Below are 111,063 nucleotides of genomic sequence, written 5' to 3'. Positions count from 1 at the left end.
GTAACTTGACGTCCGGAACCACGCGTGAAGGGCAGGCCCCCACATGACCACGGCGACCCGCAGCGAGTTCGACCAGGGCATCGCCCTGACCCGGCACCCCGAGGAGGCCGGCCGCTACGAGGCCGAACTCGGCGCCGGCTGGCAGATCGGCGGCGGGGTGAACGGAGGCCTGCTGCTCGCCGTCGCCGGACACGCGCTGTCGCTGGAGCACGGCACCCACCCGGACCCGGTGTCGATCAGCGGTTACTACCTGTCCGCCTCCCGGCCCGGCCCGGCCACCGTCCGCACCGAGGTGCTGCGCACCGGCCGCGGGCTGTCCACCGGAACCGCCTCGCTCAGCCAGGACGGCGTCGAGCGGCTGCGCGTGGTGGCCAGCCACGGCGACCTCTCGGCCGCCGAGGGCGAGGTGCGCACCACGGCGCGGCCCCCGCAGCTGCCGCCGCCGAACGAGTGCATCGGCGTCGAACTCGCGCCCAGGGAACTGATCGCCCAGGCCGCCCTGCTGGAGCGGTTCGACCTGCGGCTGGACCCGGCCACCGTCGGCTGGGCGCTCGGGCAGCCCTCCGGCAACGGGCGGATCCAGGGCTGGTTCCGGCTCGCCGACGGCCGGGAGCCCGACCCGCTGCTGCTCCTGCTGGTCGCCGACGCGCTGCCGCCGGTCACCTTCGACCTCGGCATGCCGGGCTGGGCCCCGACCGTCGAGCTGACCGTTCACCTGCGGGCCAAGCCGGCCCCGGGCTGGCTGAGGGTCACCCACGCGACCCGCAACCTGGCCGGCGGCTACTTCGAGGAGGACGCCGAGGTCTGGGACGAGTCCGGGCGCCTGGTCGCCCAGTCCCGCCAGCTGGCCCGGGCGCCCCGGCCGGCCTGAACCGCGGCCCGCGGGCGGCCCGGACGGTTGGCCGGAAAGGACCCCGCATCACCTGTGGTTACATTCCTGTGACACGCCGTACGTGTGCGACGCGCGCGGATGGGGAGGAAGACGGTCAGCGGCACGCCAGCCGCCGACCGTCCCCTGAAGCCAGGAGCCACTCGTGAGCGAGCGCAGCGAGCGAACAGTCGATAGGTGCGTATGGGCGAATGCAGCCTCTGCCGAGTGCGGCGAGGTGGGCGCGTGAGCGAGCGGAGCGAGCGAACCATCAAGAGGTGCGCGTGGGCGAATGCCCCTGCCGAGCGCAGCGAGGTGGGCGCATGAGCGAGCGGAGCGAGCGAACAGTCGATAGGTGCGCGTGGGCGAATGCCCCTGCCGAGCGCAGCGAGGTGGGCGCATGAGTCAAAAAGGTCGAGCCCGCCGTAACTCCGACTGCACCGCCGGCGGCTCCCGGCCCGCGGTACGGGCGCCGCACCAGCCGCAGCGGGCCGAGGGTGCCGAGCAGGCCTTCGTCATCGGGGTGCTGACCAGCGCCGCGGACTTCGCGCGGGCCCGGGCCTGGGGGGTCACCGACGCCCCCGACCACGAGCGCTACCTGGCCGACACCGCCGACCTGCTGGCCGAGGCGCTGGAGCGGTTCGAGACCGTCCGGGCCCGGATGTTCCATCCGCAGGACTTCGAGGAGTTCTGCGTGCTGCACGGCCTGGACCCGGCCGAGCCCGCCGCCCGTGACCGCTACCTGGTCAACCCGGCCCTGCGGACCCAGCTGCTCGCCTATCAGGGCGAGGAACTGGCCGGGGACTTCGTGCCGCGCCTGGTGCGCGCCCGGGAGAACGGCCTGACGCTCTGCCACGCCGACCTGCTGCTCGACGGGGGCCTGTACGGGGGCGCCGGCGCGCCGGACGAGGAGCACATCGCCTGGGTGCGCGCCGCCTACCAGCGCGGCGGCGAGGTGTTCCGGCGGATGCTGCTCGGCGCGGGCGCCGGCGTCTACGAGCTGCGGGTGCGGGTGGACGCGCCCGGCGGGCGGCTGAGCGCCGCGGCGCGGGTGCTCCAGTGGGAGGACGGCGTGGTCCGGATCAACGACGAGGACCTGGAGCTGGTCTGCGCGGTGCTCTGCGCCGGGCTGGCCCTGGAGCTGCCGGGCGTCGCGGTGCTGCACGGCTCCCAGGGCTCGGCCGCCACCTGCGGGGAGTACCTGCCGGCCTCCTGGGCCTGGTCGAGCGGCGGGCAGGAGTGGGCGCCGGCCGACCGGCCGGTGCGACTGGACGGCGTGGCGGCGCAGCCCGGCTACGGCCTGGGCACGGTCTGCTGAGACCGCCGCCGCGGTGAGGCGGTGCCCGGACACCGCGGCGCGGCCCCCCGAACCGGGGAGCCGCGCCGTGACGTTTCTGCTTGTCGGCACGCGGAAAACGCGTGCTGGGTCATGCCTAGGTCCGCTGCCGGACCCGGGTGGCGGGCCTCAGCTCGCGTCCTCCTCGCGCACCGCGCGGCGGGCGTCGGGGTTGAGCACGCCCCAGGAGATCAGCTGCTCGGTGAGGATCGACGGCGACTGGTCGTAGATGACGGCCAGGGTGCGCAGGTCGTCCTGGCGGATCGACAGCACCTTGCCGTTGTAGTCGCCGCGCTGGCTCTGGATGGTCGCGGCGTAGCGCTGGAGCGGGCCGGCCTTCTCGGAGGGGACCTGGGTCAGTCTCTCCAGGTCGAGCACCAGGCGCGGCGGCGGCTCGGCCGCTCCGCCGGGAGTTCCGCCGGGCAGCAGCTCCTGCACCGGGACGCCGTAGAACTCCGCCAGCTCGGCCAGCCGCTGCACGGTGACCGCACGGTCGCCGCGCTCGTACGAGCCGACGACGACTGCCTTCCAGCGCCCCTGGGACTTCTCCTCGACACCGTGCAGGGAGAGACCCTGCTGAGTGCGGATCGCTCGGAGCTTGCCTCCGAGTTGCTTCGCGTAGTCGCTGGACATTGATCTCCCCGGACGAGATTGCTTCGCGTTCAGTGGTGGGTCACGGGCGATTGGCCGACGCCGTTACCGGTGGGTCCGACGTCCGTCTCGTAACTCACTGTGAGGTTACGTAGAGTAAGGTAGATGCGTCAAGCCGAATGGGGCAGTCGTGCGAATGGCCCGCATCGTCGGCGCGTCCGGGGCGTTAACCGCGGGAAGCGGAATGATGGCCGTCTGTTTGCGATCCGGTGCGCTGGTAGGATGACCACAGCCCGCGCCCGGTCGGCGGGGGCGTTCCCGACATCCTTTAAGGCCCGTCCAGTGAGGCGGGGAAGGAGGTCCGCTTCGGCATGACCACACAGCATGAATCGACGCCGCGACCGCCGCACCAGGTGCTGGACGGCACGGACATCGCCCGGGTCGTCACCCGGATAGCGCACGAGATCGTCGAGCGCGCCAAGGGCGCGGAGGACGTCGTGCTGCTTGGCATCCACACCAGGGGCGTCCACCTCGCCCGCCGCCTGCACGGCCGGCTGGCCCAGATCACCGGGCGCGAGATCCCGCTGGGCACCCTGGACATCACCATGTACCGGGACGACCTGCGGCTGAAGCCCGCCCGCGCCCTGGAGCACACCGAGATCCCGCCCGGCGGCATCGACGGCAAGCTCGTCATCCTGGTCGACGACGTGCTCTTCTCCGGACGCACCATCCGCGCCGCGCTCGACGCGCTGAGCGACATCGGCCGCCCGCGCGCCGTCCAGCTCGCCGTCCTGGTCGACCGGGGCCACCGCGAGCTGCCGATCCGGGCCGACTACGTGGGCAAGAACCTCCCCACCTCGCTGCGCGAGGCCGTGCAGGTGCGCCTGTCCGACAGCGACGGCGTGGACGCCGTGCTGGTCGGCGACCGCGACTTCGCCGCCCGCAGCTCGCAGGCCCTGGCCCCCCAGCCTTCCGAACACCTCCCGGAGTAAAACCGCGTGAAGCGCCACCTCGTCTCCGCCGCCGATCTCAGCCGCGACGACGCGCTGCTGATCCTGGACACCGCCGAGGAGCTGGCCCAGCTCTCCGGCCGGGCCGTCAAGAAGCTGCCCACGCTGCGCGGCCGCACCGTCGTCAACCTCTTCTTCGAGGACTCCACCCGGACGAAGACCTCCTTCGAGGTCGCCGAGAAGCGCCTCTCGGCCGACGTCATCAACTTCTCCGCCAAGGGCTCCTCGGTCTCCAAGGGCGAGAGCCTCAAGGACACCGCGCTGACCCTCCAGGCGATGGGCGCCGACGCGGTGGTCATCCGCCACCACGCCTCCGGCGCCCCGGCCCGCCTCGCCCAGTCGGACTGGCTGCACGGCAGTGTGATCAACGCCGGTGACGGCACCCACGAGCACCCCACCCAGGCGCTGCTCGACGCCTTCACCATGCGCCGCCACCTCAACCCGGGGAACGGCAACGACCTGGCCGGGCGCCGGGTGACGATCGTCGGCGACGTCCTGCACAGCCGGGTCGCCCGCTCCAACGTCCACCTGCTGAACACCCTCGGCGCGCAGGTCACCTTCGTCGCCCCGCCGACGCTGCTGCCGATCGGGGCCGAGAACTGGCCCTGCGAGATCAGCTACGACCTCGACAGCGTGCTCCCCAAGACGGACGCGCTGATGATGCTGCGGGTGCAGCGCGAGCGGATGAACGCCGCGTTCTTCCCGACCGAGCGCGAGTACAGTCGCCGGTACGGCATGAACGGCCGGCGGATGGCCCAGCTGCCCGGGCACGCGATCGTGATGCACCCCGGCCCGATGGTCCGCGGCATGGAGATCACCGCCGAGGTCGCCGACTCGCCGCGCTGCACCGCGATCGAGCAGGTCGCCAACGGCGTCTCGATCCGGATGGCCGTGCTCTACCTGCTCCTCGGCGGAGCCACGCTCACCGACGCCCCCCGTACCGACTCCGTGGAGACCGCCCAGTGAACGAGCGCAGCGAGCGAACCGGCGACATGGTCAGCTACCTGATCCGCAACGCCAGCATCCTGGGCGGTGCCCCGCAGGACCTCCTCCTCGCCGACGGCGTGATCAAGGAGATCGGCACCGGCCTGACGGCCTCGGCGGACATCGAGATCGACGCCACCGGGATGGTCGTCCTGCCCGGCCTGGTCGACCTCCACACCCACCTGCGCGAGCCCGGCCGCGAGGACGCCGAGACCGTGCTCACCGGCACCCGGGCCGCCGCGATGGGCGGCTTCACCGCCGTGCACGCGATGGCCAACACCACCCCGGTGGCCGACACCGCCGGCGTGGTCGAGCAGGTCTGGCGGCTCGGCCAGGAGGCCGGCTACTGCGACGTGCAGCCGGTCGGCGCCGTCACCGTCGGCCTGGAGGGCAAGAAGCTCGCCGAACTCGGCGCGATGCACGAGTCCGCCGCCGGCGTCCGGGTCTTCTCCGACGACGGCAAGTGCGTGGACGACGCGGTGCTGATGCGCCGGGCCCTGGAGTACGTCAAGGCCTTCGACGGCGTCGTCGCCCAGCACGCCCAGGAGCCGCGGCTGACCGAGGGCGCCCAGATGAACGAGGGCCAGGTCTCCGGCGAGCTCGGGCTCGGCGGCTGGCCGGCCGTCGCCGAGGAGTCGATCATCGCCCGCGACGTGCTGCTCGCCGCGCACGTCGGCTCCCGGCTGCACGTCTGCCACCTCTCCACGGCCGGCTCGGTCGAGATCGTCCGCTGGGCCAAGTCCAAGGGCTGGGACGTCACCGCCGAGGTGACCCCGCACCACCTGCTGCTCACCGACGAGATGGTCCGCAGCTACGACCCGGTGTACAAGGTCAACCCGCCGCTGCGCACCGCCGCGGACGTCCAGGCGCTGCGCGAGGCGCTGGCCGACGGCACCATCGACGCCGTCGCCACCGACCACGCGCCGCACCCGGCCGAGGACAAGGACTGCGAGTGGGCCGTCGCCGCGATGGGCATGGTCGGGCTGGAGACCGCGCTGTCGGTCGTGCAGCAGACCATGGTGGACACCGGCCTGCTGAACTGGGAGGGCGTCGCGGACCGGATGTCGCACCGCCCGGCCCGGATCGGCCGCCTCACCGGCCACGGCCGTCCGGTCTCGGCAGGTGAGCCCGCCAACCTGGTGCTCTTCGACCCCGCGTACCGTGGGGTCGTGAACCCGGACAGCTTCGCCACCCGCAGCCGCAACACCCCGTACAAGGGCCTGGACCTGCCCGGACGGGTGCACGCCACCTTCCTGCGCGGCCGCGCCACCGTCCTGGCCGGCGACCTGGTCGAGCAGGACGGCACGCGGTGATGGACCACGCCACGCTCGCCCAGGAGCAGGCGAAGGTCACCGACTGGCCCGGCTACATCGGCTGGTCGATCGGGCTGCTGATCGTGATCGGCCTCGTCTACTGGCTGATGCGCCAGGGCTGGAACTGGCGCCGGACCCTCCAGTCCGGCATCCCGCCGCTGCCGGCGGTGCCGGCCCGCGCCGGACGCACCATCCTGGAGACCAGCGGCCGGTACCACGGCACGACCACCGCCGGGAACTGGCTCGACCGGGTCGTCGCGCACGGCCTGGGCACCCGCAGCCGCGCCGACCTCACCCTCGGCGAGGACGGCCTGCTGGTGCAGCGCCCCGGGGACGTCGACTTCTGGATCCCGGCCGCGCACCTGACCGGGGCCCGCACCGACTCCGGGATCGCCGGCAAGGTCGTCCCCTCCGGGCTGCTCGTCGTCAGCTGGACCCTCCCCCAGCCTTCGGCCGGGGGGACCCCCACGGGCACGATCGAACTGGACTCCGGCTTCCGGGCCGACCACCCCGATGAGCACGCCGCCTGGGTCGAGGCGGTCACTCAGCTCGCAACACGTACGAAGACGAAGACGGAAGAGGCCGCGCAATGACCGCACCTGCCCCCACCACGCAGCGCCGACGGCGGGAACGAGTGCCTGCCGTGCTCGTCCTGGAGGACGGCCGGACGTTCCGCGGCCAGGCCTACGGCGCGATCGGCGAGACCTTCGGCGAGGCGGTCTTCAACACCGGCATGTCCGGCTACCAGGAGACCCTCACCGACCCGTCGTACCACCGCCAGGTGGTCGCGATGACCGCCCCGCAGATCGGCAACACCGGCTGGAACGACGAGGACGACGAGTCCCAGCGGATCTGGGTCGCCGGCTACGTGGTGCGCGACCCCGCCCGGGTCGCCTCCAACTGGCGCTCCCGCCGCTCGCTCGACGAGGAGCTGGTCAGGCAGGGCGTCGTCGGCATCAGCGGCATCGACACCCGCGCGCTGACCCGCCACCTGCGCGAGCGCGGCGCGATGCGCTGCGGCATCTTCTCCGGCGAGGCGCTGGCCGACCAGGCCGCCCTGCTGGCCCGCGTCCGGCAGGCGCCCGAGATGAAGGGCGCCGACCTGGCCACCGAGGTCGCCACCACCGAGGCGTACGTGGTGCCCGCGATCGGCGAGAAGAAGTTCACCGTCGCGGCGCTGGACCTCGGCATCAAGGCGATGACCCCGCAGCGGATGGCCGAGCGCGGCATCGAGGTGCACGTGCTGCCGGCGAACGCCACCCTGGACGACATCTACGCGGTCCGGCCGGACGGCGTCTTCTTCTCCAACGGCCCGGGCGACCCGGCCACCGCGGACGACCAGGTCGCCGTGCTGAAGGGCGTGCTGGAGCGCCGGACCCCGTTCTTCGGGATCTGCTTCGGCAACCAGATCCTCGGCCGCGCGCTGGGCTTCGGCACCTACAAGCTCAAGTACGGCCACCGCGGCATCAACCAGCCGGTGCAGGACCGCACCACCGGCAAGGTCGAGGTGACCGCCCACAACCACGGCTTCGCCGTGGACGCCCCGCTGGACAAGGTGAGCGACACCCCCTTCGGGCGGGTCCAGGTGTCCCACGTCTGCCTCAACGACGACGTCGTCGAGGGCCTCCAGGCGCTCGACGTCCCCGCCTTCAGCGTGCAGTACCACCCCGAAGCGGCCGCCGGTCCCCACGACGCCGCGTACCTGTTCGACCGCTTCGTGAAGCTCATGGAGGCCCAGCGTGCCTAAGCGCACTGACATCAAGTCCGTCCTGGTGATCGGCTCCGGCCCGATCGTGATCGGCCAGGCCGCCGAGTTCGACTACTCGGGTACGCAGGCCTGCCGGGTCCTCAAGGCCGAGGGCCTGCGGGTCATCCTGGTGAACTCCAACCCGGCCACGATCATGACCGACCCGGAGATCGCCGACGCCACCTACGTCGAGCCGATCACCCCGGAGTTCGTCGAGAAGATCATCGCCAAGGAGCGCCCCGACGCGCTGCTGCCGACCCTGGGCGGCCAGACCGCGCTCAACACCGCGATCTCGCTGCACGCGGCGGGCACGCTGGAGAAGTACGGCGTCGAGCTGATCGGCGCCGACGTCGAGGCGATCAACAAGGGCGAGGACCGCGACCTCTTCAAGGGCGTCGTCGAGGCCGTCAACGCCAAGATCGGCCACGGCGAGTCCGCCCGCTCGGTCATCTGCCACACCATGGACGAGGTGCTGGCCGGCGTCGACACGCTCGGCGGCTACCCGGTCGTCGTCCGCCCGTCCTTCACCATGGGCGGCGCCGGCTCCGGCTTCGCCCACAACGAGGAGGACCTGCGCCGCATCGCCGGCCAGGGCCTGACCCTCTCGCCGACCACCGAGGTGCTCCTGGAGGAGTCCATCCTCGGCTGGAAGGAGTACGAGCTGGAGCTGATGCGCGACAAGAACGACAACGTCGTGGTCGTCTGCTCCATCGAGAACTTCGACCCGATGGGCGTGCACACCGGTGACTCGATCACCGTCGCCCCGGCGATGACCCTCACCGACCGCGAGTACCAGATCCTGCGCGACATCGGCATCGCCGTCATCCGCGAGGTCGGCGTCGACACCGGCGGCTGCAACATCCAGTTCGCCGTCAACCCCGAGGACGGCCGGGTCATCGTCATCGAGATGAACCCGCGCGTCTCCCGCTCCTCGGCGCTGGCCTCCAAGGCCACCGGCTTCCCGATCGCCAAGATCGCCGCCAAGCTGGCCGTCGGCTACACGCTGGACGAGATCCCCAACGACATCACCGAGGAGACCCCGGCCTCCTTCGAGCCGACCCTCGACTACGTCGTGGTCAAGGTGCCGCGGTTCGCGTTCGAGAAGTTCCCGAGCGCCGACGCGACGCTGACCACCACCATGAAGTCGGTCGGCGAGGCGATGGCCCTGGGCCGCAACTTCCCCGAGGCGCTCCAGAAGGCGCTGCGCTCGCTGGAGAAGAAGGGCTCCCAGTTCACCTGGGCCGGTGCGGTGGGCGACAAGGCGGCGCTGCTGGCCAAGGCGGCCGTGCCGACCGACGGCCGGATCAACACCGTGATGGAGGCCATCCGGGCCGGCGCCACCCCCGAGGAGGTGTTCGAGGCCACCAAGATCGACCCGTGGTTCGTCGACCAGCTCTTCCTCCTCGACGAGATCGCCGCCGAGCTGGCCGAGGCCGACGAGCTCACCCCCGAGCTGCTGCGCCACGCCAAGCGGCACGGCTTCTCCGACCAGCAGATCGGCGAGATCCGCGGCCTGAAGCCGGACGTCGTCCGCGAGGTGCGCCACGCGCTCGGCATCCGCCCGGTGTTCAAGACCGTCGACACCTGCGCCGCGGAGTTCGCCGCCAAGACCCCGTACTTCTACTCGTCCTACGACGAGGAGAGCGAGGTCGCCCCGCGCACCAAGCCCGCCGTGATCATCCTGGGCTCCGGCCCGAACCGCATCGGCCAGGGCATCGAGTTCGACTACTCCTGCGTGCACGCCTCCTTCGCGCTCGCCGACGCCGGGTACGAGACCGTCATGGTCAACTGCAACCCGGAGACCGTCTCCACCGACTACGACACCTCCGACCGGCTCTACTTCGAGCCGCTCACCCTGGAGGACGTGCTGGAGATCGTCCACGCCGAGCAGCAGGCCGGCCCGCTCGCCGGTGTGATCGTCCAGCTCGGCGGCCAGACCCCGCTGGGCCTGGCCCAGGGGCTCAAGGACAACGGCGTGCCGATCGTCGGCACCCAGCCCGAGGCGATCGACCTCGCCGAGGAGCGCGGCGCCTTCGGCCGCGTCCTGAGCGACGCCGGCCTGCCCGCGCCCAAGCACGGCACCGCCTTCTCCTTCGAGGAGGCCAAGGCGATCGCCGACGAGATCGGCTACCCGGTGCTCGCCCGCCCGTCCTACGTGCTCGGCGGCCGCGGCATGGAGATCGTCTACGACGAGGCCTCGCTCGCCTCCTACCTGGAGCGCCACGCCGGCCTGATCTCCGAGCACCCGGTGCTCATCGACCGCTTCCTGGACGACGCGGTGGAGATCGACGTCGACGCGCTCTACGACGGCACCGAGCTCTACCTCGGCGGCGTCATGGAGCACATCGAGGAGGCCGGCATCCACTCCGGCGACTCCGCCTGCGCGCTGCCCCCGATCACCCTCGGCGGCTACGACATCAAGCGCCTGCGCACCTCCACCGAGGCCATCGCGCGCGGTGTCGGCGTCCGCGGTCTGATCAACATCCAGTTCGCCATGGCCGGGGACATCCTGTACGTCCTGGAGGCCAACCCGCGCGCCTCCCGGACCGTCCCGTTCACCTCCAAGGCGACCGCGGTGCCGCTGGCCAAGGCCGCCGCCCGGATCTCGCTCGGCGCCACCATCGCCGAACTGCGCGCCGAGGGCCTGCTCCCGGCCGAGGGCGACGGCGGCACGCTGCCCGCCGACGCGCCGATCGCGGTCAAGGAGGCCGTGATGCCGTGGAGCCGCTTCCGCGACATCCACGGCCGCGGGGTGGACACCGTCCTCGGCCCGGAGATGCGCTCGACCGGCGAGGTCATGGGCATCGACAAGGTCTTCGGCACGGCCTACGCCAAGTCCCAGACCGGTGCCTACGGCGCGCTGCCGACCAAGGGCAAGGTCTTCATCTCGGTGGCCAACCGGGACAAGCGCAACCTGGTCTTCCCGGCCCGGGCGCTGGCCGGCCTCGGCTTCGAGCTGCTCGCCACCGCCGGCACCGCCGAGGTGCTCCAGCGCGGCGGCATCCCCGCCACCGTGGTGCGCAAGCACAGCGAGGGCGAGGGCCCGACCGGCGAGCGGACCATCGTCCAGCTGATCCACGACGGCGAGGTCGACCTCATCATCAACACGCCGTACGGCACCGGCGGGCGCCTCGACGGCTACGAGATCCGCACCGCGGCCGTGGCCCGTGCGGTGCCCTGCCTGACCACCGTCCAGGCGATGGGCGCGGCGGTGCAGGGCATCGACCGGCTGCTGCGCGACGAGGTTGGGGTGATGTCGCTCCAGGAGCACGCCGAGCTGATCAACGCCGGCCGCCGGTAGCACCACCGCAGTGGGGGGCACCGGAGCCTTCGGGTGCCCCCCACTTCCATGCCCAAGTCCGGTCCGCGATCCGGGAGTTGACCACCCTTGTACAAGCTTCTGTTCGACCTCGTGTTCAAGAGGATGGACCCGGAGAAGGCCCACCACCTCGCCTTCTTCTGGATCCGCCTCGCCTCCTCGGTGCCCGGGCTGCGCACGCTGGTGCGGCTGGTGCTCGCCCCGCGGGACCGGGCCCTGCGCACCAACGCGCTCGGCCTCGACCTGCCCGGACCGTTCGGCCTGGCGGCCGGCTTCGACAAGAACGGCGTCGGCATCGACGGCCTGGCCATGCTCGGCTTCGACTACGTCGAGATCGGCACCATCACCGGCGAGCCCCAGCCCGGCAACCCGGCGCCCCGGCTGTTCCGCCTGGTCGAGGACCGTGCGCTGATCAACCGGATGGGCTTCAACAACCAGGGCTCGGCCCGGGTCGCCGCCCGGCTGGCCGCCCGCCCGCACACCAGCTCCACCCCGGTGACCGGCGTCAACATCGGCAAGACCAAGGTGGTCGAGGAGGCCGACGCCGTCGCCGACTACGTCAAGTCCACCGAGCGGCTGGCCAAGTACGCGGACTACCTGGTGGTCAACGTCAGCTCGCCGAACACCCCCGGGCTGCGCAACCTCCAGGCCGTGGACCACCTGCGGCCGCTGCTCGCCGCCGTCCGCGAGGCGGCCGACCGCACCACCGCGCACCACGTGCCGCTGCTGGTCAAGATCGCCCCCGACCTGGCCGACGAGGACGTCGACGCCGTCGCCGACCTCGCCCTCGAACTGGGCCTGGACGGCATCATCGCCACCAACACCACGATCGGCCGCGAGGGCCTGCGCGCGGACGCCGCCCGGGTCGAGGAGATCGGCATGGGCGGCCTGTCCGGCGCCCCGCTCAAGGCCCGCGCCCTGGAGGTCCTCCAGCGGCTGCGCGCCCGCACCGGGGGCCGGCTCACCCTGGTCTCGGTCGGCGGCATCGAGACCGCCGAGGACGCCTGGCAGCGGATCGTCCACGGCGCCGACCTGGTCCAGGGCTACAGCGCCTTCATCTACGAGGGCCCGTTCTGGTGCCGCCGGATCCACAAGGGCCTGTCCGCCAAGGTCCGCGAGGGCGGCTTCCGCGACCTGGCCGCGGCCGTCGGCAGCGCCGTGCGCAGCTCGTGAACACCCCCATCGGTTCTGGAAAGGACGACATGACCCTCGCCCCGTTCGGCGCCCGGCTGCGCCAGGCCCTCGACACCCGCGGGCAGCTCTGCGTCGGCATCGACCCGCACGCCTCCCTGCTCGCCGCCTGGGGGCTCGGTGACGACCTCGCCGGGCTGGAGACCTTCAGCCGCACCGTGGTCGAGGCGCTGGCCGACCGGGTGGCCGTGCTCAAGCCGCAGGCCGCCTTCTTCGAGCGCTTCGGCAGCAAGGGCGTCGCGGTGCTGGAGAAGAGCGTCGAGGAGGCCAGGGCGGCCGGCGCGCTGGTCCTGATGGACGCCAAGCGCGGCGACATCGGCTCCACCATGGCCGCCTACGCCGAGGCCTTCCTGTCGCCCGGCAGCCCGCTGTTCTCGGACGCCGTGACGGTCAGCCCGTACCTGGGCTTCGGCTCGCTGCGCCCGGCCCTGGACCTGGCCCGCGAGCAGGGCTGCGGCGTCTTCGCGCTGGCGCTCACCTCCAACCCGGAGGGCGCCGAGGTGCAGCGCGCGGTGGGCGCGGACGGCGAGCCGGTCGCGGCCTCGGTGCTGCGGCAGCTGGCGGCCGAGAACGCGGACGCCGCGCCGCTCGGCTCCTTCGGCGCGGTGGTCGGCGCGACGCTGGCCGACGCGGGCGTGGACCTGGCCATCAACGGCCCGCTGCTGGCCCCCGGGATCGGCGCCCAGGGCGCGACCATGGCGGACCTGCCGCGGGTGTTCGGCGCCTCGGTGCGCAACGTGGTGCCGAGCGTCAGCCGGGACGTGCTCAGGCACGGACCTTCGGTGACGGCGCTGCGGGAGGCTGCGGACCGCTTCGTCGGGGAGTTCGCGGCGGCCGTGTAGGGCCCCGCCGCCGGTCGGCCCGGAGCGCGGAACGCCCGGCCCGGCGGGCCCTGGTAGCGGAACCCCTCCTTCAGGTAGCCGGGCGGTGACCCTGCGGAGTGTCCGCAGGACCGCGCGGTGGCCGGGGCGCTGACGTGAGCGCCGTCACATCGGCCCCGCCAAAGGCTCGCAATCGCGGTCATTTTGCCCTGGAAAGTCCTGGTCGGCCTTGGCTGACCAGGACTTTTCGTGTTCTTTTCCTGACGTGGCGCCGCAATCCGGGTAGTGTCCGGCGATAGGTCATCGGCGAGCCGCGATTTCCGTGGCTCCCGCAGGTCAAGGGCCTTGTGGTTCCTCCCTGCGGACGGTGTCCTCGGTACCGAACCAGTCCTAGCTCAATCCATCCATCCACACCCTGAGGTGAACGGCGTGGCTCTTCCGCCCCTTACCCCTGAACAGCGCACCGCCGCGCTCGCCAAGGCCGCCGAGGCTCGCCGGGAGCGCGCCGAGGTGAAGAACCGGCTCAAGCACTCCGGCGCCTCCCTGCACGAGGTGATCAAGGCCGGCAAGGCCGACAACGACGTCATCGGCAAGATGAAGGTCTCGGCACTGCTGGAGTCGCTTCCGGGCGTCGGCAAGGTCCGCGCCAAGCAGATCATGGAGCGCCTCGGCATCAGTGAGAGCCGCCGGGTCCGCGGCCTCGGTACGAACCAGATCGCTTCCCTGGAGCGGGAGTTCGGCGGTGGCGCCGCCTGACCGTGCCCCCGTGGTCCCAGGATCGTCCGCGATCCGGGATAATCGGTGCATGAGTGAGCGTCCGCGGCTGACCGTGCTCTCCGGCCCTTCGGGGGTCGGCAAGAGCACGGTCGTCGCTCATATGAGGAAGATGTACCCCGAGGTCTGGCTCTCGGTGTCGGCGACGACCCGCCACCCGAGGCCCGGCGAGAAGAACGGGGTCCAGTACCACTTCGTCGACAACGACGAGTTCGACAAGCTGGTCGCCAACGGCGAGCTGCTGGAGTGGGCCGAGTTCGCCGGGAACCGCTACGGGACCCCGCGCGCGGCCGTGCTGGAGAAGCTGGAGCGCGGCGAACCCGTGCTGCTGGAGATCGACCTCCAGGGCGCCCGGCAGGTGCGCGAGTCGATGCCCGAGGCGCAGCTGGTCTTCCTGGCCCCGCCGAGCTGGGACGAGCTGGTCCGCCGGCTGACCGGCCGGGGCACCGAGTCGCAGGATGTGATCGAGAGGCGACTGGAGGCGGCCAAGGTCGAGCTCGCGGCCGAGCCCGAGTTCGACACGACCCTTGTCAACACCTCCGTCGAGCAGGTAGCGGCCGAACTGCTAGCCTTGCTCGGTGTAGCCTGACCTGTCTGTCTTTTCCACCCTTTCGGAAGGTTTTAGCGTGTCCTCTTCCATGACCGCGCCCGAGGGCATCATCAACCCGCCGATCGACGAGCTGCTCGAGGCCACCGACTCCAAGTACAGCCTCGTGATCTACGCCGCCAAGCGCGCGCGCCAGATCAACGCGTACTACTCCCAGCTCGGCGAGGGCCTGCTGGAGTACGTCGGCCCGCTGGTCGACACCCACGTGCACGAGAAGCCGCTGTCGATCGCGCTGCGCGAGATCAACGCGGGCATGCTGACCGCCGAGGCGGTCGAGGCTGCCTGAGGCGGTCGCTGAATTTCCGGAAGGGCCCGGCGGAATCGTTTCCGCCGGGCCCTTCGGTGTTCCCGCCCACCGGTGGGGCTCCGGTGCGGGGGCGGTCGCGGGGGCCGTAGGGTGGGCGCGTTTCCAGATCGGGAGAAAGGTCGGTACGTGACTGTGGACGCCCCCCGCGTGGTCCTCGGCGTGAGCGGCGGGATCGCCGCGTACAAGGCGTGCGAGCTGCTGCGCCGCTTCACCGAGTCCGGCCACCAGGTCACCGTGGTGCCGACCGCCGCCGCGCTGCACTTCGTCGGCGAGGCGACCTGGGCCGCGCTGTCCGGGCGTCCGGCGGCCACCGAGACCTGGGAGCGCGTGCACGAGGTGCCGCACGTGCGGATCGGGCAGCAGGCCGACCTGGTGGTGGTCGCCCCGGCCACCGCGGACCTGATCGCCAGGGCCGCCCACGGCCTGGCCGACGACCTGCTGACCAACACCCTGCTCACCGCCCGCTGCCCGGTCGTCCTGGCGCCCGCCATGCACACCGAGATGTGGGAGCACCCGGCCACCCGGGACAACGTGGCCACGCTGCGCCGCCGGGGCGTGATCGTGCTGGAGCCGGCCGTCGGCCGGCTCACCGGCAAGGACACCGGCAAGGGCCGGCTGCCCGAGCCGTCCGCGATCTTCGAGGCCTGCCGGGCGGTGCTGCGCCGCGGCGGTCCGGCGCCCACCGACCTCGCGGGCCGGCACGTGGTGGTCTCGGCCGGCGGCACCCGGGAGCCGCTGGACCCGGTGCGCTACCTGGGCAACCGCTCCTCCGGGAAGCAGGGCTACGCGCTCGCCGTGACGGCCGCGGCGCGCGGGGCGAGGGTGACATTGCTCTCGGCCAACGCCGAGCTGCCGGACCCGGCCGGGGTGGACGTGGTGCACGTCTCGACCGCCCTGGAGCTGCGCGATGCGGCCCTGGAGGCCGTCCGGGACGCGGACGCCGTGGTGATGGCCGCGGCGGTGGCGGACTTCCGGCCCGCCGAGTACGCGACCGGCAAGATCAAGAAGGTCGAGGGCGTCGAGCAGCCCCCCGTGGCCCTGGTCCGCAATCCCGACATCCTGGCGGAGCTGTCGGCCCACCGGGCCCGTTCGGGTCAACTCGTGGTGGGTTTCGCGGCGGAGACCGACGACGTGCTCGCCAACGGCCGGGCCAAGCTCGCCCGCAAGGGCTGTGACCTGCTGGTCGTCAACGAGGTCGGCAACGGCAAGGCCTTCGGTACGGACGTCAACGAGGCCGTGGTGCTGGGCGCGGACGGCAGCGAGACGGCCGTGCCGGTGGGGCCGAAGGAGGCACTCGCCGACGTTGTCTGGGACCTGGTCGCGAAGCGGCTGGAAACAGGCGGCAACTGATCGAAATCGCTCGCGGAACGGTCGAGAATTCCGGAAGCGGGTGACGTTCGACGGAACCAGACCGTTACACTCCAGGAATCAAGTCTTTCCGGAGTGCCCGGGTTCCCCCGGGCAACTTCAGTCAGCAGCCGCTGCAACCCCAGGGAGCGCTGTGTCTCGCCGCCTGTTCACCTCGGAGTCCGTCACCGAGGGACACCCCGACAAGATCGCTGACCAGATCAGCGACACCATCCTTGACGCTCTCCTGAGGGAGGACCCGACGTCCCGGGTCGCCGTGGAGACGCTCATCACCACCGGCCAGGTGCACGTGGCCGGCGAGGTGACCACCAAGGCGTACGCGCCGATCGCCCAGCTCGTCCGGGACAAGATCCTGGAGATCGGCTACGACAGCTCCAAGAAGGGCTTCGACGGCGCCTCCTGCGGTGTCTCGGTGTCCATCGGTGCCCAGTCGCCCGACATCGCGCAGGGCGTCGACACCGCGTACGAGGCCCGCGTCGAGGGCGACGAGGACGACCTGGACAAGCAGGGCGCCGGTGACCAGGGCCTGATGTTCGGCTACGCGTCCGACGAGACGCCCGAGCTGATGCCGCTGCCGATCACCCTGGCGCACCGCCTCTCCCGCCGCCTCACCGAGGTGCGCAAGAACGGGACCATCCCCTACCTGCGCCCCGACGGCAAGACCCAGGTCACCATCGAGTACGACGGCGACAAGGCCGTCCGCCTCGACACCGTCGTCGTCTCCACCCAGCACGCCAGCGACATCGACCTGGAGTCGCTGCTCACCCCGGACATCCGCGAGTTCGTGGTCGAGCCGGAGCTGAAGGCGCTGGCCGAGCAGGGCATCAAGCTCACCACCGAGGGCTACCGCCTGCTGGTCAACCCGACCGGCCGCTTCGAGATCGGCGGCCCGATGGGCGACGCCGGCCTGACCGGCCGCAAGATCATCATCGACACCTACGGCGGCATGGCCCGCCACGGCGGCGGCGCCTTCTCCGGCAAGGACCCGTCCAAGGTGGACCGCTCGGCCGCGTACGCGATGCGCTGGGTGGCGAAGAACATCGTCGCCGCCGGCCTCGCCCGCCGCGCCGAGGTGCAGGTCGCGTACGCGATCGGCAAGGCCGAGCCGGTCGGCCTGTTCGTGGAGACCTTCGGTACCGAGACCGTCCCGGTCCTCGCCATCCAGAAGGCCGTCTCCGAGGTCTTCGACCTGCGCCCGGCCGCGATCATCCGCGACCTGGAGCTGCTGCGCCCGATCTACTCCCAGACCGCCGCGTACGGCCACTTCGGCCGTGAGCTGCCGGACTTCACCTGGGAGCGCACCGACCGGGTCGAGCAGCTGAAGGCCGCCGTCCAGGACTGACGTCCGTGGCGCACCCCGGTGCACGAGGTCCCTGTGGTGCCTGAGGTGCCCGGGGTGTGCTGAAGCGTCCGAGGTGCCGAGGCATCCGAAGCGTCCGAAGCGGCGCCCGCCCCCCGTTCGGGGGCGGGCGCCGCTTTCGTGCATTGTCGGTGTGACCTGGTAGTACTTGATGGCGATGAGCAGCACAGGGGAGAACGGGGCCGCCGAGCCGGAGCAACTGGCGTTCATCCGGGAGACGGTCAAACGGGCCAAGCCGCGCACCTGGCACGGGGCCAAGCGGGCCGAGCACCTGCCGGTGGCCCGGGTCGTGGTGGACAAGGGCGTGCTCACCATCGACAAGTTCTTCGACTACGAGGTGCCGGCCGCGATGGCCGAGGAGGCCCGGCCCGGTGTCCGGGTCCGGGTGCGGTTCGGGGCGCGGGTGGTGAAGGGCCAGCGCGAGGGGGGGGAACTGCACGACGGGTTCATCGTCGCCCGGCTGGAGAAGAGCGACTTCCCCGGCCCGCTCGCCCCGCTGGCCCAGGTGCTCTCGCCCGAGCCGGTGCTCACCCCCCAGCTGCTGCGGCTGTGCCGCACCGTCGCCGACCGGTACGCCGGGACGCTGGCCGACGTGCTCCAGCTGGCCGTCCCGCCCCGGCACGCCAAGGCCGAGGCCGAGCCCTCGCCGCCGCCGCTGGCGCGTCCGGCGGCTCCGGCCCCCGGCGGCTGGCAGCGCTACCCGGCCGGGCCCGACTTCCTCACCGCGCTGGCCTCGGGCGGCTCTCCGCGCGCCGTCTGGGCCGCGCTGCCCGGGCCCGGCTGGCCGTACGAGATCGCGCGGGCGGTGGCGGCCACGCTGGCGAGCGGGCGCGGGGCGCTGGTCGTCGTCCCTGAGGGGCGCTCGGTGGCCCGGGTGGACCAGGCGCTGACCGAACTGCTCGGCCCCGGGATGCACGTGGCGCTGGAGGCCGACCTCGGCCCGCGCGAGCGCTACCGGCGCTGGCTCGCGGTGAGCCGGGGCTCGGTGCACGCCGTGGTCGGGACCAGGGCCACCATGTTCGCGCCCGTACGGGACCTCGGCCTGGTCGTCGTCTGGTCGGACGGCGACGGCAGCCACAGCGACCCGCGCGCCCCCCACCCGCACGTGCGCGAGGTGGCGCTGCTGCGCGCCGCCGAGGAGGGCGCGGCGGTGCTGCTCGGGGGGCACGCGGTGACGGTGGAGGGAGCCCAGCTGGTCAGCACCGGCTGGGCGCGCCCGCTGGTCGCGGACCGGGAGACGGTGCGGCGGACGTCGCCCAGGGTGCGCACCGTCACCGACCAGGACCAGCACCGGGACGCCGCCGCCCAGGCCGCCCGGCTGCCCTCGGTGGCCTGGGAGGCGGCCCGGCAGGCGCTGGCGGCCGGGCACCCGGTGCTCATCCAGGTGCCCCGGCGCGGCTACGTGCCCCGGCTGGCCTGCGGGCGCTGCCGGACCCCGGCGCGCTGCCGGCGCTGCGAGGGGCCGCTGGAGGCGCCCTCGGCGGACGCCTCGCTGCGCTGCGGCTGGTGCGGGGAGGCGGAGAACGACTGGCACTGCCCCGAGTGCGGGTCCTTCCGGCTGCGGGCCCAGGTGGTCGGCGCCCGGCGGACGGCGGAGGAACTGGGCAAGGCGTTCCCGCGCCTCCCGGTGCGGACCTCGGGCCGGGACGCGGTGCTGACCACCGTGCCGGACGAGCCCTCGCTGGTGATCTCCACCCCCGGCGCGGAGCCGGTGGTCGAGGGAGGCGGCGGGTACGGGGCCGCCCTGCTGCTGGACGGCTGGGCGCTGCTGAGCCGGCCCGACCTGCGGGCGGGGGAGGAGGCGCTGCGGCTCTGGCTGGCGGCGGCGGCCCTGGTGCGGCCCTCGACGGAGGGCGGGACGGTGGTCGTGGTGGCCGAGCCCTCGGCCCGTCCGGTGCAGGCGCTGGTGCGGTGGGACCCGCTGGGGCACGCCGGGCTGGAGCGGGACGAACGGGCGCAGCTGCACTTCCCGCCGGTGTCCCGGATGGCCTCGGTGAGCGGGAGCCCGTCGGCGGTGGCGGACCTGCTCAACCTGATCCGGCTGCCGGAGGGGGCGGACGTGCTCGGGCCGGTGCCGGTGCCGGCGCTGCGGGGGGAGGAGCAGGAGCGCGCGCTGCTGCGGGTCGCCCCCGGGCAGGGGGCCGCGCTGGCGGCGGCGCTCAAGGCGGCGCAGATCGCGCGGATCGCGCTGCGGACGGCGGAGCCGGTGCGGGTGCGGGTGGATCCGACGGACATCGGCTGAGGGGCGCCGGCCCGGCCGGGCTCGGCGGGGGTGCGCTTCGGCGGTCAGGACGGCCCCTGCGGGGGTTCGGGGCGGTGCTCAGGCACGTTCCGGGGCCTCGCCCGGTGGTTCCGGGGCCTTGCCCGGTGGGGCGGGGTGAGTGGGCCACCCCGCCCCGGAGGGCCGGCCGCGGGCGGCTCGGTCAGCCGCGCAGCGGGATGCCGGGTCGGTCCGGCTGGGGGCGGTCGACGGGGGCGCCGCGGTCGGTCGGGGTGCGGTCGATCGCGGGGCGGTCCATCGGGCCGCGGTCGATCGGGGTGCGGTCGAGGCCGCCGCGGTCGATTCCGGGGCGGTCCATCGGGCCGCGGTCGAGGCTGCTGCGGTCCAGGCCGCCCTGGCGGGCCGCCGGGACGGTCGCGGCCAGGCCGGTCCGCTCGGCGCCGGTGGGCAGTTCCTCGGTGCGGTCCGGGCGGCTCTGGCTGGGGACGGCACCGCTCGCGGCGAGGAGCTCGCTGGTCGGGCGGCGCATGCCGTAGCGCCGGTGCACGGCCTGCTTGGTGACCCCGAGGGCGGAGCCCACCGAGTCCCAGGAGAAGCCCAGCGCCCGGTCGAACTCGACCGCCGCCGCCACCAGCGTCTCCACGCTCTCCCGCAGCTCCTGCGCGAGGCGCACGGTCGGCGCCGGCGCCCGCCCGTACACCACGAAGCCGGCCGAGGTGCTCGGTCGGCGCGGACGGTAGACGTTGCCCAGCTGGGCGGTGAGCGTCCGCAGCGCGTCGACCTGCCGCCTCACCCGCTCGATGTCCCGCACCAGCAGGTGCAGGCTCGCCCGCGCCCGGGCGTCGTGGTTGATCTGCTCGGCCATGGCCTACGTGCCACCTTCCGTACGGTTCAGCTCGGCCGGACGCGGTGTTCCGTGCGCCCGGCCCCGGTCAATCTCTCTTGACCAACGCCGAATCGGGCCCGGGGTAACGCGGCTCGGCACAGTCGGGATGCGCGGACCGCCGATCCGGGCCCCGCGCGGGCACCGGCGGGGGCGTGCGGGAGGTCTGCGGAGCCGGCCTCCGGGCGGGGTGGCGCGGGCGGCCGGGCGGGCCGTCCCGGACGGGTTGCATAGACTGGCCGGTGAACCAGCAGCCGACCGCAGCCCGCGCCCCTACGGACAGGAGTCCGCACCCCGTGGCGATCCAGCCGATCCGTCTCTTCGGAGACCCCGTCCTGCGGTCCACCGCCCAGCCGGTGACCGCCTTCGACAAGGAACTGCGCAAGCTGGTCGGGGACCTCACCGACACCATGCTGGACGCACCCGGCGCAGGTCTCGCCGCGCCCCAACTCGGCGTCTCCCTGCGGGTGTTCACGTACCACGTGGACGGGGTCACCGGGCACCTGATCAACCCGGACCTGTCGCTGAGCGAGGAGGAGCAGGAGGGCCCCGAGGGCTGCCTCTCGCTGCCCGGCCTGCGCTACGACACCAGGCGCGCGTACGGCGTGGTGGCCAGGGGCTTCAACATGTACGGCGACCCGGTGACCGTGGAGGGCACCCAGCTGCTCGCCCGGTGCATCCAGCACGAGACCGACCACCTGGACGGCATCATCTTCATCGACCGGCTCGACCGCGAGCAGCGCAAGGCCGCGCTGAAGGCGATCCGGGAGGCGGACTGGGGCGACGGGCCGGCGCCGGTGGTCAAGGTCTCGCCGCACAGCACCTTCGGCTCCGCCCGCTGAGCCCGTCGCAGCCGTCGCGGCCCCCTCCGAACTTCCTCTTGCAGAAAGGCACTTGATGCGTCTCGTCTTCGCCGGCACCCCCGAGGTCGCCGTTCCCGCCCTGGACGCCCTGCTCGCCTCCGACCGGCACGAGGTCGTCGCCGTGGTCACCCGCCCCGACGCTCCGGCCGGGCGCGGGCGCAAGCTGGTCGCCAGCCCCGTCGCCCAGCGCGCCGAGGAGGCCGGGATCGAGGTCCTCAAGCCGGCGAAGCCCAGCGACCCCGACTTCGTCGCCCGGCTCACCGAACTCGCCCCCGACTGCTGCCCGGTGGTCGCCTACGGCGCGCTGCTGCGCCCCGGCACCCTGGAGATCCCCAAGCACGGCTGGGTCAACCTGCACTTCTCGCTGCTGCCGGCCTGGCGCGGCGCGGCGCCGGTCCAGCACGCGGTGCTGGCCGGCGACGAGGTCACCGGCGCGTCCACCTTCCTGATCGAGCAGGGGCTGGACTCCGGCCCGGTGTTCGGCGTGGTCACCGAGGAGATCCGGCCGGGCGACACCAGCGGTGAGCTGCTCACCCGGCTGTCCGTCTCCGGCGCCCGGCTGCTGGCCGCCACCATGGACGGCATCGCGGACGGCTCCCTGCACGCCGTGCCGCAGCCGGCCGAGGGCATCACGCTCGCGCCGAAGATCACCGTCGAGGACGCGCGGATCGACTGGAACCACCCCGCGCTGCGGATCGACCGGGTGGTGCGCGGCTGCGCGCCGGCCCCCGGGGCCTGGACGGAGTTCCGGGGCGAGCGGCTGAAGGTCACCGGCCCGGTCACGCTGCTGCCGGGCTCCGCCGAGCTGGCGCCGGGCGAGGTCGCGATGGCCGGCAAGAACAGCGTCCGGGTCGGCACCGGCAGCCACGACATCGAGCTCGGGGAGGTGCGTCCGCAGGGGAAGAAGGAGATGCGGGCCGCCGACTGGGCCCGGGGCGCGCGGCTGGAGGCGGGGGAGCGCTTCGGGACCGGCGGCTGACACTCCGGTTCGGCGTTACTGTTCGATGGAGACCCATCGTTTCGAGGGAGATCGTTCGCCGCCGTATTCGTTTTCGCCGTATTCGCGTTCGCCGTATGTTGTTCGAGTTCATCGATAGCCACCGCAGCACCTTGAGGCACCTGTGACCACCCCCAGCGCCAAGCGCGCCCCCCGCCCGCACCGCCGCCCGAAGAAGGACCCGGCCCGGATCGTCGCCTTCCGCGCCCTGCGGGCCGTCGACGAGCGCGACGCCTACGCCAACCTGATCCTGCCCTCGCTGCTTCGGGAGGCCGAGCAGAAGGGCATGGACCGGCGCGACGCCGCCCTCGCCACCGAGCTGGTCTACGGCACCCTGCGCCTTCAGGGCACCTACGACGCGATCATCGCCGCCTGCATCGACCGGCCGCTCGGCAAGGTCGACCCGCCGGTGCTGGACGTGCTCTCGCTCGGCGCCCACCAGCTGCTCACCACCCGCATCCCCACCCACGCGGCCGTCTCGGCGACCGTCGAGCTGGCCCGGGCGGTGCTCGGCGACGGCAAGGCGAAGTTCGTCAACGCCGTGCTGCGCCGGATCAGCGCCCACGATCTGGACGCCTGGATCGAGCAGGTCGCCCCGCCGTACGACAAGGACGCCGAGGACCACCTGGCGGTCGTGCACTCCCACCCGCGCTGGGTGGTCTCCGCGCTCTGGGACTCGCTCGGCCGCTGGCAGCCGGACGCCTCCGGGCGCACCGCGATGGAGGAGCTGCTGCGGGCCGACAACGAGCGGCCGGAGGTCACCCTGGTCGCCCGCCCCGGCCGGGCCACCGTCGGCGAGCTGGCCGACGCGCTGCCCGAGGCCGAGCCGGGCCGATGGTCCCCGTTCGCGCTGCGGCTCGCCGAGGGCGGCGACCCGGGCTCGGTGGCCGCCGTGAGGGAGAACCGGGCGGGCGTGCAGGACGAGGGCAGCCAGCTGGTCGCCCTGGCGCTGGCCTCGGCGCCGCTGGACGGCCCCGACCGGCTCTGGCTGGACGGCTGCGCCGGCCCCGGCGGCAAGGCCGCGCTGCTCGGCGCGCTGGCCGCCGAGCGCGGCGCGGCCCTGGTCGCGAGCGAGAAGCAGCCGCACCGGGCCCGGCTGGTCGCCCGGGCGCTGGACGGCAACCCCGGCCCGTACACCGTGATCGCGGCCGACGGGACGCGCCCGGCCTGGCGGTCCGGCGGCTTCGACCGGGTGCTGGTCGACGTGCCGTGCTCCGGCCTCGGCGCGCTGCGCCGCCGCCCGGAGGCGCGCTGGCGGCGCCGGCCGGCCGACGTCGCGGCCTTCGGCCCGCTCCAGCGGGACCTGCTGCGCTCGGCGATCGAGGCCACCCGGGTCGGCGGCGTGGTCGGCTACGCGACCTGTTCCCCGCACCTCGCGGAGACCCGGGCCGTCGTGGACGACGTGCTGCGCGGCGAGGGCGGACGGGTCGAGTGGATCGACGCCCGCCCGCTGCTGCCCGGCGTCCCGGCGCTCGGCGACGGGCCGGACGTCCAGCTGTGGCCGCACCTGCACGGGACGGACGCGATGTACCTGGCGCTGCTGCGGCGGACCGCCTGAGGTCGTGGTGACGGCGCCTCCCCGGCCGGGTTCCGGCTCGGCCGGGGAGGCGAACGGTGGTGCCACCAGGCAGGATTGACAGTGCGTCAGGTACCGGCTTCCATGGTGGGTGTGTAGCCGCTCGGCTGCATGATCTTTGGGGGGCGGGCTTCGTCGCGTCGTGCGGCGGGCCGGGGAAGCAACCCCACGAGACATGCGGCGCGATGCGGCTGTTCCGTTGTGCGGGGCGTTTGCCCGGCGGCTGTGCACCGCTGCCCTGCCCCCTCCCGACCGTGGGAGGTACCAGGTGTCATCGGAGATTCGGCGACCGCGACCGCAGGACGACGGCCCCGGCTCGCCGGCTCGCCGGGCCGGTGCGGCGCTGCCGCGGGCGGGCCGCCGCCGGACCGTGGCGGACGGGCGCGGGCTCGACCTGGTCGCCCTGATGTCGATCCTGGCAGTGTGCACCCTGGTCTGCCTGACCGCCGGAGCGGGGGCGCTCCAGGCGGTGATCGGGGCGGCGGGCGTCCTGTTCGCCGCCTGGCGGACGCCGCGGCGCTCGGGTCACTCGGATCACTCGGATCACTCGGGCCGGGCGGGGTACTCGGGCCGCTCGGGCCGGGCGGAGGGGCGTCCGCGCGGGCCCCGCGGGTGATGCCCGTGGCGGTGGACGCTTGCGTCTCCCGTAGGGGGAGGTAGCAGGGTGGTGGCCATGAACGGCGACACGACATACGGCATCGGTGAGCTGGCCAGGCGGGTGGGGCTGACGGTCAAGACCGTCCGCTTCTACTCGGACCGGGGGATCGTGGCGCCTGCCGGCCGCACCCCGGCCGGCCACCGGCGGTACGGCGCCGACGCCGTCGCGCGCCTGGAACTGGTCCGCACCCTGCGGGAGCTCGGGCTCGGACTGCCCGCCATCCGGCGGGTGGTGGAGCGTGAGCTGTCGCCGGCCGAGGTCGCCGCCGCGCAGGCGGAGGCGGTCGACCTCCGGATCCGGGTGCTGCGGCTGCGGCGGGCGGTGCTGGGGGCGGTGGCCAGGCTCGGGTCGACACCTGAGGAGTTGATGATCGTGCACCGTTTGGCCCGGCTCTCGGAGGACGAACGGGGGCGCCTGATGGGGGAGTTCCTGGCGGCCGTGTTCGGTGGCCTCGGCTGTCCCGGTGACCTCGGCGGCCCCGGTGGCCTCGGCGGTTCGGCGGGCGGTTCGGAGGGTGGCGGGCGGTTCGCCGGTGTCGCCCGCTCGTTGACGCCGGAGCTGCCGGAGGACCCGTCGGTCGAACAGGTGGAGGCCTGGGTGGAGTTGGCGCGGCTGGCCGGGGACGACGGGTTCCGGGAGCTGTTGCGTGGACTCGTGGAGGGGGAGGCGGCCGAGGCGGATCGGGCCGGCGCGAGCGTGCCCCGGCCCGGACTCGCAGTGGCGGTACGGGAGTTGGCGGGCCCGGCGGTCGCGGCGGGGGTGGAGCCGGGATCGGCGGAGGCGGCCGTGGTCGTGGCGGCGCTGGTGGAGCGGTACGCGGGGGCGGGCGGGGCCGAGGCGGTCCGTGCCAGGCTGACGGCGATGGCCGATCCGCGTCGGGAGCGGTACCTGGAGCTGCTCGCGGTGGTCAACGGCTGGCCCGCGCCGGAGAGTTGGGCAGCGGAGGCGGAGTGGGCGGCGCGCGCCGTGGCGTGAGCCGGGTGTGGGGGCGCGGGGGCGCGCGGCCGGGGCTACTGGTGGTCGGGGGTCGGGAAGGTGGTGAGGAAGGCGTGGGCCTGGGCGCGGAGGTGGTCGACCGGCGGGTCCTCGCAGATCACCTCCAGGCCGCGTCCGGTCACCCGGCCCAGGTCGTAGTAGGACTGGTAGGCGAGGTACGGGCGGTGGCCGTCGGTGGGGTCGAGGCCGACGGCGAAGGTCGCGAAGTGGGTCAACTCGCCCTTGGCGGGGGCGGACTCGGTGCGGGAGAGCTGCCATTCGAACTCGTACGGTTCGGGCTCGGCGGGCAGGTCCAGCAGGGCCTGGGCGAGCCGGCGGACCTCGTCCGGGTTCGCGAAGGAGAACGACTCCGACCAGGCGGGCGCCGAGGCGAGCAGTTCCCAGCCGTCGCCGTTGTGGCCGACGGCCAGGGCCCACTCGCCGTTCCGGTCCTGCCAGCGGCAGCTGATGATCGGGTCCACGGTGGTCAACCTCCGTGTGGCGCTGGGACGTTCGTGCCTCATCATCGTGGCACACCGGACGGCCCCGGGGACTGGGCGCCGAGTCCTCCTCGGGCCCGTTGCCAGGCCTCCTGGAGCGTGCGGTAGCCGAGGACGGTGATGCCGTGCTCGGCGAGGAGCAGGGGGGCCTCGGGGGAGACGAGGAACGCGTGGTCGGTGCGCCGGACGCGCCGGCCGTCCTGCGGGTCACGGGGGTCGGGGCCGGCCAGGCTCGGGTGCAGGGCCCACTCGGTGAGGCCGGGCGGGAGGGCAGCGAGCAGCCGGGCGTACCGGGCGGGCTTGTCGTCCAGGGGGACGGTGAAGCTGTCGAGGAAGCCGTGGTCCACCACCGGCAGCCCGCGCTCGCGCATCCGCGCCAGGGCGGGCGGCAGCCAGACCCGGACCGCCAGGCCGTACTCGGCGCCGAGGGCGAGGGTGAGGTCGAGGATGTCCTCGCGGCCGCCGTCGGCCAGGCAGTGGAAGTCCAGGTGGGTCGGGGCGAGGCCGGCCGCCGCCACCGTGTCGATCTGGGCGCGGAACTCCCGTTCCACGTGGTCGAGTCGGGCCCGGGCGAGCAGTTGGGCGCGGCCGGAGGGGGTGGGGGCGAACAGCTCGCCGTCGGCGTCCAGGAGGGAGGGCACCCGGTCGCGGGCGGTGAGCGGGCCCCAGCGGCGGTCCGGGGACTCGCAGACCAGCGTGAGGTGGACGCCGAAGGGGACCTCCGGGTGCCGGCGCAGCAGCCGCAGCGCGTGCGGGGCGGCGGCGCACGGGGTCATCAGGCTGCAGGAGGCGGCGATGCCGTCGCGGACGGCGTCGATCACGGCGAGGTTGACGGACTCGTCCAGGCCGAGGTCGTCGCAGTTGAGCAGCAGGAGGCGGGCGTCGGGCGGGTGGCCGAGGAGGCGGTTGGCGGTGGGGGCGTCGCGGGTGGGGCCGGTATCGGGGGAGGTGGTGCCGGGCGGGGGTGTGGCGTCGGCTGCGGGCACGAGGGCAGTGTGCCCCGCGCGCCGGTCGGGTGCGCGGGGTTTTCCGGGGCGGCGGCCGGTCAGCCGACCTCGGGGGCCGGGTGCCAGGGGCGGTCGGGGCGGGTCGGGACCGGGGCGGAGGTGAGGCGCAGGGCGTACACCTCGCGGTCGGTGGCCTCGTACGGGACCGGGCCGAGGTACTCGTGGCCGGTCAGGTGGCACCAGGCGGGCAGGTCCAGCGGGGCGGCCGGATCGGTGGTGTGGATGTGGACCACCGCGCCGGCCGGAAGGTGCGCGATCCGGGCGCGCAGCCGGAGCAGGAGCTGGACGCAGAGCAGCCCGGTGCCGTCGATGGTGAGGTCGGGGGCGGCCGCGCCGGCCTCGGGGGCGGGGGCTCCGGGGGTGCCGGGGGCTTCTGGGGCTTCCCGGATTTCGGTCCGGGTGGCGGCGTCGGCCTTGGGCGTGGTGGCGTCGGGAGCGGTCATCGCGGGGTCTCCTGGGTGATGCGCCAGAGGCGGCGGGGCAGTTCGCCCTCCTCGAAGGGGTGGACCTCGGTCAGGCGCCAGCCTTCGGCGAGCGCGTCCACCAGCTCGCGGGGGAAGAAGTGGACGGCGAAGCCGCCGTGCTCCCAGATGTCGTCCCCGTGGCCGGTGCCGGCGCCGTAGTGGGCGTCTCCGGTGTGGCGGACGGTGTAGACGAAGGTGCCGCCCGGGCGCAGGACCCGGCGGACCTCGGCGACCAGCGCCCTGAGCTCCTCGGTGGAGAGCGCCATGCAGAGCAGCATGTGGGCGAACACCGCGTCGACGGAGGCGTCGGGGAGGGGCAGCGGGTCGCGGACGTCGTGGGTGAGGTCCGTGACCCGGTCGGCCAGCCCCTGCTCCGACGCCGCGGTGCGCAGCTGCCGGAGGGCGGTGGCGCTGAAGTCGGCGGCCCGCACCCGGAAGCCCGCGCGGGCGAAGTGCAGGGCGTCCCGGCCGTGCCCGGCGCCGAGTTCCAGCACGTCCCGGGCCCCGGCGGCGGCGAAGGCCTCGGCGGCGTACTCGGCGGGGGCGGACGGCCGCTCGCCGTACATCCCGGGGTGCGCGGTGTAGGTCTGCTGCCAGTGCGCGCGCTGGGCCTCGGCGAGGGTGGGTTCCCGGCCGGGCCCGGTGCCGGGGGTGTCGGTCATGGTGTCGCCCTTCGCGGGGTGGGTGGTGCGGGGGTGGTGCGTGCTGCGGATGGGGCGGGTTCAGCCTAGGCGGTGGGGGCGCGCGGCGGTTGCGGTGGGGTACGCGAGGGGCGCGGGCCGGGTGGTGGCTCCGGCGTGGACCCGGCGTGTGCGGGGGTCCACGCCGGATCGTGTGCCGTGTCGAGCGCCGCCTCGTGCGCCGGACGCGGGCGCGCGGAGAGGCCGGACGCCGGCAGGCCGGACGCGGGGAGGCCGGGCGCGTGGCTCAGCCCAGGTGCCGGCCGGGGGCGGTGCCGCCGAGGCGGGTGAGCAGCGCGGAGAGCCGGTCGAGGTCCTCGGCGCTCCACTGGTCGGCCGCGAAGTGCTCGGCGGCGACCTTGCGGGCGGTGTACAGCATCTCGGCGAGCCGTTCCCGGCCGGTCGGGGTCAGGGCGGCGTAGGTGACCCGGGCGTCGCGGGCGGCGGCCTCGCGGGAGACCAGGCCGATCCGCTCCAGGGGAGCGAGGCCGCGGGTCACGCCGGAGGCGGTGAGCCCGAGGGCCTCGGCGAGGTCGACCCGGCGCATCCGGCCGCCGGGGGCCCGGGAGAGGTGGAGCAGCATGGTGAAGTCGGCCAGGCTGACGCCGTGCAGGCCGCTGAGGCCCGCGTCGAAGCGCTTGACCAGGGCCGCCTGGGCGCGGACCAGCCGCAGGGCGGTGTCCAGTGGGTCGGGGCCCGTGCCCCTCGGGGGCTGAGCCGGCTCGGTCGGCTCCGGGTGCTGCGGCGGTTCCGAGTGGTTTGTCATTGCCACCTCCTTGACTGCTCAAGCATATCTCGACGAGGAGCCGTCAAGGAGGTGGTGGAGGGGGAGGGGGCCGGATCAGCGGGCGGTGTCGGCGGCGCGGCGCTGGCGCTGGCGCTTGCCGAGGGGCGCCTGGGAGAGGTCCTCGGCCTGGGATCGGAGGTTCTTGTGGCCGTAGCCGCGTTCGCTCAGCCAGTCCCGCGCCGCCTGCTCGGCCCGCTCGGTGGCCTCCAGGATGTCCTCCTCGGCCTCGCCCTCGTCGAGGAAACGGAAGGTGAAGGCGGCCCGCGCGGACAGGTCGTAGCTGAGGTGGCCCTCGCGGGTGAAGGCGGCGCGCAGCACGTCGTGCTCGGGGGCGGCGGCGAGCAGTTCGGCGCGCTGTTCGTCGGTGAGGCCGTCGAAGACGCCGCGCACCATGATGCGGAAGGTTCGAGTGGTCATCCCCCGACGATAGGCAGTGCGGACGGTCGGCCGCCAACCCGATTTCCGGCGCGGGGGGCGGCGGCCCGGCTCTGACGGCCGGAGCGGGTACCTCAGGGGGCGGGCGCCGGGGCGGTGGGGGTCTGTGGCCGTCCTCGGGGCGGGGCTGCTCGGAGGGCGTGGCGGCTTGGTCACAGGGTGGGGGTGAGCGCTTCGGCGAGCCGGTCGGCGCATGCGGTGAGCAGGTCGCGCCGGGGGCCGCTCCGGGCGCGCCGGAAGCCGTGCCGTCGGCCCCGGAACGCCGCCTGGACGGCCCGGAGTTGGGCCCAGCGGCGGACGCGTTCGCGGTCCAGCTCGGCGGCCTCGGCGAAGACGTCGATCGCACGGGGGACGGTGCGGCGCGGGTCCGCCCCGCCGAGCGTGGTCAGCGCGTGGACGTTGAGCAGGGTGCCGCCGTCGTAGGCGCGGTCCCCGACGTACCCCTTCGGGTCCACGGCCAGCCAGGGTTCGCGGTCCGCCCGCAGGATGTCGCGGGGGTGGAAGTCACCGTGGACGAGCACCTCCGGCTGGTCGCGGGCGAGTTCGCGGACGGTGGCCAGGGCCGCGGCCACGCTGCGGGCGGGCATCGTGTGGGCCAACGAGGTCGCGTCGCGGCGCAGTTGCTCCTCCCAGTCGGCGGCCCTGGCGCTGAGCCGGGGGAGTCCGGGCAGGTGCGGAAGGCCGGGCGGAGCCGGGACGGCGAGCCGAAGGCTGAGCCGCCCGGCGACCGTCAGGACCTCGTCGTCGTCGCGGACCTCCGCGAGCGTGACCGGGCTCGCCCGTTCGAGCAGCATCGCGAAGCGCCCGTCGTCCCGTTCGTGCAGTCGGACGGCTCCCCGGCCCGCCCACACCGCGAAGGCGTCCGGCTCGTGCACGTTGCCCGGGTGGGGGAACGAGACCTTCAGTACGGCCGCCCGCCCCTCCGCTCCCTGCCGGACGGGGAGGACCAGGGCGACGCCTCCGTGGGTGGCCTCGCCGTCCTGCACGCAGCCCCAGCGTTCCAGCAACCCGGCGGCGAGGCAGGGGAGTTCGGCGATCCAGGCCGCGCCGCGGGCACCCTCGCGCTCGGTGGCGGCCCGGGCGAGCCCGTCGGGGATCTCGACCATTCGGCCTCCTCTCGGTGGCGGGGTCCGGGGGCTACGGCAGGGGCGGGAGGCGGGTGCAGACCGCGCCCGCCGCCAGTGGGGCGGGTGCGGCGCCCAGGGCGGCGAGGGTGAAGGCGGTGGTCAGGGCGCTGATGGCGCGGGCCTCGCGGATCAGGTAGTGGTTGCCGCCGGGGGCCTCGTAGCGTGCCAGGTCCGGGACGACGCGCCGGGCGCGCAGCGCGTACTCCAGGGACTGGGTGGCGCCGGCCGAACTGTGGTCCGCGGTGCCGTGGACGATCAGCACCCGGCGCCCGGCCAGTTGCCCGACCGCGTCGCCGCTCGGCAGCCAGGGGGCGATCCCGGCCACGCCCACCACGGACGGGTGTCCGGCGCACCAGAACGCCGCCCGCCCGCCCAGGGAGTTGCCGATCAGCACCACGGGCGCGCCCGGGTACCGCCGGCCGAGTTCGTCGAGCGCCCAGCGGGTGTCGACGGCGGTGTCGGCGTCGGCGCCGTTCCAGCCGCCGTGGCGGTAGCGCAGCAGGTGCACCGCGAGGCCGTGCGGCCGGCCGCGTTCGGTGAGCTCGGTGGCCAGGTCCCGCAGTCCCAGCTCGGCGACCTTCACGGGGGCGCGCCGGCTGCGGATGAATCCGCCCGGCAGCAGCAGGGCGACGCCGGTGACCGGCCCCTCGCCCCGCCGCGGGGTCAGCTCTGCGGTGCGCGGACGCTGCGCTCGGAACACGCGAAATCCCTCCTGGTGCGTACCGGCGGATTCTACGGTTCCGGTGGGTTCCTGCGGCTCGGGCCGGGTCTCGCCGCTCCCGCACCGGGGCGTGGCGCTGGGTGCGGGGCGCACAGGGGCGACGGGACCGGGGAGGGGCGTGCTGCGGAAGGGTCCGGCCGGGGGTGCGTGTGCGAGGTGGGGTCCGGCGTGTCCGACGGCCCGAGGGCGTCGTGATGGGCGTCAACTGCGGTGGAGCGATGGGTGGTTGAGGCTAGGGGGCAGCCGGACCGGTCACCCGGCCTGCTTCGGCAGGAACTTCGCCCGCGTCTCCAGGACGAAGGCCGCGGCGACGTCCGCGTCGGGGATGAGGAAGCCGACCTGCCGTCCGCCCCGCTCCAGTTCGGTACGGGCCGTGATCCGCAGCTCGCGTTCGGCCTCGGCGGTGACGTCCTCCAGATCGCTCCACGGCACGGTCTCGCTGTGGTGGAGGTCGCCGGGGTTGAGGATGAGGCCCTGGGGCACCACGGCGAGCGCCCGCCCGAACACGACGTGCCCCTCCTCCTCGAACCGCTCGCGCAGCTGCCCGGTGTAGCGCGGCATCAGACCGGCCCGGATGGCCTCCGCCAGACCCGGCTCGTAGCGGCCGGCCAGTTTCATGACCACGTACGGGGTTTCGCGCCCGTACGGCAGGATGAGGACGCGGGCGAAGCGCTCGGTCATCAGGTTGCCCCGGAACTCCGTCTGGGAGCGGATGTACTCGTAGCTCTCGATGGCATCCCAGGGCAGGGCGGTGAAGTCGCCGCCGGCGTGGTGGAGCACGAGGCCGCCCTCGTAGCGGGCCACGGCGACCAGCCCGGAGCGCGGCGGCACCGTCTTGTAGGCCCAAATGCCCGCGGCCAGGACGGCGACCGCGATGACGGCGCCCCACCAAGTCCAGCCGGAGGCGGCGAAGACGAGCAGGGACGGCAGCCCCAGGCCCCACTTGGCCGTCCCCTCGCCGATCCGGCGGGTCGTCCGGTAGACCCGCCGCCGTTCACCCAGGCCCGCCTCGGCCGCGACCGCGTCGCAGCGGGTGAGACCACTCATCGCTGACCCCCTCGGCTGTGGAGCGCGCCATTCTAATCGGACGGGACGACGGTCGGGCCGGGCCGGGCCCCAACACGGTTGCGGGCAGAGGCGGCCGGGCGGGGACACCGCCTGGGACCGGGCGGGCGGTCCGGGAGCGGACGCCCGCCGGGGCCGAAGGGCCGGGGAGCAGGCCATGGCCCGGGTTTTCCCTGCTCTTTGTTCCGGATCATGGCGCGCTCTGCGACGATCCGATGATCGTCGCCCCGACGCGGTGGGCGGCGCGTCGCAGGGGAGAGACCGGCATGGCCGTGTGGCCCGAGGACAGTGTCGTCCGGGCGAGGTGGAGCACGAGGCTCGCCTGGGGCAAGGAGACCTGGATCGTGGTCTCCGGCGGAGTGCTGGGGGCCATGTTCGCGAGCATGGGGCTGGCGGTGCTGTTCGGCCCGGCGAACGGGTTCGGCGGCGACAGCCTCGCGTACATGGGGATCATCAGCATCCTCGGGCTGATGCCCTGCGGGGCGGGCTTCGTGTGGGCGCTGATCCACCCCAGGGCCGGTCTCCCCTCCGTCGCCGTCGGAGGGCTGCTGGGGCTCGCGGTCTTCCTCGCCTTCGCCGGGGACGGCCTCAACGACTCCTGGAAGGCGGCGCCGGACCGGCCGTCCACGGTCCGCGCCGTCGGCAGCTGGACCAGCGGGGACCTGGTGGTGCGGGTCCGGCCGGACCTGGTGGTGGCGTACCGCAGCTCCACCGGGGCCGTCCTCTGGCGCTGGACCCCGCCCGGGGAGGACTCCGTGTGCGCGATGAGCCGGGGCACCGGGCCCGGCGGTCCGGCCCGCGGCGGCGCCGTCGGACTGATCGGCCACTCGCCGCACGACAGGCCGTGCTCCGCCGTCACCGCGCTCGACCTCGCCGACGGCACCGAGAGCTGGACCGCCACGGTGGACGCGCCCGCCCGGGACGGGGACGACGCCACCCCGGACGTGGTCGCCGTGGCCGGACAGCAGGCCCTCCTCCAGGAGCGGACCGGCTGGCACGCGGTAGGGCTGGCGGACGGCCGGGACGCCTGGCGCAGCGCGGTCGACCCCGGGTGCGCGCCCTTGCAGGTCGCGGGCGGCCCCGGGGACGTCGTCACCGTCGCCCAGTGCGGCGACGCGTCGCCCGTGCTGCGCTCGCTGGCGCCCGCGGACGGGCGGGAGCGGCAGCGGATCGAGCTGCCCGCGGGCGGGCTGCGGAACCTCGCGGTGGTGTCGGTGGACCCGCTCGCGGTCTGGGTGGACGCCCAGGCCGAGCGCGGCACCCACGCGGTGCTCAGCTACGACCGGGCCGGCCGGCAGCGGGCGGCGATACCGGTCGCCGGGGACGAGTACGACCTGGACGTGATGCTCGGCGGGCTGCACGCCTTCGACGAGTTCAGCGCCCGGCCGCTGTTCGGCGGGGTGGTTGTGGGCGACCTGTTCATCGTGCCGGGCGAGAGGCCCGGCGACGTCGGCATCAGCGGCGGCAAGCATCCGAGCCGGACCGCCACCGGCCGGCTGCTCGCGTACTCGCTCGCGGACGGCGGCAAGCGGTGGACGGCCGGGCTGGACGACCAGGTGACCGGTCTGGTGGTGGACGGCGGCTCGGTGTGGGCGATGACCAGGGGCCGGGTGACCAGGGTGGAGGCGGCGACCGGACGGCAGAGCGCCGTGCTGGACGTCAACGACACCGCGTCGCTCTATCCGGTGGACCTGTCGCTGTCGGGCCCGGAGCGGTTCACGGTGGTCGCGGAGGACGGGACGCGGGACGAGCCGCCGGTGCGGGTGATGAGCTGAGCGGGCCCGTCCGGTCCTGGTCGGCCTCGGCGGTGCGCGGACGTGCGGTGCCCGGCCGTGCGCGGCCGTGTGGTGCCCCGATGCGCTGTGTCCCGGCTCGGCCGCGCCCCCGCTCTGCTGTGCCCGGCTCGGCTGCGCCCCCGCCGTGCCGCGACCGTCCCCGCTGCGCCCCCGCCCGGTGCCGACACCGGAGGATCTGAGCCTTCCGGGTGGTTGTGTCAGGCTGGTGGGGGAGCACCGCCGAGACCGGGAGACTCGTGATGGCCGAGATCAGGGTGAACGGGGTGGCGCTGCACTACGAGGCCCACGGCGAGGGCCCCGGCGCCGTCCTGGTGCACGGTTCCTGGAGCGACGCGGACTCCTGGGCGCGGGTGCTGCCGGGCCTGGCGGAGTCCACCACGGCCGTCGTCTACGACCGCCGGGGGCACAGTCGCAGCGAGGACTCGCTCACCCAGGGATCGGTGCACGAGGACGCGGCCGACCTGGCCGGGCTGATCCAGGGGCTGGGCCTCGCGCCCGCCTTCGTCTACGGCGACTCCTACGGCGCGCTGGTCACGCTCCGGCTCTCCGCCGCCCGGCCCGACCTGCTGCGCGGGATCGCCGTGCACGAGCCGCCGGGCACCGGTGTCCTGCTCGCCGACCCGGAACTCCGCCCGCTCGGCGCCGACTTCGCGGAGCGGATCGCCGCCGTCCGGGAGCTGCTGGAACAGGCCGAGTCCGCCGCGGCCGCCGAACTGTACGTGGACAGCCTCGCCTTCGGTCCGGGCGCCTGGGAGCAGCTGCCCGCGCCCGTCCGGCACACCTACATCCGCAACGCGCCCACCTTCCTGGACGAGCTGCGCGACCCGGACGCCCTCGACCTCGACCTCGCCGGGCTGTCCGGGTTCGGCGAACCGGCCCTGCTCACCCAGAGCGACGACAGCGCGCCCGTGTTCGGCGCGGTGCTGGACCTGATCGACCTCGCCCTGCCCGCGGCGGAACGCCATCTGTACGAGGGCGCCGGGCACGCGCCGCACCTGTCGCAGCCGGAGGAGTGGGTGCGGGTGGTGCTGCCGAGGGCGCTGGCGTGATCCCTCCGGCCGGGTCCGGTCCCGCTCGGATCCCCGCAGGGCCGCGTTCTTCCCAAGTCGCCCAGGGTGCGGGCTCTTTCCGCACCCGGGAGTGAACCGAACGGCCCGCCGCCGGTTCAGAGCCGGGCCGTGCCCCAGCCGTCGTCCGGAAGGGTGCCGTCCGGCTCGGGGCAGTCGACGTGCTCGAAGCCCCAGAGCACCGCCTTGTGCAGCATCCACTCCGGCAGCGGCGGCTGGTCGTAGCCGTCGCGATCGACGAGCACCAGCTCGACCCGGACCTCCCCGGCCGGTGAGAACACCAGGTTCCGCTGGTCGGGGAGGTTCTCGTACGTCACCGTCTCCCAGCTGTGGCCGGTGGCCGCCAGAGCCGCCATCAGGTCGGTCTCGGAGACGGAGGTGTCGAGCGTCACCGACGCGCCGCCCGGCTGCGGGAGGTCGAGCTCGCCGTGCCAGACCGGCAGGGACAGCGAATGGAGCCGTCGGCAGCGGCAGAACACCGTCTGCACGTCGCCCCAGCTGAAGGCGTGCGGCCAGCGGTCCTTCTTGTGGACGCGTCCGCCGTCCCAGGGGTCGCCGTAGTGGGCGGCGAGTTCGGGCAGCGAGGCGCCGTAGCGCAGCTCGCCGAGGCCGCCGGTGGTGGCCAGGGCGGTGACGAGGGGCAGGAAGCCCGTCAGTCCAGGCATGCCCGCACCGCCTCGATCAGCCGGTTCGCCCGGGCGTCGCCGTGGCCGATCATCCGGTTGGCGACGTAGGCGAAGCCGACGCCGAACTCGTCGTCCCCGAAGGCGAACTGGCCGCCGGCGCCGTCGTTGCCGAAGCTGCGCGCGCCGAGCAGCGGGCGGAAGGCGGGGGAGTCGAGCAGCAGGCCGGAGCCCCAGCGGGCGCCCATGTCGAAGCCCAGGAAGCCCGCGCCGGACGAGACTTCGCGCACCGCGTCGGTGACGGTGTCGTGGGAGAGCAGGCGGGGCGAGCCCTCCAGCCCGGTGGCCGCCGCCGCGTAGACGCCCGCCAGGCCGGTGGCCGAGGCGACGGCGCCCGCGCCGGGCAGCTCCACCGCGTGCAGGTCCGGGTCGTTCCAGCCGTGCGGCACGTCCAGGCCGGGGAAGGCCAGCGCGCCGTTCATGGTGACGATCCGGGTGAGCAGGTGCTCCGGGCCGGGCATCGGGCGACGCCCCTCGGCCTCCACCAGCCGGGCCAGGAGCGGGAGTTCACTCTCCGGCAGGCCGATCCAGAGCGGCAGGCCCAGCGGCTCGGCGATCTCCTCGCGCAGGAACGCGCCCGGGGTCAGACCGGTGATCCGGCGGATCACCTCGCCGACCGCGAAGCCGAGCACATGGCCGTGGTACTCGTACGCCGTGTCCGGCTCCCAGAGCGGTTGCTGCGCCTCGATCGCCCGGATCACCGGCTCCCAGGCGGCGACCTCCTCGAAGGAGAGCGCCGCGTCCAGCGCCGGGATGCCGGCGCGGTGACCGAGGATCATCCGGGTGGTGATCCCCTGCTTGCCGCTCGCGGCGAACTCCGGCCAGTACCGGGCGACCGGGGCGTCCAGGTCGAGCCGGCCCCGCTGGGCCAGCAGGTGCGCGGAGATGCTCACCGGGCCCTTGGCGCAGGAGAACACCGGCACCAGGGTGTCCTGCGTCCAGGCCCGTCCGGTGCGCTCGTCGGCCGTGCCGCCCCACAGCTCGACCACCTTCCGGCCGCCGGCGAACACCGTGACGGCGGCGCCGAGTTCGGGGAACTCGGCGAAGTTGGCGGCGAAGGCGTCCGCGACGGCGCCGAAGCGGTCGTCGGCCCAGCCCTGGTACTGCTGCATGGTGTGGTGCCCCGTTCTGCCCTGTTCCGCTGTCAAGATCGACCGAACCACGCTACGGGAGCCGGGCGGTTGTGACGAGGGGATTTACCCGGGTCGGGGCTGCTGGGGCGGGTGTGGCAGACTCGCCCGATGGCGAGGACGAAGGACAGGGCGGAGCGCGAGGCACTGACGGCGCTCTGGGAGCGGCGGTGGCCCGGCACGGTGCCCGTCGGGTACGAGCTCGGCCGCGGTGAGCGGGACGCCTGGGTGCGCTTCCACAGCCTGCCGGAGTCCAAGCGCTACCCCGACGACGAGCACGAGTACGCGATCGTGCTGGAGCGCCACAACACCGTGCTGGACGAGCTGTTCGCGGGCTCCGAGGTGTACGTCATGGTCCCGAGGTGGTCGGAGCGGACGAGCGCGCCCCGGATGCACCGGGACGCGAGGCACTGGCGGTCCTGGCCCTGTGACGATGATGATCTCGAATTCCCGTACTACTGCCATGTGTTCGTGGAGCGGCGGCGGTGGCGGCGGGGCGGCCTGGACCGGCTGCTGCGCAGGGTCGCCGACGACCGGGAGAGCGGGGTGATCATCGCCGGCGCCGGGCTGCGGCGGCTGTACCACCCGTACGACGGCGGTGCGGACGTCTACCTGAGCACGGCGGAGGAGCGCGACCGGCTGAAGGAACGGCACGCCGAGTGGCTGTCGCCGTACCCGGGCGGGATGTGAGGGACCGGCCTCCGCAAGGGCTTGCCGCCGTCCCGGTCCGCCGCGCACAGTGTCGGGAGCGCGTGGACGATCACGTGCGCGGTGAGTGAGGGAGTGGCCCGTGGCCGTCAGTCTGAGCAAGGTCGAGCAGAGCGCGCCCGCGCTGGTGAGCCTCTACAAGAAGGCCGGCGCGTCGGTGGAGCGGCGCGGGCTGAGCGGCCGGCGCCTGGCGGTGTACCTGGTGGTCGACTACTCCGGCTCGATGCGGGCCTACTACAAGGACGGCAGCGTCCAGGCGCTCGCCGACCGGGTCCTGGGCCTGTCCGCCCACCTGGACGACGACGGCACCGTGCCGGTCGTGTTCTTCTCCACCGGGGTCGACGCCGAGGAGGAGATCGAGCTGGAACACCACGAGGGCTGGATCGACCGGATCGTCGCGGGCCTCGGCCACATGGGCAAGACCAGCTACCACCTGGCGATGGACGCGGTGGTCCGGCACTACCTCGCGAGCGGCGCCACGGACCCGGCCTTCGTGGTGTTCCAGACGGACGGCGGGCCGATCAGCAAGGCGGCGGCGGAGGCCCGCCTGTGCGAGGCGGCGAAGCTGCCGATCTTCTGGCAGTTCATCGGCTTCGGCGACCCGGACAGCCGCCAGTTCGAGTTCCTGCGCAAGCTCACGGGCCTGGCCGTCCCGCAGAAGCGGCCGGTCGACAACGCGGGCTTCGTCCACCTGGGGCGCGACCCCCGGGCGGTCTCCGACGACGAGCTGTACGACCTGCTGCTCGCGGACCTTCCGGGGTGGCTGGACGCCATCCGGGCCCAGGGCATCACGCCTCCGGGCCCGGCGGGGCGGGTGCGGGCGGCCGCGGCGGCTCCGGTTGCTGCGGTTGCCCCGGCTGCCTCGCCTTCCCCGGCTGCCTCGCCTGTCCCGGCCGCTCCGGCCGCTCCGGCTGCGAAGGAGCCGCAGCGCCGGGGCCTCTGGGCCAGGCTGACCGCATCGCTGGGGCGGCGGGGGGCCTGAGTCCGGGGCGGAGGAGCGGGAAGTCGGCTCGGCCGGCTTCCCGCTCCGGAGGGCTGGGCTGGTCGGCGGGCTGGGCTGCTCGGCGGGCTGGTTCGCGCCGGCCTCGCCGCTCCCGTACGACGAATCCACGGAGGACGAGGAACTGCCGTCCGCCACGGCCCCCTGGCTCGGCCGCTGGGAGCGAGGCCGCTTCGGGCCGTTGATCCGACGATCGGCTACGCTCCGCGCACGGTCGGCCCGAGGGGCGGCCGTGCGCGGTCTGGAGTGCGGCGGAGCCGGAGGGCGTGAGGTCGAAGCCGCGCGCTCCTGTCCGCGCTCCCCCGGTGGAGGGGCGGGCCGGGTCCGGGCCCCGCTCGGACATTGTTTCGGCCGGATGAGGAACGGTGCCGCTGCCGTCTACCGAGCCCTTGACCTGGGCAGGCTCGGGCCGAGACAACGCTAGCGAAAGGGGCCGACGATGGCCGCAGCTCACGAATCCGTCCTCGACGCGATCGGCGGGACGCCGCTGATCCGCCTTGCCCGCCTCGGCGCCGGCCTGCCCGCGCCGATCTACGCCAAGGTCGAGTTCCTCAACATCGGCGGCAGCGTCAAGGACCGCGCCGCGCTCTCGATGGTCCTGGCCGCCGAGCGGGACGGGCTGCTGAAGCCGGGCGGGACGATCATCGAGGCGACCTCCGGGAACACCGGCATCGGCCTGGCGATCGTCGGGCGGCAGCGCGGCTACCGGGTGATCGCCGGGGTCGCCGACAAGTCGTCGGCCGAGAAGGCGGACATCCTGCGGGCGTACGGCGCCGAGGTCGTGCTCGCGCCGACGGCCGTGCCGGCCGAGGATCCGAGGCACCTGTTCAACGTCGTCCAGCGCCTCGCCGAGGAGATCCCCGGCGCTTGGCTCGCCAACCAGTACGACAACCTGGCCAACCCCGACGCCCACGTCCGGACCACCGGCCCCGAGATCTGGGAGCAGACCGGCGGCCGGGTGACCCACTTCGTCGCGGGCGTCGGCACCGGAGGCACCATCACCGGCACCGGCAGCCACCTCAAGGAGGTGTCCGGCGGCGCGGTGACCGTGGTCGGAGCCGATCCGGAGTCCTCCTCGTACGGGGGCGGCGACGGCAGCCCCTGGTACGTCGAGAGCATCGGGCACTTCCTCCACCCCGACACCGTCGAGGACCGCTGGCCGCAGGCGCTGCGCTCGGAGGTGATCGACTCCTACGAGCGCATCCCCGACCGCGAGTCGCTGCTGACCGCCCGTCGGCTCTCCCGGGAGGAGGGCCTGCTGGCCGGACCGTCCTCCGGCTCGGCCGTCGCCGCGGCGCTGCGGGTGGCGCGCACCCTCGGGCCGGAGGACCTGGTCGTGGTCGTGCTGCCGGACTCGGGGCGCTCCTACCTGTCCAAGGTGCACAGTGACGCCTGGATGCGGCAGTGGGGCTTCCTGGAGGAGGGCGCGGACGGCCTGCGTCCGTTGCTCGGCGCCGCCGGACCGTTGGTGACCGTCGACGCCGGGGCGACCGTCGGCGAGGCCCTGGAACTGCTGCGCGGCGTGCCGGGCGGCGTCGCCCCGGCCGTGCTGGCGCGGCCCGCGCGCCCGTACGGGGTGGCGGCGACCGAGGTGGTCGGCTCGGTGTCCCGGGAGGTGCTGGAGGCGGCGCTCGCGGAGGGTGCCGCCAAGCCGGACGACCGGCTGGACGGCCGGTCGGGCGGCCCGCTGGGCGATGGGCCCGGCGACCCGCTGGGCGGGCTGCTCGGCCCGGCGCTGCCGACGGTCGGCGTCGGGCAGTCGCCGGCCGAGGCGCGGGCGGCGCTGGGGGAGCGGCGTGCGGCCGTGCTGGTGCTGGTGGACGGGCGGGTGGCCGGGGTGCTGCCGAGGGAGGTGCTGGCCTAACTCCCTTCGGCACTCCCCTCGGCGCTCCCTCCGGCGCTCTCTTCGACGCCCTCTCCGAGGTCCTCTTCGGCGCGCTCTTCGGCGGGCGCCAGGATGGCGGAGATCACCCGCCCCAGGGAGCGGTCGAAGGCCCGGGTCGGATCGGCGGGCGGTCCGGCGGCGGCGAACGCCTGGGCCAGGTGCGGGAATTCGCCGCTCGCCGCGGCCTGGCCGAGGTAACCGACCAGCTCCGCCTGCCACTTGGCGCCCGCCGCGGCCGTCTGCTCGTACTGCGCGAACTGGCAGACGAAGCCGTTGAACAGGGCCATCGCCTCCATCCGGGCCCCGCCGCCGAGCCCGGTGGGGGCGGTGACGGCGAGGAAGTGGTCGGTGTAGCGCAGGGCGTTGGGGCCGATGCTCGGGCGGGCCAGCACCAGGGCGGGCAGCCAGGGGTGGCGGCGGAAGATGGCGAGCTGCTGGTGGGCGAGGGCGGTGAGGTCGGCCCGCACGTCGCCGCTCGGCTCGGGCGGCAGGTGGTACTCGCCGGTGGCCGCGTCGAGCATCAGGTCGAGCAGGTGCTCCTTCTTCGGCACGTAGTTGTAGAGCGACATGGTGCCCGCGCCCAGCGCCGCCGCGACCCGGCGCATGGAGACGGCGTCCAGCCCCTCGGCGTCGGCGATCGCGATGGCCGCCGCGGCGATCGAGTCGCGGCTGTGGGCCGGGCGCGGGCCGCGGCCGGTGCGTTCGGGGCGCAGCCAGATCAGCTCGGGGGCCTCGGGGGGAACCGGCTTGGCCGGCGGTTCCGGGTTGTCGGAGCCGGTGGGGGGCTTGCTGGACGGCACTGGAAGATCACCTCGCTCACCCATCTTAGATACGTACGCCGTACGTAGTAGCATGGCGCCCGAGCGCGCTTCTACGTACGATGTACCTAGAGAAGGGGCAGAGCCATGTCCGACACCGCCCGAACCGCCGCCGGCGCGGCGCCCGCCATCGAGATGGCGGGCGTGGAGAAACGCTTCGGCGCCACCGAGGCCCTGCGAGGCCTCGACCTCACCGTCCCGGCCGGCACCGTGTGCGGCCTGCTCGGCCCCAACGGCGCCGGCAAGACCACCGCCGTCCGGGTCCTCGCCACCCTGGTCGCGCCCGACCGCGGCACCGCCCGGGTCGCCGGGCACGACGTCGTCCGCGCCGCCGAGGACGTCCGGCGCGCCATCGGCCTCGCCGGGCAGCACGCCGCCGTCGACGAGGGCATCACCGGCCGGGACAACCTCCGCGTGCTCGGCCGGCTGCACCGCCTCGGCGATCGCCGGGCCCGCGAGCGCGCCGACGAACTGCTCACGCACTTCGACCTCGCGGGGGCCGCCGACCGGCTCGTCCGCACCTACTCCGGCGGCATGCGCCGGCGCCTCGACCTCGTCGCCAGCCTCGTCACCAGCCCGCCGGTGCTCTTCCTGGACGAGCCCACCACCGGACTCGACCCGCGAAGCCGGCAGGCGATCTGGGACGCCGTCAGGGAACTGGCGAGCGAGGGCACCACCGTGCTGCTCACCACCCAGTACCTGGAGGAGGCCGACCGGCTCGCCGACGACATCGTGGTGGTCGACCACGGCGCCGCCATCGCCACCGGACCGCCGGCCGGGCTCAAGGCGGCGATCGGCAGCCAGGTCTCCGTCACTCTCGCCGATCCCGGCCAACTCGCCGCCACCGCCGTGGTGCTGTCCTCGATGACCGGCGGCGACGCCCGGGTGGACGTCGCCGAGCGGTCCGTCACGGTGCTGACGGCGCCGGGTGCGCCTGTCCAGCTGCCCTCGCTGGTACGGGAGTTGGACGGCGCCGGGGTCGTCGCAGAGGACGTCGCGGTGCGGACGCCCTCGCTGGACGACGTGTTCCTCGCGCTCACCGAACGGAAGGCCTCCTGATGTCCGCCACCGCCTCGGCCGCTGCCCCGCGGCCCTTCGCCCCGCGGCCCTCCGCCGCCGCTCGCCTGGTCGCCGACACCGGGACGTCGATGCTCCGCGTCCTGCTCAACTACCGCCACTCGCCGGGCCTGCTGGCCGCCTCGCTGGGCGTGCCGGTGGTGATGGTGGTGGTCTTCGGGTACGTCTTCGGCAGCGCCATCCAGGTGCCGGGCGGCGGTGACTACCGGGAGTTCCTGATGCCCGGCATGTTCGCCATGGTCGCCACCAACGGCGTCATGCCGACCATGGTCGGCGCCGCCCGCGACGTCGGGCGCGGGGTCACCGACCGGCTGCGCTCGATGCCGGTCTCCCGCACCGGGCTGCTGCTCGGGCAGACCCTCGCCGACCTGCTGGTCAGCGTGGTCGTCCTGGCCCTGCTGGCCCTGGTCGGGCTCGGCGCCGGCTGGCGCGCCCGGCACGGACTCGCCGACGCCACCGGGGCGTTCGCCCTGCTGCTGCTCTTCCGCTTCGTGATGACCTGGGTCGGCACCCTGCTCGGCCTGGCCGTCGGCAAGGAGGAGGCGGCCGGTCAACTGTCCGTCGCCGTCTTCCCGTTGGCGATGGTCACCAACGCCTACGTGCCGACCGGCGGCATGCCCGGCTGGCTGCGCTTCCTCGCCGACTGGAACCCGATCAGCGCCGTCGTCCAGGCCTGCCGGGAGCTGTTCGGCAACCCCTCGGCGGCAGGCTCCGCCTGGCCGATGCAGCACGCCACCCTCGTCGCACTGCTCTGGAGCGCCGCCCTGCTCGCGGCCTGTGTGCCGCTCGCCGTACGGAAGTTCGCCGCCCACGGGCGGTGATCCGCCACCGGTGGGCGGTGATCGGACGCATCCGGCGGAATGCGCTGGACATCGGCGCCGATGCGGCCGAAGGTGGTTCGCCATGGAGTACACCCACCTCGGCCGCACCGGCCTGACCGTCTCCCGCCTCTGCCTCGGCACCATGAACTTCGGCCGCCACACCGAGGAAGCCGAGGCCCACCGCCTGATGGACACCGCCCACGAGCGCGGCATCAACTTCTTCGACACCGCCAACGCGTACGGCCGCGACAGCGAGGGCAACCTCAAGGGCCGTACCGAGGAGATCATCGGCCGCTGGTTCGCCCAGGGCGGCGGCCGCCGCGAGCGCACCGTCCTCGCCACCAAGGCCTACGCCGACATGGGCGACTGGCCCAACGAGGGCAAGCTCTCCGCGCTCGCCATCCGCAAGGCCGTCGAGGCCAGCCTGCGCCGGCTCCGGACCGACCACATCGACCTCTACCAGATGCACCACATCGACCGGGCCACGCCCTGGGAGGAGATCTGGCAGGCGATGGAGGTCCTGGTCGCCCAGGGCAAGATCGTCTACGTGGGCTCCAGCAACTTCGCCGGCTGGCACATCGCCCAGGCCCAGGAGGCCGCCCGCTCCCGCCACTTCCTCGGCCTGGTCAGCGAGCAGTCCCTGTACAACCTGCTCGACCGCGCCGTCGAACTGGAGGTCATCCCCGCCCTCCAGCACTACGGCCTCGGGCTGATCCCGTGGTCCCCGCTGCGCAGCGGCCTGCTCGGCGGCGTCCTGCGCAAGGAGCGCGAGGGCACCCGGGGCCGCAGTGCGCTCGGCTACGCGGACGAGCTCCTGACCAAGCACCGCGACCGCATCCAGGCCTACGAGGACTTCGCCGACGAACTCGGCACCGACCCGGCGGACCTCGCCCTCGCCTGGCTGCTCTCCCGCCCCGCCGTCACCGCGCCCATCGTCGGCCCCCGCACCCCGGCCCACCTCGACGCCGCCATCCGGGCGCTCGACCTCAAGCTCGACCAGAAGACCCTCGACCGCCTCGACGAACTCTTCCCGGGCCACCAGCCCGCCCCGGAGGACTACGCCTGGTAGGGCCTTCGGGTGCCCTGGCCGATGGTCCGGCCCCGGCTGCCCGACGGCGGCCGGGGCGGGGGTGTTCGGCCCGTGCGGTGCCGGAAAACGCGGTGCCGTCCGGACGCGGTGCCGTGCCAGAATCCGGGCATGTCGATCAGGTATCCGCGTCCTCTGCGCCCCGGCGACCGCATCGGGGTCACGTCCCCGTCCAGTGGGGTCGGGCCGGGCCACCACGAGCGCCTGCGGTTCGCCGTCCAGGACGTGGCGGAGCGCGGCTACGAGGTCGTCGTGGGGGCGTGCATGGACGGCTCCGGGCACGTCAGCGCCCCGGCGGCCGAGCGGGCGCGGGAGCTGATGGAGATGCTCACCGACCCCACCATCCGGGCCGTGGTGCCGCCGTGGGGCGGGGAGACCGCGATCGACCTGCTGCCGCTGCTCGACTGGGAGCGGTTGCGGGAGGCCGAGCCGACCTGGATGGTCGGGTACTCGGACGTCTCCACCCTGATCACCCCGCTGACCCTGCTCACCGGGATCGCGACCGTCCACGGCAACAACCTCATGGACACCCCGTACCGGGTGCCCGAGGGCCTGCTCTCCTGGCTCGACCTCGTCGCCGCGCCCACCGGAGCCTCGCTCGCCCAAGTGCCGCCCGGCCGCCACCGCTCGGGCGGCTACGACGACTTCACCGCCCACCCGGACGTGCGCGAGTTCACCCTCGACGCCCGGGGCGGCTGGCGCAGGCTCGACGGGGCGGGCGACGTGACGGCGGAGGGCCGGCTGATCGGCGGGTGCGTCGAGACGCTGTGCAACCTCGGGGGGACGCGCTACCTCGACGCCTCGGCCTTCGCCGACGCCGAGTCCCCGGACGGGCTGCTGGTGTACGTCGAGGCCGACTGCGACGAGGCCTTCGAGATCTGCCGCAATCTGCACGGCCTGCGCCTGGCCGGGTTCTTCGACCGGGCCAACGCCGTCCTGGTCGGCCGGACCAGCGCTCCGGACAGCGCCTCGCTCACCCAGGACGAGGCCGTCCTCGACGCGCTCGGCTCGCTGGGCGTGCCGATCATCGCCGACGTGGAGTGCGGCCACGTCCCGCCGTTCCTGCCGATCGTCAACGGCGCGCGGGGCCGGGTCGTGCACTCGGCGGCGCGCAGCGAGCTGACCCAGACCCTGGTCTGACACCCGTCTGCGTGCGTGCACCTCGCGCCCCGCGCCCGGCGCCCGGGCCGCGCGGCTATCGGGCGCCGGTGGCCGGCAGCGTCGGCGAGTCGGCCGGTGCCGGGCAGCGGGAGGGGGGCGTGGCCGTGGGCGACGGCGGGGCGGGCGCGTGGCCGGGGGGCGGTGGGCGAGGAAGGGGAGTCCGGGCCCAGGGCGAGCGCCAGGTAGGCCCACGGCCCGGTGAGGACCGGTCCGCCCATGGCCACCAGGGCCGGCACTCCCCGAACGGCTTTCCGCGCCGTCGCCCCCTCACCCGCTCGTCGTGTCCGGCGTGATCACGCTGCGGAGAGCCGCAGGTCGGCGCCTGAGCACGGCTGCTCAGCCGGTGTCGTGAGTTGTCCGGTCGGCGCCGCCGTGAGAGCTTCGGAGGATGGTGGATGAGGGTGGGGCGCGGCCGCAGGCGCCGGAACGGCCGCTGCGGGTGGTGCACGAGGTGCCGTACCGCGCGCAGTGGGAGTCGGCGGAGCTGGTGCGGGAGATCGTCGACGGCCGGCTGGACGCCGCCGCGGACCCGCGCTGGGGGCAGTCCGGCGCGGCCACCCCGGAGGACTACGCCTGGTGGTCCTGGCGGCTGTGCGGGGTGGCCTGCCTGCGGATGGCGCTGGAGCACTGGTGGGGAGTGAGCCCGGCGGCGATGGTGCTCGCGGCCGAGTGCGAGGCGGCCGGGGCGTACCGGCGGGACGGCGACGGCCTGCGCGGGCTGATCCACGCGCCGTTCGCCGAGTACGTCGAGCGGCGCTGGGGACTGGCCGCGCGGGCAGGGGAGTTGGCGCCCGAGGAGGTGTCGGCGGAGGTGGTCGGCGGGCGGCTGGTGATGGTGTCGGTGCACCCGTCGATCCGGGACCCGTACGGGCCGGAGCCGGCGCGGCGCGGCGGCCACCTGGTGCTGGCGGTCGGCGCCACGGACACGGCGCTGCTGATCCACAACCCCTCCGGGTTCCCGGGGGAGTCGCAGGCCTTCGCGCGCGTGCCGTGGCGGTCGTTCGGGCGGTTCTACGCCGGGCGGGGGATCGTGCTCGGCCCGCCGAGGGCCGCCTGACCTCGCCGACCGGTGACGGGCGGCCCGGGCGTCGCGCTGCCCGAGCCGCCGGTGAGAGGCCGCCGGTGCCGGTGATCGTCCGTCGGTGACCGGCCGCCGCTGCCGGGGACCGGTCGCCGGTCAGAGGCCGCCGGTCACTGGTTGTCCGGCAGCCCCATCGGGTTGATCGGCAGTTGGCCGCGACACAGCGCCGATATCGGCTTCAACGCCGCCGCCAGCCGGTCGAGTTCGGCCCGCGGGTAGTCCTCCCAGATCCGGGCGGCGGCCAGGTCGGTGGCGGCCTCCAGGGACTGGTGGCGGATCCGGCCGAGTTCGGTGACCGTCCCCTCGGCGGTGAGCCAGCCGCGCTCGACCAGGCGCTCGGCCGCCGCCTCCCACTCGGCGTCCGTCCACCCGCGCAGCGGCTGGAGGTCCTCGCGTCGCAGGTCCATCGCACAGCGGATCACCAGCGCCTCGCAGCCGTCCAGACCGGCCGTGACCAGGGCGGCCACGTGGCCGTCGCCGCGGTGCTCGCGCATCACGGTGGCGGCCTGCCAGAGCCGCTCGTACAGGCCGCTGGGGCGGGGGAGCGCGGCGTTGGCGGCGGCCAGCACCCGGCCGGCGCAGTCCAGCCGGGTGGCGGCGTGCTCCAGGGTCTCGGCGACCAGCTCGACCTGCGCCCGGTCCACGTGCTCCAGCAGCCGGCCCAGGACCGTCGCCGAGGCCTTCAGCCGGGCGGTCAGCGCCTCCTCCGGGCTCGCGTGGCTCCACACCTCCGGCAGGGCGCGCTCGACCATCGACGGGGCGAAGGTGAAGAACGCGGCCGTCACCGGCGGCGCGTCCACCGCGCCGAGCGGGGCCGCGCGGGTGCCGAAGTAGCCGTGCAGCCGACCGCGCAGACCGGCCTCCTCGAAGGCCGCGCCGGCCTCGGGCTGGAAGTAGGTGACGGCGTGCACCGGCTCGAAGAGCCACCACAGCGCGCGGGCGGGGTGGACGAGATCGGCCATCGGGAGACCTTCCTCGGACGGAGCTCCCGGCGGGGCGGGAACTCGGCTGGTCGGGACGGTCCGGCAGGCCCGGCGACGGCCGGTGGCCCTCCGGCGGGGGTGCACGGACCGCTCACCAGCTGATGACCACGGCGGCGGCTGCGCTAATCCCGGAAACGGTGTGATGACGGTCACGCGGGGGTCGTCGCGTGCGGTCGGCGGGGCGCGGCACGGGATGATGGGATGAGGTGCCCGCTCCGGGGGCGCCGCCCAGCCCCCACAAACCCTCGTACGAAGGTAGTCGGTCATGGCCCAGATCAACCCCAGCATCCTGTCCGCGGACTTCGCCCGGCTCGCCGACGAGGCCGAGGCCGTCCGGGGTTCCGACTGGCTGCACGTGGACGTCATGGACAACCACTTCGTGCCCAACCTGACCCTCGGCGTCCCGGTGGTCGAGTCGCTGGCCCGCGCCACCGACACCCCGCTCGACTGCCACCTGATGATCGAGGACCCGGACCGCTGGGCCCCGCAGTACGTCGAGGCCGGCGCCGGCTCGGTCACCTTCCACGTCGAGGCCGCCGCCGCGCCCGTCCGGCTCGCCCGCGAGATCCGGGCCAAGGGCGCCCGCGCCTCGATGGCGCTCAAGCCGGGCACCCCGATCGAGCCGTACGAGGACCTGCTGCCCGAGCTCGACATGGTGCTGATCATGACCGTGGAGCCCGGCTTCGGCGGCCAGGCGTTCCTGGACATCATGCTGCCGAAGATCCGCCGCACCCGGGAGCTGATCGCCAAGCACGACCTGGAGCTGTGGCTCCAGGTGGACGGCGGCGTCGCGGCGAGCACGATCGAGCGCTGCGCGGAGGCGGGCGCGGACGTGTTCGTGGCCGGTTCGGCGGTGTACGGGGCCGAGGACCCGGCGGAGGCGGTCCGCAACCTGCGCGGGCTGGCCGAGAAGGCGACGGCGGACGCCTGGTGGGCCTGCGGGCACTGAGGCCCCGGACCGCGGGACCGTGGGGCGGCCGGACCGCCGGACCGCCGGACCGCCAAGACCACCGGACCGCCGGACCGCCGGACGGCCGGGCACGGGTGGAGGAACGCCGCACCGTGCCGGATGATCGGGGTGACGGTGTCCTCGCCGGGGTCGGCTCACCGACGACGTGGTGGCCAGACGGCCTGGTGACGACCTCCTCCGAGGACCCCGCCCGGCCCCTCTCCGTACGGTGGTGGAACCGCGATGAGCAACCTCGACCTCAAACCGGCCCCGACCAGCTGCGGCCGCGAGGCCGGCGCCGGCCCGGTCCGAGACCTGCTGGCGGCACGTCAAGTGCCGCTCGGCGAAAGCACCCTGGTCCGCCGGCTGCTCCCCAACCTCGGGCGCCGGATGGTCGGCGCCTGGTGCTTCGTCGACCACTACGGCCCCGACGACATCGCCGACGAGCCCGGCATGCAGGTCCCGCCGCACCCGCACATGGGCCTCCAGACGGTCAGCTGGCTCCACCAGGGCGAGGTGCTGCACCGCGACAGCCTCGGCAGCCTCCAGACCGTCCGGCCGTACGAACTGGGCCTGATGACCTCCGGCCGGGCGATCTCGCACTCCGAGGAGTCCCCGCGCCCGCACGCCCGCTACCTGCACGGCGCCCAGCTCTGGGTCGCCCTCCCGGACGCCAGCCGGCACCTCGCCCCCGCCTTCGAGCACCACCCGGACCTGCCCGTGGTCACCGCGCCGGGCCTGCGCGCCACCGTCATCCTCGGCACCCTCGACACGGCCACCTCGCCCGGGACCACCCACACCCCGCTGGTCGGCGCCGACCTCTCCCTCACCGACGGCGCGGACCTGCGCCTGCCGCTCGTTCCCGACTTCGAGTACGCCGTCCTCGCCATGTCCGGCCGCGTCGACGTCGACGGCGTCCCGGTCGAGCCCGGCTCCCTGCTCTACCTCGGCTGCGGTCGCCCCGAACTCCCCCTCCACGCCCACGGCGACGCCGCCGTCCTCCTCCTCGGCGGCGAGCCCTTCGACGAGAAGATCGTCATGTGGTGGAACTTCATCGGGCGGTCAACGGCTGATATTACACAGGCCCGCGAGGATTGGATGGGTACTAACCGATTCGGCGAGGTTCATGGCTACGACGGCGACCGGCTCCCCGCCCCAGAACTCCCCGCATTGCCGCTGAAGCCGCGCGGACGTGTGCGCTGACCTGGACTTTCATGGTCTTGCGGGTGTGCCCTGTCTGCGCCTCTTGCCGCCTCTCACCCTCGCCCCGCAGGGGCGATTCAGGGCGTCTGTCGGAAGCGGTTCGGCCGATCGCCGATTCTCGGGTGTGACCTTCTGTGGGCAGCTCTGGTCGGACCTATGCTGACTCGATGCTGACTTTTGTGACTGATCGTCAGATGTATCCATGGGGATACTGCGCCGCCAGGCCGTGCATCCGAGGCCGGTATGCGACGAGTCACGGATGCTGTGGCTCGCTGCGGTCGGGGCCGGGCTGGCGCGGCGATGGACGAGGCTGTGACCGTAGCGGCCAAGGTGACGGGCGCGCCGTTGGGGGTAGCCGGAGCCGCGCGGGGCGGCGGGCAGCGCGGCGGCTCGGGCCGTGGTGGGCTACTGGCGAGGGGTGTTGTCGGCGGGCGTCGGGTGGCGTGCGAGCCAGAGCTCCGGGTTGACGAGCTCCGGGTCGAGCGGGAGGCGGGCCTCGTCGGTGAAGAGGGTGCGGACGAGTGGGTGGCCGCCGGCGTCCATGACGGCGCTGACGAATGCCTCGCCCCGGTCGTAGATGGCGGCGACCATGCTCAAGGGCGGCACATAGCCGAGCCAGGACGGGATTCGGTAGCGCAGCGAGGGTGTCGCCTCGCCGGGCAGGAGGCGCCGTGCCCGCACCCCGCACAGCTCGGCCGCCAGGTTGCGGTGGACGAGCTGTGCGTGCCCCTCGAACACCGGAGCGATCAGCGGCAGTGACTTCCTTGGGCGGCCGGCCAGCTTGGCCTCCAGCCGCATGCGCGGGCCGGCGATGAGCATGTCGGGCCACAACTCCAGCTGGGCGAGATGGGTCAGCTCGTGTCCCAGCACCACGGTCTGCTGGCGCGTCGAGGTCCTGGCAGCCCGGTGAGCAGCGGGCGTGATGATGAGCTCCGGTCCGGTCGGGCCATAGAGGATCTTGCCGAGTTGGAGCGGCCATGTGATCTTGTCGAAGATCCGCCAGCTGGAACTCGCGGCGGCGGCCATCTTCCTGGAGGTCTCGAACGCCGCCTCCGAGGAGAGGCATTCGGCGGCCACGCCATGGACGTGCCCCAGGTGGAGGACCGCGAGTGCCCGGCTGGACTCGACGGTGAGCAACCGTACGGTCACACGTGCGGGCAGGGAGAGGCCGGAGATCCGCTCGACCATCGGAGCCGCTGCGTGGAGGGCGTCGTTCAAGCTGTCGATGAGCTGGGCTCCGCCGGAGTCGGAGCCTACGCCGTCGAGAATGTCGAAGGTGGTCATGATCTTTGGTGGCTCGTGATCTTTCTGGTGCAAGAAAGGAAGCGGGGACTGGAAGGCCTCGGACGGGCACGGTGGGCCACGGGGCGGGCGGGCTTCGGTCATCGGTGCAGCAGGGCGAGGAGCCGGTGGTGCAGACGTTCCACGTCACGGCTGCTACCCAGATCCAGGTACTGGTCCTGGCTGGCGGAGTACCAGTCGGCTGCGAGGGCGGTCCGGCCGGCGCGTTCGGCGGCCTGACCGAGGAACTCGGCGGCGTGGGCTGCCCAGTGGCGGTGGCCGAGGAGTCTGAACTCCTCCATGGCGGTGACGATGGTTTCGGCCGCCGTGTCGTGCTGGCCGGCGATGGACTGCGCCTCTCCCAGGAAGACCTTCGCGCGCGCCACGTTCAGCGGGTCGGGCGGAGTGAGGGAGCCGAGGTCGGCGAGTGCCTGCCGCAGCAGCGGTATACCGAGGTTGGCTCCTCCCCGGCGGGCCGCGATGGAGCCGAGGAGGATCTCGGCGAGGCCGGTGCCACGCCGGTCGTCGAGACCGGTGTAGAGCTTGATCGCGCGGGTGAGCTCGGGCTCGGCGGCGGCGTACTGCCCGGTGTCGTACAGGGTGGCGCCGATGCCGGCGGTGCACTGGGCGACGCCACCGGGGTCCTGGTCCTCGGTGGCGAGGGCGCGGCCCTCCTGGTAGAGCCGGAGGGCGTCCTTGTGGTTGCCGATGCGCTTGTGCGAGATGGCCAGGGTGGTGGTCATCTCGCGGACGGCCATGCGGTGGCCCCAGCGACGGGCGGCCTCCAGGCCCAGCCCGTGGAAGGCGACGCCCAGGTCGGTGCGCCGCAGGCGGTGGAAGAGGGGCCACAGGTCATGGACGAGGACGGCCAGGGCCTGGTGTTCGCCGAGGTCGCGGGCGGCGGTGAGGGCCGGCAGGAAAGCGGGTGTGGTGCCCTCCAGCCAGTCCAGGGCGGTACGGTCGTCGCCGATGCCCGCCGCCTCGGCGGGGTGGTGACGGTGCTGGCGCGGCAGGACGCGGTGGTGCGGGGTGAGGATCCGGACGGTGGTCTGGGCGTTGTAGATCAGGTAGTCGAGGTGGCGCTGCACCACGGACCGGCGGGTGTCGGCCGGGCTGTGGAGCAGCTCCCGGACCTCGGGGCGGATGCGGTAGACGTCGCCGCGCACGCTCTGTCGGCCGGTGAACTCCACCAGGGTCCGGCCCGCGAGTTCGTGTAGCAGGCTCTGGGTCTGGGCGGCGGGAGTAGTGGTGGCGGCGGCCACGGTGAGGTGGTCGAGGTCGGGTGCGGGGATCAGCGCGGCGAGCCGCAGCAGGCGGGCTTCCGGTTCGGGGAGCGTCGTGAGGGCGAGGGCGGTGGTCATCGTGACGCTCTCTTGAGCCGGTGCGGCGAGGGCGGGGTGGCAGGTGAGTGGGCGGGCGGGCAGGAGGACGGCCTCGCCGGCGGCCAGGCCCAGGGCCAGCGGGTTGCCCTCGCATGCGCGGGCAAGGGCTGCGGCGGCGTCGGGTTCCGAGCGCACCCGGTCCTCGCCGAGGATGCGGCCGAGCAGTTGGAGAGCGTGGGTGGGCGTGAGCGGCCCCAAGGGGTGGTGGTGTGCGCCGTGAGCAGCGAGCGCGGCGATCGGTGATCGGCTGGTCACGACGACAAGGCAGTTGGCGGTGGCGGGGACCAAGGGCAGGACCTGCTCGGCGGTGGCGGCGTCCTCCAGCACCACGAGCAGCCGTCGGGCGGCGGCGAGGGACCGCCATAGTGCCTGCAAGTCCGCTGCCTGCCAGGGAAGTTGGCTGCCGTCTCCCTCGTCGAGACCTCGCAGCAGGGAGCGGGCGGTCTCGACCGCCGGGGCTGGGCCGTTGGCGGGGCCGGCGCGCAGCTGAATTCGGAGCTGTCCGTCCGGGAAGCGCTCGGCGTGCCGGTGGCCCCAGCGGGCGGCGAGGGCGCTCTTCCCGATTCCGCCCGGCCCGGTGATCACGACGACCGGGGCTGCGCCTTCCGGCAGGTCGGTGAGGTGCGCGTCCAGCGCGGCCACGTCGTGCTCGCGGTCGGTGAACACGGGTGGAACCGGCGCGAGTTGATGGGGGACCGGCCGGGCCGGGACGTCGGGGTGGAAGTGGACGTCACCGATTCGGCCGGCTTGTACGACGGAGCCGGTCCGGGCGTCGGTGATGTGGTTGGACACGGACGCCGTGGGCCAGTTGTCGGCGTCGGGCAAGGGTGGTGTCCTTGTCATAGGCGGTGCTCCGGGTTGGGCGTGCTACTGGGGGACGGGTCAGGACGAAGCTTCGTGGGCACGCACCCTTGCCGCTGCGACGGTTCCCCGCCGGAAGCGTTCGGCGGGGTCGAGGCAGACCTGGACGAGTGCGGCGGCCAGGGCGTCGGGGTTCGGGTCGGTGACCCATCCGTTGGCGTCGTAGCCGCCCTGGACGATCACCTGCTCCGTGTCGGCGTCGGTGAGGACGACCGGCGGCGTCGCGCACGCCATGGCCTGCCAGACGGTGGTCGTGGGGCGTCGGGCGGTGCTGAGGTAGGCGTCCGCGGCGGCGAGGAGCGAGGGCAGCTCGATGGTCGGGACTTCACCCAGGAGGAGGACGGAGTTGCCGATGCCGGACCTCGTCGCGAGCGAGCGGAGGCGGGCGCTGTCGGCGCTGCTGCCGGGGTGGTTGCAGATGACCACGACGGGCTGGGCGGCCGGCGCAACGGCGCGGTTTGCCGTGCTGACGGCATCGAATAGCAGACGCAGGCGTTCGTGCCGCCGGGGGCCGAGCACGGTGACGAGGATCGGTCTGAGGTAGAGGTTCTCCGTCCACAGGAAGGCGAGGCCTGGCTCTTCGACCGCGCCGGCGGTGTTGCCGGGTACGCGTTCGTGGGGGGCCGTGGCGAGAAGGCGCTGCAGGACGGCGGCCCGCTCGGTCGAGCGCATCGCGGAGGGTTTGAAGGGGGTGGTGTCCACGGCGGGCAGGGGTCCGGCTTGATCCACTGTCAGGTCCTTGTCTCGGTCATCGGGTACGGGCGTACGGCCTAGGCGGAGGTGAAGCTCCGGAAGCCGGCGCCGCGTTGACCGGGGAGGTGGAGCAGCGGGCTCGGGCCGAGATCGGTGGCCGCGTCGATCACCCCGATGTGGCTGAGGGCCTGCGGGAAGTTCCCCAGCTGCCGCTGGTCGGCGGGGTCGTATTCCTCGGCCAGCAGCCCGACGTCGTTGCGCAGCTTGAGGAGCCGGCCGAAGAGTGTGCGGGCCTCCGCGGTGCGGCCGAGGGCGTGAAGAGCGCGGACGAGCCAGAACGAGCAGAGGAGGAAGGCGCCTTCGTGGCCTTCGAGGCCGTCCACGTTGGCGTCGCGGGCGGCGTGGGTGGGATAGCGCTGGACCAGGCCGTCGACCGTGGAGAGTTCGCGCTGGACGGCTTCGACGGTGCCGATCACCCGCTTGTCGTCGGCGGGGAGGAAGCCGACCAGCGGGATGACCAGCAGGGCGGCGTCGAGGTCCTCGCCTCCGTAGGACTGGGTGAAGGTGTTGCGCTGCGGGTCGTAGCCGTTGGTGCAGACGTCGTCGTGGATCTCGGTGCGCGCGTTGCGCATCCGGGCGAGGACGTGTTCGTGTGCGCTGCCCCTCCGGGTGAGCAGGGTGATCGCGCGGTCCAGGAAGACCCAGGCCATGACCTTGGAGTGGACGAAGTGCCGTCGGGGGCCGCGGATCTCCCAGATGCCCTCGTCCGGCTGCCGCCAGAGCCGGATGACCTCGCCGGCCAGGGCGACCAGCAGGGCGTCCGCGTTGGCGTCGGGCTCCAGCCCGGCATCCTCGGCGACCAGGAAGGCCTCGGCGATGTGGCCGTAGACGTCGAGCTGAAGCTGGTCGGCGGCGCCGTTGCCGATCCGGACCGGGAGGGAGCGGGCGTAGCCCGGCAGGTGGCTCAGGACCCGCTCGGTGAGGTCGGTGTCGCCCCTGAGCTGGTAAATGGCGTGGATGCGGCCGGAGCGCTCGACGCTGCGCAGCAGCCAGTGGCGCCAGGCCCGCGCTTCGGCCCGGTGGCTGCCCGCGCGCAGGAGCGCGACCACGGTCATGGCGCTGTCGCGGGGCCAGGCGGCCCGGTAGTCCCAGTTCCGCTCGCCGCCGAGCTGCTCGGGCAGCGAGGTGGTGGGCGCGGCGATGATGCCGCCGGTCGGGGAGTGGGTGAGCGACTTGAGTACCGCTGCCGAGGAGAGGACGGCCTCCCGGTACGGGACGGGGTAGGTGCAGCGGCTGCTCCAAGCCGACCAGCCGCCCAGGGAGTCGGTGAAGGAGGCGAGTCCGTCCGGCACTGCCGGCTCGGTCTCGCCGTCGGCGCGCCAGGTGATGGTGAAGGCGATTTGGTCGCCCGGCTGGACCGTGAGGTCCGCGTATGCGGTGTGCTGGTTGCCGAGGCTGTGGGCCGGGCCGTCCAGCCACAGTTAGTCCTCCTTGTGGGTGAAGACGGTCCGGTGGGCGGCGCCCTGGCGCAGGAAGCGGGGCAGCGGCGTGGTGAGGCCGTAACCGAAGGAGGCCCGAAGGCGCGAGCGCATCCGAACCCGGCCACGCAGGCCGGTGACGATCCGGGTGAGCTGTGCGGCGGGCGCGGTGCCGTCGATCGGAATCGGCATGAAGTCGGTCACCCGCACCGCGCCCTCGGAGGTCTTCCAGTCCTGGTCGAGAAGGAGCGAGCCGTCCCGATAGGCGCGCCGGTTGAGGGTGGCGCTGGTCGGGTCGGTGGGGGCCAGGCGCCAGTAGCCGTGGTCGCCGGTGCCGAGCAGGCGGGCGAAGAGGGCGGGGGAGTCGGGCTCGGGAAGACACAGCCACGTGATCGTGCCGTCGCGGTCGACAAGAGCGGTGGAACGGCTGTTGCCCAGCAGGGCATGGTCCTCGATCAGCGGGTGCTTGCTCACGGAAGGTCCTGACGGTGGGTGGGTTGAGGGTGTGGATCCGGCGGCCGGCAGTTCTGGAGGGTCCGGGCGGCGAGCCGGGTGGCGGCGGCGTTCACGGTGGCGTCGAGCGTGCGGTGCACCACGAGGCCGGACTCGCGCCGCTCGATCGCCCGGCGCGTCCTGACCTGCCAGCCGAGGGCGGGGTCGCAGCCGACTACGACCGGCGGCCGGAGCGGGTCGGTGCGGTACGAGCGGTGGGCGCGCAGGACCGGCCAGGGACCGAGCGGGAGCCACGCCAGGATCAGGTCGGCGTAGGTCTCCGCCCGGTCCAGCCAGCCGTTTCGCCACGCGGCGTACGGGTCGTCGAGGGCGAGCGGGTCGAGCACCGTCCCGCGGACGCCGCACTCGGCGAGCAGGCGGACGGCCTGGTGCTGCCAGCGGGGTTGGCCGGTGGCGAGGCCGGCCAGCAGGATGACCGTCCCCGCTCCGGCCGTGGGCAGGTTGGGGGCCTTGAGGTGCTGAAGCGTCGATATGTCCATAGCCCGGTGATCAGGTGGCGCGAGGCCTGCCGAGGACCAGGTCTGCGTAGGGGCAACTGGCCGGAGGAGCAGCGTTCGGTTGCTGCCGCTCCTCGGCTTCAGCCGTGGCGGAGCCCAGCGAAGCCGCGAGGGTGAAGATGTGGACAGGCAAGGTCGGTTCCAGGTGCGTCGAGGGGCTACCGGAGGGAGGGGAGGGCGAGGCGTTCGATGCGGGCGGCGAGGGCGGGGTCGCTCTCGGTGCGGCCGAGGCGGCACATGGTGGTGGTGCGCACCGCGGTGGCCTTGACGCCGCGCATGCTCATGCACAGGTGCTCGCCGGTGGTGAAGACGGCGACGTCGTCGGTGGCGGCGGCCTTGGCGAGGTCGTGGGCGACATCGTGGGTGATGCGTTCCTGGAGCTGGAGGGCGTGGGTGTGGGCCTCCAGGTGCCGCACCAGCTTGGACAGGCCGAGGACGGCGGTGTCCGGCACGTAGGCAATGGAGACGTCGAGGCGGAAGGGGAGCAGGTGGTGCTCGCAGACGCTCCACGCCTCGATGCCGGTCAGCAGGACGAAGTCGCCGTACCGGCCCTCCTGGGCGAAGCTGGTGTCGAGCCTGCCGGGGGTGTGGTCGAGGAACTTGCCCCACCAGTCGGCAAACCGGCGAGGTGTGTCCTGGAGGCCGTCGCGGTCGGGGTCTTCTCCGAGGGCGAGCAACAGTTCGCGGGTCAGCTCCCGGACGCGCGGGCGGTCGACGGGGCGACGGCGCTGGGCTTGCACGGGTATGGACGTCATGGTCATCCCTGGGGGTGAGTTGACGGAGGTGGGCCGCTGGAGCGCGGCCGGTCAGAGGTGGGTGGCGCCGGGTAGGCAGCCGAGGATCGGCACGGAGGTGAACGCCTCCGCGTACCGGGTGCCAATGCGGGCGCCCCAGAGCCGGCCGAGGGTCTCGGCCATGGGACCGAAGTGCTGCTCGATCGGCTGGCTGGTGTGCTCGCGCAGCGCGGTCATCTTGGTGTCGAAGGTCTCGGTGGCGTCCACGATCACGTCGGCACGCACGGGGCCGTCGAGGGTGAGCGAGTTGTAGGTGTCGCAGGCGTAGAAGCGGCTCGGTCGGCCGGTGGCGATCCGCGGCTCGGGGACGGCCGCGAGCACGGCCGCGGCGATGGCCCGGTGCTCGGGGTGGACATCGTTCAGCGGGTGGGTGATGACGATGTCCGGCTGCGTCTCCAGCAGCAGCTGCCGTACGGTGGCGTGGTCGAGCCGGGGCAGCTGCCGCAGGCCGGCACCGAGGACGGCGGCGCCCTTGCGGGCCTCGGCGTCGCGGACGTCGTCGCGGTGCGGGACGACGACGGTGACGGCGGCGTTCCTGGCATGGAGGGCGAGGGTGGCGCCGGCCCACAGTTCGGCGTCGTCAGGGTGCGCGAAGGCGGCCAGGACCGAGCCCGGCCCGGCACCGCTCACCACAGCCCCAGCTTCTCGACGACGTCGGCGGGCTTCGGCAGCTGGGGGCTGGCCTCGCCGCGGAGGGCGACGGGCACGTCCAGGTCGCGGCGCACCGTGATCATCGCCTCCCAGCGGAGCACGTCGGCCCAGGCGGTGGTGATCGCCGTTCCCTTGGCGCCGGTCAGCCGCCCGGAGCCGGGCAGGTCGCGCAGGTGCATGCCGTCGCGCAGCAGGGTGGCGGCGACCTTCGGCCCGATGCCGCGGACGCCGGGGATGTTGTCGGACTTGTCGCCGGTCAGGGCGCGGAAGGCCGGCCACTGGGCGGGGGTGACGCCGTAGCGGGAGAGGACCTCGTCGGCGGTGATGATCCGTTGGGAGGACTTCCGAGAGCGGTTGAGGATGCGCACGCGGTCGTCCAGGAGCTGGTAGAAATCCATGTCCCGCGACATGACCAGGACCGGCCGGGAGGCGGCGGCCCGGGTGGCGAGCGTGGCGATCACGTCGTCGGCCTCGGCGTCGCCGACCTCGACCCACCGGATCCCGTACGCGTCCAGGCCGTCCTTCACCGGGGCGAGGAACCGCAGCGGCCTGAGTGCCTCCGGTGTCGCCTCCCGGTTCGCCTTGTACTCCTGGTCGGCGGCGACGCGCTCGGCCGTGCCGTGCTCGCCGTCGAAGACGACCAGGACCTCGGGCTGCGCGACGTCGAGGTCGTCGCGGACCGTGGCGCGCAGCAGGGCGAAGAAGGCGAACAGGCCGGTCAGTTCGCGGGTCTTGTCGCGGGAGAAGATCGGGGCGGGGAAGCCGAAGGTGCCGGCCCACAGGAGGTTGAACCCGTCGACGAGCAGCAACGGCGCAGGGGATACAGGGTTTTCGGGCATCACGACACCGCCTCCAGGAAGAAGTCAGCGATTCGGCGCGGCTCGAACTCGGCCGCTCTCCGATACACGGTCTGTGTAGTCGCGGCGTACAGTATGTCATCTTCCAGCAGGGTTTGGGCCACCTTGTGGAGTGCGGTCGGGCCGTCGTCGTGGTCGACGAGGAGGTGGTCGGCGTCGCCGGTCGGGCTGATCAGGGCGGGCAGGTTGCCGACCCGGTAGGCGACGACCGGGGTGCCGACGCTCATGGCCTCCAGTGCGACCAGGCCGAAGGTCTCCTTGTGGCTGGGAGCGATGACCACCGCCGCGCCGGCGAGCCAGGGAAGAACCTCGTCCCAGGCCAGCGTCCCGCGCAGACGGACGTTCGGGGTTCGGGCGGCTGCTTTCCTGCATGCGTGGAGGAGTGCGGACTGGGATCCCGTACTGTCCTCGAACCCGGCTTCGGCGAGGGCTACTTCGAGGGGCCGGTCCCAGCCGGAGGCGGCCTCCAGCAGGTCGAGTACGCCCTTCTCCGGGCCGAGCCGCGCGAGGACGCGCACCGGGCCGCTGCGGCGCAGCTGCTCGCGGAGCTCCGGTGCTGGTGGGGCCACGGTGGGGTCGGGCATGAGTGCGTTGGGGACGACGCGGAGCTTGCGCGGGCCCCAGCCGGCCAGTTCGTCGCGCACGACGGCGGAGGGCACGAGGACGCGGGTGGCGCGGGCGAGGGCCGGCCCGGCGTCGAGGGTGTGCGGCTTGACGTGGGCGGCGAGCGCCCGGCGGACGTGACCGGGGATGTCGCCGCGCAGGCGGCCGAGGCCCCACAGTGCGTCGGTGAACAGGACGGTGTCGATGCGGTGTTCGGTGATCAGGTCCTGGATCTGGCGGGTCAGCCTGGTGTCCTGGTAGGTGACGGCGCGGCGCAGCACGTCGTCGTCGCACGGGAACTGCACGTCGTCGAGGCGCAATCGGGCGATGGTGACGCCGGGGAGGCCGGGGCCTTCGGGCTGAGGTGCGGCGGTGGCGATGATGGGCCGGTGGCCGTTTCGGGAGAGGCCGAGGGCCAGCGCGGCCGTCGCGCGTTCGATGCCGGCCGGGGCGTCAGGGGTCCAGGAGACGAGGACCAGCAGGACGCCGCGGGAGGAGGGGCGGGTGATCACCGGGCGCTCACCCACTTCAGGGCGGGGACGGGTTGGGTCTGGCCGCTGTGCGGCGTTTCCCAAGGGAAGACGACCCAGTCGTCGACGGTCCAGGCCCACCGGTCGGGGATCTGCGTGCACCCGCGGTTGCGGAAGAGTGCCGCCGTCATGATCTCGGCGGAGTAGTCGAGCCGGTCGTTCAGCGCATTGCTGACGGCGGTGAACGTCGCTCCCGTGCCGGCGATGTCGTCCACGAGGAGCACTGTCCCGGACAGGCGTCCGGGCAGGGAGTTGGCGAGCTGAACCTCGACGTCGCCCGTGGCCTGCTGGAACGGGGCGTCGCTGTTGTTGTGCTTGGCGGCGACGGTGTGGAAGGGCACTTTGAGGTAGTCGGCCATGAGGCGGGCCGGTTTGATCCCGCCGGAGGCGATGCCGATCACGCAGGTCACGTCCGGGTCGATCCCGACGACGGACTCGGCGATCAGGCGGGCCGCGTCAAAGCACTGGTAGTGCGTCGGCGCGAACGGGACGCGCTGGGCGAAGACCCGCCTGCCGGTGCGCGAGGAACTGGTCACGAGGAACCCCCGGACGTGGGCAAGCGCAGGTCGGCCGGGCCGGTGACGGGGACGAACGCGGAGATGCCGGTGGCACCCCGGGTGTTGCGCCAGGCGTAGCCATCGGCGCGCAGGACGGTGAAGCCGCCCGCGCTGGTGCGGGTGCGCAGCCGGACCCGGACGCCGTCGGGGACGGCGAGCGGGCCGACGATCTCTTGGGCCTGCTCGTCGGTGAGCATCTGCTCGGCGGCGAGTGTGGTGCCTTCGCCGATGGGGAGCATCTGGAGGAAGGTCACCCCGCCGGCACCGAGTTGGGCGGCGCGGTCCAGCAGTTCCTGGGCCTCGTGCTGGTTGGACTGCATGAGGACCATTTGGAGCTGCACGAACAGGCCTTCGTCGACGGCGGCGCGGATGCCCGCGACGGCGCGCCGGTAGCTGTCCTGGCCGCGCCAGCGGTCGTGGGTGGCCTCGGTGGCGCCGTCGAGGGAGACGCGGATCGCGTCGAGGGAGTCGGTGAGTTCCTCGGCACGGCGGGTGAGGTGCCAGCCGTTGGTGGTGCAGCTGACCACGCTGGTGCCCTGGCGGCGGACCGCGCGGGCGAGCTCGGGCAGGTCGGGCAGCAGCAGTGGCTCGCCGCCGGAGATGTCCACGCCCAGGACCCCCGAGGCGGCGATGTGGCCGGCGAGGATGCGTCGCTCGGCCGGGGTGGACTCGCGCACGGTCTTGTCGTCGAGGCACTGCGGGCAGTCCAGGTTGCAGCGCACGATCGGGGACCAGCACATGCTCAGCGGGTATTCGAGCGCGAGCGTGGAGGGATCCGCCTCGGGCCAGGTGGCCACCTGATGGTCGTCCAAGGCGACGCAGCCGGCGGGCAGCGGCTGGGGTGGTAGGTGGTTGGTGCCCACCGCGGGGTCGTGCACGACGGTGGTGCCGTCGAACGTGGCGGCGGCGAAGGCGCGGATCATCGGGTGATCACCTCGGCGTCGGCCAGATGCTTGTCAGCGGCGGCGACAAAAGCGTCGCCGCGGTCGGCGGGGGCGGGGAGGGACAGCAGGTGGCGGTAGTGGGCGAGCGTGGCAGGCCAGGAGGCGAGCTTGGCCTGCCACTGGGCGGCGGCGTCCGGCGGGTCGAGGTGGAAGCCCACGGCCTGGCGCAGCGGGATGACGAGGCAGCCGGTGGCGATCAGGGCCGCGCCGAGGTGGGTGTCCTCCATGCCCCAGCCCAGCGCCCCGAAGTCCTCGTCGAAGCCGCCGACGTCGACCAGTTGCTCGTGCGGAACGGCCAGTAGGGCGGTGACGACCATCCGCGGCAGGTCCCAGTCGTAGTAGGACCGGCCGTACCCGAGGGTCTGGAAGTCGTTGGTGGCGTCCAGCGGGCGCCCGTCCAGTGCGTCGGTGAGCGTGAGGCCGGAGTACGGCAGGACCTTGCCCACCGGGGGTTTCCAGGTGACGCGGTGGTCGGCACCGAGGAGCGGGGGCGCCTTGGGCAGCAGCGGCTCGCCGCAGGGCGAGGCCTGGTAGGTGACGTTGTGTCGGAACCCGGTCAGCACGGTGTCGGTCGCGGCGCGCACGGCGACATCGGCGAACACGTGCGGCGGCAGCACCATGTCCGCGTCGACGAACAGGACGGTCGGCGCCTGGGCGAGGCGGGCACCGGCGTTGCGCGCCGCCGCCGAGCCGCGTCGCTCGGCCAGGCGCACCGCGGTGGTGACCACCGGGTGCCGGCGGGCGATCTCGAACGTCGCGTCCGTGGAGGCATCGTCCACGAGGATCACCTCCACGTCGGCCGCGTGCTGCTGCGCGCCGAGCGCGTTCAGCACCGTCGGCAGGGCGTAGGCGGTGTTGCGGGCCGGGATCACGACCGACATCGTCCGGCCGGCGGCGGCCTGCGCGGGGGTGGGCTGGTGCCAGTTCAGGCCGGTGCGCTCGGTGAACCCGGTGGTGAAGTACCGGTGGGCGTTGGCCTGGGTCTTGAGCGCGTCCGCGAGGCTGGTGTGCGTCACGGCCACCTCCATTCGTCGAGCACGGCGGCGGCCTGGGGCCAGCCGCGGGGGTCGGGGATCCAGTGCAGAACCGGTCGCTCCGGCAGAGCCAGGAGGTCGGTGAGCAGGACCAGGTAGTCGGGTTCGAGGACCAGCAGCACTCGTTGCGGGACGCCGTTGGCGGCGAAGTCGCGCCGCAGCTGGCCGTTCACGATCAGGCGCAGTCCCTCGACCCGGTCGGCGTCGAGGTGCTGGTCGTACGAGGCGATCAAGTCGTCCGCACGAACCAGGCCGAAGGCCGCGGACAGGAAGCGGATCCGACTGCGGGCGTGCGGGTGATCGGCGAAGCGGGCGTGCAGTTGCGGGGCGATGCCTCCTGCGTAGCGCTCCAGGGCGGGCAGAAGGCCAGCCTCCACCGCCTTGCGACGGGAGCAGCCCGCGATCACCAGGTCGCCGATCACGCCGCCCTCACCACCCGGAAGCCGATGCCCGGCGAGCCGAGCTCGGCCGGCGCGGCGTTGAGGAATGTGCACCGGGCGTACAGCGGACGGGAGTTGTAGGAACCGCCCCTGATCACGAAGCCGCCGCCGATCGTCTTCGAGGCGGTCCACTCCCAGCAGTTGCCCGCCATGTCCCACAGCCCGGTCGGCGTCCGGCCCCGGGGGTGGGAGCTGACCGGGGTGAGCCTTCCGCAGAGGTCACGGAGGTTGGCTCGTCCCTCGGCCGGCTCCTCATCTCCCCACGGGTACCGTCGGCGCTCGGGCCCGGAGGCCGCCCACTCCCACTCCTTCGACAGTGGCAGCCGGCCGCCCAGGTCTGCCGCGATCCGGGCCACCTGCGCCTGGGCGACCCCGACCAGCGGCCGGTGGTCCGGGGCGAGTCCGAGCTGGGCGGGCGTGACCGGGGTCGCGGTCCACTCCAGGTCGACCACCTTCACCGGCTTCTGCCGGTCGCCGAACAGGCAGACGCCGCCCGGCACCGGCACCCAGGTGAGCCTGTGGCCGATGAGGTCCGTCGTCATCGCTGCCCCTTCATCCGGCGATCAGGAACAGGTCTTCGGCGTTCACGCCGGCCCAGACCTTGGACTTGGCGAGGTTGGGCCGCAGCCCACAGCGCGCCAGCGCCCCGGTGATGGTGTCGAGGGCCTCTCCGGCCTGCTCGGCGCCGCCGCAGAAGACGCAGTAGTTGTCCGCGAACCGCACCGTGCGCAGCCCCGCGAGCCTCGCGTCCGCCCGCGACAGCCGTAGGTTGATCAGCAGCGGCGCGAGCGCCGTGCCTGGGACGAGCGGACACGGCAACGGCTCCAGCACCCGTTCGAACAGCCGCAGGAACGAACCGTCCGCCACGTGCTCGGCCAGCCAGTCGGTGACCTCGGCCGCGCACGACCCCTCCGACACCCGCCGCACGTCCACGTCCGCCACCCACCGGAACCCCTCGCGCAGGTGCCGATCGGAGTCGCGCAGCGCGGTGATCCGGTTCCGCCCAGCCCGGTAGCCCGAGACCCAGTCGGCGAACGCCCGCTGCTCCAGCACCGGCTCGATCGCCGACCGCATCGCCCGCTGGACGACCCGGTCCGCGACCGTCGGGATCACCGAGGGCATCGCCTTTCCGGTGTAGGTGGTGATCGCCACCTCGCGCAGCGGGCCGGGTCGCCAGGAACCCGTTCGAAGCTCCTCGGCCAGGGCCTCCAGCCGGTCGTCCATGCCCTGCCGGAACTGCGCCCAGCTCATCCCGTCGGCGCCCGGCGACCCCGCGCGGCGCATGCAGGCCCGTGCGGCGGCCTTCAGGTGTCGGGGTTCGACGAGGAAGGACATCAGCGAATGTGCGCGCGCAGGACGGGAGTTGGCTATAGTAGGTCGTGCCTGGACGGCATGCAGGATCCCGCTCCCCACTGCACCGCATACTTGGCCGCTACCCAACACGCGCGGCCTCGGGGAGCCGGAACGACCGCGCCGTTCAGGCGCTTCGCTGTTCTCACCGGCCACGTTCGGCCTCCCAGATCAGCGTGTGCAGCCGCGGCGTCAGGTTCCAGCCCCGCTCCAGTACCTCGTCCGCCAGCTCCCGCATCCTGCGCAGGACCACCCGGCTGTTCGCTCCCTCCGGCATGACCCACACCTCGGAAAGCGAGAACTGCTCTACCAGAGAGGCGACTTCGTCGAGCTGGCCGGCCTCGTGCACGACGAACTTGAACCGGGCCTTGCCGCAGGCGGCCAAGGCCTCCAGTGCCTCCGGGACGACGCGCCGGTCTCCGGGCGCGGCGAAAGCCTCCAGCTTCGGCGACACGTTGAACCCCGCGACCGACTCGACCAGCTCCGGCATCGGGACGACGGTGCCGTTCGTCTCCACCTCAACCCGGCGGCCCGACAGCAACTGCACCAGGTCGACGAGCTGGGGCTGCTGGAGCAGCGGCTCACCGCCGGTGACTACCACCAGCCGCGGCGAGCGCGCCATTACCCACGCCGCCAGATCCTCGACGCCGTGCCGCGTGGACACCTCCCGCGGGTCGAATCGGGACCAGTCCCACGTCTCCGGGGTGTCGCACCCCGGACAGCGGAGGTTGCACCGCGACAGCCGGACGAACAGGGACTGCTGCCCGACGCTCGGGCCCTCGCCCTGGAACGTCGGCCCGAAGCACTCCGCCACCAGCAGACCCCTGTCGCCGATGACCTCACCCCCGGACAGGCTCACCGTTGCTCCAGCACGAACTCGGCCCAGCTGCTCGCCGTTTCCGAAACCCGCACCGACGCCAGCCGGCCCGGCAGCGAAGGCTCCACGTGCTCCACGAACCAGGCGGCCAGCCAGGCGGCGAGGTTCTCCGACGTCGGGGCGACCGACAGGACGTCGTTCAGCACCCGGTGGTCGAGCGTGCTGTCGATCAGCGTCTTCACCGGGGCGAGCTCGCCGAAGTCGGCGACGAACCCGGGCGGCACCAGCCGGTCGGCGGTGAGGGCGAACTCCACCGTGTAGGAGTGGCCGTGCATCCGCGCGCACTGGTGCCCCTCCGGCAGGCCAGGCAGGGAGTGGGCCGCCTCGAACCGGAACGTCTTCCCGATCCGGTGCCGGCCGGAAACGACGACCCCGCTCATCGGGCCACCCCGGTCTGCGCGACGGCGTACTCGGTCGGGTCCTCGACCTCGGCGAGCACGAACGCCTCGATCCGTTCGGTGCACGTCCCGCATGTCCCGCAGTGCAGCTCGCCGCCGCGGTAGCACGACCAGGTGTCCGCGAACGGCACACCGACCTGACTGGCGACCCTGACGATGTCCGCCTTCGTCTGGTCGATGAACGGAGCCAGCAGCCGGAAGCCCTCGGCGATGAAGCCCTCGTTGCCGACCCGCGCCACCTCGCCGAATGCGTCGAAGAACTCCGTGCGGCAGTCCGGGTAGACGGTGTGGTCGCCGGCGTGGGCACCGAACGCCACCGCGTCCGCCCCCGCGGCGACCGCCGCACCCACCGCGACCGAGAGCATGATCGCGTTCCGGTTCGGCACCACGGTGCTGCGCATGCTCTCGGCGGTGTAGTGGCCGTCGGGCACTTCGACCGACGAGTCCGTCAGCGCCGAGCCCGTCAGCAGGCGGCCGAGAGCGCTCAGGTCCACGACCTCGTGGCGGGCGTTCAGGCGGCCGGCGGCCTGCTGGGCGAAGTCGAGCTCCTTCCGGTGCCGCTGCCCGTAGTCGAAGGAGAGCAGCGTGAGTCGAGTTCCGCTGTCGGCGAGCCAGTAGGCGACGGTGGTGCTGTCCAGCCCACCGGAGGCGATCACCACCGCGTGCTGCGGGGGAGCGTGTTCAGTCATCTCCATACGTCTTCCTTGTAGTCCTCCGCTGTCGGAGGTCGGAGTGAGTCCGGTCACCGTGCGTCCGTGACGGTCCTGGCCGGCGGGCCGACGAATCACGGACGGGCTCAGACCGGTGCGGAAAGGAGAGCTTTGTGCCTGGCGAGAACGGGCCGAGGAGGGCAAGCGGGTGCGGACGCGAAGCATCCGATTCACCATGTACGGCCCGCAGCGATGGCGGGGTCAGGCCTCCTCGAAGTCGGGCGTGGACCGGGCAGGGGACGCTCCGTGTGCGGCGCCTCGGTGGTCTTGCTCGTGGCTGACGAGCACCGCTACGAGGGCGATCACGAGGATGTTTCCCAACAGCCACAGCGTCCACATGAATGTCTCCGCGGGGTCGCCGGCCTGTGAGCTCCTTGTCCTCGGGGTCGTACCGGGCGGCTGCCGAAGCGAGTTCGTGGTCGCCGCCTCCTCGCTGAGGCGCGGGACGGGCGTGCCGCTGAGGTCAGGACCGGGCCGGTCGCAGGGAACGGGGACAGACGGATCCGCCGAAGCCCCCGACGGTGCGCCTGGCTGGGGAGCGGGCACGAGGCCGGTCGGAGGGGAGAGGATCGTGGTCATCGGCTTCCTTGCCTGGAGAGCTGTTGAGCCTGACGGGGGCGCCGCCCGAGTACGGCCGGAGAGCCTGCCGACGCCCAGGTGCGGCGGGCCCTGCGGCAGTGCGTAGGGAGGACCCCGATCCAAGGTGCGAAATCCTTGGGGGCTCATACGGAAGCACCTGCCAACCCCGGTGGAACAGTGCAGACTTGTGGCAACGTGCGGCAGTGATGTTGAAAAGGCGCTGATGACCTGCACTGTTGGTGTACCTGGAATTCTTGGGGAGAGCGCGATGGCACGATGGGGAGGGCTTGCCGTGCAGCGCAGGGCCGCCGGCTACACCCAGGAGCGGTTGGCCGCGCTGATGGACGTCGACCGCACAACCGTCCACCGTTGGGAGAAGGGCACGGCGACGCCGCAGCCGTGGCAGATGCCGAAGCTCGCGAGGTTGCTGAAGGTCTCCGCGACCGAGTTGCGGTCCCTGCTCCCCGGAGGATCGGCGGCAGTCGGTGCGCCGCCCGCTGTTCCAGAGAAGGGCGACGGCCGAGCACAAGCGGCGAGCCAACACAGCCGGGGCGAGGAGGAGGCGACGCCCGTACGGCCGCCTTTGGCGCAGGTGAGCGGTTTGGTCTCCGACTGGCTGTCCATCAGCTCACCGACCGAGGCGACCACGTTGGTGCTGCCGGTGACCGAGTCCGACCTCGCCGCCGCCGAGGGAATGCTCGGCCTGTTCCGCCAACTCGACCACACGCACGGGGCTCGGCACTACCAGCGACAGGTCATCTCCTACATCGACAACGAACTCGAAGCGCTTCTCCGCCGCCCGGTCGCGAACGAGCCGGTCGCTCGTCGGCGGGCGAGGGTCACAGCAGGGTTCTGCGAGCTCGCGGGATACCAGGCCGTCGACACCGGAGACCCCGACCAGGCCCAGGCCTACTACCGGCGCGCGCTCACCCTGACGGCCGTGACCAACGATCAGGCGTACAGCGCCTACCTCGTGGCGGTGAACCTCGGGCACCTCGCGCTGCACTGCGGAGAGCCAGAGACCGCCCTGCGCTGGGCAGCCTCGGCCCAGGCGGCGGCTGGGACCGCCGCGAGCCCGGGGACCCGGGCAGCCATCACCGCTGTCGTGGCCCGCGCGAACGCCAGGATGAGCAGGGAGGCCGAGGCGACAGAGCTGATCATCCAGGCCGAGAAGCTGCTCGGCACAGTTGACCACCAGGACGAGCCCACCTGGATCCGCTACTTCAACCACGCCTACCTCGCGGACGAGGTGGCCCACTGCCTCCACGACCTCGGTCGTGCCCCGGCCGCGAGGAGCCAACTCGCAGAGGCGCTCAGCGGCGTGGGGGAGGACAGGGTCCGCCGGCGGGCGATCGACGCCGCTCTGCTCGCCGCTACCTGGCTGCGCACCGGGGACCTGGACAGGGCGTGCGCGGCGGGCCGGGACGCCGTCGCCTACGCGGCCAGGACCGGGTCGGGCCGGTGTGTCGAGCGGGTGGCCGGTGTCCTGGCCGACCTGCGGGTCCATGCCGACTACGCCCCGGCCCGGGAGCTTCGCGAGTTCACCCGGGCCGTGCTGCCCGAGGCCGACGGCATGGCCGTCACACTCCCGGGCGGCTCATGAGACGGCGGTAGAAGTCGAGCTCGGCGCGGAGGGCCTGTTCCAGGTCGGAGGGTACCGACAGGTAGTGGTCGCCGTCCTCCAGGAACAGGCTGTCGTGGTCACCGCCGAGGGCGGCCAGGTCCTGGGCGAACTGCATCGCCTCCTCGGCGGACGTGATCGTGTCGGCGGTTCCGTGGATCACCAGCACGGGGCAACGGATCCGTTCCGGCGTAACGGCTCCGGCAGGCCCGCGGAGGGCGGCCGCGTGGGGGCGCTGGAACTCCGGGACGGACAGCTCCCACCGTGCGGGGTCGATGATCGCCGAGGTGGCCGTCGCACCGGTGAACGGCCCCGGACGACTCGCCGCCTGGAGCGCCGTGTACCCGCCGGCGCTCGCTCCGCTGATGAACATCGCCCCGGGCAGTGCCGCGCCGGTCGAGAGCAGGTGCTCGGCCACGGCGGCGCAGTCCTCGACCTCGTACTCGCCCCAATGGCCGTGCAGCACCTGTCGGAAGGCGCGGCCCCGGCCGGTGCTGCCCCGGTAGAGGACCTCGGCGACGGCGAAGCCGTGGCTGACGAAGAACTGGGTCGTCCAGTCCAGCCGTAGGGGCACATCGTCCGTCGGACCGGGGTGCGCCCGCACCAGAAGCGGCACGGGCGCCGTTGTTCCAGCAGGCTGGTGCAGCAGGAAGCGGACACGACCGTCCGCACCCGGTGCCGTGCCGACTGACGGCGGGACAGGCACCCAAGGCGGAACGGCCCCTGACCGGGCGCACACCGGGGTTGCCAGGGCGTCGGCTTGCGCTGTGAGGTCGAGTGACCACAGGCCCGGGGCGGCCGACGGTGTGGAACCGATCACGGCGAGCTGCCCGTCGTCGACCGCGATGTACGGCTTCACCGAGGTGAGGTTCGGGCCGAGCCGGCGTTGACCACCGGCGGGATCGACGGCGACGAGTTCGGTGGAGAACCCGTTCAGTACGGTCAGCACGACGGTGCCGTCGGGGGCGAAGCCGTACGACTGGTAGCCCGCTTCCCAAGGGGCCGGCGCGCAGTCCGCATCGGTGGGCAGGACCGGCGTCACCGTGTCGTCGCGAAGCCGGTAGAGGTTCCACCAACCCGTTCGGTCGGACATGAAGTACAGCAGTCCGTCCGGCCCCCAGGACGGCTGGACCACGGACTCCGAGGAGCCGCCTGCGACGACCCGACCCGCTCCGGAGCGGCCGGAACGGATGTCGGCCAGCAGGAGGCGGCAGCTGTCCCAGGGCATCTGGTCCCGGCCCCACTCCAGGTAGGCCAGGGTGTCTTCTGCGAGCCGAGGGCAGGAGAGGAACCCGGAGGAGCGAACCAGGACCTTGAGGTCTCCGGCTGGCGACACAGCGATGATCTCGTCGGCAGCGCCGTCGCTACGAACTGCGAGTACTTTGCCGTCCGGGCCCGGAGCGAGGTCCCCGTAGTGTTCGGAGCCGCGCACGGGCAGGGTCCTGCCCGGTGCGCGGCCGAGCGGTTGGTGGAAGAGGGAACCGTCGTCACTGACGAACCACAAGCCGTTCTGGACCACGGCGAAGCTACCGCCACCGTAGGCGTGGAACTCACTCCCGACTGCGAAATCGGATGGCGTCACCGCGAAGGTCTTGCCGGTGCGCTCCGAACACATCACGCGCCGGACCCCGCCGTGGTCGGGGTCGGACTGCAGCCACCACAGCGAGCCTGCCACGGCCTGGAGTTCGTCGTACGCGACGACCTTGCGCGCTACCCAAGCGGGTGCCAGCCCGCTGCCCTGAGAGCTCATGGAAGGGATCCTGCCGAATCAAGCCGGTAAGTGCCACCGCTGCTGGGTGGCCGATACACGACCCCCAGGCGCCCGGTCCGAATTCGGTGAGGGGCAGAGACACATCCCGAAAACCTCAGCGCTGCCGCCCGGTTCCGTCCACAGGCGACAGCGCTGGGCTGATCGGCAACCGCGGGCTACATGGCGGCCGCGATCGGGCTCGTGGTCAGCTCGCTGATGCTCTCGGCCGCCTTGCGGGTGTGGTAGATCAACGGGCGGAGGTCGGCGGGCATTTCGGCGGAGCGCCGGAGGAGGAGGACGGAGCCCATGATGGAGTCGTGCCACAGGACCGGGGCGGAGACGGAGTCCCAGCCGGGCATGCACTCCTGGCGGCCGACCCCGAAGCCGAGCCTGCGGATCTCGTCGAGGGACGCGTTGAGCGCGTCGTTGTCGCGGATCACGCCGGGGCCGGCGGTCGGCGGGACCTCCTCGGCGAGCACCAGGTCCTGGATGGTCCGGGGCAGGTGGGCGAGGATGACCCGCCCGGAGGCGCCGGTGCGCAGGGAGCGCGAGACGGAGACGACGTCCTCGGCGGACATGCCGACTTCGGCGGGGTCGATGTCGCCGATGACGTAGTCGGTGCACAGACGCTTCGCGCCGCCGAAGGGGGAGAGCACGTAGAGCAGGGCGAGACCGCCGGTGGAGGCGTGGAGGCGTTCGAGGATCGTGTGGGTGGACGCGGCGCTGGGGGAGTGGGCCATGGCCTGGACGCCGGCGCGGGCGGTGCCGGTCCCGAGGCGGTAGCGGCCGCGGCCGATCTGCTCGAAGACGCCGTCGGTGACACCGGTCTTGAGGATCCGATGGGTCGTGGCGTCGTCCAGCCCGGCGGTGGCGGCGATGGCGCGCAGCGAGTGCACCTCGCCGGAGAGCTGGGTGAAGGCCCGCTGGACGGCGAAGGCGCGGGCCGCGAGCGAGGACGGCGGCTTGCTCGGTGCGTCGACCTGATGCTGCGTGGGTGTCGTGTCGGGCGCGGGCGTGGTGGTGCTCGTCATGTTCGGCTTCCGGGGGATCGTCGCGTCGTCCGGCGACGACGCGAGGGGGACGTTCCGCGGTAACCCGCTGAGGGCGGGTGCACGGGAGGAGGACCGGACGGGTGGCCGATCAGCGGTCGACGTCAAGGACGATCTTGCCGGTGGTACGGCGGGCGGCGAGGTCGTGGTGGGCCTGGCGGGCCTGGCCGAGCTTGTACACCGGGCCGTTGAGCGGCTTGAGCCAGCCTTCGGTGACCGCCGTGAACAGTGCGGACATCGAGTCGTTGAGGTGGGTGCGGGACGGGTAGAGGTTCGGCAGCCAGAAGCCGCTGACCGCCTTCGACCCGGCGAGCAGGCTGGTGATGGGTACGAGGCCGTTGGCGCCGGTCACCGAGCCGAAGACGGCGAGGCGTCCGCGCGGGGTGAGGGCGGAGAGGGTGGCGTGGACGACGTCGCCGCCGGTCATCTCCATCGCGGCGGTGATGTGGCCGCCGGCGGCGTCGAGGATCCGCGCGGTGAGGTCCTCGGTGGTGGAGGAGTCGACGACGGCGTCCGCGCCCAGCTCCGTGGCGATCCGGCGCTTCTCCTCGCTGGAGGCCATGGCGACGACCTTGGCGCCGGCGTGCTTGGCGAGCTGGACGGCAAGGGAGCCGACGCCGCCTGCTGCGGCCGGGACGAGGACGGTGTCCACGGCGGTGACCCGCAGGTCGGTGAAAAGGAGGTGCCAGGCGGTGTTGCCCTGGAGCGTGAGCGCGACGGCGTCGTGGTCGGCGATGCCGTCCGGCACCTCGAAGGCGAGCTTCCGGTGGACGACCGCGGTCTCGGCATAGCCGCCGCCGCGGCTGAGCGCGATGTAGCGGCGCCCGTCCTCGGCGATGCCGAGCACCTCGTTGCCCGGGACGAATGGGGCGGGCATGGGCGCGGGGTACGACCCTTCGCGCAGGTGGACGTCGGCGTAGTTGACGCCGGCGAGCCGGGTACGGAGGCGAAGGTGGCCGGGGCGGCTCTCCGGTTCGGGCAGTTCAGTGGGCTCCAGGACCTCCGGGCCGCCGAACTCCCGGACGGCTATTGCGCGCATCTTTTTCAGCCCCAAGTATTGCATGTCGGATTGTCGATGAGTTCCCGCTGATGGGTCGCTCGGACAGCGAATATACCCGCCGCTGAGCATCGGATTCGGTCGCGCATATAGGGGTCAAGTCCGCTGCTGGCGTGGAATTATTCGGCGCGTGGTATTCGTCACGTGACGCTGAGTATTGATACTGGGGTGCTTGCTCACTGTGAGCGCTCGGGGGAATTTTGCTACGTGCAACTGGGCGCTCTGCTTGCGGAGTGTTGCCGCCGCCCCCAGGGGAAGATCATTTCTCAGTCTCCGAAAAAGCCTTCGGTCTTCTCGCGTAGATACCCTTGAATTGTTGACCGGCGTCCGGGCCGCTACTTAATGTCTCCCTGTCGCCGCAATCGCGGGCTACTTGTTTGATGGGGAATTAGGTAATGGAGCTTCAGCTGTTCCCGGTCGGGATTGGGGACCGGGAAGGCCGATGCCCATCGGCTGCGCAACCCGGGTCGGAGTTACCGCGCGTGAGCTCGGGCGGCCCGCCGGGTCCGTACGTACGGTGACCTTGGCTGCCGAAGACCTGGGAACGGCGGCCGCTTCCGGGCACTGACTGTCACGGATGGAGCCCGGCTTCCCGCGACCTCTTCCGGTGCCCCCGACCGCGTACCGAAGACGGGATGGATCTGTCGGCCGCGTTGCCCCTATGGTGCTGCTCCCGCCGCACGGTCAGCCTGCGGCCAGGGGAGGGTGGGCGGCTGAGCGCCGGCCCTGCGGACCCCCACATGAGACCGGCGTCCTGGAGCTACCAACTCCTGGACGCCGGACCCGACGCCCCGAGGGGTGTCGATTCACTACCACGCGCGCAGCGGGACTTCTTCGCACGAGGACCGCCGCGCGCGCTCCTACGAAGCAGGGAGTATTGCATGCCCGCCGCACCCAGCGGAACCCTGGCCTGCCCGGACACGGACGCACGGCCGCGCCTCGCCGCCAAGCTCGCGGACATGATCCCGGGTGCCGCCGCGGTCACCGTCGGCTTCACCGACCCGGTGACCCAGTGGCCGCACGCCTACGCCCGGGCGACCGACGCCGCCGGCCGTCCGATCCGGCTGAGCCCGGTCGCCCGAAGGGTCGTCGCGCGGTGGATCGTCCGGGCCTTCCCGGACGCCGACTGGTCGCGCCCGCACATCCTCGACCTAGTCGACGGGCAGCTCGCCGTCCGTACGGACAGCCCGGTTCGGGGGCGCTGACATGGCGCGAATACGGTCCGTCAAGCCCGAGACCTGGGTCTCCGAAACGCTGTCCGAGGTCTCCATCCCGGCGATGGTCACCTTCCTCGGCATGACCAACCACGCCGACGACCACGGTCGCCACCGCGACAACGCGGCAATCGTCTACGGCCTCATCTGGCCGATGCGCGACGAGATCAACCGCACGGAGGTCGAGAACCACCTCCAGCAGCTCGCCTCGGTCGGCGCGGTATGCCGGTACACCGGCTGCGACGGCCGCCGGTACTTCCACTACCCGACCTGGCGCAAGCACCAGAAGATCGACAAGCCGAGCCTGTCCCGGCTGCCCGCGTGCCCGCACTGCGAGCCGGAGCGGTGCGGCGTCTGCAAGGGCCCCTGCATCCAGCGGGCCGCCCTCGCCGACGCCCCGGGAGCCGCGATCGAGGCGGACGCGAGCACTCCCGGAGGATTCGCCGAGACCTCGGCGAATCCTCCGCCAGCCCTCCACCCGCCGAGCGAGCCCTCCCCGGCGGCCGCCGCCGAAGCGGTGGACCAGGCGGTCGACGCCGAGCGCAAGCCGGTTCCTGCTCCCCGGAAAGCCGCAGGTCAGACGGCATTCGGCGAAGCCTCCCCGAAGGTTCGCCGAACCCTCGACGAGGGCTCGGCGCCTGGATCTAGGATCTTGGATCCTGGATCTTCTTTCCCTACGGGGCGCCAGGCGCCCGTCGCGGACACTGTCTCGGCCGGCCAGCTGATCGGCGAGTACGTCGCCGCCTGCGCCGAGCGCCCGCCGGGCAGCGTGCTCGGCCACCTCGGCAAGGTCGTCAAGAGCCTGCTGGACGAGGGCATCACCGCCGACCACGTCCGCGCCGGGCTGCGCCGGTTCGCCGAGATCCAGGGCCATCCGTCCCGGCTGCCGAGCCTGGTCAACGACGCCATGAACGCACGAGGCGCCGGTTTGGCCAGGCCGGGATCCCGGCCTAACGTGCCCGCCTATCAGGCGTGGACCAACCCGGTCGACGCCGTCGCCGCCTACGCCGAGGAGCTGTGATGCGCACCCACCGCGACCCGCAGACCCTCGCCGACGCCCCCTCGGTGCTCGACCGGATGGCCCGCATCCTCGCCGCCCGAGGCATCGACCAGCACACGGTCGACGCCCTCCCGGACGAGCCGGAGCCATACTCGCCGGAGCAAGCCCTGTCCGCCGGGCTGCCGCCGCGCTACCGCGACGCGCTCGCCCAGCACCCCCAGGTCCTCGCCTGGGTGCGGCAGGTGGCCGCCCAGGCCGCCCCGCCGAGCCTCGGTGCTCGCCGCCAGGTCGCCACCGGCCCCAGCCTGCTGATGGCCGGGGTCGTCGGCGCGGGCAAGACCCACGAGGCGTACGGCGCCGTGCGCGCCCTCGTCCAAGCCGGCATCGGCGTGCGCTGGCGCGCCACCACCGCCGCCGACCTCTACGCCGAACTCCGGCCCAGCTCGGACACCGACGCCGAGCGGGTCCTCGCCGCTTACAGCCGGGTGCCGCTGCTGCTCCTGGACGACCTCGGCGCCGCCAAGAGCTCGGAGTTCGTCGAGGAGCAGACCTACCGGCTGATCAACCGCCGCTACAACAGCCTGCTCCCGACCCTGATCACCACCAACCTGCCGATCAAGGACCTGCGCACCTGCCTCGGTGACCGTGTCACCTCCCGGCTCGCCCAGATGACCACTCGGGTGGCCTTCGAGCCGGTCGACCGCAGACGCCTCCAGCGCGCCGCCTGAGCCGCCGCCGCGCCCGGCCGCCCGCAATCACGGCGAGCCGCCCGACCTCCACCGACCCAGCGCACCTCTCCGCCGACGCCGACCTCGCGCGCGGAGAGCGATCGGAGCACACCCGCATGACCACCACGACCCGCCCTGCCCGCCATCGCGCGCTCGGCGACCAGACCTGGCAGGACCAGGCCGTCTGCACCCCGAGCGAGTACAACCCCGTCGACCCGGAGACCTTCTTCCCCGGGCCGGAGGACGCCGACAGGATCGCCACGGCCAAGGCCCTGTGCGCCCAGTGCCCCGTCGCCCGCGCCTGCCTGGACGCCGCCCTCGAAGCCGGCGACACCCACGGCATCCGGGGCGGCCTCACCGAGGAGGAACGCGAACCCCTGCACGTCAAGATCAACGACCGCCTCGACTACAGCCGCGTCAACGACACCCTCGCCGGACGCGACATCCACCTCACCCGTGCCGAACGCCGGGCTGTCGTCCTCGCCGGATACCGCCAGGACGTCCCCGTCGAACGCCTCGCCTGGCTCCTCAAGGTCACCGAAGAGCACGCCCTCAAGCTCTACCGCGAAACCCGCCGAGCCATCCGCCACCGGCAGATTGCCGAGGAAGCCGCCCGCACCGCCTCGGCCGGCACCGGCGCTGCCGGCACCGAGCAGCTGGTCCGCGACGCCTTCGGGACGGCCGCATGAGCACCGCCACCACGACCAACCCGACCGCCGCTCACGTCACCGGCTGGGACCGGGCGGTCGTCATCGCCCTCGGTGCCGCCGGCTGCGCGCTCTCCTACGACGCGCTGCAGCAGATGGCCATCGCCATCCACGTGAGGGGCCTCCTCACCTACCTCTTCCCGATCATCGTCGACGGCTTCATCGCCTACGGAGTGCGCGCCCTGCTCGTTCTGCGCACGGCACCGCTGAGGGCCCGGACCTACGTGTGGACGCTCTTCGGTGCGGCCACCGGGACGAGCCTGTGGGCCAACGCCCTGCACGCCGTCCGGCTGAACGAGCAGAACGCCACCTCGGGCCTTCGGCTGGGCGACACGGTGGTCGCGGTGCTGTCCACCATCGCCCCGCTCGCCCTGGCCGGAGCCGTCCACCTCTACATCCTCATCGCCCGCGGACCGGTCGGCCCCAATGGCCGGGGCGGTCACGGCGACCGGCCGGCCGAGGCCGACCCCGGTCAGGTCACCCCTGACCCCGGACAGGTCACCACCGAGGAGGTCGCACTGACCGAGCGGCTGGCGGTGCTGACCGCCGGTCAGGACGGAGCCGGTCGCCCCGCCCCCGGTCAGCCGGTCAGCCGCCCGGTCACCGCCCCGACGCCGAAGCCGCAGCCGACCCCGGTGAGCGCGGTCAGCCTGACCAAGCGCTCTGACCTGGGCGGTCACCCGGACACCGTCCGGGCGGTCACTGACCGACCGCAGGTCGAGCCGCCGGTCACCGCCTCTCCGGTCACCGACCGGGACGGTGACCGCCGCCCTGACCTGGACACCGAGGACCTGCTGAAGATCGCCCGGCAGGCGGTCAGGGAGGAGGACAAGCTGACCCGCCGGGTGGTCGCCGAGGCGATCCGGGGTCAGCAGATACCGCTGTCCAGCGCGACCCTGACCCACCTGATGGCCCAGCTGCGCGAACAGCACGGTCAGCCGGTCACCGCCGACCGGAACTGACCGACACCAAGCGCCGGGGTGACCGACCAGGTCACCCCGGCCGGTCACCCACCCGCGTCACCGTCGAACGGGAGCACCCCACCATGCGCACCGCCCCCGCGACCTGGGCCGAGGCGGACGCCTGGCTTGCCGTCCTCACCCGGCGCGGCCACCTCCACCGCGTCGAAACCGGCCCGGACGGCGCCCGCAGCGTCCAGCGTGGCCAGCACTCCCGCCCCTGGACCCTCCACCACCCCGTCCTCGCCCTCGACTTCATCGAGGAGCTCCTCCTCGACATTCGCCAGCGCGGCACCGAGGCCAGCCGATGACCGCCGCCGCCCAGGACAGCACCACCCCTGGACCGGAGAGCGACCGCAACAGGGCTCCTGGCGGAGCAAGTTGTGGGGTAAGGAGTCCTTACCCCGCCTGCGCCCCGAACGGAGCGCAGGCATCCCGGTCGGCGGCAGACCCAGGGGGGCCTGCCGCCGACCGGGAAGTCGGCCCAGGGGTGCCGACCACGGGGGAGGAGGAGCAACAGCCGACCGCCGCCCGCGCCACGCCGCGCCGACGCCTTCGCCAGAGCGTGCCGCGCGCCAACCGCGTCTGTCCCCGCTTCAGCGACCCCGAGTGGGCTCTCCTCCAGTGCGCCGCCGCCCGAGCCGACCTCGCCCCCGGCGGCTACACCGCTGCCGCCGCGGTGGCTGCCGCCGCCAGCAGCGACCCCAGCGCTGCCGTCGCCGACTACCGGCGCGGCATCCAGGAACTCATGGAGTCCAACCGCCAGCTCGGCGCCGTGGGCAACAACCTCAACCAGCTCGCCCACTACGTGAACGCCGGCGGCCAGCCGGGCGCCGAGCTCCGCCAGCTCCTGGCCCGCGTCGAAGCCTCCATCGACGCGGTCGACGACGCCGTCGACTGGCTCATCCGCCGGTGATCCCCAAGATCCGCACCGGCACCGACCGCGCCTTCCCCCTCATCGACTACCTCTTCGGCCCCGGCAAGCACGAGGAGCACACCGACCAGCACCTCGTCGCCTCCTGGAACGGCTTCGCGCCCGACCCGGGCCCCAACCCGGAGCGCCACCAGGTCGCCAAGCTCGCCAACCAGCTCGACCAGCCGGTCAAGGCCCTCGGCCGGCGGGCACCGGCCACCCGGATCTGGCACTGCTCGCTCCGAACCGCCCCCGGCGACCGGCACCTCGACGACGCCGAGTGGGCCACCATCGCCCGGCGCATCGTCCACGCCACCGGCATCGCCCCCGAGGGCGACACCGCCGCCTGCCGCTGGGTCGCCGTCCGCCACGCCGACGACCACATCCACATCGCCGCCACCCTCGTCCGCCAGGACGGCCGCCTCGCCAACGTCTCCTTCGACAAGCGCAAGGCCCAGGCCGAAGCCCGCCTCATCGAGAAGGAGTACGGCCTGCGCCGGCTCAACCCCGGCGACGGCACCGCCGCCAAGAACCCCACCAGCCAGGAGCACTTCAAGGCCGAACGCACCGGCCGCACCGAGCCCCCACGCGAAACCCTGCGCGAAGCCGTCCGCCAAGCCGTCGCCGGAGCCGACAACGAGCAGGAGTTCTTCACCCGCCTGCGCGAAGCCGGCCTTCGGGTGAAGCTGCGCCACGCCCCCTCCGGCGACGTCCTCGGCTACAACGTGGCTCTGCCCGGCGACCGCAACCGTGCCGGCGAGCCCATTTGGTTCCCCGGGTCCAAACTCGCCCCTGACCTCTCCCTGCCCCGAATCCGCCGCCGCCTCGACACCGCCCCCGTCACCGCAACCCCGGAACCGGACGATCGCCCGGCCCGCACCGCCCGCTCCGCTCCCGCCCATGGCCGTCGGGATGCCGCCGGCATCGCCGAGTACACCCTCGCCGTCCTCGACCAGGACGACGACGAAGCCGCCGCCCAACTCGTCGGCGCCGGAGAACTCCTCGACGCCCTCGCCCAGACCTCCCCGGCTGCCGCCCGGACCGAACTCCGAGACGCCGCCCGCGCCTTCGAACGCGCCACCCGCAGCCACGTCCGCGCCGAGACCGCCGACATCCGCGCCCTACGCTCCGCAGCCCGCGGAATCGTCCACGCCGGCAGCGCCCTCGGCCGCGGCGAGGACGGCGGCGCCACCGCCATGGTCCTGTCCACCCTCGTCCTGGTCACCCTGGCCGCCGCCCGCTGGCACTCCGCCCGCGGCCACGCCCAGCAGGCCGCTGCCGCCCGCCAGGCCACCGACCACCTGCGCGCCGCCTACCAGCGGGCCGCCGCCTCTCCGATGCGCACGATGCGGGCGGCGGGCCGCGCTCTACCCACGGCCGAGCGCCGCCGCCACGACACCACCATCCACACCGTCCTCGGCAGCGACCGGCGGCCGTCGGTACAGGGCCTCAACCACGATGCCCTGGCTGCGGTCCTCGCCGAAGCCGAGCAGGCCGGCCACGACCCGAAGGCGCTGTTGGAGGAAGCTTCCTCCTGGCGCGAACTTGACACCGCCCGAAACCGCGACGACGTCCTGGTCTGGCGCATCCGCCGCATAGCCGACCTTCCTGCGAGCTCCCAGCCCCCGCACCAGGCTCCGGCAACCACCAGGAACGGCGCGAAGCCGGGCCGCCCCGCACAACGCCCCGCCCCGTCGGCACCGACCCGGCCCGCGACCGACTCGCACCGTCCGACCCCGCGTCGCTGACCCCGCCAGCCCAGCCCGTCGGGCACAAACCCCCTCGACACCCGGCCCCACCAGGTGTTACGCAAGAATCCGAGCACCGAACGGAGAGCCCGTGACCAGAACCGATGAGTGCACCACCAGCACCCCGAGCCCGACCACCACCCCGGCTGCCGACCCCCTCCGGCAGCTGGAGTCCGACAGCCGACCGCCGAGCGGCCCGGACGCGGTTCGCCTCGTGAAGTGCCCCACCGAACTGGCGCTCCGCGGTATGCCTGTCATCTGCCCGAAGTGCCGGGCGTGCCGGGACTGGCTGCTGGTCAACCACCGACGCCACGTCTGGATCGGTTGCCGCTGCGGCGAGGAGTGGCTGGAACCCGAGATCACCCGCCGGGACTTCGACGCGATGATCGCCGACCCATCCTGGACGCACTACCGCACCCTCGACGAGGCACGCACCGTCCTGGGGTTCGACGGCCTCTTCGCCGGGCTCTACCTGGAATGATCTTGATGTCTCGCCAGTCCCAAATCGTGGTCCTGCACGGGGTCCGCGCTTCATCGAGGCCTCGAGCCCCAGCTTGGTGTTACGCCGCTACCCGGGCACGGGCGTCGTGCCGATGAGCCTACGATGGTCGTCTGCGGCGGAGGTGACGTCAGTTGCGTCCCCCCGTGGGCTGGTGCTGCCTGCGGGACGGAGTGGCGGCAGGGGAGAGCGGAGCGGCTGAAACTGTGCATCTGAAGGACTTCTCCATCAGTGGGTTCCGCTCGCTGACATTGGTTGAGAACATTCCTGTCAGCGCGCCGACGATCCTTGCCGGCCACAATGATGGCGGCAAGAGTGCAGTGCTCGCCGCTCTCGATTTTCTCCTCGGCGGGTACCGTCTGACCGAACAGGATCGGACCTACGAAACCACGCACGGACTCGACGCCTCCGCCGCTATGCCGGGTCGCTGTGCCTTGACATGGGTAGAGGGAAGTTTTGCGCTGGACAGCTCGGAACAGGCGATGGGCTTTCCGCCCGAGTTGAGGATCCGCCGCCGCGTCGAGGGCGACGCTGCGCCTGTGCTCGAATACTGGGCCCGGATCCCGGCCGATCCCAGGCTTCGGGACGTCGGATCCTTGCTCGTCTCGGAGCTGAAAGAGTTGATGGAAACCTTCGGCTTGCACGCTGAAGGCAAGGGTGTGAAGGCCGACCTGCAAGCCGCACTGGTCGCACACGCGGACCAGTCGGCCCAGGCCTGGGAGTGGATCGTACTTCCGAATCAACTCGTACGACGGCTTCCGAGACTGCTGCCGTTCAGCGGGAAGGACGAGAGCCCGGACCGGGCCATTCACACGGCGTTGGACGGAAGCTACCGAACCCATCTCGGCGACGATGGGTTGCAGAAGCGGCTGCGGAAGATCGAGTCCGAGGTGACAACCTCGGTCAAGGCTGATGCCGCCGATTTGTGTGAGCACATCAAATCGCATTGCCCCGACCTCGTGGACGTCTCAGTGGAACCGGAGATCTCGTTCTCTCACGGTTTCAAGCACGCTCATCTGCACATCTCCCGGTCCCGCGGCGAGCGTGTCGACCTTTCCAGGTCCGGGCGCGGAAGCAACCGCCGGATCGCCCTCGCCGTTTGGGAATGGACGAGCAAGCTTCTGGAAGACCCCCAGCCCAGTGAGGATGACACCCCACCCGTCCAGACGATCGTCGCCTACGACGAACCCGATACACACCTGGACTACAGCCACCAGCGGACGGTGATGGACCTTATCCGTCGCCAGTGCGCGACGGACTCGGTCAAGGTCATCGTCGCTACTCATTCGATGAACCTCATCGACGGGGTTGACATCGCTGACGTTGTCCACCTGAGACTCGAGGCTGGGCGTACCGTCATGGAACGCCTTGCCGAGGACACGCACGAAGGCATCGACGTGCACCTCGGGAAGATCGCTTCCGCGCTGGGCTTGCGCAATTCAGTCCTGCTCCACGAGCGTTGCTTCCTCGCCGTGGAGGGCCCCACTGAACAGCAGGCCATCCCCGTGCTTTTCCGCCTCTCGGAAGGTCTGTCGCTGCAGGCTGCGGGTATTGCCCTGTGGGCCTGCAACAACAACGAGGGGGCTCTTCATCTCGCCCGGTATCTGGCCAGCCAGCGTCGTACTGTCAGATTGCTCGTCGACGCTGACAGCCGTAACGTCGCCAAGTTCTTCCGGGAGGACAAGCTGCGCTGGTACGGTCTCGACCCGGCGACGCAGGTGTCGTTCGTGGGTGAGGCGAAGGGCCTCAACGAACTCGAGGAGATCTTCGAGGACGAGCAGTGGGCCCGGGTAGCCAACAACAAGTGGCCTCGTCCTGAAGGCCAGCTGCCTTGGGAAGCCGCGGACTTCAAGGCCCATCGTGATGGCAGAAAGTTCAGCAAGGGCATCTTGGAGATGATCCAGGAGCAAGCAAGTGCAAGTCCTGGCGGGAAGCCTGAAATGGTTTACGAGCTGGCGACATCCTTGCTCTCTCCGTCGGATGTGCCGCCGCAGCTCAGGGAGGAGTTTGCGGCTTTGCGGTCGATGGCAGGCTGATCGTTTCCGGACTGCATGGTCTGCTCGAGCTGGGCGACACGTCGGGCCTTCATCCTTGCTTTGCGCTGTTCGCTGGTCGGGGTGGTCCAGGCATGCCAGCCTGCCTCCTCCACCCATTGCCGTGCATGGGATCGCTCGTTGATGCCGCACCAACGGCACCCGTTAGGGGCAGGGAAGGTGTCATGCAAGGAGCCTTGCTCGGAAGTCATCTCTCCTCCTCTCTGCCTGCATTCTTTCCTGCACCACTGACACTCTGCTGTGTGGGTACTTCGGAGGCCACTGGCCGAACATCCGCGCCTGCCTGGCCGGCCACCGAAGGTTGCCGGTGTCATCGCATAGCGATCAAGAGCAACGCCTTGCGCTAACGGAGCTCCTCCCGCTGTTGGTGCTGCTCGGCGTGCCGTGGCCTCCGGAGGGACGCCCGTCGACATCGACTGGGAGTGGGCCGGACGGTGAGAGGACCGCCTCCGAATGGTGGCGGTCCTCTGTACTGCTGCTCGTATGCTCGGTGAGGCGCCAAGTGCTGAATGGGAGCGGCGGTCGAGGCTGAACGGGCTGGACGAGCACCGGGAGTGGCTGGGTACCTGCCTGGTCAATCGGTGGTTTCGTCGTCGGTCGGAGCGTTCTGGAGGTCACGGCGATAGCCCTGGCCTCGGGGCTTCCAGCTCTGGAACGTGCTCGCCTTCCAGCGGGGGCGGTCAGGAACGCTCGTGTCGTCAGGAGCAGGTAGGGAACCACGCGCGCGTCGGGCGTGAACGGCGCGAAGGTTGATGCCCAGATGCGCTGCTACCTCGCGGTAGCCCCAGAGCTCTTGTTCCTCGGCTGCCCCTTCTTCGTCGGTCGACTGGGGGCAGGTGGAGGACGAACCAGATACGGGGGAGGCCGCTCTCGCTGCGTCTGAATGGGAAGGGCATGCGACCGCGGGTGGTGAGGAGACCGCGACGCGGAGCGCGGCGGTGGCGACGGCGAGGGCGGAGCACAGCGCGGTGACCTCCCGCAGGGTGGGGCGGACGAGGCGGGGCCAGTCGTCGGTGGCGGCGGTCCAAGTGGCCAGGTGCACCTCAGTGGTTGCGAGGCCGAGGTGGGCGGTGACGTCCCAGCCGGCTCCGATGGCTGGTTCCCACCGGAGTCGGATGCGGCCGAGCGGCAGCCGGGGTGCGGGGTCGGGGATCCAGGAGACCTTGATCGGCTGGTCGGGCGAGGCGGGGATGCTGTGGACGAGGGCTCCGCTCATCCCCGGCGGCATGGGCCGCAGGGCGAGGTGGTCGAGCGGTCGGGGGAGGTCCGGGCGATCGGGGGTGGGGATGCGGTTCTCCTTCGGTCGGGTGGTTCAGGCCCAGGCGAGTTCTTCGCGGACGGCGGTGGGCAGGTAGCCCTCCTGGCCGTCCTCGGGCAGGTAGACGATGTCGTTGTGCACGAGGACGGTGGCGGCCGGCAGGTGCGAGAACGGCCAGTCCGGGTTCACTGCGAGCCGGACGGTCAGGCCCGGGTCGAGGTCCTGGAGCTGGGCGATCAGGTGGGCGACGGTCAGGTTCTGGGGCACGGGCGTTTCCTCGGGGCGATGGTCGGCGGGGAGTTGGGGCGGATGAGGACGAGGTCGTCGGCGGGCCACGGATCGCAGGTGTCCCACGGTTGGCCGGTGGTGAGGACGACGGTGCCGTCCGGGCCTTGGACGTCGGGGAGACAGCAGACGCCGCAGCCGCAGTCCGGGTTGTAGAGCCCGGGGCGGGCCGGGTAGGGGCTGGAGGCGAAGTAGTCGGTGCGGCGGAAGCGGTGGGGACCGGCGGGCTGGAAGGCGGAGACGATCAGGTCGTCGGGGAGGACCTGGTCGGCGCGTACGATCCGCAGATGGGGGCTGGCGAGGATGCGGCGGCTCCCGCGGTGCTCGGTGGTGGCGGTGACGACGACAGGGTGGAAGTCGACGTGATGGGTATTCGTGCTGCCTCCCTCGGGGGCAGGTGATCAGGCGAGGCGGTAGGACTGCAGGGCCAGCGGCCCGCCCTCGGCTTCGCGCACCACCAGGCCGTCGGTGGCCAGGCGGCCGAGCGCGAAGGTGGCCGACCCGGCCGGGAGGGACACGGCGTCAGGAGCGCTGGCGGGGGAGGAGCCGGGCTTCGCCGCCGTGGGCCTCGATCAGCTCCCGGACCAGGGCGGCGGGGACGTACAGGTACACGGACTCCGTGGGGCCGTCCTCGTCGGCGGCCGGTTCGAGGTAGGACCGCCAGCGGCTCCAGGGCTCGGGCCGCCGAGTCGGGAAGCCGACTTCGAGCGTCCGGGCGGGCAGCAGGTACGTCTCGGCGGGGTCAGGGGCGAGCACCGAGAGGCAGAAGCCGTCGGCACAGGCGATGCGCGGGTCGTCGAGGGCGAGCCCGAGGCCGGTGCGGGGGGTGCCGTGGGCGACGATGTGGTCCAGTCGGGGTGTGGTCAAGTAGTGCTCCGGTCGGTGGTGTTGGTCTATCGGGACGGGTTGGCGGCGAGCGCGGCGAGGAACCCGGCGACGGCTTCGGAAGGCGTATGGGTGCCGAACTCCTGGCTCCAGGCGGCGGCATCGGCGGGCCGGACGTGGACGCGCCAGACGATGCCGCGCTGCCACGCGCCCGGGACCTCGGGCAGCCAGCCGACGTAGACCCGCCCGTCCGGGCTGGTGCAGTGAAGGTTGGCCTCGGGGGTGTCCACGATGGTCCAGCCGAGGCCGTCGAGCAGGGAGAGCACCGGCTCCGCACCGTGGTCGGGGGAGAGCCAGCCGCGCTCCTGGACGGCGGGGCGGATGGGGGTGGGCAGGAGGTTGGTGGACGTGCTTATGGGGCCGGGTCCCTTCGTTGACCTGCGGTTTCGGCGACATGAGTACGTTGACATGCGATGTACCGAAGCCCGTAGTCGTTTCCGGTAACGACCGGTCTGCCGTGGGCGAACCGGCCCGGGAATGGATCGGCGGGGCCCGGTGCTGAAGAAGGGTTACGGCGAGACGCCGTACGCAGGTCTGAAGGGGGACGGCGTTGGAGCCGAGCAGAGGCCGAGACATGGCGGCGCTGGAGCGCAAGATCCGCAGTGCGGGCCGGGCGTGGACGAGGGGCGACATCGCCGTGATCGCCGACGGCCAGTGGGCCGTGAACACGGCGAGCCGTGCCGAGCGGGCACAGGACGAGGCGGCGCAGGCCCGGCTGGCGGACGGCCGGCGCGTGGAGCTGACGCTGGAGGAACTGGCCCGCGTGGTGGGCGCCGCCGACCCGGGCGCCCACCACGACCAGGACGTGAACTGACCGTCCGCTACCGCCGGTTCGCGGCCGAGGCGGCTGGAGCGGCTGCGGTCGGCGGGGCGGGCCGTTCCGCGGGAAGACTCACCGGACGCGGAGCATGCGTGCTGCGCGCGGTGGCGGCCTTCACGCGCTCGGTGCCGGGACCGTTCTGAGTTTGCAGGGCGAGTTCGCGGGCGTCGACGACGTGGCGGATCGCCTGCAAGGTGGTGTTGCTCTCGGCATGGGCGGTCCGCAGGGTGCTCGCCGATTCCGTGATCCGGTCGAGGTCGTAGAAGGCGGGGACGTGACCGGGACGGGTGAGGGCGTGCAGCCGTTCTTGGTGCACGGCAACGGAGTTGGAGACCACCGTGAGGTAGCCGCGGCTGTGCATGGCCGCGCGCAGCAGGGGATCCTCGACGGGGTGGCGGGTCGCGGCCTTCTCCAGTTCGGTGATCGGCCGGCCCCAGGCCTTCTCGATCATCGCGTCGGCGAGCTCCAGGGCGGTGGCGTCGGGCACGGGGTTCCTTTGAGGCGCGGGTGGTCAGCGGGAGCGTCCGGCAGAGGCGGCCGGGAGCGCCGGAGGGCGGGTGGTGGTGCTGTAGGCGAGCGCGGACGGCGCGGTGCGGGGAACGGAGAGCGAGCGGGAGGTAGCCGCCCCGACGCGCGCCACCTCCAGGGGGCTCGGCGCCGTCGGGGTCGCGGTCGCGACGGCGGGCAGGTGCTCCAGGTCGACGCGCCGCAGGTACCGGTTGACCGGTACCGGGTCGGCGACGGCGGTGGTGAGGGTCTGGAGCAGGTGCTCGGGCAGGCGCGAGGAGACGGTGGCGTACCAGACGCCGCGGGGCGGGCCGACCTCGAACAGCCAGCGCTCGGTGTCGCCGGCCATCTCGGCTTCGTGCCGCAGCGGGTTGTCCCGCCGGTGGAGCTGGATGAGGCGGTCGGGCGACTGGTAGCTCAGGAACGGGGTGGTGGGGTTCAGACGCCAGCCGTCGGCCAGGAGCCGGAGGGCGGTGTCGGCTCCGGAGGTTCGGCCGCCGTCACCCAGGTAGGCCTCGGGGCCCTGTGCGTAGGCGTCGGCGAGCGCGGCGGTGAAGTCCTCGACGACCTCGGGCGGGGTGCGGTCGTCGAAGGTGACCAGCCACTGCGGCGGGGCGAAGGCGTCCGGCCTCGCGCTGATCTTCCACAGCGTCGAGTCCTCGCCCTCGGGCAGGAAGGCCAGGCGGGCCCGCAGGTCCGGCGCGGTGACGAAGGTGTTCGCCAGCTCGTCCCTGCCGAGGGCCCAACCGGCGTCCAGGAGGCGCTGGATGGCCGGGGAGCCGTTGGCGTCCCCGTTGGCGAGGTAGCGGGGGGTGACCCGGTACTCGCGGGGCTTCTCGGGGGTGTGCGGCATCGGATCGTCCAGGGTCAGCGGCGGCGCACCGTAGTGGGTGCGGGCCGGGCGGCGGACGGGATGGCGGGTGCGGCCGGCCGACTGCGAGGTGCCGGGCGGGCGTCCGCGGCTTCGGAGGGCGGCCGGGCGGTGAGGTGAGGGAGGTGGTGGACGGGGATGTCGCAGCGCCGCCGCTCCACGGGCGCGGGCGAGCTGAAGAGGAGGGTGGCGCGGACGAGGGGGTAGAAGGGCACGCCGGTGGTGAAGTCCGCACGCCAGGAGGGGTTTCGCAGGTTTCCGGCGAGCATGCTCCAGGCCGGCGGGGTCCGGCCGGTGGCCTCGGCGTCGGGCGGCTGGTGGCCGATGCGGTGCCGGTAGACGGCGGTGAGGTCGGGTGCGACCTGGTCGTGGAAGCCCGGGGTGCTCTGGTCGGGCCGCCAGCCGCGGTCGGCGAGGACGGAGGCGGGGGTGGCCGGGAGGTGGTGGGGGCCTCCGCGCAGGTAGTCGCGGTGCCCGCTGCGCAGGCCGTGGACGAGGGTGGTCGTGAAGGCGGCGGTGATCTCGGCGGGCGTGCCGGGCGCGAACGACGCACGCCACAGTGGGGCGGTGCCGGGCGAGCGGTAGCCGTGGACGGTCCAGGCGCCAGGGTGGCCGGTCGCGGGTTCACCGGTGATGACGGTGGTTCGGCAGGGGCTGGTGTAGCGGAGTGCTCCGTCGGGCGAGCGGTCTCGGCTCCAGCCGGGGGCGGCGTCGAGCGTGTCGGTGATGAGCCGTCGGTCGCCGGGGCCGGCGAGGCGGAGCGGGTGGACGAGCAAGGGGGAGGTGGAGAGCACCGGGAGGATCCTGAACGCGGTGGGGGCGGGCCCGCACGCCGTCGGTGGGGTGCGGGCGCGGGGGAGCCGGAGAGGGGGAGGGGTTCTGGGCTGGCTGTTCGTGGTGATCACCGCCCGCGGGAAGGGCGGGAGGCCGCCGTCACCGCTGCGGGGACACGCGGCTGCGGGGCCGGGGCATGGCTGAACAGGCCCGTGGGGGCGGGGCTTCGCCGCAGTGCCGCCGCGGTTCGCACGGTGTCCGCTCCGGTGACGAGGGTGCGGGTGGCGGCCGGCACCCGAACGGCCGGGGCGGCCGAGTGCCGGTTGTCCCACTGCTGTACGGCGGCGTACACGGGGGCGAGGGCGCGCCCGGCGTCGGTCAGGATGTAGGGGGCGCCGTGCCGGGAGCCGGTGCGGGCGACCAGGCCGTCGGCCTGCATGCGGTTGAGCCGGGTGGCGATGAGCTGCTCGGAGACGCCGACGCGCTCCCCGAGGTGGCCCACCCGCATGCTCCCGTGTTCCGTGAGCAGCCGGACCACCTCGGTGGTGTCCATCAGGTGCAGACGGCGCAGGGCGTCCTCGATCCGGTCGGACCGGTCCTGCGGTGGGCGGTCGAGGTGCTCGGAGGACCACTGGGCTACCGCGCGGTAGAGGGGGCCGAGCGTTCGCGCGCCGGCGCTGAGCCGGTACGGCGCCCAGCGGTCGAAGGTGGCGTCGCGGTTCACCAGCCCGGCGTCCGCCATGGCGGCGAGGCGCTTGCTCACGTATGGCTGGTTGATCGCCGGATGGTGGTGGGCGACGTCGCGCACGCGCATCTCCGGGCCGTACTTGGCGATCGTGTGGACGAAGTGCGTGGTCCACTTCGGGGCCAGCTGGCGCAGGACGTTCTCCACGCGTGCCGCGTCGGCGGTGGTCATGGCAGGGGTCGGCTTCGCCAGCTGGTCGTGCGGGTTCACTCGGTCGTCTCCATCCGGGCGATGAGGGAGCGGACGAGGGTGGGCAGGCTGTCGGGGCCGTTGCCGCCCAGGCGTATGAAGCTGACCGACTCCTTGAGGAGGTCGTGGGCGTCCTCGGTCAGGGCGCCGACGATCTCCATGCAGGCGTCGGTGAAGTCCGAGGCGGCGAGCAGGGATCGTCCCAGGACCTGGAGGTAGAGGCCGGGCGGGAGCGCGGCTTCGGCCGCCAGGGTGGTGACCGTCTCCTGGTCGCGCGGGGTGTAGCCGGAGAGGTCGAAGCCCTCCAGCTCCCCGGGGACGGTGGGCGCGGCACCGGGGCGCGGCGGAAGGCCTGCCATGGTGGCCAGGGCGTCGACGGTCTGTGTCAGTTCGGAGAGCGACTCGGTGAGCCAGCCCAGGGCGGAGGCGTAGGAGGCCAGGGTGAACAGGGTGGCCGGGGTGGTCGGCAGCTCCTCGTCGAGCAGGTCCTCCATATGGTTCGCCAGGTCCGTGAGTACCTCGGGCCCGGCGGCGAGCGGGCCGAGGACGGGGTGGAGGTAGGAGCGGGAGAGTGGGGTGGAGTGTTGGGTGGTGACGATGCCGGAGACGGCTTCGGCGGCCTCGACGAGCCAGGTGGCGAGTTCGGCGTGGGTGGGTGCGGTGGTCATCATCGGGCCTTTCGGGCAGCGGAGTTGGGGGCGTAGCCGGGAGAGGCTGTGGTGTACGCGGTGCCGGGGGCAGTCGCGGGTGCCGGGCGCGTGGAGCGGGCGCGGGCGGCGCGCACCCGGGCCTCCTCAGCGGGGCTGAGACCGGCGGGGTGGTTGAGCCCGGTGCGGCCCAGGCGGTTCTGGGCAGAGCGGTAGACCGCGTAGTCCAGCCGCGGGCCGGCGGCGACGAGATGGACCTCGCGTGCGTGCCTTGAGGCCGGCGGGGCGTCGCGGAACTGCACGACCAGGCGGTGGCTGGCGAACTGGTCGCCGACGCCGAGGTAGACCTTGTGGCAGCCCTCCAGCCGGCCGTCGAGGCGCTTGGCGACGCGCTCGCCGTGCACGAGGTCCTGCAGGTGCAGCAGGGCCTGGTCGCGGATGGCGTCGGGGAGTTGGCGCAGGTCGGCGATCGCGTCGGGGTGGGCGGAGAAGCCGAACTTCGCGTGGCTCACAGCGACCGCCCCCGATCGGGCCGCGCGACAGCTGCGGGCGCGGCGGCCAGAACGTTGGCGGCGGTGACGGCGGCCGGGGCGGTGGTGCTGCGGGCGAGGGCGGCGCGGGTACGCAGGGCCGCCGCATCGAGGCGGTACTCCGGCGCGTCGGGCAGCGGAGTGGAACGCTGCTCCAGCCAGTTCTCGGCGGCGGCATGGTTGGCGAACGCCCCCTCGCGCACCGTGTACGTGTACTGGTCGGGCTGGAGCGTTTCCAGGAACAGCCGGACGGGCAGCTGCTTGTCCTGGCGGTCGACGGCGATGCTCCAGCCCTCGACGTCGGACCCGTCGATGACCTGGTAGTCGACGACCGCAAGGCCCTCGCCCGAGCGCCGTATGCGGTTCTCGACCTGGACGGTCAGTTCGTCGGCGGGCTTGGGGACGTCGATGGTCGGCGCGAGCGCGTCCGGAGGGCAGCCGCGGTTGATGAGCCAGTTCTGCGCGAACGCGAAGGTGGCGTGCTTGGACCTGTGCATGCTGAAGGTCGCCTGGCTGCTGTCGCGCACGAGATCGAAGGAGGCGATGTTGGGCATGTTGGGGTAGCCCCAGGTGGCCGAGGCATCGAAGCCGATGATGAAACTGCGGTCGCCCACATCGTGCTGGGAGATCGTCTTGAAGTCGCTAACCCAAGTGGAGTCGTACAGTTCGGCGGTGTGCTCGTCGGAGGGTTCGAGGTCGTCGAGCCGGAAGTCGGCGTCCTTCATGCGGCGAGTCCCAGCTGGTCGGGGGTCGACAGGACGCGGTGGGCCGGCCGGGAGGGGCTCGTGGTGCACGCGGCGAACGGACCGTCCGGAGAGCGGAGTTGGGCGATGGAGTGGTCGAGGTGGTCGCGATGCCACGTCGAAGGGCCGCCCTGGCCGGCCTCGGCGGCGGTCAGCTGCTGCCAGGCCAGCCACAGCGCGTGGAGGCGGGCGACGGCTTCGGGGTGCTCGGGCCACTTCGCGCACCACGGGCGGGTGGAGCCGATCTCCCGGCCGTAGACGGGCAGCAGGATGTGGGTGACCCAGAACGAGAGCTCGGCCAACTCGGCGGCGTACTGTGCGCCGCCCATCGCGAGGATGAACAGCGGCGGAGCGGCCTCGGGCGCGTCCTCGCTGCCGGGGTCCGGCTCGATGGAGCCGGACCCCGTCTCGTCGTCGGATTCGGAGCCGAGACGGTCGAGGATGACGCCGTGCTGGCGGACCTCGGCCATGGTGCGGTTCAGGGCGCTGACGAGGTCGTCGAGGTCCTCGTCGGGGATGCGGATCGGCTCGGGCTCGGGGGTGCCCGGCATCGGGTCGGACATGGGCATATCCAGGGGTTTGGACGGGCGGGGCGAACAAGGGTGGACGGTCTTCTTCGGGTCACGGCAGGGCTCCTGTGCGGTTGTCGAGGGAGATGGTCCGCGGGATCGGCGGCTTGGCTCAGCCGCCGACTGCTGGTAGGGGCTGTTGAAGGTTCTGATCAAGCACCAGGCTGGTCAGCGGCTGGGCATCTGCCCACCCCGGTGAGCAGCCCGTTTGCTGATCGCCCCTGGCAGACCTCGTGCGGCCCGACTGCACGCGAGAGGCCACTTCCCAGATGGGAGTGACCTACATGTCAGAATCCCCCAGTCACGAGCCCGCTGGCCAACCCTGGGGCGAATCGGCTTCTCGAATGGGAGTCCGTCTGTTCGCATTTGAGAACACTAGGAAATGCATGAGTCAACCCTTAGAGCGGGTATGCTGACTGCCGATCAAGTCCTGTCGCCCCTGATACGCCTCGATATGGATCGAGGGCTGCCAAGCGCAGCAACTGCGACGACAGGAGGAGAGCACGATGGGAAAGCAGCGGCCACGCACCAAGGGTCAGACGTCCTCGCGCATCAGCTGGCGCGAGATCACTCTGGCGGCACTAACGGCGGTGGCCGCAGTGGCAGGATGCGTAGAGCAATTGGTGCGCTGAAACCGCACCTCTGATCGAGCACGAGTGCCGGACGGACAGCCGGGCAAATAAGTAAGCCCGGCCGGTAGCAAGTCGGCCGGACCCACTCGATCTCTCTACGGGGCCCGAGCCTGGTTGCAGTCAGCTCGGGCTCTCTTGTTCGAGAGTTCTGGACACGCAACTAGGCAGATCGAACCTAGCTGCTAGCATCACCAATATTTTATTCCACAGTAAATGTGGAACCTAGTTGCTTGCTGGCAATCAACTGTTGCTTGCTAGCAAGCAACACCACTATAGCTTCAGCTTCCGCCATCTTTCTGCAGCTCCTCACAGGTTCTTGTAGCTACACCGAAGTTCGGATCGTGTGGTTGAGGTGAGGAGCTCCAACCAATTGATCGATCCGCGAAGTTGCAGGCTGGCGCGTAGCCTTCCGGTCTCTTGTCGCACCGGATTGCCAGGCTCCGGCCAGGTGTGTTGGGCCTTTGGAAGCACCGTTCGACGGTTTCGCGGATATCTGAACCCTGAACCGCTCCTAGGCAGTGTCGTCAAAGTGATCTTGGCTAGTGGATCATGGTGCGGTGATACGTCGCCATGAACTCTCCGATGCCGAGTGGCTCCTGGTGGAGCCGTTGCTGCCCAGGCCCGGCACCGGTCGCCCGCGTCTGGACGACCGGACGGTGCTTAACGGGATCGTGTGGAAGTTCCGGACCGGGGTGGCCTGGCGGGACGTACCGCCCCGGTACGGCTCCTGGGCCACCCTGCACACCCGCTTCCGGCGGTGGGCCGAGGACGGCACCTTCGACCGGATGCTGCGGGCCGCGCAGGCGGAGGCGGACGCGGCCGGCGACATCGACTGGCTCGTGTCGGTCGACTCCACCGTCGTACGGGCCCACCAGCACGCCGCCGGGGCAGGAAAAGGGGGACCCAAAACCAGGCGCTCGGCCGGTCCCGGGGCGGGCTGACCAGCAAACTCCATCTGGCCGTCGATGGACTCGGTCGCCCCCTCGCCCTGGTCCTGACCGGCGGGAACACCAACGACTGCACCCAGTTCACCACCGTCATGGACGCCATACGAGTGCCCCGGATCGGACAAGGACGGCCCCGGACCCGTCCCGATCACGTCCTCGGGGACAAGGGCTACAGCTCGAAGGCGATCCGAGCCTGGCTGCGGCAGCGCGGCATCAGCCACACCATCCCCGAGCGGGCCGACCAGATCGCCAACCGGCTGCGGCGCGGCAGCCACGGCGGTCGCCCCGTGGCGTTCAATCGCCAGCTCTACAAGCACCGCAACGTCGTCGAACGCTGCTTCAACCGCTTGAAGCAGTGGCGCGGCCTCGCCACCAGGTATGACAAGACCGTCGTGTCCTACAAAGCCGCCGCCACCCTCGCCTCACTCCTCATGTGGGTCTGACCCTTTGACGACACGGCCTAGTACTCCAGCAGCGCTTCTCCATTTCTGCTGGTCAACGACTTGGGAGTGGGGAGTGTAGTGGCGTGGAGGCGGGTGGGGGACGGTCTTTGCCGGACCGTCCCACCATCGGGTGACCGCGCCGCATGTAGTGGCAGTGGCGGGCGCGTGCCTGGTGTCGTCGGCGCCACCGGGACCAGCTCAGTGCGTGGCCGTGGCCGGGAATGCGGTGGTGGGGTCCAGTTGCCAGAAGACGGCGAATCTCGGCCGGTGTGAGGTCCACGAGGTCGGGCGTGTCCCGGGCAGTGCCCCCTTTTCGCGTTCCTGGCCGGCCATCACGGCCAGGAAGGCGTGGGCGAGCATGGCGAGGGTGATGTGCCGGTACCAGCCCACGTACCGGCGAACCTCGTACTGGTCCAGGCCGCATTCGTTCTTCGCGCTCTGGAAGCACTCCTCGATCTTCCAGCGGCAGCCGGCGACACGGACGAGGTCGGCGGTGGTGGCGTTCAGGGGCGCGCAGGCGAGGTAGTAGGCGAGCTCATCGGGTCTGGCGATGCTGCGGCGGGCCAGCATCCAGCGCTGCCGGGTGGGCTCGTCGCCGTCGAACTCCCACACGGCGGGCAGGCGGGCGGCAGCCCAGTCGTAGAACCGCTCGCCCTTCGCACCGCTGCCGGCGGAGAGCCGCTGCCAGGCCTCGGGCGGGGCTTGCTTGATGAGGTGGTCGATCCGCGGACCGTGGACCTGCTGGGACTTGGGCACCGCCACGACGTAGGACAGTTGCGCATCTTCGAGGAAACGGCGGAAGTGGGAGTCCTGCCCGTAGGCGGAATCGGCGGTGACCCAGGCGATGGGCAGGGGCGAGGCCAGGGCCCGCGCGATCACGGTGCGGGCGAGTTCGCCCTTCGTGGCGAACACGCGCTCGTCGGGGATCCGGGCGGATCGGCAGCGGTCACGGTCATCGGTCCAGGACTTGGGCAGGTAGAGCTCCCGGTCGACCAGGGCATGGCCGCGGTGGGTGGCGTAGGCGGCGAAGACGCCGATCTGGCAATTCTCGGTGCGGCCGGCGGTGCCGGAGTACTGGCGCTGGACCCCGGCGGAGGTGGTGCCCTTCTTGACGAAGCCGGTGTCGTCGATGATCAGCACGCCGTCGTCGGTGCCGAGGTGTTCGGCGACGTAGGCCTGCAGGTCGTCGCGGATCTCGTCCGCGTCCCAGCGGCAGCGGGAGAGCAGCCGTTGAAGGCCGTCAGGGGTGGCATGGCCGGCGTATTCGGCGAGCTGCCAGCCGTTCTTGCGGCCGACCTGGCCGAGCAGCCCACGGACGTAGTCCCGCACACGACGCCGGGGCTCCACGCGCGTGAAGCGGGCCCCGATCCGCAGGAGCAGATCCCCAAGCTCCTGATCCCACACGTTCGTTGGTGCATCGTCGATCACATCGGCGTACTGCCCGAGCACCCACATCACATGCGGCGCGGTCACCCGATGGTGGGACGGTCCGGCAAAGACCGTCCCCCACCCGCCTCCACGCCACTACACTCCCCACTCCAAAGCCGTTGACCAGCAGAAATGGAGAAGCGCTGCTGGAGTACTAGGAGCAGGCCAGCTGAGTGCTTCGGCCCTGGGCGAGGCGCAGGCCGAGAGCGACGGCGTCGGCGAGGGTGTCGGTGAGCGGGTGGCTGGAGGCGGCGAGCTTGGCGGGGTGGTGAAGGCCGCCGGTGTGCAGCACCGCGTACGCGCCGTTGGCGTGGGCGGCGTCCGCGTCGTCAACGGCATCGCCGACGAGCAGTACCCGGTGCGCCCGGTCGGTGAGGCCGAGGGCGGCGAGGTGGGCGGCGAGCGGGGCGGCCTTGGTGCCGCCGGAGGGGCCGGTGCGGCCCTCGTACCGGGTGAAGAAGTGCCCGATGCCGGCCTGCTCTACTTCGCGGACCAGGGTGTCGTGCGGGCACAGCGACAGCAGTGACTGGGTGTGGCCGGCCTCGCGCAGGCCGGTCATCAGCTCGACGACACCGTCGCGCACGCGCACCGGCTGGGCGCGCAGGTGGGCCAGGAAGGCGTTGTCGCTGGAGATCCACTCCTGCTCGGTGATCGTGCGGCCGAGCAGGCGGGCGTAGAAGTTGGGGATCGGGACGGTGTGCTTGGCCCGGTAGGTCTCCCGGTCTACCGGAGCGCCGCCGAGGGCGGGCAGGGTCGCGTTCAGCGCGGCGACGTGGTCGTCGAGGTCGTCCTTGACCGTCCCGTTCCAGTCCCAGACAACGTGCATGCGGTTGGCGGGAGTTGCGACGGTGAAGAGGGTGGTGTTCACGGCGTTTTCCTTCAGAGCGAGCGTGGTGCTCAGGTGGAGAGGCGGTCGTTGAAGCGGTGCAGCAGCCACAGCGCGAAGGCGGCCCCGGCGAGCGGGACGAGCGCGAGCAACTGCGGGCCGATGGCGGCGGCGAGGGAGGCGAGGGCGGTGCCGACGGCCTGGCCGACGCCAATGCAGGCGATCAGCCAGGCGAACGCTTCCGTCGCTTCGCCTTCGGGAGCGAGACGGTCGACGGTCAGGAAGCTCGCGGTAAGCAGCGGTGCGAGGAAGGTGCCGGGCAGCACGGCGCCCAGGACGGCGACGGCGGGCGCGGGGTCGGGCAGCAGCGGCAACCATCCGGCGGCGAAGCCGATGGATGCGGCGACCAGGTGCTTGGCGGGGACACCGGGCCAGGCGTGTCGGCCGTAGGCGAGTCCGCCGAGCATGCTGCCGATGGAGAGCGCGGCCGGCATCACCCCGGCCAGCCAGCCGGCGTGGTAGCGCTCGGCGGCGGACAGCGCCAGGACGTTGACGGCGCCGAGCGCGACACCGGTGCCGATCAGCGCGGCGAACAGCACCCGAAGGCCCGGCACCCGCAGCGGCCCCGTCCAGTGCACCGCTTCGGTGAACTCGGCCGGGGTCCAGGCGCGGGAGGGGCGGGCGGTGACGACCAGCCCGGGGCCGAGCAGGCCGAGCGCCGCGGTCGCCACCAGCGCGGTGGCCGCTCCGGCGCCGGCCGCGAAGCCGGTGGCCAGCAGCGGACCCGCGACGAACACCAGGCCCTGGGTGCTGCTGTCCAGTGAGAGCGCGGTGCGCTGGCGCCCGGCGTCGGGCAGCAGCACCGGCCACAGCGCCCGAAGGCCAGCTTCCAGCGGCGGCGTCGCCAGCCCCGCCAACAGGACGGTGAAGGCCGCGAGCACCGGGTGGCGCGCCGGACCGGTGCACGGCAGCAGCAGGAACGCCGTGTTCGCCGTGGCCGTGGCGGCGACGATGACCCGGGTCTGGCCGTGGCGGTCGACCAGGCGCCCGAGCAGCGGCTGCCCGAGCGCGGAGGCGAGGCCGTACAGGGCTCCGAGGGCGCCGGCCAGGGCGAGCGGGCCGTGCTCGGCGCGCACCAGCAGAAGGATCGCGATCGGCGCCATGCCGGTGGGCAGGCGGCCGATCAGGGTGCCGCCCAGCAGGCGGGCGACGTGCGGCGAGCCCAGGACGGCGCGGTAGCTGCTGTCCTGGGCTGGGCCGCAGGCGGTGGTGGTGCTCAAGGAGAAGGTCCTTCGGTCGTACGGCCGGCGGCGCGCGGGCGCGCCGGACCGAGGCATGCGTAGGCATGACAGCCCCCTCGGCTCGGTGCGGCTGCAGGGAGAAGGGTCCGCGGATTCCGGGATTTGGTACGGCCGGGAAGAAGGGGTAGAAGCTCCTCATCGGGTACGACAGCGCGGGCACGGAGGGAAGGGAGGTGCCAACAACTCCAATGCCTGGCGAGCCTGTTGGGGGACGACGCCGTTGCCGAGGGCGGTGAGCTGGGCCGGTCGGCCCAGGCCCGGGGTGGCGGTCACCCAGCCCGGCGCGAGCCCTTGCATCCACTCGACGAACTCGGCCCGGAGCTTGCCGCCCTCGTCGGTGGCCGGCGGTGCCGGGTGCGTGAGCGTCTCCCATCGGGCGACGGCGGTGGCGTACGGTCCCCATCGTCCGGGGTCGAGTCGGACTGCGGCGTGTCCTCCGCCCGCAGCGGCAGTGCCATCGCTTCCGGCGCGGGCGGAGCCGGCCGCCTGCGGGAACGCGAGGCTGGGTTCCGGGGTGAGGAGGGCCGGAGCGAGGCCGCTGCCGAGGGCAGGGTCAGGTCCCCGCTGCCGTGCCGCTGGTTCGGCGAGCCCTTGATCCCGTCCGACGCCTTCGGCGTGGGTAGCAGCCACTCCACCTCGTCCGCCAAATTCGGCCCATGGCCCCCGCGCTTCCTCTTCTCCGGATGTTGCGAGCCGCCGTTCGTCGCGATGTTGGACGTGGGAGTTTTGAGTAGCGCCGCCGTCGGTGGGCCAGGCGGTGAGGAAGACCCTGGCCCGGTGGTGGGGCGCGCCGACGTCGGATGCGCGAAGCACGAGCCATCGCGCGTCGTACCGGAGCTCGGCCAGGGCGCCGAGTACAGCGCCAAGTGCCCGCAGATCAGGATGGGTTGGGTCGTCTCCCATGCACCACGGACACTGTTCCACCGTCGCCATCGGAGGCGACGGCGGCGGGGGAGGTGAGGAGTCCTCGTACATTCTCGACTACCAGGAGATGTGGGCGGAGGGCTTCGACCGCGCGTGCCACGTGCAGCCAAAGGCCCGATCGGGTATCGGAGTTGAGACCGGCGCGGCGGCCGGCGACCGAGACGTCTTTGACAGGGGAATCCGGCCGTGAGGACGCACACCCGCGGTATGCGGGACCAGTCGATCTTGGTGATGTCGCCCAGGTTCGGCACGTGCGGCCAGTGGCGGGCCAGGATCCGGGAGGCACCCGGATCGACTTCGGCGTGCCAGGCGACCCGGCCGCCGAGCGCGGCCAGGACCCCGAGGTCGAGACCGCCGTACCCGGAGCACAGGCTCCCGACCAGCGGGCCGTGGCCGGCGACCAGGAGAGTCGGCGTCACTGTCGGCTCCGGACGGCGGGAGCAGCAGGCGCAGTTGGCGTTGGCGCCGGGGCGCCCGGGGCCGTCGGAGCAGGCGGGGCGGTGGTGGCCGATCGGCTCAGCAGGTGCGCCATGGCGGTGCGGATCGAATCGCCGTGCGCGGCCTCTTCGGCGGCCCGGGCGGAGAGCTCGTCCTCCAGTTCTCGGATGTGTGTGCCGAGCGCGGCAATCTGCCGGCCGACCTGCGCGGCGTCGGGTACGTCGGCGGGGCCGGTGATGGAAGGCAGCAGCGCTTCCTGCTGCTGGAGGGCACTCGCCCGGGTGCGGAGGGCGAGCGGCTCGTTGACGGGTGCGTTCACGGGTGGTTCCTGACAGCGGGTGTCGGGACGGTTCAGCGCGAGCGCACAAGGGACAGGGAGACGCGCGGGGCCTCGGCGGCAGCCTGCGTGAACGGCGCGGACCCGGGGAGGGCGGCGGTTGAGCGGGCCTGGGCGGCTTCGACCCGCGCCTGCTGTCCATCAATGATCGAGACCGTCGTCCGGATGGACCGCCGGGCCTCCGCCAACTCGCTGTGAGCGGTCGAGACCGCTTCCTCGATGACCTGGCCGGCGGTTGCCAGGGCCTGGTCGACGTCGCGCCGACCGCGCAGGGGATCGAGGTGCGCCAGCTGGTCGGTGGCCGCGCCCAGGGCGGAGACGGTCTGGCCCATCCGGTCGGCGACCTCGCCGTAGGTCCAGGCCGTGCGCAGGACGTGCTCGGGGACGGGCTCTACGGCCACCCGGGCTTCGATGGCCTGTCCGATCTCAGCGATCAGGTGGCCGAGGTCGGTGATCTGCCGGCCGACGGAGGAGGCTTCGGAGAGCCGGGTCGGCGGGCTGGTCACGGCAGGCAGCTTCGCCTCCTGAGCTTCGAGGCGAAGGGCGAGGGACTGCAGGGCCACGGATTCGCTAACGGGTGTGTTCACGAGGGGCTCCGGTGGGGGCGGGTGTGGACGGCGGGGTCGGTGACCGCGGGTGGGGTGCGGGCGGAGGCGGGGCCGGGCATGGTGCGGTCGGCGACTCGGGCGGGGCTGCGGGCGAGCGCGGCGCTGACGCGGGAGGCCTGGTCGGCGCGCGGCCGTGGTTGCGGCTCGGGCGGGGAGGTGGCTGCGCGCCAGCGCTCCCGAACCTGGTCGACCGGGCCGAGCGCATACAGGGCCTGGCCGATGAGCTGACCGGGGGCGAGCCGGTCGCCGTTGGCCTGCGCGGCGATCTGCCGGGCCGCGACGGCCGCGGTGCGGTTGAGGGAGCCGCGCAGGAGCTGCTCGCCGAGCCACTCGGCCGAGCCGACCGCGCCGTTGCCGAGCAGGGCGGAGAGGCGTTCGTCGGTGAGGGTGCCGTCGGCGAGCAGGCCCCGCCGCTGCACTTCCCACAGTGCGGTGACCGGATCGATCGGCTCTCCCCGGTGGTGGAGCGCCCCGAGGCAGCGGTAGAGGTGGCTGTGGCCCGGGTCGGCGAAGTCGCCGGGCCGAAGCCAGCCGAACACCTCGTCGATCGCGCCGTCCTGGTGGACGAGCAGCGCGAGCAGGAACCGCTCGTCCTCGATCTGGCTCGCCACGGGTGCGGCGGCGGCGACGACCAGCGGCAGAGCGGGGGCCTGCGGCCTCGGCGGGGTTCCCCAGCGCCGGGCGACGTCGGCCAGGACGCCCACCAGGATGTCGGCTTGGGCGACCGTGTCGTCGGCCTCGTGCTGCCGGGTGCCCTCCTCGGCGACCGCGAGCAGGCGGGAGGCGTGCTCGGCGACGGTGCGGTGGATGGAGCCTTCGAGCACCATCCGGCCGTAGACCGGCGCGTTGGCCGGCCGCGGACAGGCCGCGATCAAGGCGTGCGGGTAGGAGGCAGTGAGCCCGCGCACGTGCCGGCCCGCCTCGGCGAGGCTGTCGTTCAACCAGGCCAGCGGCACGGCGCCCTCGGCGGCGAGCGCCGGGTGCCCGGTACCGCCGAGGGTACGCAGGGCACCGAACAGGGCTTGGTGGGCCGGGCGGTAGAAGTCGTGCGGCTCCAGCCAGCCCAGGCGGTCGAGCTGGCGCGGATCGAGCAGCACCGCGCCGAGCACGGCCTGCTCACCCGTGAGCAGCGGGTCCATCACGTTGCCCCGTCATCCTCGGCCCGCAGACGGGCGACCTCGTGGTCGGCGGCGGCCCTGGCAGCGGCGAACCGGTCCAGCTCACCCGTGAACACCAGGTCGGAGACGAGGAAGGAACCGACTCCGGTGACCAGCCACCAGTGGCCCCCGCGCCGGACCACCGGCGCCCCAGACAGCGGGGCCGATGCGCGCGGGCGTTTGACGGTGTTCGGATCGGACATGCGGAACTCCTGAAGGGCAAGGGGAATTTAGGCGAGCAAGGGAAGCACGTGCGGCGCCGGCCGAGGGGTGTTGTCGACCGGTGCCATGGAGGACGCTCAGGCCGAGAGGGTGAAGTCGTCGCGACCGTGGCCGGCCTTGGCGAGCGCGCGCTCGGTGATGGCTTTGGTGGCACGGGAGGAAGCCGGGCCGATCTCCTTGGCCGAGCGCTCCTTGTACCAGGGTTTGAGGTCGAGCATCGCTACCCGCATGCCGGTGGCGAAGAGCAGGATCTTGCCCTTGGGCAGGGCGCGGATCTCGTCGGGCGGCAGGATGCGTTCGGTGCGCATCGAGACCGAAGTCGACTTGCCGCTGTCGGAGTTGGAGACGGAGACGGTCTGCACGTCGTGCTCGCCGATCTGCCGCGACAGCTTGTCCGCGAAGTCGGCGTCGTCGATGCCGCTGCCGATCACCTTGACGGTGGCCGCGGACCACAGCGCGTCCATTCCGGCCTCACCCCAGCAGCGCTGGCCTTGGCGATAGGACTGCAGGATGGTGATCGGGATGACGCCCCGGCTGCCGAGGTGGGAGTAGAGGTCCGGCAAGTCGCTGATCTTGCAGACGTTGGCGGCCTCGTCGAGGACGCACAGGGCGGGCGGGTCGAGTCGGCCGCCGTTGCGTTCGGCGACGATGACGGCCGCGCGCATCACCGCGTCGGCCGCAGCGGCGATGATCGCGCTGGCGGAGCCGCCGCCGTCCTTGCTGAGCAGGAAGAGCGTGTCGCGGGAGGAGGCGAAGTCGAACGGCTTGAACTCCGCCAGATCCGGGGTGGGGGTGACCCAGGCGGCGATCTCCGGGTCCAGCAGACAACTGGCGTACTGCCGCGCCGTCTCGTAGATCCCGTCACGGGTCTCGGTGGCCCCGGTGACGGTGCCCTGGAGCTGGGCGGCGACCGCGTGGTGGCCGGCGTCGGTGAGCAGGTCGACGGGGGTGCGGTCGGAGGGCGAGGCGAGCCAGGCCAGCACGTCGGTGATCGGGCGGCGGTGGCTGGCGGCGGCCAGGAACAGCGACCCGAGGGTGTTGCTCGCCGCGGTGGACCAGAAGTCGGAGCCGCTGGACTCGTCGACGGAGGCGGTGACGAAGTGCCCGGCCAGGCGCTTGGCGCCGGCGAGGTCACGGGCGTCCGCGAGGATGTCCCACCACATCTCGCGCGGGTGGTGCGCGATCTGTTGCGGGTCGAGTGTCCAGACCTTGCCGACCTTCGTGCGGGCGTCGGCGCAGGCGGTGAAGGCGTCGTTCGCCGCTTTGTTCGAGGTCAGCAACACCGGTCCGGGGGCCGCCAGAATGGCGGGTATCGCGATGCCGCTCGTCTTACCGGAGCGCGGCGCCATGATGGCGACCATCACGTCCTCCCACGAGGCACGGACCTCGGCCTTGCCTGGGGAGAGCGTGCCGATCAGGATGCCCCGGTCGTTCGGCTCTACCTCTTTTGCACTCCCGGCCGTTCAGGCTCGGGCGCAGGCTGCGGGCCTTCTTGGTGATCTCCGTGTCCAGGAGCGGTGCCATGTCCGCCTTGCGGGCCAGGCCGCTCCTGGCGCCGGAGCGGTGGCGCAGCCACAGCACCAGGGTGGTGACGGTGGCGGTGAGGGTCAGGGCACCGGGGACGATGCGGGCGCCGACCAGGACGGGGGCCGGGCCGAGGTGGGGCCACAGCCGGTCGGGGTGCAGCAGGGCGTCGGTAGCGTTGAACGGTGCCCAGGGGCCGGAGCCGGCAAAGGCGTTGGTGAGGTTGCCGGTCAGCCAGGCCAGGGAGCCGAAGGCGAGGGCAGCGCCGAGGACGCCGAACATGAGGTAGAGCAGCGCGTCCGTGCCGGAGGTGGTCGACGGCGCGCTCGTGCGCGGGGCAGGCAAGAGGGGTTCCTGGGAGGTACGAGCGAGCGGAGGTGGGCGGTACGCGCTCGGCTCTGGTGCGGATCACGGAACTGCTCTCCTCGGCATCGGGGCTGGCGGAACGTTTCAGCGGGTGCGGGCGACGGGCCCGACCGATGCGGCCGGTACGGGCGGCAGCCGGGTGGGGGCGGCTGCGGCAGGAGCGCCCGGGCTGGTGCTGCGGGCGAGGGCTGCGCGGGTCCGCAGATCGTCGGCGGCCTGGACGTCGGTGGCGCCCGGCGCGGGGGACCCGGCGCGCTGGACCTCGTCCACGGCCTCGGCCAGGTCGGCCTGGAGCTCGACGAGTTGGTCGGACGCGAAGCCGAACCGGTCGGAGAGTTCGACCTGGTCGGGTTCGAGATCAGTGATCTGCTCGGAGGCGGTCTCCAGGGCCTCCTGGAGGCGCACGAGCATCCCGTCGTCCGGGTCCAGCAACTGATTGAGCACCCCGGCGAGTTCGGCGAAGTCCGTGCTGCCCTGCAGCGCGTCGGTGAGATCGAGAATCCGCTTGTCCGTGGTGGCGGGCGGTGCGACGTCGAGCCGGGGATCGAGGTCGACCTTGTAGCGGGCGGCCCGCAGCATCTCGGCGGCGTGGGTGGCGCAGGCGGCTGCCTCGTGGCTGGGCGTGGTGGTGGGCAGCCGATGGCGGCGGCCGTGCCAGTCATCGATCTGCCTGAACCCGGCGTGACGGAGCAGGGTGGCTGACAGGTCGTCGTTGGTGCCGGTGGCGACGACGCTGCCGCTGGGCCCGGCGCTGACGGTAATGACGGGCATCCGGTGGTCCTTGGCGGTGGTGACGGTGTGGGTGAGGTGACCGAGTTCGGCGGCGATGCGGGTGCACTCGGCCTGCACGTGAAAGGGGTCCCGGTAGGTGCCGTGGAGGTATCCGTCCTCGCGCACGACGGTGGCGACGACGTGCACCGACCGGTCGCCGTTGCGGATTGCGGCCCACCGGCAGCCGTTCGGGTCGCTGGCGGGGGCGAGCCCGGTGGCGGTGACCAGGCGCCGGGCGACGTCGGCCCACTGGGCGTCGCTCAGGTCCGGGTGACGGGGGTCCGAGTGCACCGAGCACATCCACACCGGGAGCTCGGGAGCCCGGGCGCCGATCCGCAGGGCCGGCGCGTCCAGCACGCCGCCGCCGAGGACCTCTTGCGGGTCGCCGAACAGGGGCAGCTGCAGCTGCTTGTCGGCGCCGCGGTAGTCGGCGCTGATCAGCCGGGGACGCAGTCGGCCGCGCGGGTCGTCCAGGCCGTAGAGGGCGGGGATCAGCGCGGCCGTGGTGGTGGCGCGCTGCAGGTGGGCGATCACGGCGTCCCCTCTCGGACGGGCGGTGGAGCCCGGCGGGCGGGCTGGCAGAGCGAGGATCCGCGTCTTCGGCGGTTTGGCCGGGCTGGAGTTCGGTGATAGGCGTCGGCCAGGCCCGGCCGGGTGTTCCGCGAGCGTCAGCGAGCTGCGGTGAGCGGATCGGTGGTGCCCTCGGTGCGCCGGACGCTGTGGTACAGGGGGGGCGGCCGTCGTGGTGCTTTTGAGTCGGACGGCTGAGGAGGAGGGGCTGATCCGGTGCCCTGCCCGAGGAGGCAGGGCACCGGGGCCTACACGAAGGGGTTCTCGGTCGGCCGGTCGGTGTCCACGGCCGCGTCGAGCAGCTCGGGCAGATCGGCGGGCTCGGAGGCGCGCTGGTCGATCCACCAGCCGGCGCGAGTGATCGTGCGGGCCTGGTCCTCGATCTGCTCCCACTGCGGCTCCGGCATGCCGGCGTCGAGGACGAGGGCCGTGTAGGCAGCGGCGAGGACCTGGTGGCGGCACCGGATGCCCCAGGCGATGCCGCGCTCGGTGCCCTCCAGCGGTGGCATCCGGTACTGCTGGGACCAGGCTTCCGACTCGGCCTGTTCGGCGGCGCGCTTGGCCTCCAGCCACTCCGCCTTGCCCGTCTCGTCGCTGTCCTGGGCGGCGCGCCAGCAGTCGGTGCAGTCCTGCTTCGCGAGCCAGTCGGCGAAGCTGGCTCGCCGGTCGGCCGGGCGGGCGCCGAGGTCGCGTTCGGCCTCGTGCCCGCACGCGTGGGTGATCGTCCAGACCTTCTTCACAGCCATCTATCTGTTCCTTGGTGATTGGGAGTGGTCATCGGGCAGTGGAAGTCAGTGGCGCAGGCCCGGGCGACCGGCGCTCGGCGGCGCGGGCGCGGTCGGTGCCTGCGCCTGCTGCCCGGTACGGGTGTGCACGGCGGTCGGAGAGGTGGCGAGGGCGGCGCTGACGCGGGCGTCGGTGACGTCTGCGACGCCCGTGGCCCTCACCGCCGGGTCGGCGAGGCCCGGGTGCGGAACGCGTCGGGCGGCGGGAGCGGCCGTCTGGTCGACCAGGTCGGCCGGGCAGTCGTACGCGAAGTCCTCGGCGCGCAGGTAGTCGATCGCCCGTGTCACCACCGCCCGGCGCTCTGCTGGGTCGGCCATGGCGGAGGGAAGCCGGTGGTGGGTCTGCTGAGAGCTGGTGGTGACCGGGACGAATCCGGCTCGGTGAAGCAGCGACTCAGCTCGTTTCCACCGGTCCTGTACGTCCTGCTCGGTCGGAACACCGCAGCGGTCGAGGTGTGCGTCGATGGCAGCCTGCATCGGCGCGACATCGGTTCCGTGCTGCTGGTCGGGTTCCCCGAACTGGCTGTCGTACAAGGGCTCGACCTCGACCTTGCCGACGCGGGGGTCGAGCCAGCCCACGAACCAGCCGTTCTGCGGTCCCGTCGTCTCGAACTCCTCGTCGGTGTCGTCGAACGTGGGGCCGGCGACCAGGAAGCTGCCGTCCGGGAGTCGCGCCTCGATGTGTTGGCCGGTTTCGAAGTCGATGGTGAACTCGACCTCTCGCTTCGCCAGGGGGACGGTGATGGCCGCGAATCGGCCGGCCGGAAGCGGTCGACGGGTGCGGGCGGTGATGCCGAGGTTGTCCTCGGAGAACTGGACGACGGGCTGCATGCTGTGCTCCTGGGATGGCAGCCCCCTGGGTGGTGGCCGCGGGGTTGGGCGGTCAGCGGTGGCGGTCACTGGTGGTGGCGCAGGTGAGGACGGTGTCCGTGAGGGCGGGTTCGACCGCGACGGTGTACCGGTCCTGCCGGAGGCGGATGGTCGCCTCGGCGATGGCGTCGAGACTGTCGGGGGGCGCGCGGTAGATGTCGAGCTCCGTCAGGTGGCACCATCCCGCCGCGGCGAGGAGTTCGGCCAGCTCGCGTGGCGGGTGGTCGTGGAGGACGGCGACGATGCCCAGCTCGGGGTGGACGACGAAGGCCACGTCCGGCTCTTGGGCGAGCTGCGGGAGCGGGCAGCGGAGGAACGAGGGGTCGTCGGAGGGGGCGACGGCAACGGAGGTGGAGGCTTCCTCAACGCGGCACGGTGGTGCGGGTTGGTCACCGCGCGCGGGCGAAGGCGATGCGCGGGTCGACGGCCGAGGGTGGCCTGCCGGCGCCGAGCGCGGCGGCAGGAGCAGGCTGGGAGGCGGGACCCTTGAGCGCCGCCTCGTCGACGCGGAACTTGTGCGTGGCGAATGTCTGCCGGACCTCTGCGCGGTGAGCGGCGACGTCCGCGGCGAGCCGGGGCTCCAGGGCGACCTGGAAGTTGCCGCGCCGTAGTCCCGTGACGGTGTGCGCCACGACGTCGAGCGACTCGGCCCGGGTTCCGGCCGGCGAGAAGTAGACGTCCAAGTCCCGGTGGTGGCGCCAGCCGTCGGTCTCCAGGAAGATGCCGGGGCTGAAGGGGTAGTCGCTGCCCACGGCGGCGACGATGCCCAGGGTCGGGTGCTCGGCGATGGCGACGTCCGGACCGCTGTCCGGCTGGTGGCTGGGCGTCGGTTGGACCGTGGCCGTCCGCGCCTGTGTCCGTTCCTGCTTGCTGGTGTTCACGTGGGCCAGGGCCATGTCGGTGTCGACGCGATAGCCGGCGCCGGTGAGGAGCTTGGCGGCCCACGTTGCGCGTTCGGGGGCTTCGCGGTGCTGGTCGGTGAGCGTGTAGAGGGTGGGGTGGCCGGGGAGGCGCTGGAAGTCGAGGCGTTCCAGCATCCACTGGGCGGCCGGGGAGTGGGTGGGCAGGGAGGCGACGATGCCGTGGTTCGGGTGGTGCCCGATGGCGACGTCGGGCAGCTGGGTGGGTTCGGCGGCAGGCACGATGGGGCTCCGCTTCGGTGGTCGGGTGGTGGGAGCGGTGGGCGGAGCGCTGTCTGTTCGGACGAGGCACAGCAGGCTTCTTTCAGGGGCAGGGGCGCGGTCCGGCCGGAGAGCTGCGGCGATTGCCCTCGGGTAGCGGGCCGCGGTGCAGATGGTGCGGGGATCCGGCGGCTTGGCCCGGCCGGAATCCGGTGGTAGGGCGACTGGTCACCGGGCCGGGTGCCGTGCATCCGGCCGGAGCGGAGTCGGCGCTGGCACCGGGACCGGGGCGCTCTGGCCCGGAGGGTGGCCGGAGCGGGCGGCGGCCGCCTTGACCTGCTCCTCGCGGGCAGGCGCGGGGAGGCCGTGACGTGCGTGGCCAGCGTGGTGATCGGGCCGTCCGCGATCCGCGAGGACTCGGCCCACGCCTCCGCGTTGCGCAGCTCGCCCCAGGGCGGTGGTGACCTCGTCGGTCCGTACGGCCAGGAGGCGTTCGCCGTCCGGGGCCAGTGAGGGTCAGAGCGGTGTACGAGGCGGCAGCGGTGTTTCAGGGCAGCCGTCCCCAGCCCCAGGCCTGGCTACGGAGTTCGGCGAGGGTCCCGGCCGGGGGCGTGCGGGCTGACGGTCCAGCCGGGCAGGGCCCGGCCGTCCTCGTCGAAGTACACCCGCACGTACGTCTCGTCGTCGGGCGACGGGTTGCCGAAGGCACCGTCGGGGCGGAACAGGGCGTAGGTGGACCACCGTCCGTCGCCGCCGCGGGTGCTGGAGCTGAGTACGAGGTTCCAGTCGGAGTCGGTGTACGGGCGGCGGTCGCGTTGGGCGGCCAGCAGTTGCTCGAACGCCGTGAAGTCGGCCGCCGTGAGGTGGGAGTGGTCGAGGTAGGGCTCGACGTCGTTGCTGGGCACGTGAGTTCAGGATCCTTGAAGGGCCGAGGTGGTCAGGCGGCCATGCGGAAGTCGGTGTCGTACAGCTGCTTCTCCCTGGGGTGGAGGAGGTGCTGGACGATGAAGGAGAGGGCGGCGACCTTCCACAGGCCCCGGCCGCGGGTGAGGGCGGCGATGGCCTGGGCTTCGACGCCGGTGAGGCCGAGCAGGGCCATGGCGGCGGGGATCTGGTCGGGTTCCTGGCGGTAGATGATCCGGGTCGAGCAGTCGGCGAGCAGGCCTTCGGCCAGCACCCGTCCTCGTGATCCGGCGTCGCCCGCGGACAGCAGATCGGACAGTCGGTGCAGGATCAGCAGATTGGCGATGCCCAGCCCGCGGGAGAGCTTCCACTGCTGCTGCATGCGCTCCAAGAGGCCGACGTGGCGCATGATCCGCCATGCCTCGTCGTAGATCACCCAACGCCTGCCGCCGGCGGGGTCGGCGAGGGCGGCCTCCATCCAGGCGCTCGCGCAGGTCATCGCGAGGACGAGGGCGGTGTCGTCGCCGCTGCTGCCCAGGCGGGACAGGTCGATGGAGAGCATCGGCGCGTCCGGGTCGAACGTGACGGTGGACGGGGCGTCGAACATGCCGCTCAGGTCGCCGTGGACCAGGCGGCGCAGGGCGTGCGCGAGGTCGTCGGTCGCGTGGCCGAGGCTTCCGGCCTGGCCGCCGAGGGCGGCGTCGAGGCGTTCGGGACGGCCGAGGATGTGGGCGATGTCGCCGAGCAGCGGCACCGTGCCGGCAGCGTCGGCGTCCGCGACGATCAGGTCCAGGGCGACGTCGAGGCCGGTGTGCTCCATCGGTAGCAGGTCGCGCTTGAGCACGGTGGCCGCGAGGCTCGCCAGCAGGAGCAGGCGGCGCTTGCGGACCTCGGTGCGCCAGTCCTCCTCGCTCACCTCGGCGGGCCGCTGTGGTGCGTCCAGCGGGTTCAACCGCCCGGGGAGGCCGGGGCCGAGGGCGATGGTCTGCCCGCCGAGGGCCTGGGCCAGCCCGGTCCACTCGCCCTTCGGATCGCTCGGCACGTAGATCTTGTAGCCGTGGGCGACGGAGCGGGTGGCGATGGACTTGGCGAGCGCGCTCTTGCCCATGCCGATGACGCCGCACAGGATCGCGTTCGGGTTCGTGAACCCCTCTATGCGACCGGAGTTGTAGAGCGTGAAGGGGTCGTAGCAGAAGGAGCCTTCGGCGTGGAGGTCGCGGCCGACGAAGGCGCCCTCGGCGCCGAGGCCGGCCTCGGCGAGGAAGGGGTAGGCGCCGCCGGCGACGGCGGTGGTCAGGCGGTGCTTGGGCAGGCGGAGCTTGCCGCCGCGGGCGGAGGCGGGGCCCGGGCGCCCGGAGGCAGGGTAGGTGGGGCGTAGGTCGGGGTCGGGGCCCTCGTGTTCGCGGCGCCGGGCGGGGGCCTGGGCGGAGCGGGCCTTGGTGCGGGCCTCGGCGAACTCGGCGCGGGCGGCGCGCTGTTGAGCGCGGGTGGTCTTGCGCGGGACGAAGAGCGGGGAGGCGGTGGCGCGGTTCCTGGACATGATCACGGGTTCCGGGGTCAGTGGCGGACGAGGCCGGTGAACGGGGAGTGCAGCTCGGCGGGGGTGGCGCGGCGGCGCACCAGATGGGCGGTCTGCTGGTGGCGGCGGCAGATGGTCAGCTCGGGCGCGCCCTCGGGCCGGCGGGCGCGACATGCCTCGGGAGCGGGGACTTCGCCCGTGCCGGGCCGAGGTGCGCTGTGGTAAGCGGCGTGGAGGTGGTCGGCGGCCTGCCACAGGCGGATGCGCGCGGCCTTGAGGTGGTCGCCCTCCCCGGGCAGCAGCGGGCTGGTGCGCTGGGCGTGCGCGTCGAGCAGGCCGTGCAGCGAGACCAGGTGCTCGTGCAGGGAGTCGAGTTCGGCGCGCGAGGCGACCAGCGGGCCGGTCGGGATGTTGAGCGCGCGGTGAAAGTCGATCGCGGCGGTCGCGTACGGGACGAAGTCCTGCGCGAGGGGGGTGGTGGCCGGCATCGGGGTGCTCTTTCGGAAGGCGGGAGGACCGGCGTCAGACGGCGAGGGCGAACGGCAGTGCGGAGGCGGTGAACGCCTCGCCCTGCTGCCAGGTGAGCGGACGCAGATCGAGCTGGGCGCCCACCGCGGCGGTCTCCACCACGGCGCAGGCGGAGCGCAGTTCGTCCTCGGTGTCGGCCGAGACGGTCAGTAGCCCGGTGAGGGCGACGTCGGCGTGCCCGGCGATCAGCTGGCGCTCGCGGTTCTGGATGTCCTGGTACTCCACGGAGTCGGCCTCGCTGGAGACCTGGCCCTTGCGGGCGCGCTCGGCGGAGTCGGCGATGACGGAGGCCTTCTTGCGGCGCACGTCGCGCATCGCCGAGTCGAGGTCCTGCGGCTCGTACGAGAGGGAGATGGTGCGGCGCACTCCGGAGGCGAACAGCACCTGGTGCAGGAAACCGGGGTTGACCTCGGTGCGCGGCCAGTTCTCCACCCAGTAGGTGGCGTGGTGGGCGGAGTCGGTCGAGATGTGGTCGGCCTTCTCCACCACGACCACCGGTCCGGCGGCGGCCGGGGCCGCACTGGGGCGCCCGTCCTCGGACCAGCGGTCCAGGGCGGCACGGGACTTGGGGTCGTAGGCGGTGCGGGCGACGGCGGCGATCTCGGCGGCGGACAGCCAGCCGGTCGGGTTGAGGCCGGCGGTGCGGGCGGACTGCTCGAACGAGCTCGTCAGCTGGGCGAGGACGGCGAAGGCACCGGTGAGGCCGCCGCCGGCCTGGGAGATGAGCCGCCGGGCGCCCTTGAAGTCGAGGGCGATGGCGACGTAGGCCTCGTGCGGGGCTGCGGCCGGACCGGCGTTCTGGATCAGCTCGCCGTAGAGGGCGCTGGCGAGCGGGGCGTCGGGGCGGCCGTGCTCCTCCCAGTAGCGGCGCAGCGCGTCGCCGGAGTCGGGGACGGTGCGCTCGATGACCTGGACGCGGGCGACCTGGCCGGTGCGGGCGAGGGCCGCGAGTGCGCGGCCCCAGCCGTTGACGTTGGCGTTCTGGGTGCCGGGGTCGAGTAGCGCGTAGGCGCGGGAGGAGACCTTGACGATCGCGGTGAGGGTGCCGGCGTGCGGATTGTGGACGGCGCCGTACCGGCGGTCCGGGGCGGTGACCACGCGCAGGCTGGCGGCGCTGCCGGGCAGGTGCAGCAGGCCCTCGCGCACCGGCCGGGAGGAGGGGCGGGCGAGCCAGAGCAGCTGTCCCCGCAGGCGGCGCAGCGCGTAGCGGGCGGCGACCGGCGCCCAGTCGGCGAGGGTGCGGCCCCGGTAGCGGACGAACACGACGGCGGCGACCGTGGCCCAGACGGGTATGAGCTGGAGGGCGCCGGTGACGCCGCGGGTGGTGAGGACGGCGAGCAGCAGCAGGCCGGTGGTGGCGGAGGCGACCAGCTGCGGGGCGCTGAGGCCGAGCAGGATGCCGCGCTTGGAGCGGTGGGGGAACTTGACGGACGCGGGGGCGGCGTCGGACTTCGGGGTGGAGGACATCGGGGGTTCCAGGGAGGCGCGTACGGGCGGCGGGCGGGAGCGCGGCGCTCTTCTGGACGTCATCGCGGGGCTCCTTCGGAAGCTCGGGATCGGATGGTGGGCCCGGGGGGGGGGGGGGGGGGGGGGGGGGGGAAAGCAAGGGGGGGGGGGGGGGGGGGGGAGGGGGGGGGGGGGGTTTTGTGGGGGGGGGGAAGGGGGGGGGGTGGGGGGGCCCAACATCA

111 protein-coding genes and 4 pseudogenes are annotated in these 111,063 nt (G+C 72.8%); 47 read left to right on the top strand and 68 right to left on the bottom strand.

The window, feature by feature from the left end; all coding sequences use genetic code 11:
* Positions 1–43 precede the first annotated feature (43 nt).
* Positions 44–871 (top strand): thioesterase family protein, encoded by an 828-nt coding sequence (locus ACZ55U_RS13995; RefSeq protein WP_465525917.1) that lies wholly within the window; start codon positions 44–46, stop codon positions 869–871.
* Between the two features lie 397 nt (positions 872–1,268).
* Positions 1,269–2,186, top strand: a complete 918-nt coding sequence (locus ACZ55U_RS13990) for a hypothetical protein (protein WP_465525915.1) — start codon at positions 1,269–1,271, stop codon at positions 2,184–2,186.
* Between the two features lie 147 nt (positions 2,187–2,333).
* On the opposite strand, the gene bldD is transcribed toward ACZ55U_RS13990, so the two are convergent.
* A complete protein-coding gene (bldD, locus tag ACZ55U_RS13985) occupies positions 2,334–2,837 on the bottom strand; it encodes a transcriptional regulator BldD (RefSeq protein WP_030056198.1) in 504 nt (167 codons plus the stop codon).
* A gap of 329 nt (positions 2,838–3,166) precedes the next feature.
* On the opposite strand from bldD, the gene pyrR reads away from it, so the two are divergent.
* The 14 genes from pyrR to ACZ55U_RS13915 all read left to right on the top strand — a co-directional run bounded on the left by pyrR (position 3,167) and on the right by ACZ55U_RS13915 (position 19,838).
* Complete coding sequence (gene pyrR, locus ACZ55U_RS13980; RefSeq protein ID WP_465525913.1) at positions 3,167–3,787, top strand: bifunctional pyr operon transcriptional regulator/uracil phosphoribosyltransferase PyrR; 621 nt, start codon at positions 3,167–3,169, stop codon at positions 3,785–3,787.
* Positions 3,788–3,793: 6 nt separating this feature from the next.
* A complete protein-coding gene (locus tag ACZ55U_RS13975; protein WP_465525911.1) occupies positions 3,794–4,771 on the top strand; it encodes an aspartate carbamoyltransferase catalytic subunit in 978 nt (325 codons plus the stop codon).
* Between the two features lie 26 nt (positions 4,772–4,797).
* Positions 4,798–6,102, top strand: coding sequence for a dihydroorotase (locus ACZ55U_RS13970; RefSeq protein ID WP_465526014.1), 1,305 nt, complete (start codon positions 4,798–4,800; stop codon positions 6,100–6,102).
* Entirely contained in the window at positions 6,102–6,695 is a 594-nt protein-coding gene (locus ACZ55U_RS13965) for a PH-like domain-containing protein (protein WP_465525909.1), read from the top strand. The genes ACZ55U_RS13970 and ACZ55U_RS13965 overlap by 1 nt, the downstream gene beginning before the upstream one ends.
* Positions 6,692–7,849 (top strand): glutamine-hydrolyzing carbamoyl-phosphate synthase small subunit, encoded by a 1,158-nt coding sequence (gene carA, locus ACZ55U_RS13960; protein WP_465525907.1) that lies wholly within the window; start codon positions 6,692–6,694, stop codon positions 7,847–7,849. The genes ACZ55U_RS13965 and carA overlap by 4 nt, the downstream gene beginning before the upstream one ends.
* Entirely contained in the window at positions 7,842–11,150 is a 3,309-nt protein-coding gene (carB, locus tag ACZ55U_RS13955) for a carbamoyl-phosphate synthase large subunit (protein ID WP_465525905.1), read from the top strand. The genes carA and carB overlap by 8 nt, the downstream gene beginning before the upstream one ends.
* A gap of 87 nt (positions 11,151–11,237) precedes the next feature.
* Positions 11,238–12,341 (top strand): quinone-dependent dihydroorotate dehydrogenase, encoded by a 1,104-nt coding sequence (locus ACZ55U_RS13950; protein WP_465525903.1) that lies wholly within the window; start codon positions 11,238–11,240, stop codon positions 12,339–12,341.
* A 29-nt stretch (positions 12,342–12,370) separates the two neighbouring features.
* The gene (gene pyrF, locus ACZ55U_RS13945; protein ID WP_465525901.1) at positions 12,371–13,201 is read left to right on the top strand and encodes an orotidine-5'-phosphate decarboxylase; all 831 of its coding nucleotides are present in this window, start codon (positions 12,371–12,373) and stop codon (positions 13,199–13,201) included.
* 408 nt (positions 13,202–13,609) lie between these two features.
* On the top strand, positions 13,610–13,936 hold the full coding sequence (mihF, locus tag ACZ55U_RS13940; RefSeq protein WP_030056187.1) for an integration host factor, actinobacterial type: 327 nt from the start codon (positions 13,610–13,612) through the stop codon (positions 13,934–13,936).
* Between the two features lie 49 nt (positions 13,937–13,985).
* The gene (gene gmk, locus ACZ55U_RS13935) at positions 13,986–14,543 is read left to right on the top strand and encodes a guanylate kinase (protein WP_465525899.1); all 558 of its coding nucleotides are present in this window, start codon (positions 13,986–13,988) and stop codon (positions 14,541–14,543) included.
* 37 nt (positions 14,544–14,580) lie between these two features.
* Positions 14,581–14,847 (top strand): DNA-directed RNA polymerase subunit omega, encoded by a 267-nt coding sequence (gene rpoZ / locus ACZ55U_RS13930; RefSeq protein WP_030056185.1) that lies wholly within the window; start codon positions 14,581–14,583, stop codon positions 14,845–14,847.
* Positions 14,848–15,000: 153 nt separating this feature from the next.
* Complete coding sequence (gene coaBC, locus ACZ55U_RS13925; RefSeq protein WP_465526012.1) at positions 15,001–16,218, top strand: bifunctional phosphopantothenoylcysteine decarboxylase/phosphopantothenate--cysteine ligase CoaBC; 1,218 nt, start codon at positions 15,001–15,003, stop codon at positions 16,216–16,218.
* A gap of 151 nt (positions 16,219–16,369) precedes the next feature.
* The gene (metK, locus tag ACZ55U_RS13920; protein ID WP_465525897.1) at positions 16,370–17,578 is read left to right on the top strand and encodes a methionine adenosyltransferase; all 1,209 of its coding nucleotides are present in this window, start codon (positions 16,370–16,372) and stop codon (positions 17,576–17,578) included.
* Between the two features lie 175 nt (positions 17,579–17,753).
* Positions 17,754–19,838 (top strand): primosomal protein N', encoded by a 2,085-nt coding sequence (locus ACZ55U_RS13915; protein ID WP_465525895.1) that lies wholly within the window; start codon positions 17,754–17,756, stop codon positions 19,836–19,838.
* A 181-nt stretch (positions 19,839–20,019) separates the two neighbouring features.
* On the opposite strand, the gene ACZ55U_RS13910 is transcribed toward ACZ55U_RS13915, so the two are convergent.
* Positions 20,020–20,682 carry a hypothetical protein gene (locus ACZ55U_RS13910; RefSeq protein ID WP_465525893.1) on the bottom strand — a complete coding sequence of 221 codons (663 nt, stop codon included), beginning with the start codon at positions 20,680–20,682 and terminating at the stop codon, positions 20,020–20,022.
* Between the two features lie 314 nt (positions 20,683–20,996).
* Between ACZ55U_RS13910 and def the strand changes: the two genes are divergently transcribed.
* From def to ACZ55U_RS13890, 4 genes are all read left to right on the top strand, one after another.
* The gene (def, locus tag ACZ55U_RS13905) at positions 20,997–21,542 is read left to right on the top strand and encodes a peptide deformylase (RefSeq protein ID WP_465525891.1); all 546 of its coding nucleotides are present in this window, start codon (positions 20,997–20,999) and stop codon (positions 21,540–21,542) included.
* A 55-nt stretch (positions 21,543–21,597) separates the two neighbouring features.
* Complete coding sequence (gene fmt, locus ACZ55U_RS13900; protein ID WP_465525889.1) at positions 21,598–22,542, top strand: methionyl-tRNA formyltransferase; 945 nt, start codon at positions 21,598–21,600, stop codon at positions 22,540–22,542.
* 142 nt (positions 22,543–22,684) lie between these two features.
* Positions 22,685–24,118 (top strand): RsmB/NOP family class I SAM-dependent RNA methyltransferase, encoded by a 1,434-nt coding sequence (locus tag ACZ55U_RS13895; RefSeq protein WP_465525887.1) that lies wholly within the window; start codon positions 22,685–22,687, stop codon positions 24,116–24,118.
* Positions 24,119–24,809: 691 nt separating this feature from the next.
* Positions 24,810–25,769 (top strand): MerR family transcriptional regulator, encoded by a 960-nt coding sequence (locus tag ACZ55U_RS13890; protein WP_465525885.1) that lies wholly within the window; start codon positions 24,810–24,812, stop codon positions 25,767–25,769.
* A 35-nt stretch (positions 25,770–25,804) separates the two neighbouring features.
* Here ACZ55U_RS13890 and ACZ55U_RS13885 read toward each other — a convergent pair whose 3' ends face one another.
* The 9 genes from ACZ55U_RS13885 to ACZ55U_RS13845 form a co-directional block, all read right to left on the bottom strand.
* On the bottom strand, positions 25,805–26,251 hold the full coding sequence (locus ACZ55U_RS13885) for a hypothetical protein (protein WP_465525883.1): 447 nt from the start codon (positions 26,249–26,251) through the stop codon (positions 25,805–25,807).
* Positions 26,252–26,292: 41 nt separating this feature from the next.
* Positions 26,293–27,255 (bottom strand): polysaccharide deacetylase family protein, encoded by a 963-nt coding sequence (locus tag ACZ55U_RS13880; protein ID WP_465525881.1) that lies wholly within the window; start codon positions 27,253–27,255, stop codon positions 26,293–26,295.
* Positions 27,256–27,314: 59 nt separating this feature from the next.
* Positions 27,315–27,719 carry a sulfurtransferase TusA family protein gene (locus ACZ55U_RS13875; RefSeq protein ID WP_465525879.1) on the bottom strand — a complete coding sequence of 135 codons (405 nt, stop codon included), beginning with the start codon at positions 27,717–27,719 and terminating at the stop codon, positions 27,315–27,317.
* A complete protein-coding gene (locus ACZ55U_RS13870; RefSeq protein ID WP_465525877.1) occupies positions 27,716–28,402 on the bottom strand; it encodes a class I SAM-dependent methyltransferase in 687 nt (228 codons plus the stop codon). Before ACZ55U_RS13870 ends, ACZ55U_RS13875 begins: the two co-directional genes overlap by 4 nt.
* Positions 28,403–28,667: 265 nt before the next feature.
* A complete protein-coding gene (locus tag ACZ55U_RS13865; protein ID WP_465525875.1) occupies positions 28,668–29,186 on the bottom strand; it encodes a MarR family winged helix-turn-helix transcriptional regulator in 519 nt (172 codons plus the stop codon).
* A 75-nt stretch (positions 29,187–29,261) separates the two neighbouring features.
* A complete protein-coding gene (locus ACZ55U_RS13860; RefSeq protein ID WP_465525873.1) occupies positions 29,262–29,624 on the bottom strand; it encodes a DUF6204 family protein in 363 nt (120 codons plus the stop codon).
* Between the two features lie 170 nt (positions 29,625–29,794).
* Positions 29,795–30,748, bottom strand: coding sequence for an aminoglycoside phosphotransferase family protein (locus ACZ55U_RS13855; RefSeq protein WP_465525871.1), 954 nt, complete (start codon positions 30,746–30,748; stop codon positions 29,795–29,797).
* Positions 30,749–30,779: 31 nt separating this feature from the next.
* The gene (locus ACZ55U_RS13850; protein WP_465525869.1) at positions 30,780–31,469 is read right to left on the bottom strand and encodes an alpha/beta hydrolase; all 690 of its coding nucleotides are present in this window, start codon (positions 31,467–31,469) and stop codon (positions 30,780–30,782) included.
* A 273-nt stretch (positions 31,470–31,742) separates the two neighbouring features.
* Positions 31,743–32,537 (bottom strand): hypothetical protein, encoded by a 795-nt coding sequence (locus tag ACZ55U_RS13845; RefSeq protein WP_465525867.1) that lies wholly within the window; start codon positions 32,535–32,537, stop codon positions 31,743–31,745.
* Positions 32,538–32,821: 284 nt separating this feature from the next.
* On the opposite strand from ACZ55U_RS13845, the gene ACZ55U_RS13840 reads away from it, so the two are divergent.
* Together ACZ55U_RS13840 and ACZ55U_RS13835 are read left to right on the top strand one after the other, a co-directional pair.
* Positions 32,822–34,330 carry an outer membrane protein assembly factor BamB family protein gene (locus ACZ55U_RS13840; protein WP_465525865.1) on the top strand — a complete coding sequence of 503 codons (1,509 nt, stop codon included), beginning with the start codon at positions 32,822–32,824 and terminating at the stop codon, positions 34,328–34,330.
* Between the two features lie 260 nt (positions 34,331–34,590).
* Complete coding sequence (locus ACZ55U_RS13835; RefSeq protein ID WP_465525863.1) at positions 34,591–35,400, top strand: alpha/beta fold hydrolase; 810 nt, start codon at positions 34,591–34,593, stop codon at positions 35,398–35,400.
* Positions 35,401–35,516: 116 nt separating this feature from the next.
* Here the strand turns inward: ACZ55U_RS13835 and ACZ55U_RS13830 are convergent, their stop codons facing one another.
* Together ACZ55U_RS13830 and ACZ55U_RS13825 are read right to left on the bottom strand one after the other, a co-directional pair.
* Positions 35,517–36,083, bottom strand: coding sequence for a hypothetical protein (locus ACZ55U_RS13830; RefSeq protein ID WP_465525861.1), 567 nt, complete (start codon positions 36,081–36,083; stop codon positions 35,517–35,519).
* A complete protein-coding gene (locus ACZ55U_RS13825) occupies positions 36,071–37,213 on the bottom strand; it encodes a serine hydrolase domain-containing protein (RefSeq protein WP_465525859.1) in 1,143 nt (380 codons plus the stop codon). Before ACZ55U_RS13825 ends, ACZ55U_RS13830 begins: the two co-directional genes overlap by 13 nt.
* Before the next feature lie 129 nt (positions 37,214–37,342).
* On the opposite strand from ACZ55U_RS13825, the gene ACZ55U_RS13820 reads away from it, so the two are divergent.
* The 3 genes and pseudogenes from ACZ55U_RS13820 to ACZ55U_RS13810 all read left to right on the top strand — a co-directional run bounded on the left by ACZ55U_RS13820 (position 37,343) and on the right by ACZ55U_RS13810 (position 40,803).
* Positions 37,343–37,921: a DUF3885 domain-containing protein gene (locus tag ACZ55U_RS13820; RefSeq protein WP_465525857.1), complete on the top strand. Its 579-nt coding sequence runs from the start codon at positions 37,343–37,345 to the stop codon at positions 37,919–37,921.
* A gap of 100 nt (positions 37,922–38,021) precedes the next feature.
* Positions 38,022–38,729, top strand: a pseudogene (locus ACZ55U_RS13815) (VWA domain-containing protein); the annotation flags it as partial.
* 649 nt (positions 38,730–39,378) lie between these two features.
* Positions 39,379–40,803, top strand: a complete 1,425-nt coding sequence (locus ACZ55U_RS13810) for a PLP-dependent cysteine synthase family protein (protein ID WP_465525855.1) — start codon at positions 39,379–39,381, stop codon at positions 40,801–40,803.
* Here the strand turns inward: ACZ55U_RS13810 and ACZ55U_RS13805 are convergent.
* The gene (locus tag ACZ55U_RS13805) at positions 40,800–41,624 is read right to left on the bottom strand and encodes a TetR/AcrR family transcriptional regulator (protein WP_465525852.1); all 825 of its coding nucleotides are present in this window, start codon (positions 41,622–41,624) and stop codon (positions 40,800–40,802) included. The genes ACZ55U_RS13810 and ACZ55U_RS13805 overlap by 4 nt on opposite strands.
* 105 nt (positions 41,625–41,729) lie before the next feature.
* Here ACZ55U_RS13805 and ACZ55U_RS13800 point away from each other — a divergent pair, with 105 nt between their 5' ends.
* The 5 genes from ACZ55U_RS13800 to ACZ55U_RS13780 all read left to right on the top strand — a co-directional run bounded on the left by ACZ55U_RS13800 (position 41,730) and on the right by ACZ55U_RS13780 (position 46,845).
* The gene (locus tag ACZ55U_RS13800) at positions 41,730–42,701 is read left to right on the top strand and encodes an ATP-binding cassette domain-containing protein (protein WP_465525850.1); all 972 of its coding nucleotides are present in this window, start codon (positions 41,730–41,732) and stop codon (positions 42,699–42,701) included.
* Positions 42,701–43,540: an ABC transporter permease gene (locus ACZ55U_RS13795; protein WP_465525848.1), complete on the top strand. Its 840-nt coding sequence runs from the start codon at positions 42,701–42,703 to the stop codon at positions 43,538–43,540. The genes ACZ55U_RS13800 and ACZ55U_RS13795 overlap by 1 nt, the downstream gene beginning before the upstream one ends.
* An 82-nt stretch (positions 43,541–43,622) precedes the next feature.
* Complete coding sequence (locus tag ACZ55U_RS13790) at positions 43,623–44,609, top strand: aldo/keto reductase (RefSeq protein ID WP_465525846.1); 987 nt, start codon at positions 43,623–43,625, stop codon at positions 44,607–44,609.
* Between the two features lie 129 nt (positions 44,610–44,738).
* On the top strand, positions 44,739–45,767 hold the full coding sequence (locus ACZ55U_RS13785; protein WP_465525844.1) for a S66 family peptidase: 1,029 nt from the start codon (positions 44,739–44,741) through the stop codon (positions 45,765–45,767).
* Between the two features lie 409 nt (positions 45,768–46,176).
* Positions 46,177–46,845, top strand: a complete 669-nt coding sequence (locus ACZ55U_RS13780) for a C39 family peptidase (RefSeq protein WP_465525842.1) — start codon at positions 46,177–46,179, stop codon at positions 46,843–46,845.
* A 134-nt stretch (positions 46,846–46,979) separates the two neighbouring features.
* On the opposite strand, the gene ACZ55U_RS13775 is transcribed toward ACZ55U_RS13780, so the two are convergent.
* Positions 46,980–47,831 (bottom strand): SCO6745 family protein, encoded by an 852-nt coding sequence (locus ACZ55U_RS13775; RefSeq protein ID WP_465525840.1) that lies wholly within the window; start codon positions 47,829–47,831, stop codon positions 46,980–46,982.
* 286 nt (positions 47,832–48,117) lie between these two features.
* Between ACZ55U_RS13775 and rpe the strand changes: the two genes are divergently transcribed.
* Together rpe and ACZ55U_RS13765 are read left to right on the top strand one after the other, a co-directional pair.
* On the top strand, positions 48,118–48,801 hold the full coding sequence (gene rpe, locus ACZ55U_RS13770) for a ribulose-phosphate 3-epimerase (protein WP_465525838.1): 684 nt from the start codon (positions 48,118–48,120) through the stop codon (positions 48,799–48,801).
* 243 nt (positions 48,802–49,044) lie between these two features.
* Positions 49,045–50,004 carry a pirin family protein gene (locus tag ACZ55U_RS13765; RefSeq protein ID WP_465525836.1) on the top strand — a complete coding sequence of 320 codons (960 nt, stop codon included), beginning with the start codon at positions 49,045–49,047 and terminating at the stop codon, positions 50,002–50,004.
* Between the two features lie 405 nt (positions 50,005–50,409).
* On the opposite strand, the gene ACZ55U_RS13760 is transcribed toward ACZ55U_RS13765, so the two are convergent.
* The 18 genes and pseudogenes from ACZ55U_RS13760 to queC form a co-directional block, all read right to left on the bottom strand.
* Positions 50,410–51,288 (bottom strand): hypothetical protein, encoded by an 879-nt coding sequence (locus tag ACZ55U_RS13760; protein WP_465525834.1) that lies wholly within the window; start codon positions 51,286–51,288, stop codon positions 50,410–50,412.
* 98 nt (positions 51,289–51,386) lie between these two features.
* Positions 51,387–53,492, bottom strand: coding sequence for an AAA family ATPase (locus tag ACZ55U_RS13755; RefSeq protein WP_465525832.1), 2,106 nt, complete (start codon positions 53,490–53,492; stop codon positions 51,387–51,389).
* Between the two features lie 57 nt (positions 53,493–53,549).
* The gene (locus tag ACZ55U_RS13750) at positions 53,550–54,257 is read right to left on the bottom strand and encodes a glycosyltransferase (RefSeq protein ID WP_465525830.1); all 708 of its coding nucleotides are present in this window, start codon (positions 54,255–54,257) and stop codon (positions 53,550–53,552) included.
* 41 nt (positions 54,258–54,298) lie between these two features.
* A pseudogene (locus tag ACZ55U_RS13745) lies at positions 54,299–56,173 on the bottom strand (glycoside hydrolase family 15 protein).
* A complete protein-coding gene (locus ACZ55U_RS13740) occupies positions 56,170–56,691 on the bottom strand; it encodes a hypothetical protein (protein ID WP_465525828.1) in 522 nt (173 codons plus the stop codon). Before ACZ55U_RS13740 ends, ACZ55U_RS13745 begins: the two are co-directional and overlap by 4 nt.
* A 176-nt stretch (positions 56,692–56,867) precedes the next feature.
* Positions 56,868–57,464: a GTP cyclohydrolase I gene (gene folE, locus ACZ55U_RS13735; RefSeq protein ID WP_465525826.1), complete on the bottom strand. Its 597-nt coding sequence runs from the start codon at positions 57,462–57,464 to the stop codon at positions 56,868–56,870.
* Positions 57,465–57,515: 51 nt separating this feature from the next.
* Entirely contained in the window at positions 57,516–58,136 is a 621-nt protein-coding gene (locus ACZ55U_RS13730) for a PIG-L deacetylase family protein (RefSeq protein ID WP_465525824.1), read from the bottom strand.
* Complete coding sequence (locus ACZ55U_RS13725) at positions 58,130–58,963, bottom strand: 5'-3' exonuclease (RefSeq protein WP_465525822.1); 834 nt, start codon at positions 58,961–58,963, stop codon at positions 58,130–58,132. The genes ACZ55U_RS13730 and ACZ55U_RS13725 overlap by 7 nt, the downstream gene beginning before the upstream one ends.
* 29 nt (positions 58,964–58,992) lie before the next feature.
* The gene (locus tag ACZ55U_RS13720) at positions 58,993–60,126 is read right to left on the bottom strand and encodes a glycosyltransferase family 4 protein (protein WP_465525820.1); all 1,134 of its coding nucleotides are present in this window, start codon (positions 60,124–60,126) and stop codon (positions 58,993–58,995) included.
* Complete coding sequence (locus ACZ55U_RS13715) at positions 60,123–60,680, bottom strand: phosphoribosyltransferase (RefSeq protein WP_465525818.1); 558 nt, start codon at positions 60,678–60,680, stop codon at positions 60,123–60,125. Before ACZ55U_RS13715 ends, ACZ55U_RS13720 begins: the two co-directional genes overlap by 4 nt.
* Positions 60,677–61,624: a radical SAM protein gene (locus ACZ55U_RS13710; RefSeq protein ID WP_465525815.1), complete on the bottom strand. Its 948-nt coding sequence runs from the start codon at positions 61,622–61,624 to the stop codon at positions 60,677–60,679. Before ACZ55U_RS13710 ends, ACZ55U_RS13715 begins: the two co-directional genes overlap by 4 nt.
* On the bottom strand, positions 61,621–62,661 hold the full coding sequence (locus ACZ55U_RS13705) for a glycosyltransferase family 2 protein (protein WP_465525813.1): 1,041 nt from the start codon (positions 62,659–62,661) through the stop codon (positions 61,621–61,623). The genes ACZ55U_RS13710 and ACZ55U_RS13705 overlap by 4 nt, the downstream gene beginning before the upstream one ends.
* The gene (locus ACZ55U_RS13700) at positions 62,658–63,101 is read right to left on the bottom strand and encodes a hypothetical protein (RefSeq protein WP_465525811.1); all 444 of its coding nucleotides are present in this window, start codon (positions 63,099–63,101) and stop codon (positions 62,658–62,660) included. Before ACZ55U_RS13700 ends, ACZ55U_RS13705 begins: the two co-directional genes overlap by 4 nt.
* Complete coding sequence (locus ACZ55U_RS13695; protein WP_465525809.1) at positions 63,098–63,661, bottom strand: formylglycine-generating enzyme family protein; 564 nt, start codon at positions 63,659–63,661, stop codon at positions 63,098–63,100. The genes ACZ55U_RS13700 and ACZ55U_RS13695 overlap by 4 nt, the downstream gene beginning before the upstream one ends.
* A 10-nt stretch (positions 63,662–63,671) precedes the next feature.
* Positions 63,672–64,454, bottom strand: a complete 783-nt coding sequence (locus ACZ55U_RS13690; protein WP_465525807.1) for an RNA-directed DNA polymerase — start codon at positions 64,452–64,454, stop codon at positions 63,672–63,674.
* 160 nt (positions 64,455–64,614) lie between these two features.
* Positions 64,615–65,328 carry a 7-carboxy-7-deazaguanine synthase QueE gene (locus tag ACZ55U_RS13685; RefSeq protein WP_465525805.1) on the bottom strand — a complete coding sequence of 238 codons (714 nt, stop codon included), beginning with the start codon at positions 65,326–65,328 and terminating at the stop codon, positions 64,615–64,617.
* On the bottom strand, positions 65,325–65,726 hold the full coding sequence (locus tag ACZ55U_RS13680; RefSeq protein WP_465525803.1) for a 6-pyruvoyl trahydropterin synthase family protein: 402 nt from the start codon (positions 65,724–65,726) through the stop codon (positions 65,325–65,327). The genes ACZ55U_RS13685 and ACZ55U_RS13680 overlap by 4 nt, the downstream gene beginning before the upstream one ends.
* On the bottom strand, positions 65,723–66,439 hold the full coding sequence (queC, locus tag ACZ55U_RS13675) for a 7-cyano-7-deazaguanine synthase QueC (protein ID WP_465525801.1): 717 nt from the start codon (positions 66,437–66,439) through the stop codon (positions 65,723–65,725). Before queC ends, ACZ55U_RS13680 begins: the two co-directional genes overlap by 4 nt.
* 886 nt (positions 66,440–67,325) lie before the next feature.
* Between queC and ACZ55U_RS13670 the strand changes: the two genes are divergently transcribed.
* On the top strand, positions 67,326–68,636 hold the full coding sequence (locus tag ACZ55U_RS13670) for a helix-turn-helix transcriptional regulator (protein ID WP_465525799.1): 1,311 nt from the start codon (positions 67,326–67,328) through the stop codon (positions 68,634–68,636).
* Here ACZ55U_RS13670 and ACZ55U_RS13665 read toward each other — a convergent pair.
* The 3 genes from ACZ55U_RS13665 to ACZ55U_RS13655 form a co-directional block, all read right to left on the bottom strand.
* Positions 68,614–70,404: a prolyl oligopeptidase family serine peptidase gene (locus ACZ55U_RS13665; RefSeq protein ID WP_465525796.1), complete on the bottom strand. Its 1,791-nt coding sequence runs from the start codon at positions 70,402–70,404 to the stop codon at positions 68,614–68,616. The genes ACZ55U_RS13670 and ACZ55U_RS13665 overlap by 23 nt on opposite strands.
* Before the next feature lie 176 nt (positions 70,405–70,580).
* The gene (locus ACZ55U_RS13660; RefSeq protein WP_465525794.1) at positions 70,581–71,435 is read right to left on the bottom strand and encodes an IclR family transcriptional regulator; all 855 of its coding nucleotides are present in this window, start codon (positions 71,433–71,435) and stop codon (positions 70,581–70,583) included.
* A 109-nt stretch (positions 71,436–71,544) separates the two neighbouring features.
* On the bottom strand, positions 71,545–72,492 hold the full coding sequence (locus ACZ55U_RS13655; protein WP_465525792.1) for a quinone oxidoreductase family protein: 948 nt from the start codon (positions 72,490–72,492) through the stop codon (positions 71,545–71,547).
* 899 nt (positions 72,493–73,391) lie between these two features.
* Between ACZ55U_RS13655 and ACZ55U_RS13650 the strand changes: the two genes are divergently transcribed.
* The 10 genes from ACZ55U_RS13650 (at position 73,392) to ACZ55U_RS13605 (ending at position 82,314) form a co-directional block, all read left to right on the top strand.
* A complete protein-coding gene (locus ACZ55U_RS13650) occupies positions 73,392–73,715 on the top strand; it encodes a transcriptional regulator (protein WP_465525790.1) in 324 nt (107 codons plus the stop codon).
* A 1-nt stretch (position 73,716) separates the two neighbouring features.
* A complete protein-coding gene (locus ACZ55U_RS13645; RefSeq protein ID WP_465525788.1) occupies positions 73,717–74,745 on the top strand; it encodes a hypothetical protein in 1,029 nt (342 codons plus the stop codon).
* Positions 74,745–75,452, top strand: coding sequence for an ATP-binding protein (locus ACZ55U_RS13640; RefSeq protein ID WP_465525786.1), 708 nt, complete (start codon positions 74,745–74,747; stop codon positions 75,450–75,452). The genes ACZ55U_RS13645 and ACZ55U_RS13640 overlap by 1 nt, the downstream gene beginning before the upstream one ends.
* Before the next feature lie 116 nt (positions 75,453–75,568).
* The gene (locus tag ACZ55U_RS13635) at positions 75,569–76,141 is read left to right on the top strand and encodes a WhiB family transcriptional regulator (RefSeq protein WP_465525784.1); all 573 of its coding nucleotides are present in this window, start codon (positions 75,569–75,571) and stop codon (positions 76,139–76,141) included.
* Entirely contained in the window at positions 76,138–77,121 is a 984-nt protein-coding gene (locus ACZ55U_RS13630; RefSeq protein WP_465525782.1) for a DUF2637 domain-containing protein, read from the top strand. The genes ACZ55U_RS13635 and ACZ55U_RS13630 overlap by 4 nt, the downstream gene beginning before the upstream one ends.
* An 83-nt stretch (positions 77,122–77,204) precedes the next feature.
* Entirely contained in the window at positions 77,205–77,429 is a 225-nt protein-coding gene (locus tag ACZ55U_RS13625) for a hypothetical protein (protein ID WP_465525780.1), read from the top strand.
* A gap of 179 nt (positions 77,430–77,608) precedes the next feature.
* Positions 77,609–78,034: a MobC family plasmid mobilization relaxosome protein gene (locus ACZ55U_RS13620; RefSeq protein WP_465525778.1), complete on the top strand. Its 426-nt coding sequence runs from the start codon at positions 77,609–77,611 to the stop codon at positions 78,032–78,034.
* Complete coding sequence (locus tag ACZ55U_RS13615; protein WP_465525776.1) at positions 78,031–79,779, top strand: relaxase/mobilization nuclease domain-containing protein; 1,749 nt, start codon at positions 78,031–78,033, stop codon at positions 79,777–79,779. The genes ACZ55U_RS13620 and ACZ55U_RS13615 overlap by 4 nt, the downstream gene beginning before the upstream one ends.
* 91 nt (positions 79,780–79,870) lie before the next feature.
* Positions 79,871–80,260, top strand: a complete 390-nt coding sequence (locus tag ACZ55U_RS13610; RefSeq protein WP_465525774.1) for a hypothetical protein — start codon at positions 79,871–79,873, stop codon at positions 80,258–80,260.
* A 224-nt stretch (positions 80,261–80,484) separates the two neighbouring features.
* Positions 80,485–82,314 carry an ATP-dependent nuclease gene (locus ACZ55U_RS13605; RefSeq protein WP_465525772.1) on the top strand — a complete coding sequence of 610 codons (1,830 nt, stop codon included), beginning with the start codon at positions 80,485–80,487 and terminating at the stop codon, positions 82,312–82,314.
* 592 nt (positions 82,315–82,906) lie between these two features.
* Here ACZ55U_RS13605 and ACZ55U_RS13600 read toward each other — a convergent pair.
* Positions 82,907–83,548 (bottom strand): hypothetical protein, encoded by a 642-nt coding sequence (locus tag ACZ55U_RS13600; protein WP_465525770.1) that lies wholly within the window; start codon positions 83,546–83,548, stop codon positions 82,907–82,909.
* A 96-nt stretch (positions 83,549–83,644) separates the two neighbouring features.
* Complete coding sequence (locus ACZ55U_RS13595) at positions 83,645–83,857, bottom strand: hypothetical protein (protein ID WP_465525768.1); 213 nt, start codon at positions 83,855–83,857, stop codon at positions 83,645–83,647.
* An 89-nt stretch (positions 83,858–83,946) separates the two neighbouring features.
* On the opposite strand from ACZ55U_RS13595, the gene ACZ55U_RS13590 reads away from it, so the two are divergent.
* Complete coding sequence (locus ACZ55U_RS13590) at positions 83,947–84,276, top strand: hypothetical protein (RefSeq protein WP_465525766.1); 330 nt, start codon at positions 83,947–83,949, stop codon at positions 84,274–84,276.
* A gap of 121 nt (positions 84,277–84,397) precedes the next feature.
* Here the strand turns inward: ACZ55U_RS13590 and ACZ55U_RS13585 are convergent, their stop codons facing one another.
* Both ACZ55U_RS13585 and ACZ55U_RS13580 read right to left on the bottom strand, forming a co-directional pair.
* Positions 84,398–84,742 (bottom strand): hypothetical protein, encoded by a 345-nt coding sequence (locus tag ACZ55U_RS13585; RefSeq protein ID WP_465525764.1) that lies wholly within the window; start codon positions 84,740–84,742, stop codon positions 84,398–84,400.
* A 26-nt stretch (positions 84,743–84,768) separates the two neighbouring features.
* The gene (locus ACZ55U_RS13580) at positions 84,769–85,170 is read right to left on the bottom strand and encodes an SPDY domain-containing protein (RefSeq protein WP_465525762.1); all 402 of its coding nucleotides are present in this window, start codon (positions 85,168–85,170) and stop codon (positions 84,769–84,771) included.
* Between the two features lie 140 nt (positions 85,171–85,310).
* Here ACZ55U_RS13580 and ACZ55U_RS13575 point away from each other — a divergent pair, with 140 nt between their 5' ends.
* On the top strand, positions 85,311–85,574 hold the full coding sequence (locus ACZ55U_RS13575; RefSeq protein WP_465525760.1) for a hypothetical protein: 264 nt from the start codon (positions 85,311–85,313) through the stop codon (positions 85,572–85,574).
* A 7-nt stretch (positions 85,575–85,581) separates the two neighbouring features.
* Here the strand turns inward: ACZ55U_RS13575 and ACZ55U_RS13570 are convergent, their stop codons facing one another.
* From ACZ55U_RS13570 to ACZ55U_RS13535, 8 genes are all read right to left on the bottom strand, one after another.
* Entirely contained in the window at positions 85,582–86,067 is a 486-nt protein-coding gene (locus ACZ55U_RS13570; protein ID WP_465525758.1) for a hypothetical protein, read from the bottom strand.
* Between the two features lie 24 nt (positions 86,068–86,091).
* The gene (locus ACZ55U_RS13565; RefSeq protein WP_465525756.1) at positions 86,092–86,940 is read right to left on the bottom strand and encodes an SPDY domain-containing protein; all 849 of its coding nucleotides are present in this window, start codon (positions 86,938–86,940) and stop codon (positions 86,092–86,094) included.
* 14 nt (positions 86,941–86,954) lie between these two features.
* Positions 86,955–87,752 carry an SPDY domain-containing protein gene (locus ACZ55U_RS13560; protein ID WP_465525754.1) on the bottom strand — a complete coding sequence of 266 codons (798 nt, stop codon included), beginning with the start codon at positions 87,750–87,752 and terminating at the stop codon, positions 86,955–86,957.
* A gap of 107 nt (positions 87,753–87,859) precedes the next feature.
* Positions 87,860–88,687 carry a winged helix-turn-helix transcriptional regulator gene (locus tag ACZ55U_RS13555; RefSeq protein ID WP_465525752.1) on the bottom strand — a complete coding sequence of 276 codons (828 nt, stop codon included), beginning with the start codon at positions 88,685–88,687 and terminating at the stop codon, positions 87,860–87,862.
* Positions 88,684–89,334 carry a hypothetical protein gene (locus tag ACZ55U_RS13550; RefSeq protein ID WP_465525750.1) on the bottom strand — a complete coding sequence of 217 codons (651 nt, stop codon included), beginning with the start codon at positions 89,332–89,334 and terminating at the stop codon, positions 88,684–88,686. The genes ACZ55U_RS13555 and ACZ55U_RS13550 overlap by 4 nt, the downstream gene beginning before the upstream one ends.
* On the bottom strand, positions 89,334–89,825 hold the full coding sequence (locus ACZ55U_RS13545) for a hypothetical protein (RefSeq protein WP_465525748.1): 492 nt from the start codon (positions 89,823–89,825) through the stop codon (positions 89,334–89,336). The genes ACZ55U_RS13550 and ACZ55U_RS13545 overlap by 1 nt, the downstream gene beginning before the upstream one ends.
* Positions 89,822–90,568, bottom strand: coding sequence for a glycosyl hydrolase (locus tag ACZ55U_RS13540; protein WP_465525746.1), 747 nt, complete (start codon positions 90,566–90,568; stop codon positions 89,822–89,824). The genes ACZ55U_RS13545 and ACZ55U_RS13540 overlap by 4 nt, the downstream gene beginning before the upstream one ends.
* Positions 90,565–91,149, bottom strand: coding sequence for a DUF4913 domain-containing protein (locus tag ACZ55U_RS13535; protein ID WP_465525744.1), 585 nt, complete (start codon positions 91,147–91,149; stop codon positions 90,565–90,567). The genes ACZ55U_RS13540 and ACZ55U_RS13535 overlap by 4 nt, the downstream gene beginning before the upstream one ends.
* 1,198 nt (positions 91,150–92,347) lie before the next feature.
* On the opposite strand from ACZ55U_RS13535, the gene ACZ55U_RS13530 reads away from it, so the two are divergent.
* Positions 92,348–93,177, top strand: a protein-coding gene (locus ACZ55U_RS13530; protein WP_465526010.1) for an IS5 family transposase whose coding sequence is annotated in 2 segments (ribosomal slippage) — positions 92,348–92,696 and positions 92,696–93,177 — 831 coding nt in all. Because the reading frame shifts where the segments join, the coding sequence is not laid out codon by codon here.
* A gap of 198 nt (positions 93,178–93,375) precedes the next feature.
* Here ACZ55U_RS13530 and ACZ55U_RS13525 read toward each other — a convergent pair.
* The 16 genes and pseudogenes from ACZ55U_RS13525 to ACZ55U_RS13450 all read right to left on the bottom strand — a co-directional run bounded on the left by ACZ55U_RS13525 (position 93,376) and on the right by ACZ55U_RS13450 (position 106,446).
* Positions 93,376–94,632, bottom strand: a complete 1,257-nt coding sequence (locus ACZ55U_RS13525; RefSeq protein WP_465526008.1) for an IS701 family transposase — start codon at positions 94,630–94,632, stop codon at positions 93,376–93,378.
* 127 nt (positions 94,633–94,759) lie between these two features.
* The gene (locus ACZ55U_RS13520) at positions 94,760–95,473 is read right to left on the bottom strand and encodes an HAD family hydrolase (protein WP_465525741.1); all 714 of its coding nucleotides are present in this window, start codon (positions 95,471–95,473) and stop codon (positions 94,760–94,762) included.
* Between the two features lie 29 nt (positions 95,474–95,502).
* Entirely contained in the window at positions 95,503–96,711 is a 1,209-nt protein-coding gene (locus tag ACZ55U_RS13515) for an MFS transporter (protein ID WP_465525739.1), read from the bottom strand.
* 156 nt (positions 96,712–96,867) lie between these two features.
* On the bottom strand, positions 96,868–97,635 hold the full coding sequence (locus tag ACZ55U_RS13510; protein WP_465525737.1) for a DNA cytosine methyltransferase: 768 nt from the start codon (positions 97,633–97,635) through the stop codon (positions 96,868–96,870).
* Complete coding sequence (locus tag ACZ55U_RS13505; protein ID WP_465525735.1) at positions 97,610–97,942, bottom strand: DNA cytosine methyltransferase; 333 nt, start codon at positions 97,940–97,942, stop codon at positions 97,610–97,612. The genes ACZ55U_RS13510 and ACZ55U_RS13505 overlap by 26 nt, the downstream gene beginning before the upstream one ends.
* Positions 97,887–98,075: pseudogene (locus ACZ55U_RS13500) on the bottom strand (DNA cytosine methyltransferase); the annotation flags it as partial. The pseudogene ACZ55U_RS13500 and the gene ACZ55U_RS13505, both read right to left, overlap by 56 nt.
* The gene (locus ACZ55U_RS13495; protein ID WP_465525733.1) at positions 98,072–98,413 is read right to left on the bottom strand and encodes a hypothetical protein; all 342 of its coding nucleotides are present in this window, start codon (positions 98,411–98,413) and stop codon (positions 98,072–98,074) included. The pseudogene ACZ55U_RS13500 and the gene ACZ55U_RS13495, both read right to left, overlap by 4 nt.
* Positions 98,414–98,445: 32 nt before the next feature.
* Positions 98,446–98,937, bottom strand: coding sequence for a hypothetical protein (locus tag ACZ55U_RS13490; RefSeq protein ID WP_465525732.1), 492 nt, complete (start codon positions 98,935–98,937; stop codon positions 98,446–98,448).
* Positions 98,938–99,014: 77 nt separating this feature from the next.
* Positions 99,015–100,178, bottom strand: a complete 1,164-nt coding sequence (locus tag ACZ55U_RS13485; RefSeq protein ID WP_465525730.1) for a DnaB-like helicase N-terminal domain-containing protein — start codon at positions 100,176–100,178, stop codon at positions 99,015–99,017.
* Positions 100,178–100,399, bottom strand: coding sequence for a hypothetical protein (locus tag ACZ55U_RS13480; RefSeq protein WP_465525728.1), 222 nt, complete (start codon positions 100,397–100,399; stop codon positions 100,178–100,180). Before ACZ55U_RS13480 ends, ACZ55U_RS13485 begins: the two co-directional genes overlap by 1 nt.
* Before the next feature lie 96 nt (positions 100,400–100,495).
* Positions 100,496–102,287: pseudogene (locus ACZ55U_RS13475) on the bottom strand (type IV secretory system conjugative DNA transfer family protein).
* Between the two features lie 105 nt (positions 102,288–102,392).
* A complete protein-coding gene (locus ACZ55U_RS13470; RefSeq protein ID WP_465525726.1) occupies positions 102,393–103,613 on the bottom strand; it encodes a coiled-coil domain-containing protein in 1,221 nt (406 codons plus the stop codon).
* Positions 103,614–103,897: 284 nt separating this feature from the next.
* Positions 103,898–104,395 carry a hypothetical protein gene (locus ACZ55U_RS13465; protein ID WP_465525724.1) on the bottom strand — a complete coding sequence of 166 codons (498 nt, stop codon included), beginning with the start codon at positions 104,393–104,395 and terminating at the stop codon, positions 103,898–103,900.
* Positions 104,396–104,440: 45 nt separating this feature from the next.
* Complete coding sequence (locus tag ACZ55U_RS13460) at positions 104,441–105,265, bottom strand: hypothetical protein (RefSeq protein WP_465525722.1); 825 nt, start codon at positions 105,263–105,265, stop codon at positions 104,441–104,443.
* A 52-nt stretch (positions 105,266–105,317) separates the two neighbouring features.
* Positions 105,318–105,578, bottom strand: a complete 261-nt coding sequence (locus ACZ55U_RS13455) for a hypothetical protein (RefSeq protein WP_465525720.1) — start codon at positions 105,576–105,578, stop codon at positions 105,318–105,320.
* Between the two features lie 115 nt (positions 105,579–105,693).
* A complete protein-coding gene (locus ACZ55U_RS13450; protein ID WP_465525718.1) occupies positions 105,694–106,446 on the bottom strand; it encodes a hypothetical protein in 753 nt (250 codons plus the stop codon).
* Positions 106,447–106,800: 354 nt separating this feature from the next.
* On the opposite strand from ACZ55U_RS13450, the gene ACZ55U_RS13445 reads away from it, so the two are divergent.
* Positions 106,801–106,938, top strand: coding sequence for a hypothetical protein (locus tag ACZ55U_RS13445; protein WP_465525716.1), 138 nt, complete (start codon positions 106,801–106,803; stop codon positions 106,936–106,938).
* 65 nt (positions 106,939–107,003) lie between these two features.
* Here the strand turns inward: ACZ55U_RS13445 and ACZ55U_RS13440 are convergent, their stop codons facing one another.
* The 4 genes from ACZ55U_RS13440 to ACZ55U_RS13425 are packed head-to-tail and all read right to left on the bottom strand — an operon-like array spanning position 107,004 to position 110,842.
* Positions 107,004–107,330: a hypothetical protein gene (locus ACZ55U_RS13440; RefSeq protein ID WP_465525714.1), complete on the bottom strand. Its 327-nt coding sequence runs from the start codon at positions 107,328–107,330 to the stop codon at positions 107,004–107,006.
* A 32-nt stretch (positions 107,331–107,362) separates the two neighbouring features.
* The gene (locus ACZ55U_RS13435) at positions 107,363–108,868 is read right to left on the bottom strand and encodes an ATP-binding protein (RefSeq protein WP_465525712.1); all 1,506 of its coding nucleotides are present in this window, start codon (positions 108,866–108,868) and stop codon (positions 107,363–107,365) included.
* A gap of 17 nt (positions 108,869–108,885) precedes the next feature.
* Positions 108,886–109,335, bottom strand: coding sequence for a DUF6238 family protein (locus ACZ55U_RS13430; protein WP_465525710.1), 450 nt, complete (start codon positions 109,333–109,335; stop codon positions 108,886–108,888).
* 34 nt (positions 109,336–109,369) lie between these two features.
* A complete protein-coding gene (locus ACZ55U_RS13425) occupies positions 109,370–110,842 on the bottom strand; it encodes an SCO6880 family protein (protein ID WP_465526007.1) in 1,473 nt (490 codons plus the stop codon).
* Between the last annotated feature and the right edge of the window lie 221 nt (positions 110,843–111,063).

Source organism: Kitasatospora sp. NPDC034533 (assembly GCF_055575155.1).
This window is presented reverse-complemented; position numbering and strand designations above follow the sequence as displayed.

Excerpts from the sequence above, each read along its gene's own strand:
- ACZ55U_RS13870 (WP_465525877.1), bottom strand. The coding sequence starts at position 28,402 with ATGACCGACACCCCCGGCACCGGGCCCGGCCGGGAACCCACCCTCGCC.
- ACZ55U_RS13795 (WP_465525848.1), top strand. The coding sequence starts at position 42,701 with ATGTCCGCCACCGCCTCGGCCGCTGCCCCGCGGCCCTTCGCCCCGCGG.
- ACZ55U_RS13580 (WP_465525762.1), bottom strand. The coding sequence starts at position 85,170 with ATGTCAACGTACTCATGTCGCCGAAACCGCAGGTCAACGAAGGGACCC.
- queC (WP_465525801.1), bottom strand. The coding sequence starts at position 66,439 with ATGGAGATGACTGAACACGCTCCCCCGCAGCACGCGGTGGTGATCGCC.
- ACZ55U_RS13430 (WP_465525710.1), bottom strand. The coding sequence starts at position 109,335 with ATGCCGGCCACCACCCCCCTCGCGCAGGACTTCGTCCCGTACGCGACC.
- ACZ55U_RS13800 (WP_465525850.1), top strand. The coding sequence starts at position 41,730 with ATGTCCGACACCGCCCGAACCGCCGCCGGCGCGGCGCCCGCCATCGAG.
- ACZ55U_RS13710 (WP_465525815.1), bottom strand. The coding sequence starts at position 61,624 with ATGATCCGCGCCTTCGCCGCCGCCACGTTCGACGGCACCACCGTCGTG.
- ACZ55U_RS13890 (WP_465525885.1), top strand. The coding sequence starts at position 24,810 with ATGAACGGCGACACGACATACGGCATCGGTGAGCTGGCCAGGCGGGTG.
- ACZ55U_RS13565 (WP_465525756.1), bottom strand. The coding sequence starts at position 86,940 with ATGCCGCACACCCCCGAGAAGCCCCGCGAGTACCGGGTCACCCCCCGC.
- ACZ55U_RS13435 (WP_465525712.1), bottom strand. The coding sequence starts at position 108,868 with ATGTCCAGGAACCGCGCCACCGCCTCCCCGCTCTTCGTCCCGCGCAAG.
- ACZ55U_RS13995 (WP_465525917.1), top strand. The coding sequence starts at position 44 with ATGACCACGGCGACCCGCAGCGAGTTCGACCAGGGCATCGCCCTGACC.
- ACZ55U_RS13740 (WP_465525828.1), bottom strand. The coding sequence starts at position 56,691 with ATGGACATATCGACGCTTCAGCACCTCAAGGCCCCCAACCTGCCCACG.
- fmt (WP_465525889.1), top strand. The coding sequence starts at position 21,598 with ATGCGTCTCGTCTTCGCCGGCACCCCCGAGGTCGCCGTTCCCGCCCTG.
- ACZ55U_RS13600 (WP_465525770.1), bottom strand. The coding sequence starts at position 83,548 with ATGAGCGGAGCCCTCGTCCACAGCATCCCCGCCTCGCCCGACCAGCCG.
- ACZ55U_RS13875 (WP_465525879.1), bottom strand. The coding sequence starts at position 27,719 with ATGACCGCTCCCGACGCCACCACGCCCAAGGCCGACGCCGCCACCCGG.
- ACZ55U_RS13690 (WP_465525807.1), bottom strand. The coding sequence starts at position 64,454 with ATGTCCTTCCTCGTCGAACCCCGACACCTGAAGGCCGCCGCACGGGCC.
- ACZ55U_RS13760 (WP_465525834.1), bottom strand. The coding sequence starts at position 51,288 with ATGACCACCTTCGACATTCTCGACGGCGTAGGCTCCGACTCCGGCGGA.
- ACZ55U_RS13535 (WP_465525744.1), bottom strand. The coding sequence starts at position 91,149 with ATGTCCGACCCGATGCCGGGCACCCCCGAGCCCGAGCCGATCCGCATC.
- ACZ55U_RS13650 (WP_465525790.1), top strand. The coding sequence starts at position 73,392 with ATGCCCGCCGCACCCAGCGGAACCCTGGCCTGCCCGGACACGGACGCA.
- pyrR (WP_465525913.1), top strand. The coding sequence starts at position 3,167 with ATGACCACACAGCATGAATCGACGCCGCGACCGCCGCACCAGGTGCTG.
- ACZ55U_RS13825 (WP_465525859.1), bottom strand. The coding sequence starts at position 37,213 with ATGCAGCAGTACCAGGGCTGGGCCGACGACCGCTTCGGCGCCGTCGCG.
- ACZ55U_RS13640 (WP_465525786.1), top strand. The coding sequence starts at position 74,745 with ATGCGCACCCACCGCGACCCGCAGACCCTCGCCGACGCCCCCTCGGTG.
- ACZ55U_RS13810 (WP_465525855.1), top strand. The coding sequence starts at position 39,379 with ATGGCCGCAGCTCACGAATCCGTCCTCGACGCGATCGGCGGGACGCCG.
- carA (WP_465525907.1), top strand. The coding sequence starts at position 6,692 with ATGACCGCACCTGCCCCCACCACGCAGCGCCGACGGCGGGAACGAGTG.
- ACZ55U_RS13460 (WP_465525722.1), bottom strand. The coding sequence starts at position 105,265 with ATGCAGCCCGTCGTCCAGTTCTCCGAGGACAACCTCGGCATCACCGCC.
- rpe (WP_465525838.1), top strand. The coding sequence starts at position 48,118 with ATGGCCCAGATCAACCCCAGCATCCTGTCCGCGGACTTCGCCCGGCTC.
- ACZ55U_RS13855 (WP_465525871.1), bottom strand. The coding sequence starts at position 30,748 with ATGGTCGAGATCCCCGACGGGCTCGCCCGGGCCGCCACCGAGCGCGAG.
- ACZ55U_RS13845 (WP_465525867.1), bottom strand. The coding sequence starts at position 32,537 with ATGAGTGGTCTCACCCGCTGCGACGCGGTCGCGGCCGAGGCGGGCCTG.
- ACZ55U_RS13680 (WP_465525803.1), bottom strand. The coding sequence starts at position 65,726 with ATGAGCGGGGTCGTCGTTTCCGGCCGGCACCGGATCGGGAAGACGTTC.
- folE (WP_465525826.1), bottom strand. The coding sequence starts at position 57,464 with ATGACGTCCATACCCGTGCAAGCCCAGCGCCGTCGCCCCGTCGACCGC.
- ACZ55U_RS13840 (WP_465525865.1), top strand. The coding sequence starts at position 32,822 with ATGGCCGTGTGGCCCGAGGACAGTGTCGTCCGGGCGAGGTGGAGCACG.
- ACZ55U_RS13785 (WP_465525844.1), top strand. The coding sequence starts at position 44,739 with ATGTCGATCAGGTATCCGCGTCCTCTGCGCCCCGGCGACCGCATCGGG.
- ACZ55U_RS13630 (WP_465525782.1), top strand. The coding sequence starts at position 76,138 with ATGAGCACCGCCACCACGACCAACCCGACCGCCGCTCACGTCACCGGC.
- ACZ55U_RS13915 (WP_465525895.1), top strand. The coding sequence starts at position 17,754 with ATGAGCAGCACAGGGGAGAACGGGGCCGCCGAGCCGGAGCAACTGGCG.
- ACZ55U_RS13465 (WP_465525724.1), bottom strand. The coding sequence starts at position 104,395 with ATGGCTGTGAAGAAGGTCTGGACGATCACCCACGCGTGCGGGCACGAG.
- gmk (WP_465525899.1), top strand. The coding sequence starts at position 13,986 with ATGAGTGAGCGTCCGCGGCTGACCGTGCTCTCCGGCCCTTCGGGGGTC.
- ACZ55U_RS13790 (WP_465525846.1), top strand. The coding sequence starts at position 43,623 with ATGGAGTACACCCACCTCGGCCGCACCGGCCTGACCGTCTCCCGCCTC.
- ACZ55U_RS13965 (WP_465525909.1), top strand. The coding sequence starts at position 6,102 with ATGGACCACGCCACGCTCGCCCAGGAGCAGGCGAAGGTCACCGACTGG.
- ACZ55U_RS13550 (WP_465525750.1), bottom strand. The coding sequence starts at position 89,334 with ATGACCACCGCACCCACCCACGCCGAACTCGCCACCTGGCTCGTCGAG.
- ACZ55U_RS13860 (WP_465525873.1), bottom strand. The coding sequence starts at position 29,624 with ATGACCACTCGAACCTTCCGCATCATGGTGCGCGGCGTCTTCGACGGC.
- ACZ55U_RS13780 (WP_465525842.1), top strand. The coding sequence starts at position 46,177 with ATGGTGGATGAGGGTGGGGCGCGGCCGCAGGCGCCGGAACGGCCGCTG.
- ACZ55U_RS13525 (WP_465526008.1), bottom strand. The coding sequence starts at position 94,632 with ATGTGGGTGCTCGGGCAGTACGCCGATGTGATCGACGATGCACCAACG.
- ACZ55U_RS13970 (WP_465526014.1), top strand. The coding sequence starts at position 4,798 with ATGGTCAGCTACCTGATCCGCAACGCCAGCATCCTGGGCGGTGCCCCG.
- ACZ55U_RS13660 (WP_465525794.1), bottom strand. The coding sequence starts at position 71,435 with ATGACGAGCACCACCACGCCCGCGCCCGACACGACACCCACGCAGCAT.
- ACZ55U_RS13540 (WP_465525746.1), bottom strand. The coding sequence starts at position 90,568 with ATGAAGGACGCCGACTTCCGGCTCGACGACCTCGAACCCTCCGACGAG.
- ACZ55U_RS13765 (WP_465525836.1), top strand. The coding sequence starts at position 49,045 with ATGAGCAACCTCGACCTCAAACCGGCCCCGACCAGCTGCGGCCGCGAG.
- ACZ55U_RS13775 (WP_465525840.1), bottom strand. The coding sequence starts at position 47,831 with ATGGCCGATCTCGTCCACCCCGCCCGCGCGCTGTGGTGGCTCTTCGAG.
- ACZ55U_RS13625 (WP_465525780.1), top strand. The coding sequence starts at position 77,205 with ATGCGCACCGCCCCCGCGACCTGGGCCGAGGCGGACGCCTGGCTTGCC.
- ACZ55U_RS13645 (WP_465525788.1), top strand. The coding sequence starts at position 73,717 with ATGGCGCGAATACGGTCCGTCAAGCCCGAGACCTGGGTCTCCGAAACG.
- ACZ55U_RS13695 (WP_465525809.1), bottom strand. The coding sequence starts at position 63,661 with ATGACGACGGACCTCATCGGCCACAGGCTCACCTGGGTGCCGGTGCCG.
- ACZ55U_RS13830 (WP_465525861.1), bottom strand. The coding sequence starts at position 36,083 with ATGCCTGGACTGACGGGCTTCCTGCCCCTCGTCACCGCCCTGGCCACC.
- bldD (WP_030056198.1), bottom strand. The coding sequence starts at position 2,837 with ATGTCCAGCGACTACGCGAAGCAACTCGGAGGCAAGCTCCGAGCGATC.
- ACZ55U_RS13990 (WP_465525915.1), top strand. The coding sequence starts at position 1,269 with ATGAGTCAAAAAGGTCGAGCCCGCCGTAACTCCGACTGCACCGCCGGC.
- ACZ55U_RS13485 (WP_465525730.1), bottom strand. The coding sequence starts at position 100,178 with ATGGACCCGCTGCTCACGGGTGAGCAGGCCGTGCTCGGCGCGGTGCTG.
- ACZ55U_RS13665 (WP_465525796.1), bottom strand. The coding sequence starts at position 70,404 with ATGAGCTCTCAGGGCAGCGGGCTGGCACCCGCTTGGGTAGCGCGCAAG.
- ACZ55U_RS13480 (WP_465525728.1), bottom strand. The coding sequence starts at position 100,399 with ATGTCCGATCCGAACACCGTCAAACGCCCGCGCGCATCGGCCCCGCTG.
- ACZ55U_RS13655 (WP_465525792.1), bottom strand. The coding sequence starts at position 72,492 with ATGCGCGCAATAGCCGTCCGGGAGTTCGGCGGCCCGGAGGTCCTGGAG.
- ACZ55U_RS13820 (WP_465525857.1), top strand. The coding sequence starts at position 37,343 with ATGGCGAGGACGAAGGACAGGGCGGAGCGCGAGGCACTGACGGCGCTC.
- pyrF (WP_465525901.1), top strand. The coding sequence starts at position 12,371 with ATGACCCTCGCCCCGTTCGGCGCCCGGCTGCGCCAGGCCCTCGACACC.
- ACZ55U_RS13910 (WP_465525893.1), bottom strand. The coding sequence starts at position 20,682 with ATGGCCGAGCAGATCAACCACGACGCCCGGGCGCGGGCGAGCCTGCAC.
- ACZ55U_RS13835 (WP_465525863.1), top strand. The coding sequence starts at position 34,591 with ATGGCCGAGATCAGGGTGAACGGGGTGGCGCTGCACTACGAGGCCCAC.
- ACZ55U_RS13635 (WP_465525784.1), top strand. The coding sequence starts at position 75,569 with ATGACCACCACGACCCGCCCTGCCCGCCATCGCGCGCTCGGCGACCAG.
- ACZ55U_RS13865 (WP_465525875.1), bottom strand. The coding sequence starts at position 29,186 with ATGACAAACCACTCGGAACCGCCGCAGCACCCGGAGCCGACCGAGCCG.
- ACZ55U_RS13510 (WP_465525737.1), bottom strand. The coding sequence starts at position 97,635 with ATGGGAGACGACCCAACCCATCCTGATCTGCGGGCACTTGGCGCTGTA.
- ACZ55U_RS13425 (WP_465526007.1), bottom strand. The coding sequence starts at position 110,842 with ATGTCCTCCACCCCGAAGTCCGACGCCGCCCCCGCGTCCGTCAAGTTC.